The 109,796-nt window shown below is 70.5% G+C and carries 108 protein-coding genes (1 of these 108 cut by a window edge); 43 read left to right on the top strand and 65 right to left on the bottom strand.

The window, feature by feature from the left end:
• The 9 genes from JJI54_RS10135 to JJI54_RS10095 all read right to left on the bottom strand — a co-directional run.
• Window positions 1–984, bottom strand: partial view of a hypothetical protein gene (locus JJI54_RS10135; RefSeq protein ID WP_203072832.1) — the 5' portion only. 396 nt of this gene lie to the left of the window's left edge; only the first 984 of its 1,380 coding nucleotides appear in the window; its start codon is at window positions 982–984; its stop codon lies off the left edge, out of view.
• 51 nt (window positions 985–1,035) lie between these two features.
• Complete coding sequence (locus tag JJI54_RS10130; RefSeq protein WP_203072831.1) at window positions 1,036–2,013, bottom strand: Bug family tripartite tricarboxylate transporter substrate binding protein; 978 nt, start codon at window positions 2,011–2,013, stop codon at window positions 1,036–1,038.
• A 28-nt stretch (window positions 2,014–2,041) separates the two neighbouring features.
• Window positions 2,042–3,211: a sialidase family protein gene (locus JJI54_RS10125; RefSeq protein ID WP_203072830.1), complete on the bottom strand. Its 1,170-nt coding sequence runs from the start codon at window positions 3,209–3,211 to the stop codon at window positions 2,042–2,044.
• 11 nt (window positions 3,212–3,222) lie between these two features.
• On the bottom strand, window positions 3,223–4,353 hold the full coding sequence (locus tag JJI54_RS10120; protein WP_203072829.1) for an iron-containing alcohol dehydrogenase: 1,131 nt from the start codon (window positions 4,351–4,353) through the stop codon (window positions 3,223–3,225).
• Window positions 4,353–5,369 (bottom strand): 4-hydroxythreonine-4-phosphate dehydrogenase PdxA, encoded by a 1,017-nt coding sequence (gene pdxA, locus JJI54_RS10115; protein WP_203072828.1) that lies wholly within the window; start codon window positions 5,367–5,369, stop codon window positions 4,353–4,355. The genes JJI54_RS10120 and pdxA overlap by 1 nt, the downstream gene beginning before the upstream one ends.
• Complete coding sequence (locus tag JJI54_RS10110; RefSeq protein WP_203072827.1) at window positions 5,366–6,448, bottom strand: four-carbon acid sugar kinase family protein; 1,083 nt, start codon at window positions 6,446–6,448, stop codon at window positions 5,366–5,368. The genes pdxA and JJI54_RS10110 overlap by 4 nt, the downstream gene beginning before the upstream one ends.
• Window positions 6,448–7,311, bottom strand: a complete 864-nt coding sequence (locus JJI54_RS10105) for an IclR family transcriptional regulator (protein ID WP_203072826.1) — start codon at window positions 7,309–7,311, stop codon at window positions 6,448–6,450. The genes JJI54_RS10110 and JJI54_RS10105 overlap by 1 nt, the downstream gene beginning before the upstream one ends.
• Window positions 7,312–7,414: 103 nt before the next feature.
• Complete coding sequence (locus tag JJI54_RS10100) at window positions 7,415–8,092, bottom strand: SDR family NAD(P)-dependent oxidoreductase (RefSeq protein WP_226381598.1); 678 nt, start codon at window positions 8,090–8,092, stop codon at window positions 7,415–7,417.
• Window positions 8,093–8,097: 5 nt separating this feature from the next.
• The gene (locus JJI54_RS10095) at window positions 8,098–8,874 is read right to left on the bottom strand and encodes an enoyl-CoA hydratase/isomerase family protein (RefSeq protein WP_203072824.1); all 777 of its coding nucleotides are present in this window, start codon (window positions 8,872–8,874) and stop codon (window positions 8,098–8,100) included.
• A 118-nt stretch (window positions 8,875–8,992) separates the two neighbouring features.
• On the opposite strand from JJI54_RS10095, the gene JJI54_RS10090 reads away from it, so the two are divergent.
• Window positions 8,993–10,468, top strand: a complete 1,476-nt coding sequence (locus tag JJI54_RS10090; protein ID WP_203072823.1) for an AMP-binding protein — start codon at window positions 8,993–8,995, stop codon at window positions 10,466–10,468.
• Here the strand turns inward: JJI54_RS10090 and JJI54_RS10085 are convergent.
• Genes JJI54_RS10085 through JJI54_RS10075 form a run of 3 tightly spaced genes read right to left on the bottom strand, consistent with a single transcriptional unit; the run spans window position 10,465 to window position 13,536 of the window.
• The gene (locus JJI54_RS10085) at window positions 10,465–11,487 is read right to left on the bottom strand and encodes a membrane dipeptidase (RefSeq protein WP_226381597.1); all 1,023 of its coding nucleotides are present in this window, start codon (window positions 11,485–11,487) and stop codon (window positions 10,465–10,467) included. The two genes, JJI54_RS10090 and JJI54_RS10085, sit on opposite strands and share 4 nt — an antisense overlap.
• Complete coding sequence (locus tag JJI54_RS10080) at window positions 11,487–12,089, bottom strand: 2-hydroxychromene-2-carboxylate isomerase (RefSeq protein ID WP_203072822.1); 603 nt, start codon at window positions 12,087–12,089, stop codon at window positions 11,487–11,489. The genes JJI54_RS10085 and JJI54_RS10080 overlap by 1 nt, the downstream gene beginning before the upstream one ends.
• The gene (locus JJI54_RS10075) at window positions 12,076–13,536 is read right to left on the bottom strand and encodes an NAD(P)-binding domain-containing protein (protein ID WP_203072821.1); all 1,461 of its coding nucleotides are present in this window, start codon (window positions 13,534–13,536) and stop codon (window positions 12,076–12,078) included. Before JJI54_RS10075 ends, JJI54_RS10080 begins: the two co-directional genes overlap by 14 nt.
• 184 nt (window positions 13,537–13,720) lie before the next feature.
• Between JJI54_RS10075 and JJI54_RS10070 the strand changes: the two genes are divergently transcribed.
• Genes JJI54_RS10070 through JJI54_RS10055 form a run of 4 tightly spaced genes read left to right on the top strand, consistent with a single transcriptional unit; the run spans window position 13,721 to window position 18,931 of the window.
• Window positions 13,721–14,812, top strand: coding sequence for an ATP-NAD kinase family protein (locus JJI54_RS10070; RefSeq protein ID WP_203072820.1), 1,092 nt, complete (start codon window positions 13,721–13,723; stop codon window positions 14,810–14,812).
• A gap of 29 nt (window positions 14,813–14,841) precedes the next feature.
• A complete protein-coding gene (gcvPA, locus tag JJI54_RS10065; RefSeq protein ID WP_203072819.1) occupies window positions 14,842–16,236 on the top strand; it encodes an aminomethyl-transferring glycine dehydrogenase subunit GcvPA in 1,395 nt (464 codons plus the stop codon).
• Window positions 16,233–17,783: an aminomethyl-transferring glycine dehydrogenase subunit GcvPB gene (gene gcvPB / locus JJI54_RS10060; RefSeq protein WP_203072818.1), complete on the top strand. Its 1,551-nt coding sequence runs from the start codon at window positions 16,233–16,235 to the stop codon at window positions 17,781–17,783. The genes gcvPA and gcvPB overlap by 4 nt, the downstream gene beginning before the upstream one ends.
• Window positions 17,780–18,931, top strand: a complete 1,152-nt coding sequence (locus tag JJI54_RS10055) for an NAD(P)/FAD-dependent oxidoreductase (protein ID WP_203072817.1) — start codon at window positions 17,780–17,782, stop codon at window positions 18,929–18,931. The genes gcvPB and JJI54_RS10055 overlap by 4 nt, the downstream gene beginning before the upstream one ends.
• Here JJI54_RS10055 and JJI54_RS10050 read toward each other — a convergent pair.
• Window positions 18,909–19,712 (bottom strand): IclR family transcriptional regulator domain-containing protein, encoded by an 804-nt coding sequence (locus JJI54_RS10050; protein ID WP_203072816.1) that lies wholly within the window; start codon window positions 19,710–19,712, stop codon window positions 18,909–18,911. The two genes, JJI54_RS10055 and JJI54_RS10050, sit on opposite strands and share 23 nt — an antisense overlap.
• 189 nt (window positions 19,713–19,901) lie before the next feature.
• Here JJI54_RS10050 and JJI54_RS10045 point away from each other — a divergent pair, with 189 nt between their 5' ends.
• The 10 genes from JJI54_RS10045 to JJI54_RS10000 all read left to right on the top strand — a co-directional run bounded on the left by JJI54_RS10045 (window position 19,902) and on the right by JJI54_RS10000 (window position 29,495).
• Window positions 19,902–21,233 (top strand): ABC transporter substrate-binding protein, encoded by a 1,332-nt coding sequence (locus JJI54_RS10045; RefSeq protein WP_203072815.1) that lies wholly within the window; start codon window positions 19,902–19,904, stop codon window positions 21,231–21,233.
• A gap of 9 nt (window positions 21,234–21,242) precedes the next feature.
• Window positions 21,243–22,157, top strand: a complete 915-nt coding sequence (locus JJI54_RS10040) for a carbohydrate ABC transporter permease (RefSeq protein ID WP_203072814.1) — start codon at window positions 21,243–21,245, stop codon at window positions 22,155–22,157.
• Window positions 22,154–22,972, top strand: a complete 819-nt coding sequence (locus JJI54_RS10035; RefSeq protein ID WP_164696947.1) for a carbohydrate ABC transporter permease — start codon at window positions 22,154–22,156, stop codon at window positions 22,970–22,972. The genes JJI54_RS10040 and JJI54_RS10035 overlap by 4 nt, the downstream gene beginning before the upstream one ends.
• Window positions 22,969–24,048 (top strand): ABC transporter ATP-binding protein, encoded by a 1,080-nt coding sequence (locus tag JJI54_RS10030; RefSeq protein ID WP_203072813.1) that lies wholly within the window; start codon window positions 22,969–22,971, stop codon window positions 24,046–24,048. The genes JJI54_RS10035 and JJI54_RS10030 overlap by 4 nt, the downstream gene beginning before the upstream one ends.
• The gene (locus JJI54_RS10025; protein WP_203072812.1) at window positions 24,048–24,947 is read left to right on the top strand and encodes a dihydrodipicolinate synthase family protein; all 900 of its coding nucleotides are present in this window, start codon (window positions 24,048–24,050) and stop codon (window positions 24,945–24,947) included. Before JJI54_RS10030 ends, JJI54_RS10025 begins: the two co-directional genes overlap by 1 nt.
• 1 nt (window position 24,948) lies before the next feature.
• Complete coding sequence (locus JJI54_RS10020; protein WP_203072811.1) at window positions 24,949–25,731, top strand: SDR family oxidoreductase; 783 nt, start codon at window positions 24,949–24,951, stop codon at window positions 25,729–25,731.
• A 2-nt stretch (window positions 25,732–25,733) separates the two neighbouring features.
• Window positions 25,734–26,459: an SDR family NAD(P)-dependent oxidoreductase gene (locus tag JJI54_RS10015; RefSeq protein ID WP_203072810.1), complete on the top strand. Its 726-nt coding sequence runs from the start codon at window positions 25,734–25,736 to the stop codon at window positions 26,457–26,459.
• 11 nt (window positions 26,460–26,470) lie between these two features.
• The gene (locus JJI54_RS10010) at window positions 26,471–27,307 is read left to right on the top strand and encodes a sugar phosphate isomerase/epimerase family protein (protein ID WP_203072809.1); all 837 of its coding nucleotides are present in this window, start codon (window positions 26,471–26,473) and stop codon (window positions 27,305–27,307) included.
• 110 nt (window positions 27,308–27,417) lie between these two features.
• On the top strand, window positions 27,418–28,110 hold the full coding sequence (locus JJI54_RS10005; RefSeq protein WP_203072808.1) for an isochorismatase family protein: 693 nt from the start codon (window positions 27,418–27,420) through the stop codon (window positions 28,108–28,110).
• A complete protein-coding gene (locus tag JJI54_RS10000; protein ID WP_203072807.1) occupies window positions 28,110–29,495 on the top strand; it encodes a dihydroorotase in 1,386 nt (461 codons plus the stop codon). The genes JJI54_RS10005 and JJI54_RS10000 overlap by 1 nt, the downstream gene beginning before the upstream one ends.
• Here the strand turns inward: JJI54_RS10000 and JJI54_RS09995 are convergent.
• Window positions 29,484–30,365: an amidohydrolase family protein gene (locus JJI54_RS09995; RefSeq protein WP_203072806.1), complete on the bottom strand. Its 882-nt coding sequence runs from the start codon at window positions 30,363–30,365 to the stop codon at window positions 29,484–29,486. The genes JJI54_RS10000 and JJI54_RS09995 overlap by 12 nt on opposite strands.
• Window positions 30,366–30,517: 152 nt before the next feature.
• On the opposite strand from JJI54_RS09995, the gene JJI54_RS09990 reads away from it, so the two are divergent.
• Window positions 30,518–31,213, top strand: coding sequence for a GntR family transcriptional regulator (locus JJI54_RS09990; RefSeq protein ID WP_203072805.1), 696 nt, complete (start codon window positions 30,518–30,520; stop codon window positions 31,211–31,213).
• Here JJI54_RS09990 and JJI54_RS09985 read toward each other — a convergent pair whose 3' ends face one another.
• From JJI54_RS09985 to JJI54_RS09930, 12 genes are all read right to left on the bottom strand, one after another.
• Window positions 31,214–32,041: an alpha/beta fold hydrolase gene (locus tag JJI54_RS09985; RefSeq protein ID WP_203072804.1), complete on the bottom strand. Its 828-nt coding sequence runs from the start codon at window positions 32,039–32,041 to the stop codon at window positions 31,214–31,216. It abuts the gene before it with no gap.
• Window positions 32,038–33,009, bottom strand: coding sequence for a Bug family tripartite tricarboxylate transporter substrate binding protein (locus tag JJI54_RS09980; RefSeq protein WP_203072803.1), 972 nt, complete (start codon window positions 33,007–33,009; stop codon window positions 32,038–32,040). Before JJI54_RS09980 ends, JJI54_RS09985 begins: the two co-directional genes overlap by 4 nt.
• The gene (locus JJI54_RS09975) at window positions 33,006–34,460 is read right to left on the bottom strand and encodes a class I adenylate-forming enzyme family protein (RefSeq protein WP_203072802.1); all 1,455 of its coding nucleotides are present in this window, start codon (window positions 34,458–34,460) and stop codon (window positions 33,006–33,008) included. Before JJI54_RS09975 ends, JJI54_RS09980 begins: the two co-directional genes overlap by 4 nt.
• On the bottom strand, window positions 34,461–36,119 hold the full coding sequence (locus JJI54_RS09970; protein WP_203072801.1) for an alpha/beta hydrolase: 1,659 nt from the start codon (window positions 36,117–36,119) through the stop codon (window positions 34,461–34,463). It abuts the gene before it with no gap.
• A complete protein-coding gene (locus tag JJI54_RS09965) occupies window positions 36,116–37,639 on the bottom strand; it encodes an FAD-binding oxidoreductase (RefSeq protein WP_203072800.1) in 1,524 nt (507 codons plus the stop codon). The genes JJI54_RS09970 and JJI54_RS09965 overlap by 4 nt, the downstream gene beginning before the upstream one ends.
• The gene (locus JJI54_RS09960) at window positions 37,636–38,535 is read right to left on the bottom strand and encodes an amidohydrolase family protein (RefSeq protein ID WP_203072799.1); all 900 of its coding nucleotides are present in this window, start codon (window positions 38,533–38,535) and stop codon (window positions 37,636–37,638) included. The genes JJI54_RS09965 and JJI54_RS09960 overlap by 4 nt, the downstream gene beginning before the upstream one ends.
• Window positions 38,532–39,500 (bottom strand): oligopeptide/dipeptide ABC transporter ATP-binding protein, encoded by a 969-nt coding sequence (locus JJI54_RS09955; RefSeq protein ID WP_203072798.1) that lies wholly within the window; start codon window positions 39,498–39,500, stop codon window positions 38,532–38,534. Before JJI54_RS09955 ends, JJI54_RS09960 begins: the two co-directional genes overlap by 4 nt.
• The gene (locus JJI54_RS09950; RefSeq protein ID WP_203072797.1) at window positions 39,497–40,474 is read right to left on the bottom strand and encodes an ABC transporter ATP-binding protein; all 978 of its coding nucleotides are present in this window, start codon (window positions 40,472–40,474) and stop codon (window positions 39,497–39,499) included. Before JJI54_RS09950 ends, JJI54_RS09955 begins: the two co-directional genes overlap by 4 nt.
• Entirely contained in the window at window positions 40,471–41,331 is an 861-nt protein-coding gene (locus JJI54_RS09945; RefSeq protein WP_203072796.1) for an ABC transporter permease, read from the bottom strand. Before JJI54_RS09945 ends, JJI54_RS09950 begins: the two co-directional genes overlap by 4 nt.
• Window positions 41,328–42,338 (bottom strand): ABC transporter permease, encoded by a 1,011-nt coding sequence (locus JJI54_RS09940; RefSeq protein ID WP_203072795.1) that lies wholly within the window; start codon window positions 42,336–42,338, stop codon window positions 41,328–41,330. Before JJI54_RS09940 ends, JJI54_RS09945 begins: the two co-directional genes overlap by 4 nt.
• Entirely contained in the window at window positions 42,335–43,909 is a 1,575-nt protein-coding gene (locus tag JJI54_RS09935; protein WP_203072794.1) for an ABC transporter substrate-binding protein, read from the bottom strand. Before JJI54_RS09935 ends, JJI54_RS09940 begins: the two co-directional genes overlap by 4 nt.
• A gap of 77 nt (window positions 43,910–43,986) precedes the next feature.
• Complete coding sequence (locus JJI54_RS09930; protein ID WP_203072793.1) at window positions 43,987–44,826, bottom strand: cupin domain-containing protein; 840 nt, start codon at window positions 44,824–44,826, stop codon at window positions 43,987–43,989.
• A gap of 84 nt (window positions 44,827–44,910) precedes the next feature.
• On the opposite strand from JJI54_RS09930, the gene JJI54_RS09925 reads away from it, so the two are divergent.
• Window positions 44,911–46,455, top strand: coding sequence for a class I adenylate-forming enzyme family protein (locus tag JJI54_RS09925; protein WP_203072792.1), 1,545 nt, complete (start codon window positions 44,911–44,913; stop codon window positions 46,453–46,455).
• On the opposite strand, the gene soxA is transcribed toward JJI54_RS09925, so the two are convergent.
• From soxA to JJI54_RS09865, 12 genes are all read right to left on the bottom strand, one after another.
• Window positions 46,445–47,167 carry a sulfur oxidation c-type cytochrome SoxA gene (soxA, locus tag JJI54_RS09920; RefSeq protein ID WP_226381596.1) on the bottom strand — a complete coding sequence of 241 codons (723 nt, stop codon included), beginning with the start codon at window positions 47,165–47,167 and terminating at the stop codon, window positions 46,445–46,447. The two genes, JJI54_RS09925 and soxA, sit on opposite strands and share 11 nt — an antisense overlap.
• The gene (gene soxZ / locus JJI54_RS09915) at window positions 47,164–47,484 is read right to left on the bottom strand and encodes a thiosulfate oxidation carrier complex protein SoxZ (RefSeq protein ID WP_203072791.1); all 321 of its coding nucleotides are present in this window, start codon (window positions 47,482–47,484) and stop codon (window positions 47,164–47,166) included. The genes soxA and soxZ overlap by 4 nt, the downstream gene beginning before the upstream one ends.
• A gap of 4 nt (window positions 47,485–47,488) precedes the next feature.
• Window positions 47,489–47,929 (bottom strand): SoxY-related AACIE arm protein, encoded by a 441-nt coding sequence (locus JJI54_RS09910; RefSeq protein ID WP_203072790.1) that lies wholly within the window; start codon window positions 47,927–47,929, stop codon window positions 47,489–47,491.
• A complete protein-coding gene (gene soxX, locus JJI54_RS09905) occupies window positions 47,926–48,366 on the bottom strand; it encodes a sulfur oxidation c-type cytochrome SoxX (protein WP_203072789.1) in 441 nt (146 codons plus the stop codon). The genes JJI54_RS09910 and soxX overlap by 4 nt, the downstream gene beginning before the upstream one ends.
• Window positions 48,353–49,591: an NAD(P)/FAD-dependent oxidoreductase gene (locus JJI54_RS09900; protein ID WP_226381595.1), complete on the bottom strand. Its 1,239-nt coding sequence runs from the start codon at window positions 49,589–49,591 to the stop codon at window positions 48,353–48,355. Before JJI54_RS09900 ends, soxX begins: the two co-directional genes overlap by 14 nt.
• Window positions 49,588–49,854: a c-type cytochrome gene (locus JJI54_RS09895; protein WP_318987481.1), complete on the bottom strand. Its 267-nt coding sequence runs from the start codon at window positions 49,852–49,854 to the stop codon at window positions 49,588–49,590. The genes JJI54_RS09900 and JJI54_RS09895 overlap by 4 nt, the downstream gene beginning before the upstream one ends.
• Window positions 49,851–52,058, bottom strand: coding sequence for a xanthine dehydrogenase family protein molybdopterin-binding subunit (locus JJI54_RS09890; protein WP_203072788.1), 2,208 nt, complete (start codon window positions 52,056–52,058; stop codon window positions 49,851–49,853). The genes JJI54_RS09895 and JJI54_RS09890 overlap by 4 nt, the downstream gene beginning before the upstream one ends.
• A gap of 14 nt (window positions 52,059–52,072) precedes the next feature.
• Window positions 52,073–52,537, bottom strand: coding sequence for a (2Fe-2S)-binding protein (locus JJI54_RS09885; RefSeq protein WP_203072787.1), 465 nt, complete (start codon window positions 52,535–52,537; stop codon window positions 52,073–52,075).
• 125 nt (window positions 52,538–52,662) lie between these two features.
• Complete coding sequence (locus JJI54_RS09880; protein WP_203072786.1) at window positions 52,663–54,003, bottom strand: tetratricopeptide repeat protein; 1,341 nt, start codon at window positions 54,001–54,003, stop codon at window positions 52,663–52,665.
• A gap of 41 nt (window positions 54,004–54,044) precedes the next feature.
• A complete protein-coding gene (locus JJI54_RS09875) occupies window positions 54,045–54,725 on the bottom strand; it encodes an SDR family NAD(P)-dependent oxidoreductase (protein WP_203072785.1) in 681 nt (226 codons plus the stop codon).
• Between the two features lie 11 nt (window positions 54,726–54,736).
• Window positions 54,737–55,066 (bottom strand): YnfA family protein, encoded by a 330-nt coding sequence (locus JJI54_RS09870; protein WP_203072938.1) that lies wholly within the window; start codon window positions 55,064–55,066, stop codon window positions 54,737–54,739.
• A 157-nt stretch (window positions 55,067–55,223) separates the two neighbouring features.
• Window positions 55,224–56,351, bottom strand: coding sequence for a M20 family metallopeptidase (locus tag JJI54_RS09865; protein ID WP_203072784.1), 1,128 nt, complete (start codon window positions 56,349–56,351; stop codon window positions 55,224–55,226).
• A gap of 130 nt (window positions 56,352–56,481) precedes the next feature.
• Here JJI54_RS09865 and JJI54_RS09860 point away from each other — a divergent pair, with 130 nt between their 5' ends.
• From JJI54_RS09860 to JJI54_RS09850, 3 genes are read left to right on the top strand one after another with little or no spacing between them, the layout of a single operon-like run.
• Window positions 56,482–56,934 (top strand): MaoC family dehydratase, encoded by a 453-nt coding sequence (locus JJI54_RS09860; protein WP_203072783.1) that lies wholly within the window; start codon window positions 56,482–56,484, stop codon window positions 56,932–56,934.
• Window positions 56,931–57,533, top strand: coding sequence for an LOG family protein (locus JJI54_RS09855; protein ID WP_203072782.1), 603 nt, complete (start codon window positions 56,931–56,933; stop codon window positions 57,531–57,533). The genes JJI54_RS09860 and JJI54_RS09855 overlap by 4 nt, the downstream gene beginning before the upstream one ends.
• The gene (locus tag JJI54_RS09850; RefSeq protein WP_203072781.1) at window positions 57,530–58,456 is read left to right on the top strand and encodes a bifunctional riboflavin kinase/FAD synthetase; all 927 of its coding nucleotides are present in this window, start codon (window positions 57,530–57,532) and stop codon (window positions 58,454–58,456) included. Before JJI54_RS09855 ends, JJI54_RS09850 begins: the two co-directional genes overlap by 4 nt.
• On the opposite strand, the gene JJI54_RS09845 is transcribed toward JJI54_RS09850, so the two are convergent.
• Window positions 58,449–58,904, bottom strand: coding sequence for a zinc-ribbon domain-containing protein (locus JJI54_RS09845; RefSeq protein ID WP_203072780.1), 456 nt, complete (start codon window positions 58,902–58,904; stop codon window positions 58,449–58,451). The genes JJI54_RS09850 and JJI54_RS09845 overlap by 8 nt on opposite strands.
• Window positions 58,905–59,034: 130 nt before the next feature.
• Between JJI54_RS09845 and JJI54_RS09840 the strand changes: the two genes are divergently transcribed.
• The 4 genes from JJI54_RS09840 to JJI54_RS09825 are packed head-to-tail and all read left to right on the top strand — an operon-like array spanning window position 59,035 to window position 62,030.
• Window positions 59,035–59,844, top strand: coding sequence for a cell division ATP-binding protein FtsE (locus tag JJI54_RS09840; protein ID WP_203072779.1), 810 nt, complete (start codon window positions 59,035–59,037; stop codon window positions 59,842–59,844).
• Window positions 59,837–60,703, top strand: a complete 867-nt coding sequence (locus tag JJI54_RS09835) for a cell division protein FtsX (RefSeq protein WP_203072778.1) — start codon at window positions 59,837–59,839, stop codon at window positions 60,701–60,703. The genes JJI54_RS09840 and JJI54_RS09835 overlap by 8 nt, the downstream gene beginning before the upstream one ends.
• A complete protein-coding gene (locus JJI54_RS09830; RefSeq protein ID WP_203072777.1) occupies window positions 60,703–61,302 on the top strand; it encodes a YdcF family protein in 600 nt (199 codons plus the stop codon). Before JJI54_RS09835 ends, JJI54_RS09830 begins: the two co-directional genes overlap by 1 nt.
• Complete coding sequence (locus JJI54_RS09825; protein ID WP_226381594.1) at window positions 61,299–62,030, top strand: lysophospholipid acyltransferase family protein; 732 nt, start codon at window positions 61,299–61,301, stop codon at window positions 62,028–62,030. Before JJI54_RS09830 ends, JJI54_RS09825 begins: the two co-directional genes overlap by 4 nt.
• A gap of 258 nt (window positions 62,031–62,288) precedes the next feature.
• Here the strand turns inward: JJI54_RS09825 and JJI54_RS09820 are convergent, their stop codons facing one another.
• The gene (locus tag JJI54_RS09820) at window positions 62,289–62,882 is read right to left on the bottom strand and encodes a gamma-glutamylcyclotransferase (protein WP_318987480.1); all 594 of its coding nucleotides are present in this window, start codon (window positions 62,880–62,882) and stop codon (window positions 62,289–62,291) included.
• A 34-nt stretch (window positions 62,883–62,916) separates the two neighbouring features.
• Between JJI54_RS09820 and JJI54_RS09815 the strand changes: the two genes are divergently transcribed.
• Window positions 62,917–63,999 (top strand): DUF2125 domain-containing protein, encoded by a 1,083-nt coding sequence (locus JJI54_RS09815; RefSeq protein ID WP_203072776.1) that lies wholly within the window; start codon window positions 62,917–62,919, stop codon window positions 63,997–63,999.
• A 2-nt stretch (window positions 64,000–64,001) separates the two neighbouring features.
• Here JJI54_RS09815 and JJI54_RS09810 read toward each other — a convergent pair whose 3' ends face one another.
• The 10 genes from JJI54_RS09810 to JJI54_RS09770 all read right to left on the bottom strand — a co-directional run bounded on the left by JJI54_RS09810 (window position 64,002) and on the right by JJI54_RS09770 (window position 72,520).
• Window positions 64,002–65,489, bottom strand: coding sequence for a carboxypeptidase M32 (locus JJI54_RS09810; protein WP_203072775.1), 1,488 nt, complete (start codon window positions 65,487–65,489; stop codon window positions 64,002–64,004).
• A complete protein-coding gene (locus JJI54_RS09805) occupies window positions 65,486–66,163 on the bottom strand; it encodes an SURF1 family protein (RefSeq protein WP_203072774.1) in 678 nt (225 codons plus the stop codon). Before JJI54_RS09805 ends, JJI54_RS09810 begins: the two co-directional genes overlap by 4 nt.
• Window positions 66,164–66,173: 10 nt before the next feature.
• Window positions 66,174–66,494 carry a DUF983 domain-containing protein gene (locus tag JJI54_RS09800; RefSeq protein ID WP_203072773.1) on the bottom strand — a complete coding sequence of 107 codons (321 nt, stop codon included), beginning with the start codon at window positions 66,492–66,494 and terminating at the stop codon, window positions 66,174–66,176.
• A 75-nt stretch (window positions 66,495–66,569) separates the two neighbouring features.
• Entirely contained in the window at window positions 66,570–67,406 is an 837-nt protein-coding gene (locus JJI54_RS09795; protein WP_203072772.1) for a cytochrome c oxidase subunit 3, read from the bottom strand.
• Window positions 67,407–67,595: 189 nt separating this feature from the next.
• Window positions 67,596–68,222: a cytochrome c oxidase assembly protein gene (locus tag JJI54_RS09790; RefSeq protein WP_226381593.1), complete on the bottom strand. Its 627-nt coding sequence runs from the start codon at window positions 68,220–68,222 to the stop codon at window positions 67,596–67,598.
• 31 nt (window positions 68,223–68,253) lie between these two features.
• Entirely contained in the window at window positions 68,254–68,382 is a 129-nt protein-coding gene (locus tag JJI54_RS32635; protein ID WP_264177167.1) for a hypothetical protein, read from the bottom strand.
• Window positions 68,382–69,332 carry a heme o synthase gene (locus tag JJI54_RS09785; protein ID WP_203072770.1) on the bottom strand — a complete coding sequence of 317 codons (951 nt, stop codon included), beginning with the start codon at window positions 69,330–69,332 and terminating at the stop codon, window positions 68,382–68,384. The genes JJI54_RS32635 and JJI54_RS09785 overlap by 1 nt, the downstream gene beginning before the upstream one ends.
• 5 nt (window positions 69,333–69,337) lie before the next feature.
• Entirely contained in the window at window positions 69,338–70,942 is a 1,605-nt protein-coding gene (gene ctaD, locus JJI54_RS09780) for a cytochrome c oxidase subunit I (protein ID WP_203072769.1), read from the bottom strand.
• A gap of 42 nt (window positions 70,943–70,984) precedes the next feature.
• Window positions 70,985–71,926 carry a cytochrome c oxidase subunit II gene (gene coxB / locus JJI54_RS09775; protein WP_404817609.1) on the bottom strand — a complete coding sequence of 314 codons (942 nt, stop codon included), beginning with the start codon at window positions 71,924–71,926 and terminating at the stop codon, window positions 70,985–70,987.
• A gap of 258 nt (window positions 71,927–72,184) precedes the next feature.
• Window positions 72,185–72,520, bottom strand: a complete 336-nt coding sequence (locus JJI54_RS09770; protein WP_203072768.1) for an ArsR/SmtB family transcription factor — start codon at window positions 72,518–72,520, stop codon at window positions 72,185–72,187.
• A 183-nt stretch (window positions 72,521–72,703) separates the two neighbouring features.
• Here JJI54_RS09770 and JJI54_RS09765 point away from each other — a divergent pair, with 183 nt between their 5' ends.
• From JJI54_RS09765 to JJI54_RS09750, 4 genes are read left to right on the top strand one after another with little or no spacing between them, the layout of a single operon-like run.
• Window positions 72,704–73,699: a metal ABC transporter solute-binding protein, Zn/Mn family gene (locus JJI54_RS09765; protein ID WP_318987478.1), complete on the top strand. Its 996-nt coding sequence runs from the start codon at window positions 72,704–72,706 to the stop codon at window positions 73,697–73,699.
• Complete coding sequence (locus JJI54_RS09760) at window positions 73,696–74,460, top strand: metal ABC transporter ATP-binding protein (RefSeq protein WP_203072767.1); 765 nt, start codon at window positions 73,696–73,698, stop codon at window positions 74,458–74,460. Before JJI54_RS09765 ends, JJI54_RS09760 begins: the two co-directional genes overlap by 4 nt.
• A gap of 10 nt (window positions 74,461–74,470) precedes the next feature.
• Window positions 74,471–75,763, top strand: a complete 1,293-nt coding sequence (locus JJI54_RS09755) for a metal ABC transporter permease (RefSeq protein WP_318987477.1) — start codon at window positions 74,471–74,473, stop codon at window positions 75,761–75,763.
• A complete protein-coding gene (locus JJI54_RS09750) occupies window positions 75,760–76,692 on the top strand; it encodes a metal ABC transporter permease (protein WP_203072765.1) in 933 nt (310 codons plus the stop codon). The genes JJI54_RS09755 and JJI54_RS09750 overlap by 4 nt, the downstream gene beginning before the upstream one ends.
• A gap of 29 nt (window positions 76,693–76,721) precedes the next feature.
• On the opposite strand, the gene JJI54_RS09745 is transcribed toward JJI54_RS09750, so the two are convergent.
• From JJI54_RS09745 to JJI54_RS09725, 5 genes are all read right to left on the bottom strand, one after another.
• Window positions 76,722–77,414, bottom strand: a complete 693-nt coding sequence (locus JJI54_RS09745) for a class I SAM-dependent methyltransferase (protein WP_203072764.1) — start codon at window positions 77,412–77,414, stop codon at window positions 76,722–76,724.
• A 91-nt stretch (window positions 77,415–77,505) separates the two neighbouring features.
• Window positions 77,506–78,399, bottom strand: a complete 894-nt coding sequence (locus JJI54_RS09740; protein WP_203072763.1) for a DMT family transporter — start codon at window positions 78,397–78,399, stop codon at window positions 77,506–77,508.
• 103 nt (window positions 78,400–78,502) lie between these two features.
• Entirely contained in the window at window positions 78,503–79,042 is a 540-nt protein-coding gene (moaB, locus tag JJI54_RS09735) for a molybdenum cofactor biosynthesis protein B (protein ID WP_203072762.1), read from the bottom strand.
• A 48-nt stretch (window positions 79,043–79,090) separates the two neighbouring features.
• The gene (locus JJI54_RS09730) at window positions 79,091–80,644 is read right to left on the bottom strand and encodes a lytic transglycosylase domain-containing protein (RefSeq protein WP_318987476.1); all 1,554 of its coding nucleotides are present in this window, start codon (window positions 80,642–80,644) and stop codon (window positions 79,091–79,093) included.
• Window positions 80,645–81,047: 403 nt separating this feature from the next.
• Entirely contained in the window at window positions 81,048–81,848 is an 801-nt protein-coding gene (locus tag JJI54_RS09725; RefSeq protein WP_203072760.1) for a uracil-DNA glycosylase, read from the bottom strand.
• 127 nt (window positions 81,849–81,975) lie between these two features.
• On the opposite strand from JJI54_RS09725, the gene JJI54_RS09720 reads away from it, so the two are divergent.
• The 3 genes from JJI54_RS09720 (at window position 81,976) to JJI54_RS09710 (ending at window position 85,978) form a co-directional block, all read left to right on the top strand.
• Window positions 81,976–83,622: an electron transfer flavoprotein-ubiquinone oxidoreductase gene (locus tag JJI54_RS09720; RefSeq protein ID WP_226381591.1), complete on the top strand. Its 1,647-nt coding sequence runs from the start codon at window positions 81,976–81,978 to the stop codon at window positions 83,620–83,622.
• 288 nt (window positions 83,623–83,910) lie between these two features.
• The gene (locus JJI54_RS09715; RefSeq protein ID WP_203072759.1) at window positions 83,911–85,449 is read left to right on the top strand and encodes a serine/threonine-protein kinase; all 1,539 of its coding nucleotides are present in this window, start codon (window positions 83,911–83,913) and stop codon (window positions 85,447–85,449) included.
• Between the two features lie 61 nt (window positions 85,450–85,510).
• Window positions 85,511–85,978, top strand: coding sequence for a GlcG/HbpS family heme-binding protein (locus tag JJI54_RS09710; RefSeq protein WP_203072758.1), 468 nt, complete (start codon window positions 85,511–85,513; stop codon window positions 85,976–85,978).
• 48 nt (window positions 85,979–86,026) lie between these two features.
• Here the strand turns inward: JJI54_RS09710 and JJI54_RS09705 are convergent, their stop codons facing one another.
• A complete protein-coding gene (locus tag JJI54_RS09705; RefSeq protein ID WP_203072757.1) occupies window positions 86,027–86,407 on the bottom strand; it encodes a rhodanese-like domain-containing protein in 381 nt (126 codons plus the stop codon).
• 101 nt (window positions 86,408–86,508) lie between these two features.
• Here JJI54_RS09705 and JJI54_RS09700 point away from each other — a divergent pair, with 101 nt between their 5' ends.
• Window positions 86,509–87,636, top strand: coding sequence for an MFS transporter (locus tag JJI54_RS09700; protein WP_203072756.1), 1,128 nt, complete (start codon window positions 86,509–86,511; stop codon window positions 87,634–87,636).
• Here the strand turns inward: JJI54_RS09700 and JJI54_RS09695 are convergent, their stop codons facing one another.
• Complete coding sequence (locus JJI54_RS09695; protein WP_203072755.1) at window positions 87,637–88,449, bottom strand: M48 family metallopeptidase; 813 nt, start codon at window positions 88,447–88,449, stop codon at window positions 87,637–87,639. It lies immediately after the preceding gene.
• A 112-nt stretch (window positions 88,450–88,561) separates the two neighbouring features.
• Here JJI54_RS09695 and JJI54_RS09690 point away from each other — a divergent pair, with 112 nt between their 5' ends.
• The gene (locus JJI54_RS09690; protein ID WP_203072754.1) at window positions 88,562–89,263 is read left to right on the top strand and encodes an NAD-dependent deacylase; all 702 of its coding nucleotides are present in this window, start codon (window positions 88,562–88,564) and stop codon (window positions 89,261–89,263) included.
• Window positions 89,264–89,266: 3 nt separating this feature from the next.
• On the opposite strand, the gene JJI54_RS09685 is transcribed toward JJI54_RS09690, so the two are convergent.
• Window positions 89,267–90,361, bottom strand: a complete 1,095-nt coding sequence (locus tag JJI54_RS09685; RefSeq protein ID WP_203072753.1) for a YeeE/YedE thiosulfate transporter family protein — start codon at window positions 90,359–90,361, stop codon at window positions 89,267–89,269.
• A gap of 184 nt (window positions 90,362–90,545) precedes the next feature.
• Between JJI54_RS09685 and JJI54_RS09680 the strand changes: the two genes are divergently transcribed.
• Window positions 90,546–91,256, top strand: a complete 711-nt coding sequence (locus JJI54_RS09680) for a trypsin-like serine peptidase (RefSeq protein ID WP_203072752.1) — start codon at window positions 90,546–90,548, stop codon at window positions 91,254–91,256.
• A gap of 186 nt (window positions 91,257–91,442) precedes the next feature.
• On the opposite strand, the gene JJI54_RS09675 is transcribed toward JJI54_RS09680, so the two are convergent.
• On the bottom strand, window positions 91,443–93,860 hold the full coding sequence (locus JJI54_RS09675; protein WP_203072751.1) for a hybrid sensor histidine kinase/response regulator: 2,418 nt from the start codon (window positions 93,858–93,860) through the stop codon (window positions 91,443–91,445).
• Between the two features lie 442 nt (window positions 93,861–94,302).
• Between JJI54_RS09675 and JJI54_RS09670 the strand changes: the two genes are divergently transcribed.
• The 6 genes from JJI54_RS09670 to JJI54_RS09645 all read left to right on the top strand — a co-directional run bounded on the left by JJI54_RS09670 (window position 94,303) and on the right by JJI54_RS09645 (window position 100,293).
• A complete protein-coding gene (locus JJI54_RS09670) occupies window positions 94,303–94,977 on the top strand; it encodes a substrate-binding periplasmic protein (protein WP_203072750.1) in 675 nt (224 codons plus the stop codon).
• Window positions 94,978–95,079: 102 nt separating this feature from the next.
• The gene (locus JJI54_RS09665; RefSeq protein WP_203072749.1) at window positions 95,080–96,051 is read left to right on the top strand and encodes a tripartite tricarboxylate transporter substrate binding protein; all 972 of its coding nucleotides are present in this window, start codon (window positions 95,080–95,082) and stop codon (window positions 96,049–96,051) included.
• Between the two features lie 67 nt (window positions 96,052–96,118).
• Window positions 96,119–97,105, top strand: a complete 987-nt coding sequence (locus JJI54_RS09660; protein ID WP_203072748.1) for a Bug family tripartite tricarboxylate transporter substrate binding protein — start codon at window positions 96,119–96,121, stop codon at window positions 97,103–97,105.
• Between the two features lie 69 nt (window positions 97,106–97,174).
• A complete protein-coding gene (locus JJI54_RS09655) occupies window positions 97,175–98,131 on the top strand; it encodes an acetyl-CoA carboxylase carboxyltransferase subunit alpha (RefSeq protein WP_203072747.1) in 957 nt (318 codons plus the stop codon).
• Window positions 98,132–98,161: 30 nt separating this feature from the next.
• The gene (locus JJI54_RS09650) at window positions 98,162–99,655 is read left to right on the top strand and encodes an MFS transporter (RefSeq protein WP_203072746.1); all 1,494 of its coding nucleotides are present in this window, start codon (window positions 98,162–98,164) and stop codon (window positions 99,653–99,655) included.
• A 116-nt stretch (window positions 99,656–99,771) separates the two neighbouring features.
• Complete coding sequence (locus JJI54_RS09645; protein WP_203072745.1) at window positions 99,772–100,293, top strand: hypothetical protein; 522 nt, start codon at window positions 99,772–99,774, stop codon at window positions 100,291–100,293.
• Window positions 100,294–100,538: 245 nt separating this feature from the next.
• Here the strand turns inward: JJI54_RS09645 and JJI54_RS09640 are convergent, their stop codons facing one another.
• Entirely contained in the window at window positions 100,539–101,051 is a 513-nt protein-coding gene (locus JJI54_RS09640) for a hypothetical protein (RefSeq protein WP_203072744.1), read from the bottom strand.
• Between the two features lie 381 nt (window positions 101,052–101,432).
• Here JJI54_RS09640 and JJI54_RS09635 point away from each other — a divergent pair, with 381 nt between their 5' ends.
• Window positions 101,433–102,002 carry a carbonic anhydrase gene (locus JJI54_RS09635; protein WP_203072743.1) on the top strand — a complete coding sequence of 190 codons (570 nt, stop codon included), beginning with the start codon at window positions 101,433–101,435 and terminating at the stop codon, window positions 102,000–102,002.
• A 75-nt stretch (window positions 102,003–102,077) separates the two neighbouring features.
• Here JJI54_RS09635 and JJI54_RS09630 read toward each other — a convergent pair whose 3' ends face one another.
• Together JJI54_RS09630 and JJI54_RS09625 are read right to left on the bottom strand one after the other, a co-directional pair.
• Window positions 102,078–102,692: a tyrosine-type recombinase/integrase gene (locus JJI54_RS09630; RefSeq protein WP_226381587.1), complete on the bottom strand. Its 615-nt coding sequence runs from the start codon at window positions 102,690–102,692 to the stop codon at window positions 102,078–102,080.
• Between the two features lie 1,206 nt (window positions 102,693–103,898).
• On the bottom strand, window positions 103,899–104,336 hold the full coding sequence (locus JJI54_RS09625) for a DUF6641 family protein (protein WP_203072742.1): 438 nt from the start codon (window positions 104,334–104,336) through the stop codon (window positions 103,899–103,901).
• Window positions 104,337–105,021: 685 nt separating this feature from the next.
• Between JJI54_RS09625 and JJI54_RS09620 the strand changes: the two genes are divergently transcribed.
• Window positions 105,022–105,477: a hypothetical protein gene (locus tag JJI54_RS09620; RefSeq protein WP_203072741.1), complete on the top strand. Its 456-nt coding sequence runs from the start codon at window positions 105,022–105,024 to the stop codon at window positions 105,475–105,477.
• Between the two features lie 358 nt (window positions 105,478–105,835).
• On the opposite strand, the gene JJI54_RS09615 is transcribed toward JJI54_RS09620, so the two are convergent.
• The 3 genes from JJI54_RS09615 to JJI54_RS09605 form a co-directional block, all read right to left on the bottom strand.
• Window positions 105,836–106,213 (bottom strand): DUF6876 family protein, encoded by a 378-nt coding sequence (locus JJI54_RS09615; protein WP_203072740.1) that lies wholly within the window; start codon window positions 106,211–106,213, stop codon window positions 105,836–105,838.
• Window positions 106,214–106,355: 142 nt separating this feature from the next.
• Window positions 106,356–106,877 carry a hypothetical protein gene (locus JJI54_RS09610; RefSeq protein ID WP_203072739.1) on the bottom strand — a complete coding sequence of 174 codons (522 nt, stop codon included), beginning with the start codon at window positions 106,875–106,877 and terminating at the stop codon, window positions 106,356–106,358.
• Entirely contained in the window at window positions 106,874–109,768 is a 2,895-nt protein-coding gene (locus JJI54_RS09605; RefSeq protein ID WP_226381586.1) for a class I SAM-dependent DNA methyltransferase, read from the bottom strand. Before JJI54_RS09605 ends, JJI54_RS09610 begins: the two co-directional genes overlap by 4 nt.
• Window positions 109,769–109,796: the final 28 nt, after the last annotated feature.

Raw genomic sequence — 109,796 nt, 5'->3', positions numbered from 1 at the left:
ACGCCCGGCGGCGGCCAGCGCCAGCACATGGTGCAGGTCGATGAAGGCGAGGCCGGGTTCATCGGCGCGGCGCGCCGCGAGATCGGCCAGCGCCTCCCACCGCGCGGCGCCCACCGAGACGCCCTGCGCTTCCAGCCGCCAGAGCAGCGACGCCGCATTGGCGAAGTCGCGCACATCCTCGCAGGGCAGGGCGGCGATGTCGCGGTCGAACAGCGCCAGCGCGGCATCGGCCTGGCCGAGATGCAGGTGGAACAGCGCGGCGTGCCAATGCAGGTGGCGGCCGAAGGACCCGCTTTCCGGCAGGCCCGGATGCAGCCCCGCGATCCAGGCCAGGCCCTGCCGCGCGCGGCCCTCGCGCTCCATCACATGCGCCACGGCATGCGCACCCCAGAGGTCGTCCGGCGCCACGGCGACGGCCGCGCGGCCGGCGAGTTCCGCCGTGGCGGCGGCGCCCGTCTCCTCCAGCGCGAAGGCGTGGCAGCCCAGCACGAAGCCGTAGCCGGGAATCGACCGGTCCCAGGCCGGCAGCGCGGATTCGACGGCAAGGCGCATGGCGGTGGCATCGCCCAGCATGAAGCGGATGGCATGCGCCAGCTTCAGCGCCATGGCATCCAGCGGCGCGGCGCGCAGCACGCCTTCCAGCAGCGTGGCGGAGGCCGCCATGTCCCCCGCCTCCGCCCAGGCCGACAGCGCCTGGACCAGCGCATGTTCCCGCGCCGTGCCGCCGCGCGCCCGCAGCGCCGCGCGCGCGGCGAAGAGGTGATGGAGCGCATCGGGCCGGAGTTCGGCCCGCGCGGCGACCAGCGCGCCGAAGCCGGCCAGGAGATGGGCCGGCACCAGGCCGGGATCCAGCGCCACGGCCTGCTTCAGGCGGGCGGAGAGGTCGGCGCGGTGCGCCAGCAGCGACAGCACCGCGCCATCCAGCGCGGCCACCGCTTCCGGCGCCGCGCTCGTCACATCGAGCCCCCTTGCGTCCCGCATCATCGCCGCCCGCCTCCGTTGTTGAACGGGGCTTCGCGCCGATGGGGGGAAAGGTTACTCGGGCTGGTAGTTCACGCTCCGCAGCAGCTCCGTCGCGCGGCTGATCTCGTTGCGGATGAAGGCCTTGGTCTGGTCGATGCTCTCCGTCACCGGCTCCAGCACCTGGTTGGTCAGGCGGGAGACGATGGCGGGGTCGCGCATGGTTTCCTGCATCAGCGCGTTCACGCGGCCGCAGATTTCCTGCGAGGTGCCCTTCGGCGCCCAGGAGGCGTACCAGGACTGGAACTCGTAGCCGGGCAGCCCGGCTTCCGCCATGGTCGGCACGTTGGGCGCCAGCGGGGAGCGTTCGGCCGCGGCGATGCCCAGCGCGCGGATGCGGCCATCGCCCGTCGCCGGCAGCAGCGCGAAGGACGGGTCGATGAGGAGCTGCGCGCTGCCGCCCATCAGATCCGTCAGCGCGGGCTGCGTGCCGCGATAGGCGACCATGTCGAGATTGGCGCCGGTGCGGCGGTTGAACTCGATGGTCGCCAGGTGGCCGGCGGAGCCCAGCGAGGAGATGGCGATGTTCCAGTCCCGCGGCGCGGCCTTCGCCGCGGCGACGACATCGGCCACCGTGCGCTGCGGGCGGCTGCCGCTGATCACCATCACCAGCGGCGCGCGGGCGACGCGGGCCATGACTTCCAGGTCGCGCTCCGGGTCGAAGTTCGCGCCGCGCAGCACCAGCGGCATGACGGCGGTGTTGAAGGCGGAGGCGAGCAGCGTGTAGCCGTCCGGCGCCGCGCTCAGCACCTCCCGCGTGCCGACCAGGCCGGCGCCGCCGGTGCGGTTTTCCGCGATCGCGGTCGCGCCCAGCTTCTCCTGCAGCTTCTGCGCCAGCAGGCGGGCCAGCGCGTCATTCGCGGCGCCGGGCGGCCAGGGGCAGACCACGCGAATGGTGCGGCCATGCGGCCAGGCGGCCTGGGCATGCACGACGGGCGCGGCCAGCAGGCCGAGGCCGCCGACGGCAGACTGGATCAGGGTGCGGCGAAGCATTCTCTTGTTCCTCCTTCTCGGGTTTCGTTCAGCCACGCACCCAGTCGAGGGGCACATGGACGTATTTGATGGCCTGGCGCCAATAGGTGTAGGCGATGTGCAGCGACCCGTCGGCGGCCTGGCGCAGCGAGGGATAGCTGAACTCGCGGTTCAGCCTCTCCTTCGAATTATTGGTCATGCAGAAGCCGTCCCCGGTTTCGAGGTTGCGGCGATGCGGCCAGGTGAGGCCGCCATCATAGGAGACGGCCAGCGTCATCGGCGCGCGCGGCGCTCCCCAGAAGGCGCTGCGGCCCTCCGCGGGCGGGGCCACCGGGGCTTCCATGTCGCTGATGTCGTCATAGAGCGAGACGCGGCGATCCGTGGCGTCCTTCGCGCTGCTGTCGTTGAACAGAATGGCGATGCCGCCATCCTGCAACCGGATCGCCTGGATGGAGGAGTTGTTGTTGGGCAGCGTGGTCGGCCGCGGCGCCGTCCATGTGCGGCCGCCATCGGATGAGGTGCTGCGATAGACCCAATCCGCCCAGCGGCTGCGGTAGAAGGCGACCAGCGTGCCGTCCTTCATGTCCAGGATGCACATGTGGCAGGTGCCGGTGCTGTCGGGCACCGCGTGTTCCGTCCAGCTCTTCCCCTGGTCCGCGGAGAGCATGACGGAGGAGGTGTCGAGGTCGCCGGTCCAGGCGCCGACGGGCGGCTTGGTGCAGCGCCAGATCGGCAGCAGCCAGTTGCCATCCGACGTCAAGATGATGGGCTGGCGGATGAAGGTGCCGAAGCCCGGCTGTTCGCCGATCATGGTCTCGATCGGGCCCCAGCTCTCGCCGCCATCACGGCTGATGCGGCGGCGGATGAGGGCGGTGTCCTGGTTGCCGCTGACCTGCGCGGTCCAGAGCAGCCAGAGGGAGCCATCCGGCGCCGGGAAGAGCAGCGGGTTCTGTTCCGACCGCGTCGGATCGTCCGACAGCGTCTGCGTCGGCGACCAGCGCGTGGCGCCAGGCTTGAGGCGGGAGAAGCGGACGGAGATGTCGGGCACCCCTTCCTGCGTGCCGCCGAACCAGACGCAGCCGAGATCGCCTCCCGGCAGCTCCATCAGGAAGGAAGCGTGGTTCTGCACGCAGGGCGTCGGGATGAAGCATTCCGTCCGCGCGGGGTCGCCGGGCGCGGCGGCCAGCGTCTCGGGCTTCTCGATGATGCCGGTGTCCATCGCGCTTTTCCTCAGAAGGCGCGGCGGTAGATCGCGAGGATCTCCGCCGCGCTGATGTCGCGGGGGTTGTTGTCCAGCAGGCGGCGGATGGCGTGGGCCTCATTCGCCATGGCTTCCAGCGACGCTTCCGGCACGCCGAGGGCGGAGAGGCGCATCTCGATGCCGAGCTTCGCGCAGAAGGCGTGCGTCGCGTCGCGCACGACGCCTTCATCGCTGCTGGCGGGAAGGCCGAGCGCCTGCAGCACCAGCGCGGTCTTCTCCGCCATCACCGGCGCGTTGAAGGCCAGCGTATGCGGGAAGACCAGCGCGCAGGCATGGCCATGGGCGATGTGCTGGCGCGTGCCGAGCGGATAGGCGACCGCATGGCCCGCCGTGGTGTTCACCGGGCCGAGGCAATAGCCGCCATAGAGCGAGGCGAGCATGAGGCCCGCCCGCGCTTCCGTGTCGCTGCCATCGGCGACGGCACGCGCGAGGTAGCGGCCGACGAGGCGGATGCCCTCCAGCGCATAGAGGTCTATCAGCGGATGGGCCCGCTTGCTGGTGAAGGCCTCCACGCAATGCGCCATGGCATCGACGCCGGTCGCCGCCGTCACGGCGGGCGGGACGCTCATCGTCAGTTCCGCATCCACCACGGCGAGGTCGGCCAGCATGTGGCGGCTCTGCACCGCCAGCTTCTGCTCCGTCGCGGGATCGGTGACGAGGGAGCGGGTGCCGGCCTCGCTGCCCGTGCCCGCCGTGGTCGGGACCTGGGCGAGCTTGACGCTGCGGCCCTTCACCTTCTCCGGCCCCACCACCTCATGCAGCGTCTGGCCGCTGCCGGGCAGCACGGCGACGAGCTTGGCGAGATCGAGCGCGCTGCCGCCGCCGAAGCCGACGACGAGCTGCGGCTGGAAGGCCTCCGCCATGGCCAGCGCGGCCTGCAGGTTCGGCAGGTCGGGCTCCGGCTTCACCTGGCCGAAGATCGCGACCTCACCGGGCAGGCCCAGCACCGCCACGCGCTTCGCGTTGAAGCCGCCGCTGATGACGAGGGTGCGCGTGATGCCCTGTTCCCGCGCCCATTGGCCGACGATGCCGACCGTGCCGGCGCCGAATTCAAGGCGCGTCGGGCGCAGGATCTCGATGGGGCGGAGAAGGTCGGTCATCAGGCGGCTCCGGCGGCGAGTTGCTCGGCATATTCGATGGCTTCGACCAGGCTGGTCTCGCTGGCGATGCCCTTGCCGGCGATGTCGAAGGCGGTGCCGTGATCGACGGAGGTGCGGATCACCGGCAGGCCGAGCGTGACGTTCACGCCGGACAGCGCCTCCCACTTCCCGGTCTTCGGATCGACGTTGAAGCCGAGCAGCTTGACGGGGATGTGGCCCTGGTCGTGGTACATGGCGACGACGGCGTCGTACTGGCCGGCGCGCAGCTTGACGAAGACGGTGTCGCCGGGGATGGGGCCCAGCACATCCATGCCGTCCGCCACGGCCTTCGCGATGGTGGGCTCCGTCACGTCGATATCCTGGCGGCCGAACAGCCCGCCCTCACCCGCATGCGGGTTCAGCGCGGCGACGGCGATGCGCGGCTTGGCGATGCCGAGGCGCTTCAGCGCGCCATGCGTCAGGTCCAGCACGCGGCGGATGCGTTCCGGCGTCGCGCGCTTCGGCACATCCTCCAGCGCGCAATGCGTCGTCACATGGCTGACGCGCATGTTGCCATGCGCCAGCAGCATCACGCTGCCCTTCACGCCGGTCAGCTCCGCCAGCATCTCCGTATGGCCGGCATAGTGGTAGCCGGCCTTGTTCAGCGCTTCCTTGTTGAGCGGCGCGGTGACGATGGCGCCGACGCGGCCTTCCATCGCCAGCTTCACGCCCTGTTCGATGGCGAGATAGGCGAAGCGCCCGGCTTCCTCCGCCACCTGGCCCTGGACGATCGGCGCGCGCTCCTCGCCCGCCTGCAGGAAGGCGAGCGCGGGCCAGGCGCCATCGGCCGGCACATGGGGGATGGCGGGGGCGCCGAGCGCGGCGCGGGCGGTCTCCAGCGCCGTGCCATGGCCGATCACCAGCAGCTTCAGGCCGCCGGCCGCGATGCGCGGCGCCAACGCGGTGCAGGCCTTGACGATGATCTCCGGCCCGATCCCGGCGGGGTCGCCCATGGTGATGGCGAGGTGGCGGCTCATGCGGCTTCTGTTCCCGTCAGGATTCCGTTGGCCGCCAGCAGGTCACGCCACAGCGTGTCCCCGCCGAAGGCGCCGGATTTGGAGATGACCTCGACCCCGTCCCAGCGCCCGCCCAGCAGGCGGGACCGCGGCACGCCGGGGGCGAGAAGGCTGGTGGCTTCCAGCGCGGTCGCACCGAGCGCCTGGCACAGCGCGCGCAGCGTCTCCCCGCCCGCCACGATCAGCGTGCCGGGGCGCGGCAGCGCGGCGACCAGCGCGCGCAGCGCCGTGGCGATGGCGAGCGCGGCGGCCGGGCGGGCCGTGCCCTCCGGCAGGGCGAAGCCGGCCAGGGCGGCACCCCCGGCCTGCATCAGGGCGCGCAGCCGCGCGGCACTCTCCGCGCCGCCATCGGGCAGGCGCAGCGCCAGCGGGCCGCAGGCGGCCAGCTGCCGCGCCGTGACGCCCTGGTCGGAGCCGAAGAGGCCGAGCACGGGGCCGCGCAGCCCCGTGTCGCGCAAGGCGGGGCGGGCGCTGGCCAGCGCGCCGGCCAGGCCGCCGCTGCCGCACCACAGCACCGGGCCATCGGCGGCGCGGAAGCGCGCGACGATGCGGGCCAGGTCGCCGTCATCCTCCGCATCGCAGAGGACGATGCCGTGCGGCAGCGGGCCGCTGGCGGGCAGCGGGCGGGGCTGCAGCCCTTCCTGCGCCAGCAGGGCGGGCAGGGCCGCGCGGGCGGTCCAGCCGGCGCCGTCCCGCGCATATTGCGTGCCGTGGCGCGTCACGCGGCCCATGGCGGGGAAGGCGGGCGCCAGCACCACATGGCGGAAGCCCTCCCGGCAGGCCGCGAGTTCCGCGATGGGGTGGCCGCGCAGCAGGCTGTCCAGCTTCTTGAAGGCGATGGCGGCCCCGCCGAGCAGCGGCGCCACGGCGCGCGTCGCGACCAGCGCGGCGCCGCGGGAGGCCTCCCGCGTGCCGGTATCGATGGCCAGGCTGCCCTCCCCGGCCGCCTGCCAGGTCACGCGGACGGGGCCGAACAGGCCGGTGAACTCCGCGGCGCTGTCCAGCGCGCCGGTCAGGTCGTCGGCCAGCAGGCGCAGCATCAGCGCGTGCCCCGCGCGACGCCGATGGCGCCGAGGGAGAGGCGAACGCCCTCCCCCAATTCGGCGGCGATGCGCAGCGCCTGCGGCGCGGCATCGGCGACGAAATCCGTGATGGAGGCGCGGCCCGCCGCGATCGTCATGCTGACGCCGGCGATGGGCCGGCCGCGCGCATCCAGCACCGGCGCGGCCACGGTGCGCAGCCCATAGGCGTTCTCTCCATCCGAGACCGCATAGCCCTGCGCCCGCACCTGCGCGAGGCGCGCGAGCAGGGCATCGAGATCGGTGATGGTGCGTTCGGAAAGCATCACCCGCGGCACGGCGGCGAGTTGTTCATGCTGTTCCGCCACCGGCAGCCAGGCCAGCATCGCCTGGCCGAGCGCCGTGGCATAGGCGCCGATGCGCGTGCCCGCGCGCCGCACCAGGCCATGGCGTTCCAGCCCGGCCTCGACGCGCGCGAGATAGACGACCTCCCCCTGTTCCAGCATGCCGAGCGAGGCGGCATCGCCATGCGCGGGCACGACTTCCTTCAGCAGGGGCGTGGCATGGCCCGGAAGGTCATCCGCCGAGAGCGCGGCGAAGCCGAGTTCGAGACATTTGAGCGTCAGCCTGAAGCGACGCGTATCCGGCACGGCGCGGAGATGGCCGAGATCGGCCAGCGTATGCACCAGGCGATAGGCGGTGCCGCGATCGAGCCCGCTGCGCGACGCGACCTCCGCCAGCGTCTGTTCCGGATGGTCGGCGGTGAAGCTGCGCAGCACGGCGAAGACCTTGGCGACGGACTGCACCTGGTTCTTCGGGTTGTCCATGGCGCGCGCGGAGGCACTGCGCGGCGCGTCCACCCTGCTGTCCTGCGCGAGGCTCATCGGCCGCGACGTCCCTTCCCCAATCTGATCGGACTCCGAACTTTTGTTCGGAACCGACGCCTAGGGGTACGCCCGCGGCATGGGCGGCGTCAAGCGCGCCGGGTCAGAGCGAGGCGCCGCCGCAGATCATGATCTGCTGGCCGGTGATGGCGGCGGCCTCCGGCCCCAGCAGGAAGGCGGCCAGCGCGGCCACTTCCTCCGGCCGGATGAAGCGGCCGATGGGCGGCGCCTTGGGCTGCATGGAGGCGCGGGCAGGGTCGCGCAGCATGGGCGTGTCCGTCACGCCGGGTGCCACCACATTGACCGTGATGCCGCGCGGCGCGAGTTCCGCGGCGAAGGAGCGCGCGAGGCCGACCAGCGCCGCCTTGGTCGCGGCGTAATAGGCGCGGCCGGGCGCGCCGCCGGAGGTGCGCGACCCCACGAAGACCACGCGCCCGCCGGCTTCCATGCGCGGGATCAGCGCATCGGCCAGGCGCGCGGCGACATCGACATGCAGGCGCCAGAGCTGGTCCCCCGTCTCCGGCTTCATCGCGCCCAGCGCCTCCGCCCGCATCAGCCCGGCGGCATGCACCAGCGCCTGCGGCGCCAGCCCTTCCAGCGCGGGCGCCAGCGCATCGGGGTCCAGCAGATCGACCGCGCGATGCGTGTAGCCCGAGCCGGCCCAGTCCGGCGCCTTGCGGCTGAGGCCGGTGACCTGCCAGCCATCGGCGATGAGGCGTTGCGCGATGGCGGCGCCGATGCCGGAGGAGGCGCCGGTGACGAGGGCGTGGCGGGGGGACATGGCGATCATCGCGCCTTGTTCAGGAATTCGCCCATGACGCGCTGCGGCTCCCCGGCATCGAAGGCCTGGCGATGCAGCAGCCGCGCGGCTTCCATCGTCTCGTCGAAGCTGGCCTGGGTGGCGGCGCAGAAGCGCTGCTTGTTGAACTTGAAGGCCAGCGGCGGCTTGGCGGCGAGTTCCGCGGCGATGGAGAGAGCGCGGGGCAGCACCTCCTCCGGCTCCACCAGATGGTGCAGGATGCCGAGGCGGTGGCATTCCTCCGCGGAAGCGAGCCGGCCGGTCAGCACCATCTCGATGGCGCGGGACAGGCCCAGCATCTCCCGCATGATCCAGAAGCCGGTGGCGCTGACCATGCCGGAATTGATCTCCGGCTGGCCCATGCGCGATCCCGCATGGCCGATGCGGATATCGCCCAGCAGTGCGGTCTGGAAGGCGGAACCGGCGGCAAGGCCGTTCAGCGCGATGACCATCGGCTTCTCGAAGCGCCGCAGCGCGCCGTAGAGGCGGCGCCATTCCTCGATCCACTCCTCCGCGCGGGCGCCATCGAAGGTCTTGCCTTCATTGAGGTCCTGCCCGGCGCAGAAGGCGCGCGGACCCGTGCCGGTCAGGACGAAGGCGCGGATGGCGGGATCGCTGTTGGCGCCGTTGATGAGCGAGACGAGCCGCGCGCGCATCGGTGCGTTCCAGGCATTCAGCCGTTCCGGCCGGTTGAGCGTGACGAGCAGCGTGCCGTCCCGGTTCTCCGCCAGCACCTGGCGTTCAACCTCGGCGTCGATGGTCATGCTGCGTCTCCCGGCGTCGCGGCGGATGCTTCCACCGGCGCGCGCGCAGCGTCAAGCGCGGGGCCGGTCGATTGACGCGGCGCGGGGCGCGCGGGAGCATGCGGCGGGAGGGCCATGCATGCAGCAGGGCGTGCCGCCGCCGGGCGGGTTTCTCGAGCTGTTCCGCGCAATCGCCGCGGCGGAGCCGGCGCGGATCTTCGCGGTGGTGGATGGGGCGCCGCTCGATTTCGGCATGCTGGATGCGCGCAGCGATGCCATGGCGGCGGCGCTGCGGGGCCTGGGCGCGGCGCGCGGCGACCGCGTGGCGGTGATGCTGCCGAATGGCGCCGGCGCGCTGGCGCTGGTCTTCGCGCTGGCCAAGGCGGGGCTCGTCTGGGTGCCGCTGAACACCGCGCTGGTCGGCGACGGGCTGCGCTACATCCTGGGCCATGCGCGGCCGCGCCTGGTGGTGGCGGATGCGGCGCTGCTGGAGGCGCTGGCGGGCATCGAGGGCGTGGTGACGCTGGCGGCGCTGGAGGCCGCGCCGCCCGCGCGGTTCGAGGCCGTGCTGCCCGACCCCGCCGATGATTTCGCCATCGGCTACACCAGCGGCACCACCGGCCCGCCCAAGGGCGTGCGCGTCTCCCACCGCATGCTGCGCCTGGCGGGAGAGGGCGTGCTGCTGGTCTCCGAGGCGCGGGACGGCGACGTGATGTTCATGTGGGAGCCGCTGTACCATATCGGCGGCGCGCAGATGGTGGTGGTGCCGCTGCTGCGGCGCGCCGTGCTGCACTTGGTGCCGCGCTTCTCCGCCAGCCGCTTCTGGGAGGAGGTGATCGCCGCCGGCGCCACGCATATCCACTACCTCGGCGGCATATTGCAGATCCTGCTGAAGCAGGAGCCGAGCGCGAAGGAACGCGCGCATCGCGTGCGCGTGGCCTGGGGTGGCGGCGCGCCGGCCGAGATCTGGGACGCGGTGCGGGCCCGCTTCGGCGTGGAGCTGCGCGAATGCTATGGGATGACGGAGGCCAGCAGCTTCAGCACGGCGAACCGCAACGGCGCGCAGGGATCCGTCGGTACCGCGATGCCCTGGTTCACCGTCTCGCTGCTCGGCCCACCCGGGGAGCGCGGCGAGATCGTGGTGCGCGCGCATGATCCGCTGGCGCTGACGCGGGGCTACCTCGACAATCCCGAGGCGACCGCGAAGGCGCTGCGCGACGGCGCGCTGCATACGGGCGACCAGGGTTCCTTCGATGCCGACGGCAATCTCTACTTCCATGGCCGCCTCTCCGACAGCGCGCGAGTGCGGGGCGAGAATGTCGGGGCGTGGGAGGTGGAAAGCGTCGCCGCGCAGCATCCCGCCGTCGCGGACTGCGCGATGATCGGCGTGGCGGCCGAGGTCGGGGAGCAGGAGATCAAGCTCTTCGTGCAGCCGAAGCCCGGCGCGGCGCTGGACCCGGCTGCATTCTCCGCCTGGCTGGAGACGCGCCTCGCCCGCCACCAGCGGCCGCGCTACATCGCGGTGGTGGAAGGCTTCGAGCGCACGCCGAGCCAGCGCATCATGAAGCACCGCCTGCCGCGCACGACCGATGATGCCTGGGACCGCGTGGCCTAGCCGCCCCAGACGCGCGCCAGCAGCCGCAGCCAGTTCTGGCCCAGCAGCTTGACGATCAGGTCCTCGCTCCATCCGCGCTTCACCATCGCCGCCGTGATGTGCGGCATCTCATGGATGCGCTGGATGCCGCGGGGCTTGCTGATCTTGGCTGTCGCGAATTCCGTCAGGTTGCGGGCGGTGCCTTTGTCCTTGCTGGCGTAGTTCTGGTAGGGGCCGGGGCGCGGATGGTCCAGGCTGAAATCGGCGCCGAGGCCGACATGATCCTCCCCCACCAGCGCCAGCACATGCTCCATCGCGTCGATATAGTCCTCCACCGTCGCGTCATTGCCGCGCCGCAAACCGGGAGCGAAGAGGCTGATGCCGATGATGCCGCCGGCCTCCGCGCAGGCCTTGAGCAGCGCATCGGTCTTGTTGCGCGGCACGTCGTGCAGCGCGCGCGGCAGGACATGGCTGATGGCGCAGGGCTGCCTGGACCAGGCGATGGCATCGAAGCTCGTCCTCTCCCCGACATGGGAGAGATCGCAGAGCACGCCGACGCGGTTCATCTCATGCACCACTTCCCGCCCGAACCCCGTCAGGCCGGAATCGGTCAGCTCCAGGTAGCCGGCGCCGGAATAGTTCTGCGTGTTGTAGGTCAGCTGCATGATGCCGACGCCGAGATCCTTGAAGATCCCGATATCCTGCAGCCGGTCCTCGATGGGGGAGGTGTTCTGCCAGCCGATGCTGATGCCCGTCCGCCCTTCCCGCTTGGCGGCGTGGATATCGGCCACGGTCCTCACGGGCCGCAGCAAATCGGCATTCTCCGCCAGCATGCGCCGCCAGTCGCTGATGTTGTCGAGCCCGCCGCGCAGATCCTCCCACAGCACGGAAGCGGCGTTCACGGCGGTGACGCCGCCGGCCTTCATCTCCTCGAAGATGGTGCGGGACCAGTTGCAGGTGGAAAGGCCATCGAAGACGACCGCGCGCGCATGCAGCGCGGCCGCGCGTTCCATGATGGCGGGATCCTCATGCGCCAGCATCACGCGGCCTTCGCCAGGGCGCGATCGACGAAATCCAGCCGGTCCTGGCCCCAGAACAGCTCGTCATTCACCACATAGGTGGGCGTGCCGAAGATGCCGCGCCGCTCGGCCTCCGCCAGGTTGCCGTGCCAGGTCTCGATATGGCGGGGAAGCGCGGGGTCGCGGACCAGCGCGGCGCCTTCCTCCCCGACCGTGCCGCGCGCCAGCTCCCGCAGCGTTTCCACATCCGCGATGTCGCGATCCTCGGCCCAGAGGGCGCGCTGCACGGCAAAGCTGAAGGCGGGCGCATCCAGCCCCGCTTCCTGCACCGCGATCACCGCCTGGGCCGCCGTCTCGATGGTGCGGCAAGGGTAGAAGCGCGGCGTCAGGTTCAACGGCATGCCGAGATGCGCGCGCCAGCGCGACAATTCCAGCGCATGGTAGTCCTGCCGCGGCTGCGCGCGGGTGCGCAGCGGGATGCCGCCATTGGCCTCGATCACGCGGATGGGGCGCAGCACGATGCGCGCGCCGTGCTTCTTCGCGATGGACCAGAGCTGCGGCGTGCCGAGATAGGCCCAGGGGGAGGAGATGCCGTAGAAGACCAGGATCTCAGGCTGCGGCATCGCTGTCACTCTCCAGGGGGCCGGTCCAGGGCGTCCATTCGTCGCCCTGCAATTCGGCGGTATCGTACCGGTCGAACTGGTCGCGGATCAGGGCACGATCCTCGACGAAGAGGCTCCGCGCCATCGCCTCCGCCAGGCGGCGCGCGCCTTCGCTGACCGAGGGGATGCCGCTGGTGAGCTTGCCGTGCGACAGCACCGCGGGGAAGGTGAAGCAGGCGATGCGCGACAGGCCGGGACAGGCGCCGGGCAGGCGTTCCTGGAACTCGAATCCCGGGCCGAGATCGGGGTGCTGCGCCAGCGCGTCATCGCGTTCCTCGGGCGGGGGCGTGTAGCTGTCCGCCCAGCGGCGGATATGCGGCGCGATGGCCCGCAATTCCGGCCGCGTCTCCGGCGCGATGGCGAAGCCCGTCGCGAGGATCAGGAAATCCAGCCGCAGCACGCCGCGCGGCGTCTCCACCCGCAGCGCGCCGCGATCCTCCCGCGCCGCAAGGATCGGGCAGCCGAAGAGGAAGCGCGCATTGGGGAAGGCGGAGACGCGGAGGACGGATTGGCGCGGCGCGGGCAGCTGCGCGTCATTGGCCAGGCGGAAGAAGCGCCACTTGTCCTCCATCGGCAGGCCCATGAAGCCATGCGCCATGCCCTTGCTGCCGATGCCCGTGAACTTGTCGATGCGCGGCATCTGTGGGCGACGGATCAGAATGTCCACGGAAGCCGCGCCGGCTTCCAGCGCCACCGCCGCATTGTCCATGGCGGAGGCGCCGGCGCCGACCACGCCGACGCGCTTGCCGGCGAGCGAGGCGATCTCGATCGCCTCCGCCGAATGCGCCCAGAAACGGCGCGGCAGGTCGCGCAGCGCGGCGGGCACGGCCGGGCCGCCGAGGCCATCGATGCCGGTGGCCAGCACCACGCGGCGCGCATGCAGCACACCCGTCTTCGTCACGATGCGGACCGGGCCATCGGGAAGCGGCTCGATGGCCGAAACCTCGACGCCGTTGCGGACGGGCAGCGCCAGGACGCGGCGGTACCAGACCATGTAGTCCATCCACATCGGGCGCGGGATGCGGAACATGGCCGCCCAGGCCTCCGGCCCCCACTGCGCCTCGAACCAGGCGCGGAAGGTGAGCGAGGGGACGCCGAGCGCGGGCCCCGCGACCTCCTTCGCCGTGCGCAGCGTGCGCATGCGCGCCGTCGTCACCCAGGGGCCTTCCGTGCCGGCCGCCGCCCGGTCCAGCACCGCGAGCCGTGTGATGCCGAGGAAGCGGAGCGCGGCGGCGGCGCAGAGGCCCGAGAGCCCCCCGCCGATGACGGCGACGTCCAGCAGCTCGCCCGCCGCCCAGGGCGTCTCCGGCACCCAGGCCTTGGGCGGCAGGTTCAGCAGCGCCAGGTCGCGCTGGAGGCGCGCCTCCAGCGCGGGCAGGCCTTCGGGGGTGGAAGCGGTTTGCTGCATCGCGGCAAGGGTAGGACCGGCGGGCGCGCAGCCACAACCCTGTGGCGGCGGCGCGCGGGATGTCGGATGCTTCATCTTCGGGATTGCGCCGCCGCCCGAAGCCCCGCAGATTGTGCGTCTGGCGCATCGCTGTTCGCGATGCGAACGCGCGGGAAACCGCGACGCGAACGCGCGGGGAGGCTTGGTGCGGCGGCTGGGCGTCATCGTGAACCCCATCGCGGGCATGGGCGGCAGGGTCGGGCTGAAAGGCACCGATGGGCCGGAGGTTCTGGCGCGCGCGCGGGCGCTGGGGGCGGAACCCGTCTCCGGCTTGCGCGCCGCGCGGGCGCTGGTGGAGCTGCGCGGCGTGGCGGTGCTGGCGGCGCCCGGTGCGATGGGCGCGGAGCCCTGCGCCGCGGCGGGCCTGGCCTGCGCGGTGCTGGACGGCGTGACGCCCGATGCGCAGGGCACGCGCGACGCGGCGCGCGCGATGGAGGCGGCGGGTGTCGCGCTGATCCTGTTTGCCGGCGGCGACGGCACGGCGCGGGACGTGGCGGGTGTGGTCGGCACGCGCATCCCCGTGCTCGGCATCCCGACCGGCGTGAAGATGCAATCCGCGGTCTTCGCCACCAGCCCCGCCGCCGCCGGGCGGCTCGCCGCGCGCGTCATGGCGGGCGAGGCGCGGTTCCGGGAGGCGGAGGTCATGGACCTCGATGAGGAGGCGCTGCGCGCCGGGCGCGTCAGCCCGCGCCTGCATGGCGTGGCGCTGGTGCCGGAGGAACGCGCGCTGATGCAGGCGGGCAAGGCCGGCGCCGCGGTGCCGGATGAGGCGGCGCTGGACGCGCTGGCGCGGCGCATCGCCGGGGAGATGCAGCGCGGCCGTCTCTACGTGCTGGGCTGCGGGACCACGATGCGGCGCATCAAGCGCGCCATCGGCTTCGAGGGCACGCTGATGGGCGTGGATGTCGCGCTGGATGGAAGGCTGCTGGCGGCGGATGTGAGCGAGGCGCAGTTGCTGCGGCTGACGGAGCAGGCGCCGGCGACGGCCATCCTCGGCGTGACGGGCGGCCAGGGCTTCCTGCTCGGCCGCGGCAACCAGCAGCTCAGCGCCGCGGTGCTGCGGCGGATCGGGCGGCAGAATTTGGTGGTGGTGGCGGGGGCGATGAAGCTCGCGGCACTCGATCCCGCCTGCCTGCATGTGGATACCGGCGACGCGACCATGGATGCGGAACTCTCGGGCTACATCGCGGTGCGCACCGCGCCCGACCGCAGCGCCATGATCAAGGTCGCCGCCTGAAGGAGATGAGGGACGTGACAGGAGAGAGCATGACGGCGCATCCCTGGATGGCCAATTCCGTGCCCGCGATCAAGGAGGCGATGCTGAAGGAGATCGGCGCGCCCTCGATCGAGGCGCTGTTCGAGCAGATCCCCGACAGCCACCGCACGAAGCATGATTTCGCGCTGCCGCCCGCGCTGCGGTCGGAGGTGGAGTTGCGGCGGCACATGCTGCAGCTGCTGGCGAAGAACCGGTCCTGCGAGGAGAACCTCTCCTTCCTCGGCGCCGGCATCTGGCAGCACCATGTGCCCGCCATCGTGGATGAGGTGGCGGGGCGGAGCGAGTTCCTGACCTCGGTCTGGGGCACGGCCATGTCGGACCATGGCCGCAACCAGGCCTGGTTCGAATTCTGCTCCCAGCTCGGTGAATTGGTGGCCTGCGACTTCGTGGGCCTGCCCGTCTATTCCTGGGGCTGCGCCGCGGGCAACGCCATCCGCTTGGCCTCACGGCTCAACAGGCGGCGGCGCGTGCTGGTGCCGGCCTGGATGGATCCGGAACGCCTGGCGGTGATCCGCCAGTATTGCGAGCCGGAGGGCATGGCGAGCCACATCGCGGTGGTGACGGTGGCGCAGGATGCGGCGACCGGGCTTCTCGACCTCGCCGACCTTCGCGCGAAGATGAGCGACGGCGTCACGGCCGTCTATTTCGAGAATCCCTCCTTCCTCGGCCTGATCGAGACGCAGGGCGAGGCGATCGCGCAGATCGCGCATCAGGCTGGCGCGCAGGTGATCGTGGGCGTCGATCCCATCAGCCTCGGCGTGCTGGCGCCCCCGCCCGACTACGGCGCGGATATCGTCGTCGGCACCACGCAGACCCTGGGCGCGCATATGAGCGCGGGCGGCGGCGCGGGCGGCTTCATCGCGTCCCGCGACGAGGAGCGCTATGCCCGGGAGTACCCGACGCTCAACATCTCCATCACCACCACGCGCAACCCCGGCGAGCACGGCTTCGCGCTGAGCCTGGCGCATCAATCGAGCTACGGGATGCGCGAGCAGGGCAAGGACTGGACCGGCAATTCAGTCTACCTCACCGCCATCGCCAATGCCGTCTACATGTCGCTGATGGGGCCCGAAGGTTTTCGCGAATTGGGCGAGCTGGTGCTGGCGCGGTCGCATGCGGCGGCGAAGCGGATCGCTTCGGTGCCAGGGGTTTCGGTCCGCTGGCGCGGCGGGTTCTTCCGGGAATTCGTCGTGGACTTCAGCGCTACCGGCAAGACGGTGGCGGCGGTGAACAAGGCGCTGCTGGCCAAGGGCATCTTCGGCGGCAAGGATTTGTCGGCCGACATCCCGGCGCTGGGGCAGAGCGCGCTCTACGCCGTGACGGAAATCCATTCGGCCGAGGACATCGAACGGCTGGCACTGGCACTCGAGGAAATCGTGCGATGAGCGGGACGCCGAAGCTGATCCACCAGGCCCGGTGGAACGAGCCCGTCGTGATGGAGATGGGCGTGAAGGGACGGCGCGGGATCGTCTTCCCGAAGGCCGAGGGCGATGCCGCGGCCCTCGTGCCCGCCGGCATGCGCCGCCGCAGCGCCCCTGCCCTGCCGGAAATGACGGAACACGACGTGCTGCGCCACTACCTGCACCTCTCGCAGCAGGTGCTGGGCATGATGGGCGTGAGCCTCTTCGGCACCTGCACCATGAAATACAACCCGCGGGTCAGCGAGGCGCTGGGCCTGCGGCCGCAGATGGCGGAGCTTCACCCGCTGCAGGATGACAGCACCCTGCAAGGGCTGCTGGAGATCGTGCACCGCTTCGACCTGATCCTGCGCGAACTCTCCGGCATGGACCAGTTCGTCTTCCAGGCCGCGGGCGGCGCGGACGCCGCCTATACCCATACCTGCGTCACGCGCGGCTATTTCGCGGCGAAGGGGGAGCTGGAGCAGCGCAACGAGATCATCACCTCCATCCAGGCGCATCCCTGCAACCCCGCCACCGCCGCCACCGCGGGGTTCAAGGTGGTGACGCTGATGCTGGAGGAGAATGGCTATCCCTCCATCGAGGCGCTGAAGGCCGCGCTGTCCAACCGCACCGCGGCGCTGATGATCAACAACCCCGACGACATGGGCGTCTACAACCCGCAGATCGCCGAATGGGTGAAGCTGGTGAAGCAGGCCGGTGGCCTTGCCTTCTACGACCACGCCAACTTCAACGGCGTGATGGGCCGCATCCGCGCCCGCGAACTCGGCTTCGATGCCTGCATGTTCATGCTGCACAAGACCTTCGGCGGGCCGAAGGGCGGCGGCGGGCCGGCCGTCGGCGCCTATGGCTGCTCCGCCGAACTGGCGCCCTTCCTGCCCAAGCCGATCGTGGTGAAGGACGAGGCGACGGGCCTCTACCGCATGGATCACGACCGGCCGGATTCCGTCGGCAAGGTGCGGGAGTTCTTGGGCAACCTCCACATCGTCATGCGCGCCTATGCCTGGGCGCGGGCGATGGGCGCGGATGGCATCAAGGAAGCCGCCGATATCGCCGTGCTGGCCAACAACTACATGGAGAAGCGCCTGCTCGCGATCCCCGGCGTCGCGCGTTCCAACCCGGAAGCCAAGACCTGGCGCATGGAGATGACGCGCTACGGCCTCGGCCCGCTGAAGGAGGAAACCGGGCTCGGCGTCATAGAAATCGGCAACCGCATGACCGACTACGGCATCGATGCGCCCTGGCTCTCCCACGAACCCTGGGTGGTGCCGGAACCCTTTACCCCCGAGGCCGGCGAGCTGTGGTCGAAGGAGGATATCGACCTCTGGTGCGATGTCCTCGCCAAGGTGTGTGACGAAGCGCGCAGCGATCCGGAGCTGGTGCGCACCGCGCCCCATAACGCCCCGATCGGCCGCGTGGACAGCGAGGCGCCGGAGGATCCCGCGCGCTGGGCCACCACCTGGCGCGCCTGGCTGCGCAAGCGGGCGGCGCTGGCGCAGCAGGCGGCGGAGTGATCCAGCAGGCCGATGTCGCCATCATCGGTGGCGGCATCGTCGGCCTCTGCCTGGCGCGCAACCTGGCGATCGCCGGGCAGGACGTGCTGCTGCTGGATGAAGGCCGGCATGGCGGCACCAACGCCAATGCCGGCAGCCTGCATGTCCAGATGCAGAGCCGCTTCCTGCGGATGTATCCGGACCTCGTGCCAAATCTCGAAGCGTCGCTGCCGCTCTATCCCGCGGCGGCGCGGCGCTGGGGAACACTGGCGGAGGAGCTCGGCGCGGATGTGGAGCTGCGGCAATCCGGCGGGCTGATGGTCTGCGAGGATGCGACGAGCTACGACTTCCTCGCCCGGAAATGCGCGCGGGAGGAGGAGCTGGGCCTGCGCGTGGAGATGCTGGACCGCGCCGCGGTGCGGCGCATCGCGCCCTATCTCGGCGACGCCGTGGTGGGCGCGGAGCTGTGCCATGACGAGGGCAAGCTGAACCCGCTGCTGGCGAACCAGGCGCTGTCGCGGGATCTGCGCGCGCGCGACGTGCCGCATCGGCTGAAGACCTGGGTGGAGCGGATCGAGCGCGATGGCGCGGCGCTGCGCCTGGCACTCTCCGATGGCGGCGTGGTGCGCGCGGGGCGCGTGGTGCTGGCGGCGGGCGCCGGCACGGGCAGGCTGGCGGCGCAGATCGGCGGCCATGTGCCGACGGTCGCCGAGCCGCTGCACATGAACATCACGGAAGCCGCGGCGCCGCTGGTAAAGCACCTGGTGCAGCATGCGGAGCGGATGATCACGCTGAAGCAGCTGGCGAGCGGCCAGGTGGTGATCGGTGGCGGCTGGCCCGCGCGCTTCGCGGGGCGGGAGCAGGCGCCGACCGTGCGGATGGACTCGCTCGTGCAGAACCTGACGCTCGCGCAGCACATCGTTCCCAGCGTGCGCGAGTTGCGGCTGCTGCGCACATGGGCCGGCGTGAACACGACGACGGATGGGCAATGCGTGCTCGGGCCTCTCGGCGCGGAGCCGCGCGTGCACATCGCCGTGCCGGGCGATGCGGGCTACACGCTCGGCCCGCTGGTCGCCGACATGGCGGCGGCGATCCTGCTCGGGCGCGATCCCGGCTTCCCCGTCGCGCGCTTCACGCCGGATCGCTTCAGTCCCGCAGGGACCGGTTGATGCGGTCCGCGGCCTCCAGCAGTTCCGGCAGGAAGCGGCTATGCAGCACCTCCGCCGTGACGCGGGAGGAGGGGCCGCAGACATTCAGTGCCGCCAGTACCGCACCGCCCGGCGCGCGCAGCGGCACGGAGACGGAGCGCAGGCCGACTTCCAGCTCCTCATCCACGATGGAGAAGCCGTTGCGGCGCACCTCCTCGATGATGGCGCGGAGCTTCGGCTTGGAGGTGACGGTGTTGGGCGTCAGCGCGGACGGCTTCATCGCCGCCAGCGCCTGCGCCAGCGCCTGGTCGCCGAGGCCCGCGAGCAGCACACGGCCGACCGAGGTCGCGTATGCCGGCAGCCTCCGCCCCACCGCGATGCCGACCGCGACGACACGACCCGGGGAGGGCGCATGCGCGACATAGAGCGCATCCTCCCCATCCAGCACGGCGGCGAAGGCCGCCTCCCCGAGCCGGACGGAGAGATCCGCCATGATCGGGCGCGCGATGTCCCAGAGGCCGAGCGAGGCGACGGCGGAATGGCCGAGTTCGAGCAGCTTGGCGGTCGGGCGGAAGCGGCCGCCCTCCTGCTCCATGTAGCCGGCATGGGTGAAGGTCAGCAGGAAGCGGCGCGCGGTGGCGCGGCTGAGGCCCGTGCGCTCCGCCACCTGCGACAGGGTCTGCCGCGGCGTCTGCCGGTCGAAGCTCCGCAGCACGTCGAGCGCGCGGAGCACGGATTGCACGATCTCCCGGTCCTCGCGAGGCTCGGGCGCATGCAGGTCGCGCGGGATCGCATCATCCATGGTGGTCTTGCCCATCGGGTCAGACTGTTCGCAGCGCGAACATAGGTCGCGGGATTCCGGGCGGTCAACGCGCGAAATCCGGGGAAAGCCCCTTGCGGTGTCGCGACGGCCTGTTTCACACTGCGGTCAAGCGTTCGCTGTGCGGTCGCCGCCGGCGGGTGACGGAAGCAGGGAAGGAAGGGAAGAGACATGACCGAGACCACCCGCAGCGGCCTCTCTCGCCGCAGCCTGGGCACCGCGCTGGGCGCCGGCGCCATGGCGCTGGCCGCACCCGGCGGCGCCCGCGCGCAGACGCCGACGACGCTTCGCTGGTGGTCGCCGCAGACGGCGCCCGCGCAGCGGGAAGCCTACAACTTCCAGATCCGCACCTTCGAGGAAGCGAATCCGGGCGTGCGCGTGGTCTTCGAGGCGACGTCGGATGAGGGCTATCCCGCGCAGATGGCGGCGGCCTTCGCCTCCGGCCAGGTGCCTTCCGTGGTGACGCACCTGCCCCACTTCGCCGTCGCCACCTACTGGCAGAACGGGCTGCTGGAGCCCTTCAACGACGTGATCGACATGATCGGCACGTCGAACTTCTACGATGGCGCCAACCGCATCTACGAGATCACGCAAGGCCAGTATGCCGGCACCGGCATCGGCAATTCCGCCGCGAACATGATGTGGCTGCGCCGCGATCTGATGCAGCGCGCCAATATCGCGGAGGCGCCGCGCACCTGGGACCAGCTGCGCGATGCCTGTCGCCGCATGCAGGGCGGCGGCGTCTTCGGCGCGCCCCTCCCCTATGCCCGCAACTCCATGACGAGCCTGATCTTCATCTGCTTCGTGCATGGCGCCGGCGGCAACATCTTCTCCCCGGACCTGCAGGTGACGGTGGACAGCGACGCCTTCCGCAACGCGCTGGAATTCTACAAGTCCATGCGGGAACTCTGCCCGCCGGGTGCGACCAACTATTCCTGGGGCGAGAGCCTGACGGCCTTCGTCGCCGGCGCGACGGCGACCGGCATCTACACCGGCCGCGTGCTGGCGAATGTCGCCGCGCAGAATCCGCGGATCGCGGACAGCATCACCTGCGCGCGCTACCCGACCATCTCCACCAATGTCGCGCCCTGGACCTTCAACGACTTCCCGAGCGTGATGATCCCGAAGGTGGCGCCGAACATCGCGCTGGCCAAGCGCTTCGCGGCGCATCTGTTCCGCGCCGATGGCTATATCCGCCAGCTGCATGCGGCGCCCGGCCATGTGCTGCCGGTCCTGAAGACGATCAGCGCCATGCCGCAATACCAGGAGAACGCGCTGATCCAGAAGTATCGCGCGGAAGTGGACCTGATGAGCGAGAGCGCGGCGGCGGGCCACAACCTCGGCTGGGAATCGCCGCAGCACAAGCCGAACACCGCGGCGGGCCGCATCATCGCGAGCCATGTGCTGGCGGAAGCGGTGCAGCGCTACGTCATCAACAACGAGCCGATGGCGGCGGTGGTCTCCACGACCGCGCAGCGCCTCGAAGCGCTGATGCGCGGCTGAAGCAGGCGCATGACGTCCAGGACTGGCGGGCCGGCGGGGGGCAATCCCCTCGACCGGCGGGACGCGATGCTGGGGGTGATGCTGATCGCCCCCTGCGTGCTGATCTTCTGCGCCGTCATCGTCTATCCGCTGGTCTCGGCCGTCTATCTGAGCCTGTTCAACATCTTCACCCCGACGCTGCAGGGCAACTTCGTCGGGCTGCAGAACTACGCGGAGCTCTTCGCGGGTGAGGAGTTCTGGCGTTCGCTGCTCAACACGCTGATCTGGACCGTCTGCACGCTGTTCCTGCAGGTGGTGCTGGGCGTCGCGGCGGCGCTGATGCTGCATCAGGCGATCGTCTTCCGGGCGCTCGCGCGCAGCCTGATCCTCTTTCCCTACTTCGTCTCCACCGTCGTTGCCGTGCTGGTCTGGCGCTGGCTGTTCAACGACCTCTACGGCATCCTGAACCATCTGATGATGTGGTCCGGCCTGCTGCAGATGCCGCTGGACTGGCTGGGATCCATGCCGAATGCGATGGTGAGCATCGTGCTCGTCGGCGCCTGGAAGTATTTCCCCTTCGTCGTCATCGCGATCCTCGCGCGGCTGCAGACCATCCCGGACCAGCTCTATGAGGCCGCGACCATCGACGGCGCCGGCGCCTGGTCCCGCTTCACGGATGTGACGCTGCCGCAGCTGAAGGACGTGCTGATGGTGGTGGTGCTGCTGCGCGCCATCTGGGACTTCAAGGAGTTCGACCTGATCTACCTGATGACCGGCGGCGGGCCGCTGATCGCGACGCAGACGCTGCCGCTGATGGTCTACAAGGAAGCCTTCGGCCTGGACGCGATGGGCCGCGCCACGGCCGTCGCGGTCGCGATGATGGCGGTGATGCTGGTCTTCATGGTGCTCTACCTCCGCCGCATGGGGAAGGAGGAAGCGCGATGAAGCGCGTCGCCTTCAACCTCATGGCCTGGACCATCGTGCTGGTCACGGCTTTTCCGCTCATCTGGATGGTCATCACCTCGGTCAAGCCGCAATTCGAACTGTTCCGCATCCCGCCGACCTTCTGGCCGGAGGAGATCACCTTCGAGCACTACCGGCGCCTGCTGTGGGAGACGCCGTTCCTCACCTTCATGCGGAACTCGCTGATCCTGTCCTTCTCGACCACGGTGCTCGTGGTGGCCGTCGCGACGCTCGGCGCGCATAGCCTGGTGCGCTTCCGCTATCCGGGGCGGGAGAGGCTGGCGCAGCTGGTGCTCTTCACCTACCTGCTGCCTTCCGTCGTGCTGATCCTGCCGCTCTACCTCATGATGGTGTGGCTCGGCGTGGCGAATTCGCTGCTCAGCCTGGTCATCGCCTATACGAGCTTCGCCCTGCCCTATGCGCTGTGGCTGCTGCGCAGCTTCATGCAGGGCATCCCGGACGATCTGGAATCGGCCGCGCTGGTGGATGGTGCGACGCGGATGGAGGCCTTCTTCGACGTGATCCTGCCGCAGGCGCTGCCGGGCATCATCTCGACCTCCTTGTTCACCTTCATCCTGTCCTGGAACGAGTATCTCTACGCGCTGGTCCTGGTGAACACGGATAGCGCGCGGCCGCTGACGACGGGCGTGATGAGCATGCTCGTCTCCTCCTTCAACATCGAATGGTCGCTGCTGATGGCGGCCTCCGTCATGATGAGTGTGCCCTTGATCATCATCTTCGCCGTCCTGCAGAAGTACCTGACGCGCGGCTTCGGCGCCGGGGGCGTGAAGGGATGAGCGCCGCCGGAGTCACCTTCACCCGCGTCCGCAAGGCCTTCGGGGAGGCCGTCGCGGTCAAGGGGCTGGACCTCGCGATCAGGCCCGGCGAATTCGTGTCGCTCCTCGGCCCCTCCGGCTGCGGGAAGACGACGACGCTGCGCATGCTGGCGGGGCTGGAATTCCCGACGAGCGGGGAGATCATGATCGGCGACCGCGTCGTGAACGACGTGGCGCCGGGCAAGCGGGACATCGCCATGGTGTTCCAGTCCTACGCCCTCTACCCGCACATGACGGTCGGCGAGAACATCGCCTACCCCCTCAAGAAGCAGGGCATGGCCAAGGCGGAGCGGGCGGTGAACGTCGCGCGCATCGCCGCCATGCTGAAGCTGGAGGCGCTGCTGGACCGCAAGCCGCGGCAGCTTTCCGGCGGGCAGCAGCAGCGCGTGGCGCTGGGCCGCGCCCTGGTGCGCAGCCCCAAGGTCTTCCTCCTGGATGAGCCGCTCTCGAACCTCGACGCCAAGCTGCGCGCGCATATGCGGGCGGAGCTGATCGAGCTGCATCGGACGCTCGGCCGCACCTTCGTCTACGTCACGCATGACCAGCTGGAAGCGATGACGATGTCGGATCGGATCGCGGTGATGGAGGGCGGGGAGCTGCGGCAATTCGCCCCGCCGCGGGAGGTCTATGACCGTCCCGCCAACCTCTTCGTCGCGGGCTTCATCGGCACGCCGCCCATGAACACCCTGCCCGGCCGCTTCGCCGATGGCGTCTTCAGCCACCCCGCGATCACGGTGCCCTTCGCCGTCACCGGCGCTCCGTCCAAGGTCGTGCTGGGCGTGCGGCCGGAGGATGTGCTGATCGGCCAGGGGCCGCATCGCGCGACCGTGCGCGTCGTGGAGCCGACCGGGCATGAGACGATCGTGATGCTCGATGCCGGCGGGTCGCCGCTGACCGCCCGCGCCCCGGCCGAGGCCAGCCTGAACCCTGGCGATGCCGTCTCCTTCGCGCTACGGGCGGAACGGCTGCACCTGTTCGATGCCGACAGCCAGGCGCGCCTCGATGCGCGCGCCGTGACCCTTGGGGAGAGTGAGTGATGAACCGCGACGACGTCGACTGGACCGGCCCGATGCCGGCGCTGACGACGCCCTTCGATGCGGCGGGGCGCGTGGACAATGCGGGCTTCCGGGCCAATGTCACGCGCATGCTGGATGCCGGCGCGACGGGCATCGTCGCCTGCGGCTGCACCGGTGAGTTCTGGGCGCTGGCCATGGACGAACGCAAGGCGCTCTATGCCGAGGCCGTCGCCGCCACGGCCGGCCGCGGCACCGTCATCGTCGGCACGGGCTGCGTGGGCGAAGCGGACACGATCGAGCTGGCGAAGCACGCAAAGCAGGTCGGCGCCGATGCGGTGCTGGTGCTGCCGCCCTACTTCGTGAAGCTGACCGATGACGAGATTTTCGCGCACTACAAGGCGGTGTCGGATGCGGTCGAATTGCCGATCGTCGTCTACAACATCCCCGGCAATGCGGTGAACGCGATCTCTCCGGCGCTGGCGGATCGCCTGGCGGATCTGGAGAAGGTCGTCGCCATCAAGGAATCCTCCGGCGACTGGAACAATTTCTACGCCACGATGCTGGCGGTGAAAGACCGGCTGCGGGTGTTCTGCGGCCCCTCCTCGGTCTTCGGCGTGCCGGCCGTGGCGCTCGGCGCCGATGGCACGGTGGATTGCTTCCCGAATGTCTGGACCGGGTGCCTCGACCTCTACTACGCCGCGCGCGATGGCCGCAGCGATGCGGCGGATCTGCAGGAAGCCGGGCGCAAGCTGACCGACCTCTTCACCAGCGGCGGCCGCACGCTCTACCCCGCCACCAAGGCGGCGATGGACATGATGGGCTTCGCCGGCGGCGGCACGCCGCGGCCGCCGCTGCGGGCGCTGACGGGCGCGCCGCTGGAGGGGCTGCGCAAGGGTCTCACGGATATGGGGCTGCTCTGAGATGGATCTCGGCATCAGGGGGCGCCACGCCATCGTCTGCGGCGGCAGTCGCGGCCTCGGCGAGGCCTGCGCGCGATCGCTGGCGCAGGAGGGCGTGAACCTCACCATCGTCGCGCGCGGGCAGGAAGCGCTGGAGGAGGCCGCGGCAAGCCTGCGGCGCGATACCGGCGTCACCGTGCAGACCGTGGCGGCCGATGTGAACACGCCGGAAGGGCGCGACGCGATCCTGGCCGCCTGCCCCGCGCCGGACATCCTGGTCTGCAACCCCGGCGTCCGCCAGGTGCCCGGCGATTTCCGCGGCTGGGAACGCGATGAATGGCTGCGCTGGTGGGACGTGCATTTCTACTCCTCCATGGAGCTGATCCGCCGCGTCACGCCGGGCATGTGCGACCGCAAGTTCGGCCGCGTGGTCAGCATCTCCGTCAGCTTCATCAAGTTCCCGCAGGTGGGCTTCGCCCATTCGCACGCCGCGCGCGTCGCGCTCTCCGGCGCCATCGGGTCCATCGCGCGCGAATTGCTGCCGCACAACGTCACGGTGAACACGGTGTGCCCGGGCCTCTTCGACACGGATGCGCTGCGCACCAACCTGCACGGCCATGCGGCGCGGCGCGGCACCACCTACGAAGCCATGGTCGAGGACCGCATCAATGGCTGCCCCGCGGGCCGCTTCGCGCATCCCTCCGAATGCGGCGACCTCGTCGCCTATCTCTGCAGCGCCCAGGCCGGCTTCATGTCGGCGCAGAACATCGTCAATGATGGCGGCGTCTATCAGGGCCTGTTCTGAGCATGCGTGACGCGGAGCTGATTCCCGCCGCGGGCCGCGTCATCGCCATCTCCGGCGGCGGGCGCGGGCTCGGCGCCGCCATCGCGCGCAAGCTGCATGGGGAGGGCTACACCCTGGCGCTCGGCGTGCGGGATCCCGGCGCGGCGCGGGCGCGGCTCGGCTTCGCGGAACGCGCCAGCTTCCATGGCTATGACGCGACGAAGCCCGCGACGGCGGAGGCGTGGATCGAGGCCACGGTCGCCGCCCATGGCCGCCTCGACGGCCTCATCAACAATGCCGGCATCCTGCGCCGCGTGACCTGGGATGAAGGGGGCGAGGAGGAGCTCGACGAGCTCTGGACCGTCAATGTGAAGTCGCCCTTCCGCGCCACCAAGGCCGCGCTGCCGCATCTGCGGGCGGCGGGGCATGGGCGCGTGGTCAACATCGCCTCCACCGACGGCAAGCGCATCCGCGACGCCTCCGTCTCCATCGGCTATGCCATGAGCAAGCATGCGCTCGTCGCACTCAGCCAGGCGACGAAGCTGGCGGGGTGGGAGGAAGGCGTGCGCGTCACCGCGCTCTGCCCCGGCGCCATCGATACCGAACTGCTCGCAGGGCTTCCGGGCATTTCCGCCAACCGCCTCTCGCCGGCGACGATTGCGGAGATCGTCTCGCTGCTGCTGCGGCTGCCGGATACCGCGACCATCGCCGAACTCGTCGTGAACACGCGATCCGAACACAGCTATTGAGGAGACAAGCCATGGCCGATCTGCGCGTTGCCGCCTCCACCTTCCCCTTCCTCTATTCGCATGACGGTCTCGGCGCGCTGAAGCACCTGCACGCGCAGGGCTATCGCGCCTTCGAGATGATGATCTTCCCGCCGCATTGCTGGCCCTCCGAGCTCACGCCCGCGAAGCGCCGCGAATACAAGTCCTGGCTCGCCGACAGCGGTTCCGCCATCACCTCCTTCTGCTACCCGCTGCTCGACAACAATCCGAACAGCGTCTGCGCGAAGATGCGCCGCTACACGCTGGACCGGTACAAGGAAGCCATCGACCTCGCCGCCGATTGGGGCTGCCCCTATGTCTGCGCCATCCCCGGCCCGGTGAATTCCCTGATCGATCCGCCCGTGCCCTGGATGCGCGCCTGGTTCATCGAGGGCATGCGCGAGCTCGTCGATTTCGCGAAGGGCTCCGGCGTCGAGATCATCCTGGAGAACGTGCCCTTCACCTTCCTGCCCAAGGCCGCCGACATGCTGGCGGTGGCGGAGGAGATCGGGCCCGAGGTCGGGATCAACTTCGACGTCTGCAACAGCGCCTATATCAAGGAGGACGTGCCGGCGGCCATCCGCCTGCTCGGCAAGCGCATCAAGAACGTCCACATCTCCGACAGCGGCTATGCGGTCTTCAAGCATGAACGGCTCGGCACCGGCATCGTGGAACCGGCCCCGGCGGCCGCGGCATTGAAGGAGATCGGCTATAGCGGCATGACGGTGCTGGAGATCATCACCGATGCGCTGACGCCGGGCGCGGACCCGGATGGCGACATCAAGGCCAGCCACGACATCCTCGCGGCCTCCGGCTGGGCGGCGCGCTGAGGCGCCGGGCGGCGCCCCGGCGCCGCCGCTACGGCGTGACTTGGATACATCTTGTGTGTCTGCAACTGATGATCTAGCGTCCGGGGCGAGGAACAACCGGACTGAGTCACATGAAGCCCTGGGATGGAATCATCTCCGAGGAAGAGCAGCGCGCCTATGGCGCCGCCGGGTTCGGGCGGCGCTCCGGCCTCGGCCGCCGGCCCGCGCTGCTGATCATCGATGTGCAGTACCGCACCGTCGGCACCAGGCCCATGCCCTTCTGGGACGCGATCAAGGAGTACCCCACCAGCTGCGGCGAGGTGGGCTGGGCCGCCGTGGCGCGCATCCAGGAACTGCTCGCGCTGTTCCGGGAGAAGGGCTGGCCCGTCCTCTACCCCCATGTGTCGCCGAAGGAGAGCTTCGACAGCGGGCGCCTGGCCGCGAAGGTGCCGGCGCTGATGACGGTGCCGCGGGACAGCTACGGCTTCGTGGCGGAGGTCGCGCCACAGGATGGCGACATCCTGCTGCCGAAGAAGCATCCCAGCGCCTTCTTCGGCACGCCGCTGGCGAGCTACCTGGTCGATCTCGGCGTCGATACGCTGGTGGTGACGGGGTGCACGACCAGCGGCTGCGTGCGCGGATCGGTCGTCGATGCCTTCGCCTATAACTGGCGCGTCGTGGTGCCGCAGGATGCGGTCTATGACCGCAGCGCGACCAGCCACGCGGTGAACCTCTTCGACATGGCCGCGAAATATGCCGATGTGATGACGACCGAGGAGGCGATCGCGGCGCTCGGCCAGCTGGCGCCGCGGGACGCCGCCTGATGCGCTACGACATGCTGCTGCGCGGCGGCAGCGCCGTGCTGCCGGGCCTCGGCCCCACCACCTGCGAGATCGCGGTGAAGGATGGCCGCATCGCCGCCATCCTCGCCCGCGGCGCGGCGGCGGAAGCGGAGGAGGTCTGGAACGTCTCGGGCCTGGTCACCATGCCGGGCGCGGTCGATGTCCATCTGCATCTCGGCCATGGCAAGGATATCAGCCGGCCGCGCGTGCCGGGCGATGCGGCGCAGGAAAGCGCGGCAGCGGCCGCGGGCGGCATCACCTGCTTCATCCCCTACCTGATGGCGACCGATCCCTTCGAGGATTTCTGGCACGAGGTCATCGCCGTCACGGAAGCGGGATCGCGCATCGATTTCGGCTACCACCCCATCATCTCGACCGAGGCGCAGCTCGCGGGCATCCGGCGCTATGTCGAGGAGTTCGGCGCGCCCAGCTTCAAGATCTTCATGAACAACCGCGGCGGCGAGGGCAAGCGCCTCGGCCTGCCGGATATCGATGACGGCTTCCTGCTGCGGCTCTGCGAGACGGTCGCCGCGCATGGCGGCATGGTCTGCCCGCATCCCGAGACGATCGAACTCGCCTGGGTGCGCCGGAAGCAGATCATGGCGCAGGATCCCGAGGGCAAGGGCGGCCTCGCCAGCTGGAATGCCTCCCGCCCCCCCTTCGTGGAGGCCGATGCCGTGCAGCGTGCGGCGCTGGTGGCGAAGGAGGCGGGCGCGCCGCTCTACATCGTCCACACCTCCTCCGCCGAGGCGCTGGACGCCGCGAAGCGCGGCCGCCTGGCCGGCGGCAAGGTCTGGGTGGAGACCTGCCCGCACTACCTCACCCATGACGTGAGCTGGGAAGGCGGCGTCACCGGCAAGATCAACCCGCCGCTGCGCGAGGCATCGGATCGGGAGGCACTGTGGCGCGGGTTGTTCGATGGCAGCATCGACACCGTCGCGACGGACCATGTGCACCGTGATCTGAGCGGCAAGGAGGGCGGCATCTGGGCGGCCTCCCCGGGCTGCCCGGGCATGGAGACGATGCTGCCCGTGCTGCTGAGCGAGGGGCACATGAAGCGCGGGCTGAGCCTGGCGCGGATCGTGGAACTGGTCTCGACCAATCCGGCGAAGGCGATGGGCCTGCATCGCAAGGGCGCCATCGCGCCCGGCATGGATGCGGATTTCGCCATCGTCGATCCCGGCCGCCGCTGGACCGTGACGCGCGATGGCGTGCTCTCCTCCGCCGGCTACTCGATCTATGAGGGCTGGACGCTGACGGGCCAGGTCGTCCACACCATCGTGCGGGGCCGTGCCGTCATGCGCGATGGCGCGCTGGACGACACGGCCGTGGGGAGCGGGCGCTACGTGCCGCGCTCACTCCTCTGAAAGCGGCAGCTTCAGCCCATAGAGCCTGATCGCGTTGTCGCGGAGCACCTTGCGCTTCGCGACCTCGCGCAGGCCCAGCGCCTCGAACTCCGTGCGCGCGCGCTCCAGGTCGATGACGGGATAGTCGGTGCCGAAGATGACCTTGTCCTGCCCGAAGCTGTTCATGTAGCGCACGAACTTCTCGTCCCAGTGCTTCGGCGCATAGGCATCGGTGCCGATATAGACATTGGGATGCTTGTAGGCGACGGCGATCATCTCCTCCGTCCACGGCCAGCCGATATGGATGCCGACGAGCTTCAGTTCAGGGAAATCGCAGGCGATGGTGTCCAGCGTGATCGGGCGGCCGACGCTCTTCAGCGGACGCTCCTCGGAATAGCGGAGGCAATGGCCGATCTGCATCTGGATCGGGATGTCGAGCTCGCAGCACTTCGCATAGATCGGGTAGTAGCGCGCATGGTCGGGCGCCATCTCGAACCAATGGGGGTAGAGATGCGCGCCGATGAAGCCGAGTTCCTTCACGGCATATTCCAGCTCCCGCAGCCCGCGCATGCCCTCGGTGGGATCGACGCCGGCCAGCGCGCTGAAGCGCGTGGGATAGCGGCGCACCATCTCCGCCACCTTCTCATAGGGCACGCGGCGGTTGATGGTGTTCAGCGCGCTGCCGGCCTTGATGGCCAGCAGGAAGCAGTGCTCCACGCCGGCTCGGTCCATCTTCTCGATGAAGGCCTCGGGGGTCAGTCCCTTGATGCGGGATTCCTCGGCGCCGATCTTCTCCCTGATGAAGCTCTCCTGCCATCCCTTCCGCTCCAGCTCCGGATCGGCGAATTCGTAGTTGGTGACGGCATCGATGGCGGCGATGGAATAGGCCATGCGCGTGTCCCTTCGTGGCGCGGTTTCTGGGATGGTATTGGGATACAAGTGTGGCCGACAAGGGCGGCCGCCGGCCCAGCCATGATTTGCCGTCGATTCTTATCTGGCATACAGATTGACTCGCGAAGGCGGCCAGGGATGACGGACGGGCAATGACACGGGGCAAGGGCGTCAGCGGGGAAGCACCACGAAGCCTGCGGGAGCAGGCCTATGACGCGATCAAGCAGGGCATCCTGGACAGCCGCTACGCCCCCGGCGCGCTGCTGAGCGAGAACCAGCTGGCCGATGAGCTGGCCATCAGCCGCACGCCGATCCGCGAAGCGCTGCGCGAATTGGCGACCGGCGGGCTGGTGCGCATCCTGCCCCAGCGCGGCATCATCGTCTCCGAACTCTCGGTGCAGGACATCGTGGAGGTCTATCAGCTGCGGGAGCAGCTGGAAGGCTTCGCGGTGCGGATCGCCGCCGAACGCATGGGCCCCGCGGATGCGGAGGCGCTGCGCGCGGATCATCGGGAGGCCGTGTCCCACATGCAGGCGGGGCGGCTGCGCGCGGCCTATGATTTCTCCGTGCTGATGCACAGCCGGATCATCGGCCTGGCCGGCAATTCGCGCCTCGCCGCCTTCATGGGGCAGCTCGGGGACCAGGTGCATCGCTTCGGCCTGCTGACGCTGCGGCATGGGCGCGTGGAGCGCGCGCTGCTGGAGCATGGCCACATCATCGATGCGCTGGTCTCCGGCAAGGCGGAGGAGGCGGAGCAGCTGATGCGCCTGCACCTGCGCGCGGATCGCGACGTGGCGCTGCGCGTGGTGCTGCCCGCCGGCGTGATGCAGCCAGAACCGGCTTCCTGATCAGCCGCGGTCGTAGAAGGCCTGGAAGGCGGCGACGGTTTCCGCGAAGGCCTTCGGGTTGCCGGTGCCGTTGGTGACCAGCGGCTCCGCCTGCGGCATCAGGGCGCGGACGCGGTCGAAGTATTCGAACAGCATGTCGCTGCGCGCGCAGGCCAGCAGCGTCGGCACCGTCACCAGCCTCAGCCGCGGTTCCTTGTCGTAGCCGATCGCGGCGTTGTAGCTGAGGTGATAGGTCCGCGCGGATTTCAGCACCTCCACCACCTTCTCGTGCAGCTCCTCGGCGGAGGGCAGGCCGAGCGGCCTTCGATGCGCGGCATCCCGCTTGTACCAGGGCCAGAAGAGGTAGGCGTCCCGCACGAAGTTCCAGATCCAGCCGAGCTGCGATCCGTTCTGGTCCAGCGTCACGCCCGGCGCGTAATGCACCAGCATGTCGGCGCGCTCCTCCGGCGCGTAGAGCGAGACGCCATCCAGCACCAGGCGGCGCACGCGATGCGGCGCGGCGATCGCGATCTCCACGGCGATGTTCGCGCCGGTGTGGCTGCCATAGAGGTCGAAGCGATCGAGCCCCAGCGCGTCCAGCGCGCGCAGATGGGCATCGGCGAAATAGGCGATGGTGGTGTCCTTCGTGCCGGGCACGCAGGAATCGCCGTTGCCGAGCGTGTCGCAGGCGATGGTGCGGCGGTGCCGGCCGAACGCCGCGATCAGCGGTTCCAGCAGCTTCGCCGACCCCGGCGAGGCATGCATCATCACCAGCGGCACGCCGCCCTGCCCGGCCGTGCGGTAATGCACCTGGCCTTCCGCGATCTCCGTGAAGCCGCGGCGGATCATTCGGCGCGCAGCCCCGTCGCGCGCTGCAGTTCCTGCATGCGCAGCAGGGCCGCGGCGATCTTCTGCGCGAATTGCGCGGGGCTCGTGCCCTCGATCTCCAGCCCGGCCTCGACCAGGCGCGCGCTGACATCGGGGGCGCGCAAAGCGGCCACGAATTCCGTGTGCAGGCGATCGATGATCGGCGCCGGCGTGCCGGCGGGCATGTGGACGCCGTACCAGGAATTCATCTCGAAGCCCGGATAGGTCTCCGCCATCGCCGGCACATCCGGTAGGCGGCTGCTGCGGCCGAGCGTCGTCACCGCCAGCGGGCGAAGCTGGCCCGACTGGATGAAGCCCATCACCGCGCCGATGTTCCAGAAGCCCATGTCGATGCGGCCCGCGAGCATGTCCGTGATGGGCTGCGTCGATCCGGTATAGGGCACGTGCAGCAGGTTGATGCCGGCGGCGCGCATGAACATCTCGCCCGCCAGATGCGTGGTGCTGGCGGGGCCGATGGAGCCGAAGTTCAGGCCGGGATTCGACGACCGCGCGACGTTCACCAGCTCCGCCACGCTGTTCGCCGCGATGCCGGGCCGGATGACGAAGACGAGGCCGGAGGAGACGAGCTGCGTCACCGGGATGAAGTCGCGGATCGGGTCATAGGGCACGGCGCGGAAGGCCGGCGTGATGGCGTTGGGGCCGGCCTGGGAGAAGAGCACGGTGTAGCCATCCGGCGCCGCGCGCGCGACGGAGGCGACGGCCAGCGTGCCGCCCGCGCCGGGCCGCGTTTCCAGCACCACGGGCTGGCCGAGCGCCTGGCTCACCTTCTCGATGATCGGGCGGGCGATCAGGTCCGCGGGGCCGCCCGGCGGCCAGGGGCTGATGAAGCGGATGGGGCGCGCCGGCCAGGCGCCCTGCGCCAGCGCGGGTGCCGCGAGGGAAGCGAGCGAGGCGCCGAGCAGCAGGCGGCGCGGGATGGCCTGGTTCATGATCGGGCTCCTGGGTTCAGCAGCGTCAGCAGTTCCGCCTTCACCACCTTGCCACCGGCATTGCGCGGCAGCTCGGCCAGGCGATGGATGATTGTCGGCACCTTGTAGGGCGCCAGCGCGGCGCGGCAGCGGGCCCGCAGATCCTCGTCTCGGACGTCGTCATCGGCGACGATGAAGGCGGCGACCTCCTCCCCCATCTCCCGCGATGGCGCGCCGGTGACGGCGGCGTCGCGGATGCCGGGATGCTCGCGCAGCACACGCTCGATGTCCTGCGGGTAGATGTTCACGCCGCCGCGGATGATCATGTCCTTGGCGCGGCCATGCAGATAGAGGAAGCCTTCCTCGTCGAGGCGCGCGAGGTCGCCGGGGTAGAACCACCCATCGCGGAAGGCGTCGCCATCCTCGGCGCGCCAGTAGCCGCGGGCGGAGGCCGGGCTGCGATAGCGCAGGCGGCCGATGGTGCCGGCGGGCTGCGGGATGTGGTGCTCATCCACGATCTCGACCTCCACGCGGAAGCCGGGGCGGCCGACGCTGTCGGGATGGCGTTCGCAGTCACTGGGCGTGAGGATGGAGACGCCGCCGCCCTCGGTCGAGGAATAGAATTCGAAGAGGTTCGGCGTCAGCCGCGTGCGGATGGCGATGCGTTCCTCCGGATGCAGGGCGGAGCCGGAGGAGATGAGGACGCGCAGCGTCGGGAAGGCGAGCGGTGCCGGATTCTCGTCCAGCAGGCGCCGGATCATGGTCGGCACGAGGAACAGCACCGTGCCGCCGATCTCGGCGAGATGCGCGGAAAGCGCGCCGACCTTCGTGCGCGGCGAGAGGACGGAGATGGTGGCGCCGGCGAAGAGCATGGCGAGGTTGAAGGCGCGGCCTCCGCCGAAATAGAGCGGCGTGGCGGAGACATAAACGTCCTGCGCGTTCAGCCCCATGTTCAGCCAATAGACCATGAAGCGCGCCTCGAACTGCCGATGCGTCGCGCGCGGGCCCTTGGGCAGGCCGGTGGTGCCGGAGGAGAGCGAGAGCACCAGCGGGCTGTCATCCGTGATGGCGGCGTCGTGCCAGGGCGTGTCGGAGGGCGTGATCCATCCGGGGACGAGGCCCTGCCAGGCGCTGCCCGCCAGCGCGGGATCATCGGCTTCCAGCAGCACGATGTCCGGCGCGAAGGCCTGCACGAAGCGGCGCTTCTCCTCCGCCTGCCAGCGGCAATCCATCGGCAGGATTACGGCGCCAAGCCGCGCCAGCGCGATCATCGCGACCACATGCTCCGCATGGTCGCCAAGGCCGAGGCCCACCAGCATCTCCCGCCGCACGCCGCGGGCGAGCAGCGCGTGGCAGGCGCCATCGATCATCCGGTCGAGCGTCGCGTAGTCGATGCGCCGGTCGCCATCGATGATGGCGGTCTTGTCCGGCCGCGTGCGGCGATGCAGGCGGAAGATCGCGTCAAAGGGCATCTAGCGGGACAGCGCCGAGCGGATGGCGGCGACGCGATCCGCGATCGTGTCACCGAAGCGGTGGATCGTCGCATCGGGCCGCACCGCCGCCGCATCCGGCAGGCATTGCACGAAGAGGTCCGATTCAGCCGCCAGCAGCGCGACGCGATGCGGCAGCGCGGCCAGGCGTTCCGGCAGCGGCCAGGCGATGGCGGCCTGCCAGGCGGGGGCGAAGCGGTGCGGGTTCTTGGCCTGCTCGCGGATCTCCGTCTGCAGGCGCTCGGGCTCGATGCGCGGTTCGACGGCACGCGCGTTCGCCAGGCGCCGATCCCACCAGGGAAACCACAGCCCCATGTCGCGGCGCATATGCCACATCTTCAGCAGATGCGATCCGTCCCAGCTTGGCGTGACATCCGGCGCCCACCGATCCGCCCATGCGGCGCGCAGCCTGGCGGGCAGCGCGATGGGCGCATCGAGCAGCACGGACAGCGCGCGATCCGGCCGAGCGTCGGCTGCGGCGACAACGGTCGCGGCGCCGCTGTTGTGGCCGAGCAGATGGGCCTGCGCGACGCCGAGCGCATCGCAGACCTGCCACAGCGTCGCGGCCCAGGCTTCCGGCGTCTGCGTGGGCGCGTCATCGCTCTCGCCATGGCCCGGCGGGTCGAAGCTGATGGCGGGGATATCGAGCGCGCGCAGCAGATCCTCATACAGCGCCGAGGATCCCGGCACATGCGGCGCGATCACCAGCGGCGGCGCGGCGTGGATGTCCCCCATCACGCGCACCAGCACCTGGGAATCGCCGATGGTCAGGTAGTTGGTGGTGCTGCGGCCCGCGATGGGGGTCGCCGTCGGCGGTGGCGGCGGCTCGCCCCGCGCGGGATGGCGCAGCAGGATCTGCCGCTCCACGGCCGCGGCCGCCAGCGGGTCGCGCGGCATCTCCTCCTGCCAGGCGCTCGCGGGATATTGCGCCATGGTGCGGTGCTGGCTGTCGCCGGGGCGGTTGCCGAAGCAGACGGGCACGCGGAGTTCGGGCAGCACCTCCAGCCCCCGATGCCGGAAGGCGGCGCTGTAGCCGATGCGGTAGCCATCGCCGGCTTCCAGCAATTCCAGCACGCCACGGTGGTTGAATTCCGTGTCCGGCGCATCGGTATCCGCGCGGAAGGCGAGGGTCTGGTTGTGCCAGGGCCAGAAGACGTGCTGGTCGCGGTAGCGGTACCAGAGCCAGACGAGGTGGCTGCCATCCCAGGACGGCACGATGGGCAGGAGGTACTTCGACAGCCGCTCCTGCGCCGCCTTCACGGAGAAGACCGGAAAGCCATCGGTCAGCGCCATGGAACAGCGATCGGGAAAGCGCCGCGCGTATTCGACGGCGATGGAGGCGCCGGTGTGGCGGCCATAGGTCGCGGCCTCCTCCACGCCCATCGCGGCCAGCGCCTCCGCCAGCCCATCCGCGAAATCCTCGATCTCCGGCTGTTCCAGCGGCAGCAGGTCGGAAAGGCCGAAGCCGGGCGTGTCGAAGGCAAGCGCGGTGAAGGATCCCGCGAAGACGGATTGCGGATCGCGCAGCACCTTGGCGGAACAGGGCGAGGCATGCAGCAGGCAGACGGCCGGGCCCGCGCCGGCGCGGGTGTAGTGCACGCGGCGCTGGCCCACGGTCAGGAAGTGCTTGGTGATCCTCATGGCGTTTCCTCCCGCAGCAGCGCGCCCGGATTCATGCGGCGATGCGGGTCCAGCATCGCCTTCACCTGGCGCAGCAGCGCCGCGCCTTCCGGCGTCATGCGCTCCGCCAGCGCGTAGTGGCGGCCGATCTGCGCGTGAACGGCGCCATGCGCATCCATCACCGCTGCCAGGGCCTTCCGTGCGTCCCGCACGATGGCGCGGGCCGTGGGGTTGGCGGGGAAGGCGCCGAAGCGGGCGCGGTTCTTGTCGCTGAGATGCTGCAGGTGCAGCGGGTCCAGCGCATCCCGCCAGTAGAACATTGGCTCGATCGTCACATAGGCGCCGAGCGAGGAGATGATGTGGCTGACGCTGATCCCGTGCTCCGCGAGGTGCAGCGACGGCAGCCGCGCCTCCAGCGCCGCGAGGCAGGCCTGGGCGGTGCCGAGCGGCAGCATGCCATGCACGGGCACCCAGCGTTCGCCATCGGGGCCGACGAAGCCGCGGATGGAGTAGGGCCGGGCGCGCAGCGCGCGGGGGATGGCGGCATCCGTCTCCCGCCCCCCGGCGGCCAGCGCGATGGCGCGCGCGGCGGTGATGCCGGCCTCGGCGGCGGCGATGGTCACGCCCTCGGCCGTCAGGTGCAGGGTCCAGGCGGGATCGGCCAGCTTCGCGCGCGCCAGGCCCGCGACGTCGCGCATGGCCTGCATGACGGAGCCTGCACGCGCGGCGACGGCGGCGGCGGTGCGCAGTGCCTCTCCCGCCTCCACCTTCGTCGCGGACCGCCCGCGCACCGGGTCCATGGCCAGCGCACGCGCCACCAGGCCCTTCTGCGCGATGCTGACGAGCGCGCCCATCATCGCGGCCCCATCCTCGAACGCGAAGGAGGCGAAGGCGGCCTCGCGTTCCGCTGTCAGACGCAGCGCGATCTCCGTCTTCACACCGAAGGCGCCGCAATCCCCAAGGAAAAGGCCGGTCAGGTCCGGGCCCATGTTGCGCCAGAAGCGTGGCTCCTCGCGCATCGCCAGCGCGCCGGTGCGCGCCACGCTGCCATCGGCCAGCACCACGGCAAGCCCGAGGATGCCGTCCATGCTGCCCGGCAGGTTCTGCGCGGCGACGCCGCCGACGGTGCTGGCGGCACCGGAAATGGGCGAGGCCTGGGCGGCGCGCAGGCCATGCGGCGCCAGCGCCTCCGCCAGCTTCTGCCAGGTGGTGCCGGCGCCGACGATGGCGGTGAGGTTGGCGGCATCGATGCGGATGGCATCAAGCCGTGCGGTATCCACCACCACAGCGGGCGTCGTGGGCACGACACCCGCTGTGTAGGACAACCCCGCCCCGCGCGGCACGACGGGCGCGCCGTGCTGCGCCACGATCCGCAGCGCGGCGGCGCATTCCTCCGTGCTGCCAGGCCGGATCACCAGCAGCGCCGGCGCGGCATCCGGCCATTCGAAGAGGTCGGAGGCGGCGAGCGCGCAGGCGGCCGCATCGGTCGCGACATGCGCCTCGCCGAGCAGCTCGCGCAGCGCCGCCGCCAGCCCGCTCATGCCGGCTTGTCGGCCAGCTTGAAGATGTTGATGGCGTTGTTGCGCAGGATCTTCTTCAGCGGCTCCGGCCGGAAGTTCAGCTCGTGCATCTCCTTCATCGCGCGTTCCGGGTCGATGACGGCCCAGTCGGTGCCGAAGAGGAATTTGTCCTGCCCATAGGTGTTGGCGTAGTGCACGGCCTGCGGCGGCCAGTGCTTCGGCGCATAGGCGTCGCCGGCCATGTACACGTTCGGATGCTTGGTGCAGCAGGAGATCATCTCATCCGTCCAGGGATAGCCGAGATGGATGCCGATGATGGTCAGCTCCGGGAAATGGATCGCGACCTTGTCGAGGGTCATCGGGCGGCCGACGGAAGGCAGGCGGCGATCCTGCTGATAGACCAGGCAGTGGCCGACCTGCATCATGATCGGCACCTCCAGCTCCGCGCAGCGGGCGTAGTAGGGGTAGTAGATCGCGCTGTCCGGCGCCTCCCCGAACCAGTGCGGATAGAGGTGCCCGCCGACGAAGCCGTATTCCTTGATGGCGACGTCGAGTTCCTTCAGGCCCTTGATGCCGCGCGTCGGATCGATGCCGGCGAGGCCGCTGAAGCGGTCCGGATACTTCGCGCAGATGTCGCGCACCCATTCATAGGGAATCTCGATGGAGCCCTTCACGCGGAGGTCGCCGCAGCGCACGGCGATGAGGAAGGAACGCTCGATGCCCGCCGCATCCATCTTGCGGAGATAGTCCTCGATCGAGACGCCGCGGCGATCCTCCGCCCTGGTGCGCACCTGTTCGCGGAAGCGGCCATCGGTGGGGATGCGACCTTCCGCGAAGGCTTCCGGCGTGAAGACGTTCACCACGATGTCGATGGCGCCATAGCCCGTTTTCGTGGCGGCGGGGTTGAAGACGGTCATGCGCGTTCCTCGACAGGATCGATGATGTTGGTGCCATCGGCGATGCGGAGACAGGCGGCGCTGTGGCCGGCCTCCAGCGCAATGGCGGGGGGTGGGGCCGCGGCGCAGGCGGGCAGCGCGACGGGGCAGCGCCCGGCGAAGAAGCAGCCGGGCGGCAGGTTGATGGGCGAGGGAATCTCGCCCGTCACCTCATGCCGCCGCAGCGCCACGGCGGGATCGGGCGGCAGATGCGCGGAGAGCAGCACCTGGGTGTAGGGATGCGCGGGGTTGTCGAACAGCGTCGCGGCGGATGCCTGTTCCACGATGCGGCCGAGATAGAGGACGATGACGCGGTGGGAGACGAGGCGAACCGTCTCCAGGTCATGGCTGATGAACAGCATCGCGATCCCCGTCTCCCGCTGCAGCTCATCCAGCAATTGCAGGATGCCGGCGCGGACGGAGAGATCGAGCGAGGAGGTCGGCTCATCCAGCACGACCAGCTTCGGGCGATTGGCGATGGCGCGGGCGATGGAGACGCGCTGCAGCTGCCCGCCCGAGAGTTCATGCGGATAGCGCGACAGTGACGCCGCGGGCAGGCGCACGCGATCCGCCAGGCGTCGCGCCTCCGCGAGGCGCGCGGTGCTGTCGAGGGTGGTGTGCAGCGCCAGCGGTTCCTCCAGCAGGCGACCGATGGTCATGCGCGGGTTGAGCGAGCCCCAGGGATCCTGGAAGACGATCTGCAGCCGCGCGCGCAGCTTCCGCAGCGCGGCCGGCGCCAGGCGGGTGATGTCCTCGCCCTCGAACAGGATGGTGCCGCCGGTCGGCGCCAGCAGCCGGGTGACGAGAAGGCCGATGGTGGATTTGCCGGAGCCGGATTCACCGACAAGCCCGAGCGTCTCCCCCGCCGCGATGGAGAAGGAGACGTCGTTCACCGCCTTCACGCCACCGGGGAAGCGATGCAGGAGGTTGCGGACATCGAGGATCATGCGGCCTGCTCCGCATAGTGGCAGGCGGCGCCATGCGTGCCGTCCAGCGCGATGCGCGGCGGGGGCGCCAGGCAGGCCGTGGTCGCGCGCGGGCAGCGGTCGCGATAGAGGCAGCCGCTCGGCAGGTCATAGAGGTCGGGCGGCGTGCCGCCGGTGACGGTGTAGCCGAGCTGCGCGATGCGGCCCGGCGTGCTGGCGATCAGCGCCTGGGTGTAGGGATGGGCAGGGCGCGCGAAGACCTGCGCGACGGGGCCATCCTCCACGATGCGGCCGGCGAACATCACCGCGACGCGCTGGCAGTAATGCGCGACCACGCCGAGGTCATGCGTGATGACGAGCGCGCCCAGATTGCGCGCGCGCACCAGGTCCCGCAGCGTATCGAGCACCTGCGCCTGCACCGTGACGTCGAGGCCCGTGGTCGGCTCATCCGCGATGACCAGCGCCGGTTCGTTCACCAGCGCCATCGCGATCAGCACGCGCTGCGCCATGCCGCCGGAGAGCTCGTGTGGCCAGGCCTGCATGCGGCGCGCGGGGTCAGGGATGCGCACGGCAGCGAGCATCGCCTCCGCCCGCGCCCGCGCCTCCGTGCGGCTCGCCGTGCCGTGCACGCGCTGCATGCGCACCAGCTGGTCGCCGATGCGCTTCAACGGATCCAGCGAGGTGAGCGTCGACTGCACCACCATCGCCATCCGCCTTCCCCGGATCCTCTCGAGCTCGCGATCGGACATGGCCAGGATGTCCTGGCCCTCGAAGCGGATGGCGCCCCGCGGGATGCGGGCCGGCGCGCGCAGCAGGCCCATGGCGGCGAGCGCGGTCAGCGACTTGCCCGCGCCGGTCTCGCCGACCAGGCCCACCACCTCCCCCGCATCGACGGTGAAGGAGACGCCGTTGAGCGCTCGGGCGACACGCACGCGGTTGTCGAGGCCGCGGGCCGCGAACTCCACATGCAGGTCCTCGACCTCCAGCAGCCTCACTTGCCGGTCGCCCGGCGCTTGGGGTCGAGAAGGTCGGAGAGGCCATCGCCCGCCAGGTTGAGCCCGAGCACCATCGCGATGAGTGCCAGGCCCGGGAAGAGCGCGACCCACCATTCGCCGGAGATCACATATTCCGCGCCCTGCCGGATCATCGCGCCCCATTCCGGCGCCGGCGCCTGCACGCCGATGCCGATGAAGGCCAGCGTGGCGGAGATGCGCACCGCCCAGGCCATGCGCAGCGGGAGTTGCGCGGTGGCGCCGAGGATGGCGTTGGGCAGGATGTGCACCAGCAGCACGCGCCATTCCGGGTTGCCCGCGGCGACCGCAGCGCGGACGAAGGTGGCGTTGCGCAGCGCCAGCACCTCCGCCCGCACGATGCGGGCGAAGATCGGGCTGTCCAGGAAGCCGACCACCAGGATCACGTTGAGAAAACCCTGTCCCGTGGCGGCGACGATGGCGAGTGCGAGGATGATGGTCGGGAAGGCGCGCAGCACGTCCAGCACGCGCAGCAGCACCTCATCCACCCAGCCCCCGCGCCAGCCCGCGATCAGGCCGAGCGGGATGCCGACCACCGCCATGATGGCGCCGGCGGGCAGCGCGATGCCGAAGGCGTAGCGCGCGCCATGGATGACACGGGACAGCACATCCATCCCGTTGCCATCGGTGCCGAGGATGAAAGGGCCGCTGCCCGGCGGCTTCAGCGTCTCATAGGGGTGCGAGAGCGTCGGCGGCAGCGGCGCGATGACGTCGGCGAAGGCGGCCAGCAGCGCGAAGACCAGGATGACGCCGAAGCCCACCGCGAAGGTGGGGCTGCGCCGCGCGGTGCCGGCGATGCGGTCGAGGGTCGTCGCACTCATGCCCGCGCCCGCGGCTCGAGCAGCAGGACGATGAGATCGACCAGCGCGAAGACGATGACGGAGGCGATGGCCAGCGTCAGCACATAGCCCTGCACCGCCGCGAAATCGCCCAGCAGGATGGCGTTCAGCCCCCAATGGCCGAGCCCGCCCCAGGCGAAGACGAATTCGATCAGGCTCGCCGCCGCCAGCAGGGACGTGAATTCCGACCCCACGAAGGTGATGACGGGAACGAGGGCAGCGCGCAGCGCGATGCGGCGGATGACGCGGCGGGGGAAGCCGCAGGCGCGGGCGTAGCGGATGTAGTCGCTGCCCATCACCTCGATCGCGATGGCGCGGGTGTGCTTGATGATGGGCGCGGTGGCGACGATGGCGAAGCAGCCGACGGGCAGGACGAGCTGCGAGGCGGCGGACCAGGCAGCCTCTCCATTCCCGGCCAGGATGCTGTCGATCAGCACCGATCCCGTCACGACCGGCGGCGGCGTCACCATCATGGAGACGCGCCCCATCGGCGCCGGCGCCCAGCCCAGCAGGAAGAAGAAGATGAAGATCGCCATCAGGCCGAGCCAATAGGTCGGCAGCGAGAAGCCGAAGAGCGAGCCGAAACGGGATAGCTGGTCGAACCAGCCATTCGGCCGTTCGGCGGCGTGCAGGCCGAGCGGCACGCCGACCAGCGCGCCGATGCCGACGGCCAGCGTCACCAGTTCCAGCGTGGCGGGCAGATGCGCCGCGATCTCCTTCGTCACCGCGGCGTTGCCCTGCCAGGACATGCCCAGGTCCCCCTGCACCAGGCGCGTGAGGTAGGCCCAGAACTGCGTCAGCAGCGGCTGGTCCAGCATCAGCTCCGCCCGGATGCGCGCCAGCATCGGCGCATCCGCCATCGGCCCCGCCAGCATCGCCACCGGGTCCTGGTCCCCGATGCGGACCAGCATGAAGGTGAGGAACAGGATGCCGAGCAGGACCGGCACCGCCACCAGCAGGCGCCGCAGCAGGAAGCGCGAAACGCTCACCGCCGGCAGGCCAGGTCCTTCCAGACCAGGCGGTTATGCGGCCGCCACATGAAGCCCTCCATGCAGGCGGCGAAGACCTCATGCGTGCCGGGCAGGAAGGTCTCGACGAAGGTGGCGCTTTCCGCCTGGCTGCGCTGCGCCCGCGCGACGATGTCGAGCCACTTCGCGTCATCCCGCTCGCTGACCGAGGCATCGATCAGCGCATCGAGTTCCGCGTTGTTGTTGCCGTTCACGTTGGAGCCGCCGCGCGAATGCGCGGTGAGGAACATGTTGTAGGAGGGATCGGGCACGAAGGAGGAGGTCAGGTGCGTCATGAAGGGCAGCGACCAGACATTCACGGCGCGGCGCGCGGTGATCTCGGTCGCCGGGATGCGGCGCGGCGTCACGCGGATGCCGGCGCGCGCCAGGCTCGCCTGCATCTGCAGCGCCAGCGGCTCCTCCCACCACCAATTGGTGCTGTATTCCAGCGTGACGTCGAGGCCGTTGGGATGCCCCGCCTCCGCCAGCAGCGCGCGGGCGCGGTCGTAGTCCGTCTCATAGGTATAGGCATCGACCGCGCCGGGGATGGGCGGGTTGAGCATGGAGCGGCTGCGCGTGCCGAGGCCGAGGAATACCGCCTCCCCGATCGCGCGATAGTCGGTGGCATAGGCGACGGCCTGGCGGACGCGCAGATCGGTGAAGGGCGCGATGCGCGGGTTCATCCGCACCGTGGCGCTGCCAGGCGCCGCCACGCTTTCCACGCGGACATTGCGGTCGCGCCGCAGATCCGCGATCTGCTGCAGCGGCAGCTGCTCGGCGTATTGCACCTGCCCCGTGCGCACCAGCGCGACGCGCGTGGCCGGGGACGGCACTTCCCGCCACACGATGCGGCTGTAGAAGGGGCGGTCGAACTGGTAGCCGCGGTTCAGCACGAAGACGGCCTGCTGGCCCGCCGTCACGCTCTCCACGTGATAGGGCCCGAAGCCCGCGGTGTTGGAGCCGAGCCAGCGCGCGGCGAAGGGATCCTCCGGCGTCGCGTGCCTCTTCGCCTCCGTGCTGTCGAACAGCGCGGGGATGTGCAGGGTGAGCACGCTAAGGAAGATGCGGTTCGCTTCCTTCAGCCGGAAGCGGACCTCGAAGCGGGAGATTTCCTCCACGCTCTCGATCAGCGCGACGTTGCGGATGAAGAGGCCGGTGCGGCGCTGGGCGTTCGATTTCTCGAAGGTCCAGACGACATCGGCGGCGGTCAGCTCATTGCCGAAATGGCTGCGCATGCCGGGGCGGATGCGGAAGACGTACTCCTTCCCGTCCTCCGACACCGTCCAGGATTCCGCGAGATGCGGCTCCACGCGGCCGGGATCGACCTCCGTGCGGCCACCCTCGCCACGGCGCGTGGCGAAGCGCGTCAGCCCCTCATAGACATTGACCGAGGCCTCGATCTGGCCAGGCACCCAGATATCGGGGTCGAAGCCGCGGGGCGTGGAGACCATGGCCATGACCATGGTGCGGTCCTGCGCCGTGGCAGGCGGCGCGAGGCCGATCAGCGCTGCAAGCGCGGCGGTGGCGACCAGCAGTCGGCGGGGGCTCGGCATGGCGTGGTCTCGCCCATTTCGGTTGTTCGGACAACGCTAACGTCCAGCTTGCATCCCAGTCAACGCCCGATACGCGGTCAGTAGCGTTCCGGCCGCGGCCAGGGCTTCGCCATGAGCGGCGCGAGGTCCGGCGGCAGCACGGGCTTGTGCGCGGGCTTCCAGGTGAAGGGCTGGTCGGGGTCTTCCCAATCCGTGGTCTGCGGCCCGCCGATGCTGCGGAACAGCAGCAGCGTGCCGGTCGGCGATCCGTAGGGCGCGTGCTTGAAGAAGGGCGGCCGCCAGCAATAGGCGCCGGCCTGCATGGTGCCGAGGTCCCCGGCCAGCTCGCCGGCGATCAGGAAGAATTCCTGCACCACCGGGTGGCGTTCGCTGCGCTCGCCCTGGCGGAAGGCGATGGTCGCCGTCAGGTAGGTGATCTCCCCCGTATCGGGGTCCGTGCGCAGGCGGCGCATGCGCGCGGTGCTGGCCATGGATTGCAGGCCCATGGCGGCGAAGTCGCCATCCCAGATGTTGTCGGTGGCGGCGAGGCGCCGGACCAGGCGGCGTTCGTCGAAGGCGCGTCCCTGCCCGCCCGGCGTCGCGACGGGCGTGGCGGAGAAGAAGGTCAGCACCGCCGCGCCGGTCGCTGAGGCAAATCCGCTGCGCGGCATGTCCTTCGGCAGATGCGCATAGGTGTGTTCGCCGTATTCGACGCCATCGATCGTGATGTTGCCGTCCAGCACCCAGAATTCCTCATCCGCCGCCAGCCATTCCGGCCCGCGCGCGAAGCCGGCGGGGTAGCGGATGATGCAGGAGAGCGCGCCGGTCTCGTCATCGCGCGAGAGAATCTTCGCATCGGCGCCTTCGCGCGCGGCGATCGCATCGCGCTGCCACGGCAGGGCCTGCGCCTGGATCCATTCGATATGCGGACGTGCCATGTATGGCATCGCGCACCCGCGCGCCCGCGCTGTCAAGGCGGCACGGATTGACAGCGCGCGCGCGCGGCCCCGATCCTTCGCGCCATGCCCGATTTCACGCGACGCGGCGCCGCGCGCCACATGCTCATCTCCGACGGCATCCGTGCTTCCGCGGGGCGCACGCCGGACAAGGTGGCGATGCGGGAAAGCGGGCGGTCGCTGAGCTATGCGCGGCTGGTCGATCGCATCGCGCGCGTGGCCAACCTGGTGCATGCGGGGCTCGGCCTGCGGCATGGGGAACGCGCGGCGGTCTTCTCCGCCAACTGCCTCGAATACATGGAGATCGTCTGCGGCATGGCGGAAGCGGGCGTCGCCGCCGCCACCATCGGCCCCGCCGCGGCGCCGCCCGAGATCCGCTTCATCGTCGAGGATAGCGGCGCCCGCGTGATGTTCGTGTCCGCGGCGCTGGAGGAGGTGGCGCGCGCGGCCGCACCCTCCGTCGAGCGCTTCATCGTCATCGGCCCGGCCTATGAGGCGCTGCTGGCGGAGGCCTCGGCGGGCCCCTGCCCCGTGGAGGTCACGGAGCACGACATCTTCTCCGTCCCCTATACCTCCGGCGCCACGGGGCGGCCGAAGGGCGTGCAGCTGTCGCATCGCGGCCGCGTGCTGTCGGGCTATGCGATGGCGGCGGAGCATGGCTGCTACACGCCGCAGGACCGCGCCGTCGCCACCACGCCGATGTTCCATGGCGCGGGCTTCCTGATGGCGCTGACGCCGATCTGGTTCGGCGGCCAGGTGGAGATCCTGCCGCGCTTCGACATCGACAGCCTGATGGGCACCATCACCAGCTTCCAGGCGACCAGCGCCTATATCGTGCCGGCGCATTTCGCAGCCCTCTTCGCGCTGCCGGAGCAGAAGCGGGCGCAATGGGACATGCGGTCGATGAAGGCCGCCATCAGCGGCACGGCGCCGCTGCCGCAGGCGACCAAGGAACGCATCGTCGCCTATTTCGGCGAGGGCAAGCTGTTCGAGCGCTACGGCACGACGGAGACGTCCATCGCCACCTCGCTCGGCCCGCGCGACCAGCTGCGCAAGCAGGCCTGCGTCGGCCTTCCCTACCCCGCGACGCAGGTGAGGATCTGCGACGGGGACGGCAATGAAGTGGCGCTGGGCGAGGTCGGGGAACTCTGGGTCTCCTCCCCCTACATGTTCTCGGGCTACCTCAATTTGCCGGAGGCGACGGCGGCCGGCACGCGGGGCGACTGGTTCGTCACCGGCGACTTGGCGCGGCAGGATGAGGAAGGCTTCGTCTATCTCGTGGACCGCAAGAACGACATGGTCATCAGCGGCGGCGAGAACATCTATCCGCGGGAGGTGGAGGAGGTGATCCTGGCGCATCCCGCCGCCGCCGAATGCGGCGTGACCGGTGCACCCCATCCCTATTTCGGGGAAGCCGTGACCGCCTTCGTCGTGCTGCGCCCGGGCATGCATGTCGATGCCGCCACGCTGACATCGCTGTGCCGGGAGAAGCTGTCCCGCTACAAGGTGCCGAAGGAAATCCGCTTCGTGGAGAGCCTGCCGCGCAACAGCATGGGCAAGGTGCTGCGGCGCGAATTGCGCGCGCGGCTGATCGCGGAGTCTAAGGCCTGACTGCCGGAGTCTCGATGGCCATCCCCGCGGCGCGGTCATTGAGGAACAGTTCCAGCGCGACGTATTCGGCCGCGCCATAGGCGAAGGGCTCCGACCGCACGCCCGTCATGCAGCCGCGCAGCCGCCGTTGCAGCGAGCCGAGCCCCTGCCATTCCAGGCGATACAGCGGATAGCCCGTGGGATGTGCCTGTGGGATCACGCTGCCCGCCAGCCGTCGCCCCGCATGGTCGTCATGGCATTGCACGCAGGAGAGGTCGAGCTGGCCGCGGCGTTCGCCGTACAGCGCGCGCCCCTGCGCCAGCGCCGGCGCCAGGCGCGGGTCCGTCGGCCGGCTGATCGGCAATCCGCGTGACTGATGCGCGACATAGGCGGTCAGCGCCAGCAGCGCCTGGCTCTCCCGCGCCGGCGGCGCCGCGCGCTGGTGGCGCTCCACGCAGGCGGCGATGCGGCCCGCGAGGTCGATCGGCGCGCCCGTCGCCTCGTCCCAGGCGGGGTAGCGGGTCGCAACGCCGCGCATGGAGGCCTCGCTGTGGCAGGCGGCGCAGTCGCGGTTGAAGCGTTCCTCGCCCTCCGCCACCCAGAGCATGCCGGGGTTCCGCAGATCGTCGCGCTGCATGGCCTGGGTTTCCCGCGCCATGTCCTCGAAGCCCGAGCGCCGGTCCTGCGCGGCAGCGGGCAGCGCCAGCAGCAGCAGCGCGAGCGCGCGCCTCATGTCACCTCGATCAGGCGCGTCTCCGTCTGCGCGAAGCCGTTGTCGCCTTCCCAGGTCATCGTCACCGTGCCGGACTGCGTCGCGACGGTGGTGAACGAAAGAAAGGGATTGGCGGCGATCGCGGGGGAGAGGTCCGCGCTGAAGACCACGGCGCCGTCATAGCTGCAGGTGAAGCGGCGGATGATGTCTCGCGGCATCACCTCCCCCTGCGCATTGGGGCGATAGCCCGTTTCCATCGTGTGCTGGATCAGCGTGCGGATGGTGATGATGTCGCCGCGCTTCGCGCTGCGCGGCACGTTGATGAGGACGCGGGCCATGGGCTCAACCCTCGATGCAGGCGGCGAGCGTGACCACGACCTGCGCGCGGTCCGACCAGAAGCTGCCATCGGACAGCGCGGCCACCGCGAGCAGCGTCTGCGACGTCGCCAGCCGGATATGGGTGGAGAGCAGCGCGCGCCCGGCGCGGGGGCCGAGCTGCGCGGTGATGACATGCGGCTGCGGGTTGCGTTCGTTGAAGACGGCGATGGCGCGGACGTGGTCGGCCTCCGTCATCGGGCTGTCCACGATGACGGAGAGCGGCACGGTGTTGCCGTTCTCCACCAGCGGCGAGATGTCGAGCGCGACGCGGCCCGGCGTGACGGGCGCGCCGCCGGTGAAGCCGCGCACGGCCTCCGCCATGGCTTCCGGCGTGGCATCGGCCTGGCGGGGCAGCAGCAGCAGGGCGGGTGCCGCCAGCAGCAGGCGGCGTGTCGGCGCGATCATCGCGTCGGTTCCTCGCGAAGGGTGAGAAGATAGGCGATCACGTCCTCGATCTCCTGCGCCGCCAGGATGGGGCGGCCGCGCTGGGCGGGGGCGACGCGGTGCAGGCCCTCGGTCCGGTAGTAGGAAGGCATGATGCTGTCCGGGTTCAAGCGCTTGCCATCCACCAGGCGCAGCCGGAGTTCGGCGGCGGACCAGCGGAGGCCCGCGCCATCCAGCGGCGGCGCGAGGTTGCCCTGGAAACGCTCCTCCGGGATCGGGCCGCTGTGGCACAGCAGGCAGAGGCCGCGCGTGCGGTCGGCGACGATGGCGCGGCCGCGCGCGGGGTCGCCGGGGGTGGCGGTCAGCGGCGCTTCATCGGCGCAAGCGGGGCCGCCGGCCAGGATGGCACAGAGTGCGACCAGCCTGAGCGCAACCAGCCTGGCGCTACCCGAACACATCGGCCGTGATCGTCGCGAACCAATCCTCGGCGTAGCGCGCCTCGGCTTCGCGGACCGATGCGGGTGCATCCAGGGCGCTGGTGCCGCCCGCGCCGGGCACATCCGTCAGCAGGCCGTTCGCGGGCTGGTACACTCCCGCGACGGAGATCCCGTATTCCGGCGCCACCAGGCTGTAGCAGGTGTTGAGCAGCTTCGGCGCCGGCACCGCGCGCCCGGCCAGCAGCGCCGCCATGGCCGCGGCGGCGACCCGGGCCTGGGCGTTGGCGGCGAAGGCGGATTTCGGCATGGCGCCGGCGATGATCGCATCCCCGATCACATGCACGCCCGGCACCAGGCGCGATTCGAAGCTGGCGGGATCGACGGGGCACCAGCCGGACCGGTCCGCGACGCCGGCGACCTGCGCGATGGCGCCGGCGCGCTGCGGGGGGATGACGTTCACCACCGCGCCCTGCTGGCTGCCGAAATCCGTCGTCACGGTGCGGGTCCGCGCATCGACCGCCGTCACCCGCCCGCCCATGGCCAGCGGGACGTATTCCAGCAGGCCCGGATACAGCGCGGCCCAGGCGGCCTCGAACAGCCGCTGCTTGCTGAAGACGTCCTTCGCATCCAGCACCAGCAGCTTCGACCGCGGTTTTGTCGACTTCAGGAAATGGGCGATGAGCGAGGCACGCTCATACGGCCCTGGCGGGCAGCGATAGGGGTTGGGCGGCACCACCATCACGACGGTGCCGCCATCCGCCATGGCGCGCAGTTGCGCCGCCAGCAATTCCGTCTGCGGGCCGGCCTGCCAGGCATGGGGCATGACCTCGGCAGCGGCCTCGTCATAGCCGGGCAGCGCGTCGAAGCGGATCTCGATGCCGGGGGAGAGCAACGCGCGGTCGAAGGGCAGCACCGTGCCATCGGCCAGCGTCACGCGCTTCGCCTGCGCATCGATGCCGACAGCGCGCTGGTGAATCGTCGAAATGCCTTCCGCCCGCAGCGCGTCATAGCCGAAGCGCTGCGCCCCCATGCCGCGCAGCCCGGCGATGACGGCGTTGCTGAAGGGGCAGGCGGTGTAGGTGGCATTCGCCTCCACCAGCGTGGTCGCGATGCCGGCGCGGGCGAGCGCGCGGGCGGCGGTGGCGCCGCCGAAGCCGCCGCCGACCACCACCACGCGCGGCCGCGCCTGCGCCAGCACCGGCGCGGGCAGCAGCGCGGCGGCTAGCGCGCGGCGCCCGATCCTCATCGCACGATCCAGGCGGCGATGGCCTGGCTCTCTTCCTCGGTGAAGCCGCGCGCCAGCCGGTCCATCACGGTCGCGGGGCGCCTGCCCTCCCGGAACTCGCGCATCGCCGCCGCCACCGCCGCCGCATCCCGCCCGCGCAGCGTGGGGATGGCGGCGTCGCTCCGCACCGGCGAATGGCAGCCGAGGCAGGTGGAGGCGCCCGCCGGCGCCTCCTGCGCATAGGCTGGCGCCGCCATCAGCAGCGCCAGCGCGAAGGCCCTCACGTCCGGCGCAGATCCGCCTGCTGCAAGGGAAGCTGGCGGATGCGCTTGCCGGTGGCGGCGAAGATCGCGTTCAGCACGGCGGGCGCCGCGACCGCAATCGTCGGTTCGCCGACGCCGCCCCAGAAGCCGCCGGAGGGCAGCACGATCGTCTCCACCTTCGGCATGTCCACCATCCGCATCACGGGGTAGCTGTCGAAGTTGGTCTGCTCGATCCTGCCGTCCTTCACCGTGCATTCGCCGTAGAGCGCGGCGGAGAGGCCATAGACGAAGCTGCCCTCCACCTGGGCTGCGATCTGCTGCGGGTTGACGGCGTAGCCCGGATCCGTCGCGGCGATGATGCGATGCACCTTCACCTCCCCCGCAGCGGTCACGGAGACCTCGGCGCAGGCGGCGACATAGCTGCCGAAGCCGTGCGTGACGGACAGGCCGCGATGCACCGCCATCCCGTTCACGGCGGCGGCCGGCGTGCCCCAGCCCGCGCGTTCCGCGACGGCGTTCAGCACGGCCAGGTGCTTCGGGTGGTTCGCCATCAGGGACCGGCGCAGCGCCAGCGGGTCCCTGCCCGTGGCATGCGCCACCTCATCGATGAAGCATTCCAGGTAGATGGCGTTCTGGTTCAAATTCACGCCGCGCCAGAAGCCCGGCGGCACATGCGGGTTGCGCATGGCGTGGTCGATCAGCAGGTTCGGGAAGCTGTAGCCGATATCGGCCTCTCCCCCGCTGGCATTCAGCCCCTGGAAGACCACGGGGTCGCGGCCATCCCGGATGTTCTGCGGGAAGATGCCGGCGACGATGGACTGGCCGCTGATGCGCATGTGCAGGCCGGTGATGTTGCCCTGCGCGTCGAGCCCCGCCGTCAGCTTGCACATGGTCACGGGGTGGAAGCGGCCCTGGAGCATGTCCTCCTCCCGCGTCCAGACCAGCTTGATGGGCGTGCCGGGCATCTGCTTCGCGATGTCCACGACCTGGCGCACCCAGTCATGCACCGCGCCGCGCCGGCCGAAGCCGCCGCCGAGGTGGATCTTGTGCACCTCGCAGCGCGCGGGCGGCAGGCCGGCGGCTTCCGCCGCCGCGGCATGCGCCGCTTCGCCATTCTGGGTCGGTGTCCAGACCTCGCAGCGTTCGGGGGTCCAGATGGCGGTGGCGTTCATCACCTCCATGCAGGCGTGGTTCTGGTGGGGATAGCCATAGACGGCCTCCACCTTCCGCGCCGCGCCCGCGATGGCGGCGGCGGCATCGCCGTTGCGGTTGCCGACCGCCGCCTGGGGCGCGTCGAAGCCCGCCACCATCACCTCGCGGAAGGCGGCGGAGGAGGCGTTGGCGTGCTGGCCCTCGTTCCAGGTGATCTTCACGGCGTCGAGCGCCTTCTTCGCGCGCCACCAGGTATCCGCCACCACGGCGACGGCATTGTCCCCCACGCGCAGCACGCGCTTCACGCCGGGCATGCGCTCAGCCTCCGCGCTGTCCACCGCGGCGATGGTGCCGCCGAAGACCGGGCAGGCATGGATGGCGGCGTTCAGCATCCCCGGCAGCTTCAGGTCCATGCCATAGACCTGGCTGCCATTCAGCTTGGCGCGGGTGTCGAGCCGCGCGACGGGCTGGCCGATCAGCTTCCAGTCGCGCGGGTCCTTCAGCGGCACGTCGGCGGCGGCCGGGGCCGGCAGGCGCATGGCGGCGGCGGCCTGGGCGCCATAGGTGGTGGTGCGGCCGCTGGGCGCATGGGTGATGATGCTGTTGGCCGCGCGGCATTCCGCGGCGGGCACGCCCCAGGCATTGGCGGCGGCCTGCACCAGCATCATCCGCGCCGCGGCGCCGCCCCGGCGGACATAGTCGTGGCTGTCACGGATGCCGCGGCTGCCGCCGGTGGACATGTTCCCCCAGACGCGGCCGCGCGCCAGGTTCTGGCCCGGCGTCGGGTATTCCGTGGTGACCTTGGCCCAGTCGCATTCCAGCTCCTCGGCCACCATCTGGGCGAGGCCCGTCAGCGTGCCCTGCCCCATTTCCGACCGCGCGATGCGGATGATGACGGTGTCGTCGGGCTGGACGACGACCCAGGCATTGATCTCCGGCGTTGCGGGAGCGGCGGCGCCTTGCGCCAGCGCCTTGGTCGGCGCGGGGAAGCGGAAGCCGAAGGTGAAGGCGCCGGCGGCGGCAACGGCCGTGCCCAGCAGGCGGCGGCGGGACGGCCTGGTGATGGCGTTCATGGTCCGCGCCCCCCTCAGCCGGCCGCGCCGGCGGTGCCGGCGGCGCGCTGGATGCCGGCCAGCACGCGGTTGTAGGTGCCGCAGCGGCAGATGTTGGTCACCTCGTCGCGGATCTGCTGCTCGGTCGGGCGGGGCGTCGCGGCCAGCAGGGCGGCGGCGGCCATGATCATGCCGGACTGGCAGAAGCCGCATTGCGGCACGTCCAGCGCCAGCCAGGCCTGCTGGACCGGGTGGCTGCTGTCGGGCGACAGGCCCTCGATCGTCACGATCTTCTGGTTCTCGTCGAAGGCGGAGACCGGCATGGCGCAGGACCGCGTGGCGACGCCATCCACATGCACGGTGCAGGCGCCGCATTGCGCGATGCCGCAGCCATATTTGGTGCCGGTGAGTTCAAGCTGTTCGCGCAGCACCCAGAGCAGGGGGGTGTCGTCCTCCACCTGCACCTCGATCACGCGCCCGTTCACGTTGAGCTTGGCCATCCCGTTTCTCCCACCCGGCCGGGAACATGTCCCGGCTTGTTGGAAGAATCCGTATCAGCGGGCGTGGCGCGGGACAACAACTTCCGGCTGTGGGAGGGGCCGAAAGCAAGGATGTTCCGCAGGCGTCAGAAAGGCACCGCCAGCGCGGCCTCCGCATAGCCGATGCGCCGGGCGGGGGAGAGGCTGTAGCGCCCCGCCGCCCGTTCCAGCGCCAGCCGCACATCCTCCGCGCTGCCCGCCTTCATCGCGGCATCGAGGAAGAGCTGTTCCAGCACATCCTGCTGCGCATGGCTGCCGCCGAGGCGATGCAGCGCGCCCAGCGCCGGGCGCAGCACGGCCACGGCCTCGGCGAAGCGGCCCTCCCCATGCAGCATCACCGCCTGGCAGGCCGGCAGGGCGGCGTCGCGCAGGATGGCGGCGTGGTGGGTGTTCGCGCGGCCCGCCTCGGCCAGCGCCTCCAGCAGCCGGTTCGCGGCCTCGCGGCGGCCGGTCGCCATCAGCGCCATCATCCAATGCGGCTGGGTGAAGGCGGAGAGCGTGTCGCCGATCCGCGCCTCCGCCTTCTCCGCCAGCTCCCCCCAGCGGTCGCCGGGGTCGAGGCCCCGCAGCTGCAGCCGGAACAGCATGGAGGCCGCGTTCTGCATGTCGATGTAGAGGTCGGGCTGCGCCAGGGTGACCTTGCTCCCGAGGTTGCGGAAGCGCGTGTCGTAGAGGTCGAGCACCGCGCCGAATTCCCGGCGTTCCATGTGGAACATCGCCTGGTGCCACCAGAGGTGGTGCATCAGGTTGTTGCCGCCATCCCAATGCGGCTCCAGGCTCCGGATCCAGTCCAGCCCCTCCGTCCGGCGGCCCTGCATCTCCAGCACATGCGCCACGCCATGCGCGGCCCAGAGGTCCCCGGCATCCATCGCCACGGCCTGGCGGCCGGCCTGCTCGGCGATGAGGTAGTCGCCGCATTCCTCATGCGCGAAGCAGCGGCAGGCCAGCACGCTGCCGAAGCCCGGGATGGCCGCGGACCAGCGCGGCATCACGCCGTCCACCGCCGCCAGCATCCGGCCGGGCTCGCCCATCCAGAAGGCGGAGAAATGGTGCAGGCGGAAGGCGAGGAGGTCATGCGGATGCTCCGCGATGATCTGCTCCCACACCGAGAGCGCGCCTTCCGGCCTTCCCTCCGCCCATTCGCGCAGCGCGGCCATGTGGGCGCGTTCGCGCGGGTTGGCGGGCAGCGCCTCCGCCGCCGCCACGGCGGCCAGCGCGCGCGGCGCCATGGCGCGGTCATAGGCCATCATGGCGAAGCAGCCCGAGAGGACCTGGCCGAGCGGCGCCGTCGGGTCGAGCGCACGGAACGCCTTGAGGCGCAGGCCCGTGTCGAAGCGATATTTGAGAAAGCCGTCGATGACGTGGTCGAAGGCGCGGGCGGCGGCGTCGGAGGCGACGGTGATCGCCTGGCCCTGGGCGTCCTGCATGGTCGGCTTCCTTCCTCGTTCCGGCGACGGTAGCGCGGCGGTCAGAACGTCTCCACCCAGGGGCGCAGCTCGATCTCGGCCGCCCAGGCGCTGCGGGGCTGGCGGATGGCGTGCAGCGCCGCCTCGGCGATCGCATCGGGGTCGATGAGGGTATCGGCGCCGGGGTCGGGGCGGCGCTCGCTGCGGATGCCGCCATCGACGACGATATGGACGATGTGAATGCCCTGCGGGTGCAACTCCCGCGCCAGCGCCTGCCCCAGCCCGCGCAGCGCGAATTTCCCCATCGCGAAGGGGGCGGAGCGCGCGAATCCTTTGACGCCCGCGGAGGCGCCGGTCAGCAGGATGGTGCCGCGGCCGCGCGGCAGCATGTGCCGCGCCGCCTGCTGCGCGACGAGGAAGGCGCCGAAGGCGCAGACCTCCATCGTGCGGCGGACATCCTCGGGATCGAGATCGATGGTCGGGCCGCGGACGCGGAAGCTGGCGTTGTAGAGCACCACCTCGGCCTCCGCGGCCTCCGGCTCCTGGAACAGCGCGGCGACCTGCGCGGGGTCGCTGGCGTCGCATTCATGCAGCGTGGCGTGCGTCTCGGCCGCCAGGGCCGCGAGCTTGCCGGTGTTCCGGGCGGCCAGCGCCACGCGGTACCCCTCCCCCGCCAGCTTGCGGGCGAGGCTGGCGGAGAAGCCGGGGCCGGTGCCGACGATCAGGGCGCGGGGGGTGGGCATGGGGGTCTTCCTCAGCCGGTGGGGCGTGGCGCGAGCAGGATGATGGCGGCGCCGGCCAGGCAGAAGGCAAGCCCGACCAGGTCCCAGCGATCCGGCCGCGCGCCCTCCACCGCCCACATCCAGCCGAGCGAGGCGGCGATGTAGATGCCGCCATAGGCGGCGAAGGCGCGGCCGGCGAAGGCGGCGTCGATGCGCGTCAGCAGCCAGGCGAAGAGCGCGAGGGAGAGCAGCCCCGGCAGCAGCCACCAGGCGCTGCGGCCTTCCCGCAGCACCGCCCAGGCGGCGAAGCAGCCGGCGATCTCCGCCAGCGCCGCCAGGGCGTAGAGCGCGATCGCGCTCAGTCGATCGTCTCCGGCAATCCGCGTCGCGCCGCAGGCGCGCGGAGAAGTGCTGCCGCAGGCGCGCGGAGAAGTGCTGCCGCAGGCGCGCGGAGAAGTGCTGCCGCACGCGCGCGGGGAAGCGCTGCCGCAGGCGCGCGAGAAAGCCGGCTCCGCGGCCTCACTCGATGGTCTCGAGGAGGCCGCAGAGCGTGGCGCAGCGCGGCGCCAGGTCGCGCCAGATGATGTGCTCATGCGGCGCATGGGCGCCGGCGCCGGTGCAGCCCAGCCCATCCAGCGTCGGGATGCCGAGGGCGGCGGTGAAGTTGCCATCCGACCCGCCGCCGCGATGCTGCGTCGGCAGCGCATAGCCATGCGCCTGCGCGAAGGAGGCGGCGCGGTTGTACAGCTCGACGATCGCATCCGTCTCCGCGAAGGGCGGGCGGTTCATGCCGCCGGTCACGGTGATGCTGATGCCGTCATGCTCCCCGGCCAGGCCCAGGATCATCGCCTCCATCCGCTCGCCCTCCGCGATGGTCGGCACGCGCAGGTCGATCTCGCAGCCGGCCTCGGGCGGGATCACGTTGGGGCGGGTGCCGCCGAAGACCGGCGCGACATTGGTGGTGATGCCGGCATCGAGGTCCGTCATCCCATGCACCTTGAGGATCAGCCGCGCCAGCGCCACCACGGCGCTGCGCCCCTCCGCCCAGTTGCCGCCGGCATGGGCGGAGACGCCGCGGATATCCACGACGAAGCGGCCCACCCCCTTGCGGGCGGTCACGCAGGCGCCGCCGGCGCCGGCGGGCTCCGGGATCAGCACCGCGCGGGCGCCGCGGGCGGCCTGCTCGATCGGCTCGCGGCTGGTCGGGCTGCCGACCTCCTCGTCCGGCGTCAGCAGCAGGGTGATGGGGCGCTTCGTCGCCACCTTCTGGCGCAGGATCTCCCGCACCGAATGGAAGGCCATGAAGGAACCCGCCTTCATGTCGTAGATCCCCGGGCCATAGGCGCGCTCGCCATCGATGCGGAAGGGCATGGGCCCGGCCAGCGTGCCATGGTCCCAGACCGTATCCAGGTGGCCGGCCACCACCACCGGCGCGCCGCTGCCCGGCGTGCGGCAGATCAGCGTGTCGCCGAAGCCGTCCCGCCCCGGCAGGCGGGTGATGGCGCCGCCCACGGCGCGCAGCTCCGCCTCGCACCGGTCCACCAGCCCGTTCACGGCAAGGGCATCGGTGGTCGGCGTCTCATGCTCCACCCAGCCCCGGAGTTCGGCGAGAAGCTGCTCCGCGGTGCCAAGCTGGGTCTGGGGCATGGGGTATCGGTCCTTTGTTCGGGCAGGGTTTTTCGCAAGCCGCCGGGGGGTTGTCCATGCCGGCCCACCCCAGCTTGCCCCTCCTGGCCCGCAGGGCTAACGGGACTGCCGCAACCAGGGGACGGCGCGGATGGAGGAAGGCTGCTTCTTCGAGGATCTGTCGGTCGGCCAGAAGGCCAGCTTCGGCAAGACGAACACGGAGGCGGACATCGTCCTCTTCGCCGCCGTCACCGGGGACACCAACCCGATGCACCTCAATGCCGAATACGCGAAGGACTCGATCTTCGGGGAGCGCATCGCGCATGGGATGCTGGCGGCGGGCCTGATCACCAAGGTGATGGGCACGCAATTGCCGGGACCGGGCACCATCTACATGTCACAATCCCTGCGCTTCCGCGCGCCCGTGCGGATCGGCGACACCGTCACCGCGATCGTGGAGATCACTGCCCTGGACACGCTGAAGCATCGCGCCACGCTGCGCACCGTCTGCCTGGTGAAGGGAAACCCGGTGCTGGAGGGCGAGGCGCTGGTGGCCGTCCCCTCCCGCGCCGCCATCGCCGCCCGGAAGGAGCGCGGGGCATGAGCAGCGCCGCCAACTTCAAGCGCATCTGCGTCTTCTGCGGCTCCGCCCCCGGCGTCCGGCCCGCCTACGCGGAAGCGGCGCGGGAACTCGGCCGCGTGGTGGCGAAGCGGGGCCTCGGCCTGGTGTATGGGGGCGGCGCGGTCGGGCTGATGGGCATCGCCGCCGATGCCGCGCTGCAGGCGGGGGCGGAGGTGATCGGCGTGATCCCCCATGGCCTGCTGAAGCGCGAAGTGGGCCATGGCGGCGGGGTCGAGATGCATGTCGTGGACACCATGCATGAACGCAAGGCGATGATGGCCGACCTCTCGGACGGCTTCATCGTGCTGCCCGGCGGCTTCGGCACGCTGGAGGAGGCGGTGGAGGCGCTGACCTGGGCGCAGCTCGGCATCCAGGCCAAGGGCGTGGTGTTCCTGGATGTGGAGGGCTTCTGGCAGCCCTTCCTCAAGACGCTCGACTTCATGCAGGTGGAAGGCTTCGTCCGCCCCGGCCAGCGGCCGCTCGCCATGCAGGCGGCGACGGTGGAGGAGGCGATCGACAAGCTCGCCGCCTTCCGCCCGCCGCCGGAGGTCCTGCCCTGGCTGCGGCCCCACCAGGCATGACCATCCTGGAGGACTGGCACGGCGTGCCGGAGGCGGCGCGCGGGGCCACGGTGGCGCTCGGCAATTTCGATGGCGTGCATCTGGGCCACGCAGCCGTGCTGCGGGCGGCGCATGGCGCGCGGCCCGACCTGCCGCTCGCGGCGCTCACCTTCGAGCCCCATCCGCGGGAGCATTTCCGCCCCGATGACCCGCCCTTCCGCCTGACCGTCCTGGCCGCGAAGGCGGAGGCGCTGGCGGCGCTCGGTGCCGCCACCGTCTTCGCCATCCCCTTCGGCGCGACGCTCGCCGCCATGTCCGCGGAATCCTTCGTGGAGGAGGTGCTGCACCGGGGCATCGGCGCGAAGCACCTGGCCTGCGGCGCGGACTTCGCCTTCGGCCACCGCCGCGGCGGCGATGTCGCCTTCCTGGCGCGGGAGGCCGAGCGCCGCGGCATCGGCCTGACCGTGGTGCCCGCCGTGGCGGATGCCGCCGGCCCCATCTCCTCCACCCGCATCCGCCGCGTGCTGCAGGATGGCTATCCGGACCTGGCCGCCGCCATGCTGGGGCGGGACTGGGAATTGCGGGGCGAGGTCTTCCACGGCGACAAGCTCGGCCGCGAACTCGGCTGGCCGACGGCCAATATCCTGCTCGGCCGGCAGCTGGAACCGGCGCGCGGCGTCTATGCCGTGACGGTGCGCCTGGCCGATGGAAGGCTGGTGCCGGGCGTCGCCAATGTCGGCCGCCGGCCGACGCTGGGCGGCGATCCGGTGACGCGGCTGGAGGTCCACCTCTTCGATTTCTCGGGCGACCTCTACGGGCAGGAGATCGGCGTGCGCATCCGCGCCTTCCTGCGCGCGGACGCGAAGTTCGATGGCCTGCAGGCGCTGAAGGACGCGATCGCGGCGGATGCGCGCAACGCCCGCGCGGTGCTCGGGATCAGCTGAGGCCGAGCGCCTGGTAGAGCCGGGCGGAGGCCGGCCATGCCTGCATGATCTCGCCCCGGAAGGCGAAGCCGGCATAGGCGCCGATCGCCACCACCACCACCGTCATGATCCAGCCCGCCAGCGCCAGCCGGTCCGGCGGGCTGGCCGGCGCGTCGCTGAGGCGCGGCAGCGGCGGGTCGATCGGCATGGATTGCGTCGGGCCGCGGGAGGGTGGCGGCCGGTCGGGGGTGGCGGAGGCCGTCGGGGGCGCCGCATCGGGGGCCGGCTCCGGCTCGGGCACCGGGTCGGGGGCGGGCGGCGGCGGGGGCTCCTCCGCCACCGCGGCGCCGGGCAGCGCGGCCTGGAACTGGTGGCCGCAGCGGGCGCATTTCAGCAGCCGCGGCCCGGCGGCCAGGGCGGCGTCGGGGACCTCGTATTCGGCGGCGCAGCTCGGGCAGGCGATTCGCATCGGTTCGCCACAGTGACGGTGCAGGCCCCTCCTCGTCCAGCGGGCGCCGCGCGCCGCGGCCAACACCCCAGCGTGAGGCGCCGCGTCATCATCATTTGGCGGCGCAGCCCGCCCATGGCAGACATCCCCCATGGTTCGCTTCGAGGCCGTGGGCCTGCGCTATCCCGGCGGTGGCCCGCATACCGGATCCTGGGGGCCGGAGGCGCTGGTCGACGTCACCTTCGCCCTGCCCCCGGGGTCCTTCACCTGGCTGCTCGGCCCCTCCGGGGCGGGCAAATCCTCCGTGCTGCGCCTGATGCACCTGGCGCTGCGGCCGACGCGGGGCGAGGTGGAGGTGCTGGGGCTGCGATCGTCGCGCGCCCCGCGCGCCGCGCTGGCGCCGGTGCGGCGGCGGATCGGCGTGGTGTTCCAGGATTTCCGCCTGCTGCCCTACCTCTCCGCCTTCGACAACATCGCGCTGCCGCTGCGCCTGGCCGGCCGGCCGGAAGCCTCGCTGCGGGCCGATGTGAACGAGATCCTGAAATGGGTGGGGCTGGAGGGGAAGGCGGCCAGCCTGCCGCCGGAACTCTCGGGCGGCGAACAGCAGCGCGTCGCCATCGCCCGCGCCGTGGTGCACCGCCCCGCCCTGCTGGTGGCGGATGAGCCGACCGGCAACCTCGACAACCGCCAGGCCCGCCGCCTGCTGGCCCTGCTGCGGGAGATGAACCGCCTGGGCGCCACGGTGGTGGTGGCGACGCATGACGAGGACCTGGTGGCGCGCTTCCCCGCCCCCGCCCTGGTGCTGCGCGACGGCAGGCTGCACGACCCCGATGGCGCGCGCGGCATCGATGCGGACCTCACCACCGACCGCTTCGCCCCGGAGGCCGAGGCCGAGGCGGAGATCGAGGCGGCGGAGCAGCCCGCGCCCCCGCCCCCCCGCCGGGATCCCGACCTTGGCTAGGCGCCGGCGCTATTCGCGCGATCCGCTGGGGCTGCGGCGGGCGCTCTCGGGCTGGCTGCTGCCGGGCCTGGTCGCCGCCATGGCGCTGCTGGCCGCCCTCGCCTTGGCCGGCGCGCAGGGCGCCGCGGCGCTGGCGGATCGCTGGCAGCGGGGCGCCGCGGCGGCGGTGACGGTGCAGATCCCGGATGCCGATTCGGCGCGGGTGCAGCGCGCGCTCGGCGTGCTGCGCGCCATGCCGGAAGTGGCCGATGCCCAGGCGATGGACCCGGAACGCCTGGCCGGGCTGCTGCGCCCCTGGCTCGGTGCCGCGCCCTCCATCCCCGTCCCCGGCGTGCTGGAATTGCGGCTGCGCGATGCGCGGGTGGACCCGGTGCTGATCGGCGACCGGCTGGCCGCCGCGGTGCCCGGCGCGCTGGTGGAGGCGCATGGCCTCTGGGTGCAGCGGCTGGCGGCGCTGGCGCGCAGCCTGCAGGCGCTGGCGCTGGTGGTGCTGGTGCTGGTCGGGCTGGTGGCGGCGGCGGTGGTGGCCGTGGCGACGCGGGCCGGGCTGGCCGCCCGGCGCGACGCGATCGAGGTGCTGCACGGCCTGGGCGCGCGGGATGGCGACATCGCCGGCCGCTTCGCCCGGCGGCTCGGCCTGCTGGCGGCGGGCGGGGCGCTGGTGGGCACCGCCGCCGCCGTGCCGGCGCTGGCGCTGCTGATCGACCTGGCGGGCCCCTGGCTCGGCAGCGCGGGGGCCATGGACAGCCTGGCGGGCCTGCCCTGGCCCTCGCTGGTGGCGCTGCCGCCGGTGGCCTTCCTGGTGGGCTGGGCGACGGCGCAGGCCACCGTGCGCCGCTGGCTGCACCGGCTGCCCTGATGCGACGCTGGCTGCTCCGCCTGGGGGTGGCGGGGCTGCTGGCCCTGCTGGCGCTGGGCGTCGCCTTCCAGTCCTTCCTGGCGGCGGCGCGCGGCGTGCCGGACCCCGCCGCCCCGCCGGCGGAAGCCATCATCGTGCTGACCGGCGGCGCGGAACGGGTGGAGACGGCGCTGCGGCTGCTGGATGACGGGGCGGCGCCGCTGCTGCTGGTCTCCGGCGCGCATGCCACGCTGACGCTGGCCGAACTCGCCCGCGTGCATGCCCGGCCGCTGCCGGCCCTGGCCGGGCGGGTGGTGCTGGGCCATGCGGCGGCCACCACCATCGGCAATGCGGCGGAATCCGCCGCCTTCGCCCGCGCGCGCCACATCGGCACCGTCCGCCTGGTGACGGCGGACTACCACATGCCGCGCGCCCTGCTGGAATTCCGCCGCGCCCTGCCCGGCGTGGCGCTGCAGCCCCACCCCGTGCGCCCTGCCGCCTTCGCCAACCTGCCACGGGCGCGCCGATGGGCCCTGCTGTTCGGCGAATTTGTGAAGTATGGGACGGCGGCCGCCGGCCTCACCCGCTACCTGCCGGCCAGGGAGTCCGCCAGACGATGAGAGCGAAGCCGGTGCTGTGGCTGCGGTCGCTGCTGTTCAACATCCTGTTCTTCGGCATCACCATCATCATGGTGCTGCTGGCGATCCCGACGCTCTTCATGTCGCGCGCGGCCGCGATGCGCACGGCCAATGCCTGGTCCTGGCTGGTCATCCAGGCGCTGCGCTTCGCCGTCGGCGTCCGCATCGACATCCGGGGGTGGGAGAACATCCCCCCGGGCGGCGTGGTGATCGCCGCCAAGCACCAGTCGGCCTTCGACACCATCGTCTGGCTCGGCCTGCTGCGGCAGCCCGCCTATGTGATGAAGAAGGAGCTGATGAGCATCCCGCTCTACGGCGCCTATGCCCGGCGGGCGGGCATGATCCCGGTGGACCGGGAGGGCGGCGGCCCGGCGCTGCGCGCCATGCTGCGCGCCGCCACCACGGCGGTGGAGGAAGGAAGGCAGGTCGTGATCTTCCCCGAAGGCACGCGCACCGCCGTCGGCGAACGGGTGCCCTACCAGCCCGGCGTCGTCGCCATCGCCGCCGCCACGGGCGTGGGCGTGGTGCCCGTGGCCACCGATAGCGGCCGCGTCTGGGGCCGCCGGGCCTTCATGAAGTTCCCCGGCACCATCCGCATCTCCATCCTGCCGCCGCTGCCGGCAGGCCTGAATCGCGCGAAGCTGCTGGCGGCGCTGGAGGAGCAAATCGAGACGGAGACGGATCGATTGATGGCGGAACCACAGGGATAAGCCTGTGGATAACTCTGTGGGTCTTCCCTTCGCCCCTTGCGGCAACGCAGGAGGCGAAGCGCCTGGAACAACCCGCAATTCTGCGCCGCATCATGACCGAAAGGTTGAGAGGCTCGGCACGGGCACGAATCAAGCATTTGATTTCAAACAAAAATTTTCGTGTAGCGACGGTGAACGCCAGGGGATGAATTTCCTCCCCGTCCACCAACTTTCAGTTGCATTCGTCACACGTCGCCCCGGTGGATGAATGGCGGCCGCTCAGTCTTCGGGCAGCAGCGCCGCAATCCGCGCCAGCCCGGCATCCCGCACGCCCATGGCCTTCAGGTGGTTCAAGGTGTTGAGCAGGTAGTCCCGGTTCCGCCCCATCTGCCCGACACCCCGCGCGATGGTGGCCGCCGCCTCTTCGGGGGCCAGGGCGGGCACGTAGAGGGTGCAGCCGCGATTGGCCACATAGGTCACGGCCGGCACCGTCAGCCCCCCGGCCCCGTCCACCAGCCGCACCGGCAGGACGCGGCGGTGATAGACCACCTCCGCCCCATCCGGCAGTTCCCGGTCATCCAGGTAGCGCAGCACCGCCGCCGCCGCCGCGCCCGGCACCCGGAAGGCGACACCCCGGCAGGCGCCGCCACGGTCCAGCCCCAGCACCAGGCCCGGCGCCTCCGGCGTGCCGCGGTAGTGGCGGGACCAGAGGCAGAAGCGCCGGTGGAAGCCGCGCAGCAGCGCGGGGTGGCTGCCGGCATGGTCGAAGCCCGGCCGCCAGATCAGCGAGCCATAGGCGAAGACCCACATATGCCCGCAGGAAGCCAGGGGCGGCGCGGCATCGGGCTGGGGAGGGTGGGATGAGGTCTGCACGGGGGGGCGGGACCGGGCTATACCCCCTGCCACGATGGAAATGAAGCCGCCTGGTCGTCGCCGCCCCCTCGCGCCCCGCATCGCGCTCGGCGCGCTGGTGGCGCTGGTCGCGCTGGGTGCGGGCCACGCCCTGCTGTGGCGCGCCATGGCGACGGAGATCGAGCAGGGCTTCGCCACCTGGGTGCAGATCCGCCGCGCCCAGGGCTGGCGGGTGGACCATGCCGCGCCGATGCGGGCGGGCTACCCGCTTTCCGCGGCGCTGATCCTGCCCAACCTGCGGATCGAGGGCGGGGACGCCACCCTGCCCGGCGGCTTCGTGCTGCAGGCCGAACGCGCGGTGCTGCGCGTGGCGCTGCCGCGGCTGGACCGGCTGCGGGTGGAGATGCCGGGCGCGCAGCGGCTGCGCCTCGGCGACGATGAGTTCCGCTTCGCCGCGGATGCGCTGGTGGCGCTGCTGCCGCTGGAAGGCGGCACGCCGCCCCGGGGCGGGGAGGTGGTGGCCGAGCGGCTGCGCCTGTCCACCCCCGCCGGCCCGATGGAGGTCGGCGCGGCGCGCGTCACGCTCGACACCTCCTCCACCGCGACGGAGGCCGAGCCGGCGCTGGAGGTGACGGTGGCGGTGGAGGAGATCGACCTGCCCGCCCCGCCCGCCGGCCGCGCCGCCGCCTTCGGCCGCCGCATCGCGACGCTGGGGGCGGAGATGGCGCTGAGCGGCCCGGTGCCGCCCGGCCGCTTCCCGGTGGTGCGGGCGGAAAGCTGGCGCGATGCCGGCGGCACGCTGGAGGTGAAGAGCCTGTCGCTGCGCTGGGGCCCGATCGGCGCCGCCGCCGCCGCCACCCTGGCGCTGGATGAGGGGCTGCAGCCCATGGGGGCGGGGTCGCTGCGCCTGACCGGCGCCGGCGATGCGCTGGATGCGCTGGCGGAGGCCGGGCTGGTCGGCCGCCGCGCCGCCGCCACCGCCCGCGCCATCCTGCCGCTGATGAGCCGCCCCAACGCCGCCGGCCAGCCGGAGGTGGAGCTGCCCCTGACCATCGAGGACCGGACCCTGGCCGTGGCCCGCATCCCGGTGACGCGCTTCGCCCCCCTCGCCTGGCCCGCGCCGGACCGGGAGCGGTAGCCTCAGCCCAGGTAGCGCGCCGTCAGGTGCGCGGTGAAGTCGGCGGGGTCCAGCGCCTTGCCCGTGGCGTGGCGCAGCAGGTCCTGGAAGCCGAGCCGCGCCCCCTGCCCATGCACCGCCTGGCCCAGCCAGCGCATCATCGGCGCCATGTCGCCTTCCGCGAGCTGCGCATCGAGATCCGGCTCCGCCCGCCGCAGCGCCGCCATCAGCTGCGCCGCCGCCATGGCGCCCAGCGTGTAGCTGGGGAAGTAGCCGAAGGCGCCGTCATGCCAGTGGATGTCCTGCAGGCAGCCCCGCGCGTCATCCGGCGGCGTGATGCCGAGCAGCCCGCGCAGCCCCTCGTTCCAGGCGCCGGGCAGCTCCGCGACCGTGAGCCCACCCCCGATCAGCGCGCGTTCCAGCCGGAAGCGGAGGATGACGTGGGCGGGGTAGGTCATCTCATCGGCGTCCACGCGGATGAACCCACGCTCCACCCGGCGCCAGAGTTTCCCCAGATTCGCGGCCTGGTAGGGCGCGGCGTCGCCACCGAAGGTGTCGTGCAGCCTGCCGCCCAGGAACTGGAGAAAGGCGTCGGAGCGGCTGGCCTGCATCTCGACGATCAGGGATTGCGATTCATGCGCGGCCATCCCCGCTGCCTCCCCCACCGGCTGGCGGGCGAAGCCGGCGGGCAGGCCGCGCTCGTACATGGCGTGCCCCGTCTCATGCAGCACGCCGAGCAGCGCCTTGGCGACGTTCTGCTCGTCATAGAAGGTGGTGATGCGGACGTCGCTCGGGTTGCCGCCGCAGAAGGGGTGCAGGCTCTCGTCCAGCCTCGCATGGGCGAAGTCGAGTCCCACCACGGCGGCCATGGCGGCGCAGAGATCCCGCTGCTTCGCCACCGGGAAGGGGCCGGTGAGCGGCGTGGCGGGGCCGCGCGCGGCCTGGATCGCCTCCGCCCGGGGCAGCGCCTCCGCCAGCCAGGATTCATAGGCCGCGAAGACGGGATCCACATCGGCGGCGGTGACGCCGGGCTGGTAGCCATCCATCAGCGCGTCATAGGGGGAGAGGGACAGCGCCTCCCCCAGCGCCTGCGCCTCCTCCCGCGCCAGGCGGACGACCTCCTCCAGCAGGGGCCGCACCTTGGCGAAATCGGCGTCGCGCTTGGCGATGCGCCAGACCTTCTCGCAATTCGAATTGGCGCGCGCGATCGCCTCCACCAGGCTGGTCGGCAGGGCGGTGGCGCGGCGATGGGCGTGGCGCATCAGGCGTAGGTTGGCGGCCTCCCACGCCCCCGTGGCGCTGGCGGCTTCCAGGTCCTCCGCCACCTCCGGCGCCACCAGCAGGTCGTGCCGGATGCCGGCCAGCGCGGCCAGCTGCTCCCCCCGCGCCGCGCCGCCGCCCGGCGGCATCATGGCGGAGGCGTCCCAGGAGAGGATGCCGGCGGCTTCCCCGATCGCGCCGATGCGGCCGAAGCGCGCGACCAGGCGGGCATAGGCGTCGTTGCTGCTCATGCGGGTTCCTTCAGGCGGCGGCGCAGCCAGGCGGCGAAGACGCCGAGCAGCGACAGCGCCAGCCCGTACCAGGTGACGGCATAGCCGAGATGGCTGTTGGTGGGGCGCGGCAGGGTCCGCTGCGGGTCCGGCAGGCCGGGGCCGGTCCCCAGCGCCACCAGCCCGAAGGGCTCCGGCGCCGGCAGGCCGAGGCTGCGGGCGATCCGCGGCGGGTCGAAGGTGTAGAAGCGGCGCCCGGCCGGGTCGTCGGTGGCGGAGAACAGGCCCCCCGTCTCCCCGGGCCTGGCATAGGCCTCCAGCGTCACCGGGCCCGCGGGGCGGGCGATGGCGCCGGCCTTGTCGATCGGCACCCAGCCGCGATCGACCAGCACGGGCGGCGCGCCATCCCGCAGCAGGGGCGTGACCAGCCGGGCGCCCAGCACGGGGCCGCGCACCTCCAGCCCCAGCAGCACCTCCCGTTCATGATCGAATCGGCCGGTGACGGAGACCTTGGTCCAGGATGGCGGCGCGCTGGCGCCGAGCGGCCGGGCGGGCGCGGCCTCCCCGGCCGCGATCTCCGCCAGCAGGGCGTTCTTCGCGCCGAGTCGCTGCACCTGCCAGGTGCCAAGCCCCAGCAGGATGGCCAGCACGGGCAGCATGACGAGGACGGGGATCAGGACTCGGCGCAGGGACATGCGCAGGCTTCTACACGCCCTCGCCCCGCCTGTGGCGCCATTGCAGCCAGATCAGCGCCGCCTTGGCGCCGCGCATCATCACGATGGCGGCGGGGATCAGCAGCGCGGGCCACAGCACCGCATGCACCCAGAGCCGCGGCGCCAGGCGGAATTCCACCAGGAAGGCGCCGATCATGGCCAGCGCGCCGAGCACGAAGATGCCGAGCACCGCCGGCCCATCGCCCGAATCCTGGCCGGAGAGGTCGAGCCCGCAGGCGGTGCAGGCGGGCGCCACCGTCAGCAGCCCGCCGAACAGCGCGCCTTCCCCGCAGCGCGGGCAGCGGCCGAGCATCGCGGCCCGCCAGAACGGAGCGACCCCGCCCGATGGGACGGGCGGGGTCGTGGAAAGGGTCATCGGCCTGGGGGCTCAGTGGTGGGCGATCTCGCCCGCGCCCCACCAGTAGATGACGACGAAGAGGAACAGCCACACCACGTCCACGAAGTGCCAGTACCAGGCCGCGGCCTCGAAGCCGAAATGCTTCTCCGGCGTGAAGTGGCCGCGGATGGCGCGCACCAGGCAGACCGCCAGGAAGATGGTGCCGACCAGCACGTGGAAGCCGTGGAAGCCGGTGGCGAGGAAGAAGGTGGAGGGATAGACGCCGCCGGTGAAGTGGAACGGCGCCACCGCGTATTCCCACACCTGGAAGAAGGTGAAGAACATGCCGAGGAAGACCGTCAGCGCCAGGCCGGTGACCAGGCCCTTGCGGTCCCCGACCAGCAGGGAGTGGTGCGCCCAGGTGACCGTGCAGCCGGACAGCAGCAGGATCATCGTGTTCAGCAGCGGCAGGTGGAAGGGGTCGAAGGTCAGCACGCCCTTGGGCGGCCACACCGCCTGCGCGGCGCCGGAGACATGGTCCGGGTAGATCGCGAAGTGGAAGAAGGCCCAGAAGAAGGCGACGAAGAACATCACCTCGGAGGCGATGAACAGCACCATGCCGTAGCGCAGGCCGAGCCGCACGACGGGGGAATGGACTCCGGGGGTGCGGCTTTCCTTCAGCACGTCGCGCCACCAGCCGAACATGGTGGCCAGCACGCCCAGCAGGCCGAGCGCGGCCAGCCAGTAGGTGCCGAAATGGGCGATGAACACGATGCCCGTGACCAGCGCGCCCCCGGCGAAGGCGCCGACGAGGGGCCAGGGCGACGGATCGACCAGGTGGTAGGGGTGCTTGTAGGGGCTGTGGCCCGTCTCGCTGGTGCTTGCCATCGCTCGTCCTGGTGGTCTTTGGGGCGCCGGGGCGCCCGATCAAGTCTTCCGGGGCGCCCGCGCCCCCCGGATTTCGCGCTGCATCAATCCCCAAAAGCCCCGCCGGATCAAGGGTCGTGGCGGGTTTTCGGGGGGTCGGGCGGCGTCAATTCTCGGCGCCGTTCACGGCCCGTTTGCTCATGGCGTCGTTCACGGCGTTCCCTGGGGCGGCGCGTCCCGCCGGCCGACATGCGGCCCCGCATTGGCCAGCGCGCCCGACCGTTCCGCATCCGCCAGCGTGCGGAAGAAGGTGTAGCTGACCGTGATGGTGCGGATGTTGCGGGTGTTCGGATCATCCGCGATGCGCGGGTCGATCCAGAAGGCGAGTGGCATGTCCACCTCCTGCCCCGGGGTCAGGGTCTGCTCCTCGAAGCAGAAGCAGGCGGTCTTGTGGAAGTAGCGGCCCACCGTCTCCGGCGTGACGTTGTAGGTGGAGACGCCCGTGGCCGGCGCCGTGCCGGTGTTGCGGGCGCGGTAGAAGGCGACCCCTTCCTCCCCCACATGCAGCGTCTGGCTGGCCTGCACGGCTTCGAACCGCCAGGGCAGGTTGGGCTGCGTGTTGGCGTTGAAGCGGATGGTGACGGTCTGCTGCCCGGCGCCCGGCGCCGGCGCGCTGCCGATCATCGGCGTGCCGCCGAAGCCCGTGACGCGGCAGAAGAGCTGGTAGAGCGGCACGGCCGCGAAGCTGACGCCCACCATGGTGGCCACCACGCCGAAGGCGGCCATGGCGGTGCGGCGGTTGCGGCGGGCGAGGGTCTGTTGCCGGTCTTGTTCCATGGACATCACCTGGGCGTGCCGCGGCGGGGCCTCAACCCCGCAGCAGCCGGGCGGTGGAGATGAAGTAGAACAGGATGACGAGCGCGATCAGGACGGAGAGCAGCGCCCAGTTGCGGGCGCGGCGCCGACGCTCGAATTCCGCCTTCTCCTCGGGCGTCATCAGCCGAACACCAGCTTGTCCACGGCCAGCGCGCCGAAGAGGAGGAAGAGGTAGAGGAGGGAGAAGCTGAAGGTCCGCCGCGCCGCGGCGTCATTCGCCAGGCTCCGCCCCTGATCGTCCTGCGCCTCCCGCAGCGTGCGCACGGCATGCAGCAGGAAGATGCCGCCGAGCACCGCGGCCACCAGCGCATAGGCGGGGCTGGAGAAGCCGACGAGCCAGGGCGACAGGCCGAGGGGTGCCAGGATGATGGTGTAGTAGAGGATCTGGCGCCGCGTCTCCTTCGCCCCGGCCACCACCGGCAGCATGGGCACGCCCGCGCGGGCGTAGTCGCCATGGGCCCAGAGGCTGAGCGCCCAGAAATGCGGCGGCGTCCAGAAGAAGATGATGGCGAAGAGCAGCCAGGGCACCAGCGTCACGTCGCCGGTCGCGGCCGCCCAGCCGATGATCGGCGGGAAGGCGCCGGCGGCGCCGCCGATGACGATGTTCTGGCTGGTCCGGCGCTTCAGCCACATGGTGTAGATGAAGACGTAGAACAGGATGGAGGCGGCGAGCCAGCCGGCCGCCACCCAGTTGGTGGCGAGCCCCATCAGCACGACGGAGGCGACGCCGAGCGTGATGCCGAAGCCGAGGGCGGCACCCGGCTCGATCCGCCCGGCGGGGATGGGCCGGCGCGCCGTGCGGCGCATCAGCGCATCGATGTCCCGGTCGTACCACATGTTGATGGCGCCGGCCGCGCCGGCCGCCACCGCGATGCAGAGGATGGCGGCGAAGCCCAGCGCCGGCGGGATGGAGACCGGCGCCACGAGCAGCCCGACCAGGCCGCTGAAGACGACCAGCGACATCACCCGCGGCTTGAGCAGGGCGATCCAGTCGCGGACCTCGGACAGGTCCGCCCCGGATGTGGTGAAGGGGGCTTGCGCCCCCTTCGGCTCGATCGTGGCTCCGCTCATTACCGTTACCGGATGCGGGGGAGTTCGTCGAAGGTGTGGAAGGGCGGCGGGGAGGAGACCTGCCATTCCAGCGTCGTCGCACCCTCGCCCCACGGGTTGGCGGCGGCCTTCGCGCCCTTCGTCAGCGTGTGCCAGATCACGTAGAAGAAGAACAGGAAGGCGGCGACGGAGATGTAGGACCCGACGGAGGCCACCAGGTTCCAGCCCCAGAAGGCATCGGGGTAGTCCGGGTAGCGGCGCGGCATGCCCTGGTTGCCCAGGAAGTGCATCGGGAAGAAGGTCAGGTTCACGCCGACGAAGGTCAGCCAGAAGTGGATCTTGCCGAGCTTCTCGTCGTACTGCCGGCCGGACATCTTCCCCAGCCAGTAGTAGATGCCGCAGTAGATGCCGAAGACGGCGCCCAGCGACAGCACGTAGTGGAAGTGGCCGACCACGTAGTAGGTGTTGTGCAGGATCTGCGTGATGCCCGCATTGGCCAGCACCACGCCCGTGACGCCGCCGACGGTGAACAGGAAGATGAAGCCGATGGCGAACAGCATCGGCGTGTTCAGCGTCAGGCTGCCGCCCCACATGGTGGCGATCCAGGAGAAGATCTTGATGCCCGTCGGCACGGCGATGACCATCGTCGCGGCCATGAAGTAGGCGCGCGTGTCGACGTCCATGCCGGAGGTGTACATGTGGTGCGCCCACACGATGAAGCCGACGACGCCGATCGCCACCATGGCGTAGGCCATGCCGAGGTAGCCGAACACCGGCTTCTTCGAGAAGGTGGAGATGACGTGGCTGATGATGCCGAAGGCCGGCAGGATCATGATGTAGACTTCGGGGTGGCCGAAGAACCAGAAGAGGTGCTGGAACAGCACGGGGTCGCCGCCGCCGGCCGGGTCGAAGAAGGCCGTGCCGAAGTTGCGGTCGGTGATCAGCATGGTGATGGCGCCGGCCAGCACGGGCACGGACAGCAGCAGCAGGAAGGCCGTCACCAGCATCGACCACACGAAGAGCGGCATCTTGTGCAGCGTCATGCCGGGGGCGCGCATGTTGAAGATGGTGGTGATGAAGTTGGCCGCGCCGAGGATGGAGCTGGCGCCCGCCAGGTGCAGGCCGAACAGCGCCATGTCCATGGCCGGGCCCGTCTGGTAGGTGTCATCCGACAGCGGCGGATAGATCGTCCAGCCCGCGCCGGCGCCGCCGCCGATGAACAGGCTGCTCGCCAGCATCAGGAAGGCCGGCACCAGCAGCCAGAAGCTGATGTTGTTCATGCGCGGGAAGGCCATGTCCGGCGCGCCGATCATGATCGGCACGAACCAGTTGCCGAAGCCGCCGATCAGCGCGGGCATGATCACGAAGAACACCATGATCAGCCCGTGGGCGGAGACATAGGCGTTCCACATCTGGCCATCGGCGAAGATCTGCATGCCGGGCTGCTGCAGCTCCATGCGCATCAGCAGCGACAGGCCGATGCCGACGATCGCGGCGATCAGCGAGAAGCCGATGTAGAGCGTGCCGATATCCTTGTGGTTGGTGGAGAACAGCCACCGGTTCACGAAGGAAGGCGTGTGGTCGTGGTGGTCGTGAGACCCGTGGGGGGCGTCGTGTGCCGCGGTCGCCATCTGGGGTGTGTCCGCTTCTCGTGTTGGCTCTGGAGCCCCGCCTTACCGGCGGGCCTCCGCGACATTCAGGGTGGGGGCGGCCGGGGCCGCGGCATTCAGGGTGGTGGCGGGCGCCGCGCCGGCAAGGGCGGGCACCGGGCCGGGCGGCAGGCCTTCGGCGAAGCGGGTCTTCGCCTGTTCGGCCCAGGCCTGGAATTCGGCCGGCGGCACGGCGCGCACCACGATCGGCATGAACCAGTGGTTCACGCCGCAGATCTGGTTGCACTGGCCGTAGAAGGTGCCGGCGCGGTCGGCGCGCAGCCAGGTTTCCATGGTGCGACCCGGGATCGTGTACTTCTGCACGCCGAGCGAGGGCACGAAGAAGCTGTGGATCACGTCCTGGCCCGTGGTCAGGATGCGGACCGTGGCGCCGACGGGGATCACCAGCGGGTTGTCCACGTCGAGGTTGCGGATCTGGCCGGGCTGCAGGTCGGCCGTCTGCACCGGGTAGCTGTCGAAGGTGAAGTTGCCGTGGTCGGGGTAGCCGTAGTGCCAGTACCACTGGCGGCCCTGCACGTTGATCGTCAGGTCGGCGTCGACCGCGCGGTCCTGGTAGTAGATCAGGCGGAAGGACGGGATGGCGATGACCACCAGGATCAGCACCGGGATCACCGTCCAGGCCACTTCCAGCAGCGTGTTGTGGCTGGTGCGGGACGGGTTCGGGTTCACCTCCGCCCGGAACTTCCACACCACGTAGCACAGCAGCAGGAAGACGAAGATCGTGATGACGACGATGATCCAGAAGACCAGCGAGTTGAAGGACGAGATCGCGTCCTTGATCGGCCCGCCGGAGGCCTGCAGCCCCATGCCCCAGGGCTGAGGCGCGCCGACCATGCCCTGCGCGAGGGCTTCGCCCCCCGCGAACAGCATCGCCGTCAACGCCAAGGCGAAGGCGGAGATGGCCCGCCCCGCGAAACCTCGAAACGCACTGATCACGTGCCGCATCCTGTCGTCCCGTAGGCGCGCCAGGCGCGCCCGAATTCCGCTCCCCAACCACCGGGCGACCCGCCCGCCGGTGGCCGTGCTGGCGGCCCTTCGCCCCGCAAAGGGGGGATGGGCCACCGCGGCGCGACCATAGTTGTCGGTCCCGCACTGCACAAGTGAGCCTGCCCGCCGTCATCGCAAGATGACGGCACCATGTGTCACACTGAGAAGGTTAAGGAATCGGCCACGTTCCCGTGCAGCGGGCCCCCGCCGGCGCGTTCAGGCGCCCGGCGCCTGCTCCGCCTCCACCTCCCCTTCCGCCACATGGTCCAGCATGTCCGTCAGCATGGACCGGATGTGGCTGTCCCCCACCACGTAGAAGACCTGCCGCCCCCGCCGCTCCGCCATCAGCAGCCGCGCCGCGCGCAGCAGGCGCAGGTGGTGGGAGACGAGGGAGGCCGAGATGCCGAGCCCGTCCGCCATGTCGCCGACCGAGACCGGCGCATCGAGGCAGGCCAGGATGATGCGCAGCCGCGTCGGGTCGCTCATCATCTGGAACATTTCCGCCAGCTCGACGACCTGGTCCTCGGGAATGCGCGCGCCGCGTACCGCCATGCCTGCCAGGCCCCCCGTGACGCGGTCGGCCCGCGCCCCCTCACCCTCGCGCCACCTTGCGGAAAGGTAAAGCGGCGCTTGACGCGGACAGCGCGCCATTCCATGTGGACGACAAGGCCAAGTCCTTGAAAAGACTTGGATATGTGAAGAGTTGAAGAGCCCAAGACATCAACAGGAGTACACGTGAACACACGTTCATATGTGGCCATGGGCCGCCGTTCCCTGTTGGCCGCCGGCCTCGGCGCCACCCTGCCCCTGCCCGCCCTGGCGCCCGCCTGGGCCCAGGCCACGCCCCGCGCGCCGCGCAGCGTGCTCGCCACCGTCGCCATGGTGGGCGACGTGGTGCGGGAGGTCTCGGGCGGCCGCATCCGGGCGGAGACGCTGATCGGCGAAGGCGTGGACCCCCACCTGTTCCGCCCGACCCGCTCCGACATCGCCCGCCTGCTGGCCGCCGACGCCGTCTTCGCCAACGGCCATCGCCTGGAAGGGCGGATGGGGGATGTGCTGGACCGCGTCCGCGCGGCCGGCAAGCCGGTGGTGCTGATCGGGGAAAGCGTGCCGCGGGACCGGCTGCGCGCCAATCCGGACTATCCGGACGCCGCCGACCCGCATCTCTGGATGGACCCCTCCCTCTGGTCCCTCGCCGCCGCCGCGGCGGCGGAGGCGCTGTCCCGCCTCGCCCCCGATTCGCGGGAGGCCTTCGCCGACAACCTCGCCCGCTTCCAGGCCCGCCTCGCCCGGCTCGACGCCTATGCGCGGGAGGCGATCGGGACCATCCCGGCGAATGCCCGCGTCCTCGTCACCGCGCATGACGCCTTCGCCTATTTCGGCGCCCGCTACGGGCTGGAGGTGGAGAGCATCCAGGGCCTCTCGACCGAGGCCGAGGCGAACCTGGCGGCGATCGAGGCGCTGGTCCGCAAGCTGGTGGATCGCCGCGTCCCCGCCGTCTTCGCCGAGACCTCCGTGCCCGACCGCGCGGTGCGCGCCTTGATCGAGGGCGCGGGCGCGCGCGGGCAGCGGGTGGCGCTGGGCGGCAACCTCTTCTCCGACGCCATGGGCAAGGCCGGCACCTATGAGGGGACCTATGAGGGCATGATCGACCACAACGTGACGATCATCGCCCGGGCGCTCGGCGGCCGGGTGCCGCCGCGCGGGCTGAACGGGCGCCTCGCGGCATGACCGTCGCGCCCCCGCTCTCGGTCAGCCATCTGACGGTCGCCTATGGGGAACGGCCGGCGGTCTGGGACGTGACCTGGAACGCCGCCCCGGGCCTGACCGCCATCGTCGGCCCCAATGGCGCGGGCAAGTCCACCCTGTTGAAGGCGACGCTCGGCCTGGTGCCGGCCCTGTCCGGGGAGGTGCGGTTCTTCGGCCGGCCGCTGGAGGAAGTGCGCGACCGCGTCGGCTACCTGCCGCAGCGCGCCAGCGTCGATTGGGACTTCCCGGCCACCGCGCTCGATGTCGTCTGCATGGCGCGCTACCCGCGGATGCGCTGGTGGGGCCCGGTGCCGCGGCGCCACCGCGATGCCGCGCGCGCGGCCCTCGCCCAGGTGGGGATGGAGGGCTTCGCGGAGCGGCAGATCGGCAAGCTCTCCGGCGGCCAGCAGCAGCGCGTCTTCCTGGCGCGCGCGCTGGCGCAGGATGCCGACCTGGTGCTGATGGACGAACCCTTCGCGGCGGTCGATGCCGCGACGGAACAGGCCATCGTCGCCGTGCTGCGGGACCTGGCGGCGCGCGGGCGGCACGTGGTCGCGGTGCACCACGACCTCGGCACCGTCCCCGACTATTTCTCGAGCGTCCTGCTGATCAACGCCCGGGTCTTCGCCAGCGGGACGGTGGCGGAGGCCTTCACCAGCGCGAATATCGGCGCGACCTATGGCGCGCGACTCGCGCTGCTGGACCAGGCGAATGTGCGGGCGGCGGAGGCCAAGGCGCTGTGAGGGCCGCGCCGTGATCGCCTACAACACCGCCGTCGTGCTGCTGGGCTGCGCGCTGCTCGGGCTCGCCGCCGGCACCGTCGGCACCTTCTCCCTGCTGCGCGGCCGCGCGCTGGTGGCGGATGCGGTCGGCCATGCGGCGCTGCCCGGCGTCGCCATCGCGGCGCTGATCGTCGCCACGCTGGGCGGCGACCCGCGCGCCCTGCCGCCCCTGCTGGCGGGCGCGGCCACGGCCGGCGTGCTCGGCGTGCTGGCCGTGCAGGCGCTGGCGCGCACGGGCCGGATCCGGGAGGATGCGGCCATCGCCATCGTCCTCTCCTCCTTCTACGCCCTCGGCGTCGCCATCCTCTCCTGGCTGCAGACGCAGCCGGGGGCGGCGCAGGCGGGGCTGTCGAAATTCATCCTGGGCCAGGCGGCGGCGATGCGGGCGGAGGATGCGGTGGTCGCGGCCTCGGTCGCCGCCATCTGCCTGGTGGTCTGCCTGGCGGCCTTCCAGCGGCTGCGCGCCGTCTGCTTCGACCCGGATTTCTGCCGCATGCAGGGGCTCGGCGTGCAGCGGGTGGACCTGCTGCTGCTCGGGCTGCTGGTGCTGGTCTGCGTGGCGGGGCTGCAGGCGGTGGGCCTGATCCTGGTGGTGGCGCTGCTGGTGCTGCCGGCGGCGACCGCCCGCCTCCTCACCTTCCGCCTGCCGCGGATGCTGGCCATCTCCGCCGTCATCGGCGCGGTCTGCGGCGCGGCCGGCGCCTGGGTCTCCGCGCTCCGGCCGGAGGTGCCGACAGGCGCCGCCGTGGTGCTGGCGCTGGCCGCCGTCTTCACCCTGGCGCTGCTGCTGGCGCCGGAACGCGGGCTGCTGGCGCAGCTGCACACCCATCTGCGCCGGCGCCTGGCCGCCGATACCGAGCATTTCCTGCGCGCCGCCTGGGAAGCGCAGGAAGCCGCCGGCGCCGGGCCCGGCACGGCGGGGGATCGCTGGGCGCCGATCGGCGCGGTGGCGGCGGCGCGGGGCTGGACGGTCGGCCGCGCGCGCTGGCTCGCCTTCTGGCTCGCGCAGCGCGGCCTGATTGCCCGCGCCGACGGCCATGTGCACCTGACGCCGCGCGGCGCCGCCGCCGCCCGCCGGGCCGTGCGCGCCCATCGCGCGGTGGAACACCACCTGCTGGCCGCCGGCGCGACGGACATCGCCTCCGCCGACCGGCTGGCGGATCTGGTGGAGCACGGGCTGCCGCCGGAGGTGGCGGCAAGGCTGCTGCCGGAACCCTCCGCCCTGCCGGCCAGCCCGCACCAGCTGGGGGAGAGGCGGCCATGACGATCCGGGATTTCCTGATGCTGGACCTGCCGCCCCTGCTGGCGGCGCTGATGGCCGGGGCGACCTGCGGGCTGCTCGGCAGCTTCCTGGTGCTGCGGCGGGAATCGCTGGTGGGGGATGCGCTGTCCCATGCCGTGCTGCCGGGCATCGTGCTGGGCTTCGCCATCACCGGCGCGCGCAGCGGGCTGCCCATGCTGGCCGGCGCCATGGTGGCGGGGCTGCTGGCGGTGGTGCTGATCGGCGTGGTGCAGCGCGCCGCGCGGCTCGACCCCGGCGCCGCCATCGGCGCCATCTTCACCACCTTCTTCGCCGTGGGCCTGGTGCTGATGGAGACGACCGGCGCGCGCAGCGTCGATCTCGACCTGGATTGCGTGCTGTTCGGCCAGCTGGAGACGCTGGTCTGGGCCCAGGCGGAGGGGCTGCATTCCCTGTTCGACCCGGCGGCGCTGGAGGGGCTGCCCCGGCAGCTCGGCCTGCTGGCCGGCGTGGGCATCGTGGTGGCGGTGGTGGTGGCGGCGCTGTGGCGGCCGCTGAAGCTGATCTGCTTCGACCCCGGCTACGCCGCGGCGCTCGGCATGCCGTCCCGCGCGCTGGAATTCGGCCTGGCGCTGCTGGTGGCGGCCGCGGCGGTGGCGGCCTTCGAATCGGTGGGCTCGATCCTGGTCGTCGCCATGCTGGTCTGCCCGGCGGCGGCGCTGCGGCTGATGACGGACCGCTACGGCGCGCAGGTGCTGGGCGGGGCGGCGCTGGGCGCGGCGCTGGGCGGCGTGGGCTATGCGCTGGCCGGGCCGGTGCCGGCGGCGCTCGGGCTCGAGCTGTCGCTGAACTCGGCCGGCGTGATCGGCACGCTGGGCGGGCTGATGGTGGCGGCGGCGGCGCTGGTGCGCGCCGGCGTCATGCGCGGCCGGCGCGGGGCGGCGGCGGCCTGAGCCCCGCCTTGTCCGTCAGGCAGGGCCGCTCAGGCCGCGACGGCCAGCGTCTCGCCCGGCGCGTTGCGCACGCTGACCAGCGTGAACAGCCCGGCGGGCTGGCAGGGCTCCATCAGCTCCACCTGCACCGTGGCGGGGTCCAGCAGGTCCCGCAGCGCGAAGTCGGGGTGCCAGCCCAGCAGGCGGGACAGCGGCGCCATGGCGCGTTCCACCCACCAGCGCGGCCCGTCCTCCGCCGCGAAATGGTTCACGAACAGCAGGTGCCCGCCCGGGCGCACCACCCGCGACATCTCCGCGAACAGGTCCTTGGCGTTCGGCACGACGCTGGCGGTGAACATGGCGACGGCGATGTCGAAGGCGCCATCGGCGAAGGCCATGTGCTCCGCATCCATCTCCGCCAGGCCGACGACATGGCCGAGCTTCTCGTCCCGCACCCGCTCCGCCGCCTTCTCCAGCATCTCCCGCGACAGGTCGATGCCGACGACGCGCTTGTCCCCGCGGTAGCGCGGCAAGGCGAGGCCGGTGCCCACGCCGACTTCCAGCACCTTCGTGCCGGGCAGCCGGTTCACCTCCGCCACCGCGCGGCGGCGGCCATAGGCGGAGACCCCGCCGAAGACCGCGTCATAGACGCCGGCCCAGCGCCGGTAGGCGTCGCGGACGCCATCGGCATCCAGCGCGGCACGGGGGTGGTCTCGGTCGGGAGCATCGGTGCGGATGGTCATGCCTGGCCAGTCTGCGAAGGGTGCCCCCGGCTAGTCCCTTCGGGCAGGGTCGCGCAAGCCCGAAGATGCCACGAGGGTGTCATACCCCCCTTCAAGACGATGAGCGCGGCGGGATTGTGGCACGGGCGGGGGTGGCGGAGGGTGCCGCGACCAGGATGCCCCCCGCCGCGATGATGGCGGCGCCGAGCAGCGTCCAGCCATCCGGCCAGTCGCCGAAGACCAGTACGCCGGCCAGCCCCGCCCAGACCAGCTGGGTATAGGACATGGGCGCCAGCACGCTGGCCGGCGCGCGGGCGAAGGCCAGCACCAGCAGGCAATGGCCGAGCCCGCCCAGCAGGCCGAGGGCGGCGAAGAGCGGCCAGTCCCAGGCCGCGGGCTCCACCCAGACGAAGGGCTGCGCGAGCGCGGAGACGCCGGCGGCCGCGATGCCGGTGTGCAGGAAGGTGGTGTGCGGGTCATCGAGCCCCGCGAGCTTGCGCGTCAGCAGTTGGTAGGCGGTGTTCGCCGCCGCCGTGACCAGGGGCAGCAGCATGGCCCAGTGCAGCGGCTCCCCGGTCAGGAAGGGGGGGCGCAGCGCCACCAGCACGCCCGCCATGCCGAGCGCGACGCCGATCCACTTCACCCGCCCCACCTGCTCCCCCAGCAGCAGCGCCGCCAGCGCCACGGTGAAGACCGGCGCCGCGAAGGACACCGCCGTGGCATCGGCCAGCGAGATGTGGATGAGCGAGAGGGAGAAGAAGAAGTTCGCCACCGCCAGCGTGACGCTGCGCGCCGCCTGCAGCCAGGGCGCCCGGCTGCGGAAGGGCAGCCGCCCGGTCAGCAGCCGCACCGCGGCGAAGACCAGGATGAGGTGGAAGACGAAGCGCACGAACATCAGCTGCGGCACGGCATAGCGCGCCACCAGCAGCTTCAGCAGCGCATCCATGGTGACGAAAAGGGCGAGCGCCGCGATCTGGATCAGCACGCCTTGCAGGGGGCGGGACATGCGGCCTCGGTCTGTCTGCGCCCATACTGGCAGGGGCGGCGGCGCGGACCAACCGGCGCGGTCGCGGGGCGGCCATGCGCGGGCGTCCCCCTGCCCCCGGCCGTCAGGCCGCCTTCAGATGCTCCAGCAGCCGGGGCATCAGCTCCACCAGGTTGCAGGGCCGGTGGCGGCTGTCGAGCTGCCAGACCAGGATGTCGTCCCAGGCATCCTTGCAGGCCCCCGTGCTGCCGGGCAGGGCGAAGAGGTAGGTCCCGCCCGCCACGCCGCCGATCGCCCGCGACTGGATCGTGGAGGTGCCGATCTTCTGGTAGCTGAGCATCCGGAACAGCTCCCCGAAGCCGGTGATCTCCTTCTCCAGCACCCGGGCGAAGGCTTCCGGCGTCACGTCCCGGCCGGTGATGCCGGTGCCGCCGGTGGTGATGACGCAATCCACCTGCGGGTCGGCGATCCAGCGGCGCAGCACCGCCTCGATCAGGGTCGCGTCATCCTTCACGATCTCCCGCGCCGCCAGCACATGCCCGGCGGCGGTGATGCGCCCGGCCAGGGTCTCCCCGCTCCGGTCGCTCGCCAGGTCACGCGTGTCCGACACTGTCAGCACCGCGATGTTCACCGGCACGAATTTTCTCGACTCGTCGATCGGCATGGCACCACCCGTCGCTGGAAAGCCCCCCGCCGGAGCGGGGGGCATCGTTCAGCGCGGTGTTAGCATGGCGGCGACCGCCTGGGTGTCCTGGAACTGGGGGAACCGCCCCGTGGCCAGCGCATCGAGGCTGGGCGAGGGCAGGCCCAGCCGCGCCGCGTAGATCCAGGAATAGGCGAGCACGCGCTGCACGAATTGCCGCGTCTCCCCCACCGGGATGCTCTCGATGAACAGGAAGGGGTCGTCCCGGTGCCGGATCGCCGGCAGCCAGCGGCCGAGATTGCCCGGCCCCGCATTGTAGGAGGCGAGCAGCCGGATCAGGTCGCCATTCACGTTCTCGCTGCGGGCGAGGTAGTGGACGTAGCGCTGCCCCACCTCCAGCGAGAAGCCGGGATCATGCAGGCGGGAGACGTTGGACCCCCGCAGGCTGTTGTCCCCGGTCACGTAGCTGGCGGTCGCGGGCATGATCTGCAGCAGCCCCCGCGCCCCGGCCGGCGACACCGCGCGCGGGTCGAAATTCGATTCCTGCCGTGCCAGCGCATAGAGCAGCGCCGGATCGACGCGGAAGCCCAGCATCGGCTCCAGCCGCGGCAGCGGGAAGCGCGCGAAGTCGCGCGGCCTGCCATCCGCCGTCTGGCTCAGCGCCGCCAGCTGCGCCGCCAGGTCCGTCATGCCGGCCTGGGAGGCCAGCAGCAGCATGGCCCGCAGCACGCCCGCATTGCCCTGCACCCGGGGCCAGAGGGCGCGCATCTCCGCCTCCGCCCTCTCCCGCTGCCCGATCTGCAGCAGGGCGAGCGCGCGCCAGCCCGCGGCCGATTCGGCGATGGCCGCGGCCTCGCCCTCGCCCGCGATCTCGCGTTCCCAGGCGAAGCCCATGGGCAGGCCGAGCGCGCGGCGCGCCACCATGCCGTAGAAGGTGCGGGGCTCCTGCGCCGCCTGCATCATCCAGGGCACATAGGCCTGGGGCCGGCGGGCCCGCACCGCGGCGCGCGCCGTCCAGAAGGCGGCGCCGGCGCGGATGGCAGGGGAGGCGATCTCCGACCGCGCCGCATGCTCCAGATAGGCCAGCGCCACGTCGGGCCGGTCCAGCGCCCAGGCGGCCAGGCCCGCGATATAGCCGGGGAAGGCCGTGCCGGCGGAATTGCGCGCGGCGTCGGAGGCGATGCGGAAGGCATCCTGGTCCCGCCCGGCCTGGAGCATCGCCTGCGCGACCTCCGCCCGCAGCAGCGCGGCATAGGGGGCATCCACCCGGGCGCGGGCGATGGCGGCCAGGGCGCCGGCATCGTCCCCATTGCCCGCGCGGTCCCGCACCACGCGGTCCAGGCTGGCATTGCGGGTGATGGTGCGGGTGGCGGGCTCCCGCTCCTCCGGCACCACTTCCGCGCCATCGGCCAGCGCTTCCTGGGCGGGTGCCGGCGGCAGGGCCATGCCGCGCGGCGCGCGGCGCACCAGCATCGCGTGGATGCGCGGCGCATCCGGATGGTCGGCATAATCCGTCAGCCAGGACAGCAGCTCCGGCAGCGGCGGCTCATGGCCGCGCAGCCACCGGTCGGCCAGGACGTGGCCGACCAGGCGACGGTCATCCAGCCGCTCGATCTCCCGCACCGCCAGCGCATTCTCGCCCCGTGACTGGAGCTCGAAAATGCGTCGGAGGCGCGTCGCATCGGACGGCGCTAGGGGTTGCGGGAACCCGGCGACCCCGCCCTGCACCGCAGGACGTGGGACGCTCATGGCGGTCTGGTCGGCCCGTTGCCCGAAGGCGGGGACCTGAGCCCCCGCCATCATCGTCGCCCCGACCAGGGCCACCATCACGAGGGAGCGTGAGGGGGCAGCCAGCCGGCGGCGTAGGGCCATGGGGCAGATCGCTCGCATGGCCCGAAACCCCTAGACGCCACCAAAAGGGGATGGCAACCCCCGAATCCGGAACGATTCTCGCTTATTGAGACGGTCTGTTATGGAATCAGCCGGTTACCGGCCTTTCTTGCAGCGCTTTTTCTGTCGAAAATCGTCACCGCGCCGCGTCATCACCATCAAGTGTCCGCCGCAGCAGCAGCAGGTCGGACCAGGCTTCCCGCTTCGCGGCGGGGGTGCGGAGCAGGTAGGCGGGGTGCAGCGTGGCCAGCGCCGGCAGGGGCCCGGCCGGCGTCTCCACCTGGTGCCAGCGCCCGCGCAGCCGGGTGATCCCGTCCTTCGCCCGCAGCAGCGCCTTGGCCGAGACGCCGCCCAGCAGCACCAAATGGCGGGGCCGCACCAGCTCGATATGCCGCATCAGGAAGGGCAGGAAGAGCGTGATCTCCGCATCCGTCGGCGTCCGGTTGCCGGGCGGGCGCCAGGGCAGGATGTTGGTCAGGTAGAAATTCCGCGTCCGGTCCAGACCGATGCTGGCCAGCATCCGGTCCAGCAACTGGCCGGAGACGCCGACGAAGGGCCTCCCCAGGCGGTCCTCATCGGCGCCCGGCGCCTCGCCGATCATCATCAGGCCGGATTCCGCCACGCCGTCGCTGAAGACCAGGTTGGTGGCGGTGTCGCGCAGCGGGCTGTCGGCCTCCGCGATCGCGGATTTCAGCGCGGCCAGGTCCTGCGCCGCGGCGGCCAGCGCGGCGGCGGCGGCGGCCGGCGGCGGCACCAGCGGCAGCACCGGGCGCGCGGCGGGCTGCAGCGCGGGGGCGGCAAGGACCGGCGGCGGCTCCGCCACCGGGGCGCGCGCGGCGAAGCGATCGACCGGCGCTTCCTCCAGCGCCTCGTCCACCCCCCATTCCAGCTGCAGCCGCAGCGCGGCCAGCAGCTCCTCGCGATATCCTGCCTCCATGGGGTCATATCGGCGCGGGGCGGGGTTCCGCGCAATGGCTTGCGACGCTATCTGCGAAGGCCAGGCGAGCTTAGCCGAGCCAAGCCAGCCACCCAGCAGGCATCGATACGCCGGAAGGAACAGCGGAATGAGCGGGGATACCGAGCAGCGCGAAGCGATGGAGTTCGATGTGCTGGTGGTGGGCGGCGGCCCCGCCGGCCTCGCCGCCGCCATCCGCCTGAAGCAGCTGAGCCCCGACACCACCGTCTGCGTCGTGGAGAAGGGCGGCGAGATCGGCGCGCACATCCTCTCCGGCGCCGTGCTGGAACCCCGCGCGCTGGACGAGCTGTTCCCGGACTGGCGCGACGACCCGCCCGCCATGGCGACGCCCGTCACCGATGACCGCTTCATGCTGCTGACGGAGACGAAGGGCTTCAAGCTGCCCACGCCGCCGCAGATGCACAATGAGGGCAACTACATCGTCAGCCTCGGCAATGTCTGCCGCTGGCTGGGGGCGAAGGCGGAGGCGCTGGGCGTCGAGATCTATCCGGGCTTCGCGGCCAGCGAGACGATCATCGAGGAGGGCCAGGTGCGTGGCGTCGTCGCCGGCGTCATGGGCATCCAGCGGGATGGCACCAAGGGCCCGAACTACCAGCCAGGCATGGAGCTCCGCGCCACCTACACCGTCTTCGCGGAGGGCTGCCGCGGCAGCCTCACCAAGAAGCTCTTCGAGACCTTCAACCTCCGCGCCGGCGTGGCACCCCAGACCTTCGCGCTCGGCATGAAGGAGCTGTGGGAGATCCCGAAGGAGAAGCACAAGCCCGGCCTGGTCTGGCATTCCACCGGCTGGCCGCTCTCCTCCGACACCTATGGCGGGTCCTGGCTCTACATGCTGGGGGACAACCTGGTCAGCGTCGGCTTCGTCGTGGGGCTGGACTATCCGAACCCCTGGCTCTCCCCCTTCGACGAGTTCCAGCGCTTCAAGACGCATCCGGCGGTGCGCGGCTTCCTCGAGGGCGGCAAGCGCATCAGCTACGGCGCCCGCGCGCTGAACGAGGGCGGCATCCAGGCCATCCCGAAGCTGGTCTTCCCCGGCGGCATGCTGGCGGGCGACACGGCGGGCTTCCTGAACGTGCCGAAGATCAAGGGCACGCATACCTCCATGAAGTCCGGCATGGTGGCGGCGGAGGCCATCGCCGCCGCCCTGGCCGGCGACCGCCCGGCGGTGCTCGACAGCTACGAGACGGCGATCCGCGCGAGCTGGGTGTGGGAGGAGCTGCAGGGCGTGCGCAACATCCGCCCGGGCTTCGCGAAATACGGCTTCTGGGGCGGCATGGTGAATGCGGCGCTCGACACCTACCTCTTCCGCGGCAAGGCGCCCTGGACCTGGTCCCACCATGCGGACCACGAGACGCTGAAGCCCGCCGCCGAGGCGACGAGGATCACCTATCCCAAGCCGGACGGCGTGCTGACCTTCGACCGCCTCTCCTCCGTCTTCCTGTCCAACACCAACCATGAGGAGGACCAGCCCGCCCATCTGGTGCTGCGCGACCCGGGCCGGTGGAAGGGGACGAACTGGGAGAAGTTCCGCAGCCCCGAGAGCCGCTACTGCCCCGCCGCGGTCTATGAGGCGGTGGGCAGCGAGGCCGGCAACGCCGAGGGCGAGATGCACCTCGTCATCAACGCGCAGAACTGCGTCCACTGCAAAACCTGCGACATCAAGGACCCGACGCAGAACATCGACTGGAAGACGCCGGAGGGGGGTGGCGGCCCTAACTACATCGGGGGGATGTAGCGGACCTGCCGGCCGCCGCCGCCCGACCGCTTCGCTATCTTCAGGAGGCGGCGGGCCGAACGACATCGGCGGCATGTAGCGCGCCCGCGCGCCGCCGCGGCCATGGAAGCCCTCTCCCCCGGTGGGGGGGGAGGGTTTGGGTAAGGCGCGCCTCCCGCACCCGCCCCACCAACCTCCGATAGCAGCACTCGCGCGCCGCGCGAGCCGCGGTAAACCCCCCATTGCCATATCGCCGCGCCATCCCGCGCGACGGTTGCCCACGGCTTCGTGAGCCCATATCACGCCGCCATGCGTGGCCTGATCCGACCCTTCCTGGACCGCCCGGCCCTCACCGGCATCGCCCTCGGCGCGCTGGCCGTGCTGGGCCTGGCGGGCGATGTCCTCCAGCCCGCCTTCCCCGCCGTGCCGGTGCTCGCGCTGCTGGCGGCGATCGGCCTCGGCGCCGGGCTCGCCCTCGCGCGGGCGAAGCGGGACGCCTCCTGGCCCCATGGCATCATGGCCAGCGCCGCGCTGCTGCTGCTGGGCTTCGTGCTGCTCGCCGGCCTGCAATACGCCGCCGGCATCCAGCGCGGCGTGCTGGGCAGCCTCTCGGCCAGCGTCGCCGCGCAGCAGGATCGCTGGTTCGGGGAACCCCGCCACGACATCGCGGCGCTGGAGGAGCTGCGCGCGGCGCTGGACCAGGCGCAGCCCCCGCTGCGGCCGCGCCCGGCCTCGGCCGATGAATTCCTCTACAACGCCATCCTCCTCCGCACCCGGGACGAGCCGGTGCAGAGCGCCCGCGCCCTGGCGGAGGCGATCCGCCGCGCGGCCGACCCGCGCCCCGACGCGCTGCTGCTGCATGACGGGCTGATGGCGACCGGCCTGCCGGGGGTGCGCGACGCGCTGACCGCCCTGCCCGCCAACCTCCCCGCCGCCTTCCGGGAGCATGTGGAGGCCATGGCCCTGCCGGAGGGGCCGGAGCGCATCGCCGCCCTGGCCCGCATCGTGGCGCAGGACCCGGAGGCGCTGCTGGCGACCGCCGCGCTGGCCCGGTCCCTGATCGCCGCCGCCGGGCAGCAGGGGCCGACGGTGGCGCAGGCCGGCCGCATCGCCACCCTGATCGCGGCCTTCGAGGATGAGGACCGCCTGCCCGCCTTCGCCGCCCGCTTCCTGCACCAGGCCGCCGTGGCCCGGCTGCAGGAGGAGATGCTGGCCCTGTCCTGGACGCGGGAGGTCTCCCAGCGCCGGCTGTCCATCACCGCGGTCGCGCCGCCGCCGGGCCAGGCCAACCAGCCCATCCTGCTGCGCGTGATGGCGCCGGAACCCGCGACCTCCGTCCAGTTCGTGCGCGGGTCGGATGCGGATGGCGCGGTCTGGGCGGAAGTCGCGCAGCGCGCCGGGGAACCCGCGCCCACCATCCGGGTGAACCGCCCCTGGCGCGTGCAGCCCATGCGCTTCCGCTATTTGGACCGGGACGGCGTCACCAGCCCGGAAGTGGCCGTGACCTTCGACCCCGCCCAGGCGATCCGGGACCAGGCGCAGCGCACGCTGCAGCGCCAGGGCACCTTCGCCAGCTACGCGCCGGGGCGGCTGGCGGGCGGGCGGCTCAACAACTTCGCCGTGGCGGGGCATCTGCGCGCCGGGCTGATCGCGGTGAAATGGGCGACCGATGCCGAACGCCGCCCGCGCGTGGTGCCCGTCGGCGTGCCGGATGAGGTGCTGCTGGCCGGCGACCCGCCCCGCGCGGTGGTGGAGATGCAGGCCCCGCCCAATGCCCGCACCCTGATCCTGACCGCCGTCTTCGCCGATGGCAGCCGGTCGAGCCCCCTCGAGCTGCCGATCCGCTGAGGCCCCCTTCACAGCGGCGGCCGGACACCGCAGAGAGCGGCATCACCGGAGAGAACCCGCCATGAGCAACACCGCCCCCGCCGGCTTCCAGCACGGCATCACCGCCGCCGCCGCCCGCACCATCGTCGATGCGACGCTCGCCAAGGGGCGGGAGCTGGGCCTGGCGCCGCTGACGGTGGTGGTGCTGGATGCCGGCGGCCACCTGAAGGCCGCGCTGCGGGAGGATGGGTGCAGCCTGCTGCGCCCCGACATCGCCTGGGGCAAGGCCTTCGGCGCCATGGCGCTGGGCTTCGGGTCGCGGGAGCTGGCGCGCCGTTCCACCGCCATGCCCGGCTTCATGAACGCGCTGTCGGACCTGGCCGGCGGCCGCGCCGTGCCGGTGCCGGGCGGCGTGCTGGTGCGCGCGGCGGATGGCGCGGTGCTGGGCGCCGTCGGCGTCTCCGGCGATGCCTCCGACAAGGACGAGGTCTGCGCCGTGGCCGGCATCACCGCCGCCGGTCTGAAGGCCGATACCGGCGACGCCGCCTGAAGCCGCACCACCCGGACCGGCCGCGAGGCCGGCCCGGGGTTCTCCGCCTCAGCCCGGCTCCACCGCGCCGCCGGCCTCCACCCAGTCCTTGAACCCGCCGAGGTTCCGGACATCGTCGTAGCCCATGTCCTTCAGCGTCTTGCCCACCAGCGCGGATCGGCCGCCGGAGGCGCAATAGACCAGGATCGTGCCCGCCTGTTTCAGGGCGGGATCATGCATCGGGCTGTCCGGGTCGGCGCGGAACTCCACCAGGCCGCGGCTGACCGCGACCGCCCCCGCGGCCTTGCCGCTGGCCTTCACTTCCGCGGCATCCCGGACATCGAGCAGCAGCACGCCCGGCTCCTCGGCCAGCCGCACCGCCTCCGCCGGCGCGATCCGCGGCACGGCGGCGTTGGCGTCGGCAAGCATGTCCTTGACCGTCAATGGCATGGCGGTTCCTCCCCTTGTGGTCCGGAAGCCTGCCCCGGCGCGGAGCCCGGCGGCAACCCCGGCACGGTGGAGCCCGCCGCCGTTCCGGTGTAGGCGGGCGCGTGCCCCTCCTCGCCCTCGCCTTCCTCGCCTTCATCGGCCTCGGCCTGCCGGACCCGATGCCGGGCAGCCTCTGGCCCTCGCTCCGCCCGCATTACGGGGTGCCGAACGCGGCGCTCGGCCTGGTGCTGGCCGCCGTCGCCACCGGCTATGTCGTGGCGGGGCTGCTGACGGGGCGGATGATCGCGCGCGCCGGCATCGGCGGCGTGCTGGTGGGCAGCCTGGCGGCCACCACCATCGCCGCGGGGGCGCAGGCCTTCGCGCCGCCCTGGGCGGGCTTCGTCGCGCTGGCCGTGCTGGCGGGCTTCGGCGGCGGCGCGGTCGATTCGGCCATGAACCTCTTCGCCGCCTCCCGCTTCAAGCCGGGGCACATGAACTGGCTGCACGGCTTCTGGGGGGTGGGCGCCACGCTCGGCCCCGCCACCGCCGCCGCGCTGCTGGCGGCCGGCTTCGGCTGGCAGGCGGGCTATGCCGCGGTGGCGCTGGCGCTCGGCCTCCTCACCCTCTGCTTCCTGGCGACGCGGGGGCGGTGGGAGGATGGCGCGCCCCGCCCGCCCGCGGACCGCACCAGCCCGCTGGCGGTGCTGCGCCACCCGGTCGCGCGGCTGCAGGTGCTGGTCTTCTTCCTCTATACGGGGCTGGAGGCCGGGGCCGGCCAATGGGCCGCCACCATCATGACCGGCGCGCGCGGCGCGACCCCGGCCGAGGGCGCGATCGCCGCCACCCTGTTCTTCGCGGCGCTGACGGGCGGGCGCCTGGCGCTGGGCTTCGTGCTGGACCGGCTGGGCGCCGACCGCGTGCTGCGGCTGTTCACCCCCGTGGCGCTGCTGGCGCTGCTGGCCTTCGCGACCGGGGTCGCGGACCTGGTGGCGCTGTCCGTCGCCGCCCTGGCGCTGGCGCCGGTCTTCCCGACCGTGATGGCCCGCACCCCGGCCCGGGTCGGCCCCGGCCTGGCGGCGCAGGCGGTCGGGATGCAGGTGGCGGCGGCCACCATCGGCGTCGCCGTCATCCCCGCGGCGCTCGGCCTCGGCGCGGACCTGGCGGGCGGCCCCTGGGTGGTGCCCTGGCTGCTGGTGGGCCTCGGCGTGGCGCTGACGGCGATGATCTGGCGGCTGCCGGCCAGGCGGTAGCTACACCGCCCGCCGCGGCGGCAGCGCCCCGTTGCTGCGCGCCAGGTCGCGCATCGCCTCGTCCCAGCCCGCGATCCGCTCCGGCCCCGCCGGGTGGCTGTCGAACAGCCCCGTCTCCATCCGGCCCGACAGGCGCGCCATGGTCACCAGGAACCCCCGCGCCTTCCCCAGATCCATCCCCGAACGGTAGAGGATCGCCGCCGCCAGGTAGTCGGCCTCCCGCTCCTGCTCCTTCGAGAAGACGAGCCGCCCGACGGCCCCGCCGAGATTGGCGCCGCTTTCCACGCTGCGCCGCGCGCTGCGCGCGCTGACATGGCCGCCCGCCGCGGCCGCGACGGTCGCCGCCGCCATCACCGCCGCGCCGATGGCGCTGCCCACGCCCCGCGCATCCCGGCTGCTCGCCACATGGTTGGCGGCGTGGTGCCCCATCTCATGGCCGATGACGAGGGCGACCTCCTCCTCATTCGCCGCGTATTCCATGATGCCCTGGTTGATGACGATGCGGCCCTCGCCGCCCGCCGCGGCATTCAGCGTGCGGTCGCGGCTGGTGCGGACCTCCCAGTGGCAGACGCCCACCGCCATCTCCTGGCACAGCCGCGTGGCCGCCGGGCGGATGCGCGCCAGGGCGGACCGCATCATCGCCTGGGCCTGCCTCTCCGGCATCGGGCGCCGCGGCGGCGCGCCGCCCGCCTCCTCGACCTCCGCCTGCGCCAGCCCCAGCTGCGCGCCCGTGACGGGCGGCACCTGGTGCACCGCGCCGGCGCAGCCGCAGAGCATGCAGCCCCCGGCCAGGAAGAAGCGCCGTCCCATCATGGGGCCCGTCCCCGACCATCCGTTCCGATGCACCAACAATGACGCGGGGCGGGCGCCACGGGGAAGCGGATTCGCCCGCCACGGACCGGGCCGGCCGCGCTAGGATCGCCGCATGACCCCGCGAAACATCGTCATCCTCACCGGCGCCGGCATCTCCGCCGAATCCGGCCTCGCCACCTTCCGCGACAAGGACGGGCTGTGGGCGAAAGTCCGGATCGAGGATGTCGCGACGCCCGAGGCCTTCGCCCGCGACCCCGCCCGCGTCCACGCCTTCTACAACGCCCGCCGCGCGCAGCTGCGCGACCCGGCCATCGCCCCCAACGCCGCCCACCGGGCGCTGGCGGAGCTCGATGCCCGCTGGCCCGGCGACCTGCTGCTGGTGACGCAGAATGTCGATGATCTGCACGCCCGCGCCGGTTCTCGCCGGATGGTCGCGATGCATGGCGAATTGGCGAAGGCCCGCTGCCGGCGATGCGAGGCCGTGCACCCCTGGGTGGAGGACCTCTCCACCGCCACCCCCTGCCCCGCCTGCGGCGCCACCGGCGGCATGCGCCCGCACATCGTCTGGTTCGGGGAGATGCCGATGCAGATGGAGCGCATCGGCGCGGCGCTCGAGGCCTGCGACCTCTTCGTCTCCATCGGCACCTCCGGCAACGTCTATCCCGCGGCGGGCTTCGTGGCGGAGGTCGCGGGACGGGCGCGCACGCTGGAGCTGAACCTGGAGCCCAGCGCCGGCAGCCGCCGCTTCGACGAGGCCCGGCACGGCCCGGCGACGCGGCTGGTGCCGGATTTCGTGGCCGAACTGCTGGGCTGACGGTTACCGCCGCGGCAGCCCGAAGACCGGGCGCAGCCGGATGCCGATCCAGCATCCCGGGATGACGGCCAGCAGCCAGACGAAGCCGTGCAGGCTGCCGGAGGCCGCGCCGCCGATGAAGGCGCCGACATTGCAGCCCGCGGAAAGCCGCGCGCCCACGCCCATCAGCAAGCCGCCCAGCGCGGCGCCGAGCGCACCCCGCCACCCCAGCCGCACGCGGTGGCGCAGCCCGCCCTGCCAGGCGCTCGCGGCCAGCGCCCCCAGCACGAGGCCGATATCGGACAGCGAGGCATGGTTCGCCAGCACCGGCCCGGCCAGCGCATCCCGCGCCCAGTCCACCTGCCAGAAGGGCTGCGCCGCCAGGTCCCAGCCCAGCGCCTGCAGCGGCTTCGCCGCCCAGAGGGTGAGCCCCGTCGTGATCCCCCAGGGCGTGCCGGAGGCCAGGAACAGCAGCGCCGCCAGCGCCCCGATCACCGCGCCCGCCCGCAGCGCCGGCCAGGGCAGGGGCCGGCCGCGCAGGAAGGCGATGGCGAAGACGCCCAGCAGCGCCTCCGTCGCCAGCAGCCCGCCCCAGGGGCCGAGCAGCTCCAGCAGGTCGATGGCCTCGAAGGCCGGCAGCATCGCCCCCATCGGCAGCAGCAGCGCGCCCAGCACCCCGCCCAGGCAGAAGAAGGGCAGCGCCACGAACATGCGCCGCGACCCCTGCCCGGCCGCCACCAGCACGCCGGAGCCGCAGCCATTGGCCACCTGCATGCCCAGCCCGAACATCGCGGCGCCGATCAGCAACTGCAGCCCGACCGGCGCGATGTAGCGGACATAGCCCTCCGCCAGCCCCGCCACCGGCAGGATCACCAGCGCGGCGACGGCGGGGATGACGAGGCTGGCGCCGACCGGGCGCGGATCGCCCTCCTCCAGCAGGGCGCGGAAGCCGCCGGCGAAGCCGAAATCCAGCCAGGCGAAGGCCGCGCCCAGCAGCAGCGCCACGGCGAAGATTGCAGGCAGGGCGCGGTCCGCCAGCGGCAGGGTCGCCGCCAGCACCGCCGCGCCGCCCGCGCCGGCCAGGGCCAGGCCGGCGAGGTGCGGCCGACCCACCCTCACCACCACGCCGGGCGGATGCGCGCGCCCGCCGCGCCGGGCAGGGCGCGGCGCGGGATGAGGCCCCCCATCGGGCCGAGGCGGCTGCCGGACGTCACGCCGCTGCTTCGCCCCGCTGGGGCGGGACGTTACGCGGGCGCGCCAGCCGCGCCTCGACACGCATCGCCGCCCGGCGCAGCCTGCCCCCATGCCCCGCCGCCTGGCCGTCCTCGCCCTGCTGGTCCCGGCCGCCGCCCTGGCGCAGCCGCTGCCCCGCCCCGGCCTGGACCCGGCGGTGGAGGCCCGGCAGCCCGTCGATATCCGCGCCGCCCCCTGGTCCAGCCTGGTGCGCGTGCAGACCGAGGCCGGCACGCGCTGCACCGGCGCCCTCATCGCGCCCGACCGCGTGCTGACCGCCGCCCATTGCCTCGTCGCGCCGCGGACCGGCAACCCGGTCCTCCCCGGCCGCACCCATGTGCTGGCGGGCTATGAGCGCGGCGATTTCCAGGCCCATGCGCGGGTGCGGGAGATCCGGCTGGGCCCGGGCTTCGATGCGGCCGCGCGCGGGCCGGTCGGCGCGGATTGGGCGCTGCTGCGCCTCGCCACCCCCCTGCCCGGCCCGGTGCTGCCGCGCGCCGCGCTGCCCGGGGTGGCGGCGCCGGCCATGCTGGCGGGCTGGCAGCAGGACCGCGCGCATGCGCTGCTGGCCGATACCACCTGCCGGGTGCAGGGCCGCTTCCGCGACCCCGGGCTGCGCTGGCTGATCCGGCATGATTGCGCCGCCACGCGCGGCGCCTCCGGCGGGCCGCTGCTGGTCCGGCAGGGGGAGGGCTGGGCCATCGCCGGCATCGCCGCCGGCGCCCAGCGCCAGGCGCGTGGCGGCCTGGCCGTGGCGCTGGAGGGGCTGGATCTCGATTGACAGCCCCCGGCGCAAAGGATAATATACCTAGGACACTGGCCATCCCCTGCCCCGCGCCCCGCCCGCCCACCGGCGCCGACCCCGCGAGAATCGTGTTAAAGGCGCATAAATGGCATAATCGGCTAAAAGGGTAGTATTCCTAAATTCCAGGCGCCCCTGGCGGCCAGGCCCTTGAATCCGCGGGGATCAGGCGGCCTGGGACCCCGCCGCCTTCGCCGCCAGGCCCAGCTTGCGCAGCAGCAGGTCCCGCTGCACCGGCTTGCCCACGTAATCGTCCATCCCCGCCTCCCGGCACTGCCGTTCGAATTCGGGGCCGACGGCGGCGGTCAGGCCGATGATGTGGGTGCGGCGGTTGGGGCCGGGATGGCCGCGGATGCCGCGCGTCGCCTCCAGCCCATCCATCACGGGCATCTGCAGGTCCATCAGGATCACGTCGTACTGCGCGGCGCGGGCGGCCTGCACGGCCTGCTGCCCATCGCCCGCCACCACCACGGAAGCGCCGGCGCGGGTGAGGATGGTCTTCATCACCAGCTGGTTGGTCGGGTTGTCCTCCACCAGCAGCACCCGCACCTGCGGCCCGGCGGCCTCGGCCGGGGCCGGCGCCTCCGGCCGGGGCGGCGGCGCGGCCACGGGCTTGGGCGGCGCCACCGCCACCAGCAGCGCATCCCGCAGCCGCGTGGGCAGGGCGGGCTTCAGCAGCAGCCCGTCCAGCACGCCCTGCCCATTGGCCTCCCGCGAATCGGTGGAGCCGGAGGCGCAGAGCAGCAGGCGCGGCCGGCCGAAGGCGTCCCATTCCTGGCGGATGCGCCGCGCGAGGGCGAGCCCGTCGCCATCCGGCAGCTGCCCGTCCAGCACCGCGGCCTCGAAGGGCCGGCCCTGCGACGCCGCCTGGCGCAGCGCCGCCAGCGCGGTGCCGCCATCGGCCACCGCGATCGCCTCCGCCCCCATCCCGGCCAGCTGCCGGACCATGATCTCCCGGTTCAGGGGCAGGTCGTCCACCACCAGGATGCGGCGGCCGGAGAGGCCCGTCAGCGGCAGCTGGTCGCCCTCGACGCGCCCGACCTTGACGGTGAAGCGGAAGATGCTGCCGCCGCCATTGCGCACGCCGGCCAGGCGGGGCACCGCCTCGATGCCCCCGCCCATCTCCTCGGCCAGCTTCTTGCAGATGGCGAGGCCGAGGCCCGTGCCGCCATACTTGCGGCGGATGGAGGCATCGGCCTGGGTGAAGCGCTCGAACAGCATGCCGATCTTGTCGCGCTCGATCCCGATCCCGGTGTCGGAGACGGAGACGCGCAGCCGCCAGTAGTCCAGCTCCGCCTCGATCGAGATCGCCACCTGGATCCAGCCGGTCTCCGTGAACTTGATGGCGTTGCCCACCAGGTTGAACAGCATCTGCCGGATGCGGCCGGGGTCGCCCACCACCTTGTGGGGCAGGTCGGGGGCGAGCGCGCAGACCAGCTCCACCCCCTTCGCCGCGGCGCGGGGGGCGAAGAGCTCGACGATCGTCGCGATCTCCTGCTCCACGTTGAAGGGCACGCTTTCCAGCTGCAGCGCGCCGGCTTCGAGCTTGGAGAAGTCGAGGATGTCGTTCAGCACCATCATCAGGTGCTCGGCCGAACCCTGGATGGTCTCCGCATAGCGCCGCTGCACGCCATCGAGCCCGGTGTCGAGCAGCAGCCCCGTCATGCCGATCACGCCGTTCATCGGCGTGCGGATCTCATGGCTCATGGAGGCGAGGAACTCCTCCTTCGCCCGGCTGGCGGCGACCGCCGCGCGCTCGCTCTCCGCCAGGCGCTGGCCCTGCATCTTCAGGGCCTGCGCCTGGCGCACCAGCAGCCAGAGCGCGACCAGCGTCACCACCGCCGCCGCCGCGACGCCGGCGGCCAGCAGGGCGCCGAGGCGGTTGGCGGTATCCAGCGCATCGGCGCGGCTGCGCGCCGTCTCCACCACGAAGGTGCCCTGCCGCGTGACGGCGAAGGAGGCGACGACCTCCGACCCGTCCTGGTCCACGCCGGCCCAGGTCCCGGTCTCCCGCCGCGGCAGGAAGTCGCGGAAGATCCAGGAGGAGGAATTGAGCTCCCCCACCCCCTGCGTCGCGCCGTCGGAGCGCGCCAGCAGCAGGCCCTGGAAGGAATGGACGCGGACGATGGCGCCGAAGGCATCGGCATGGCGCCGCGCGACGCCCACCAGGTAGTCCGGGTTCAGCACGGCGACGATGGCGCCCTGGAACTCGCCGCGCGCACCGCGCATCGCGCGCGCATAGGGGATGGAATAGAGCCCGCCGGCCTGCTGGATGCTGCGCCCCTGCGGGCCGATAAAGCGCCCGGCCTCCGGCGCGCCGAGCCGCAGCGCCTGGTTGCCGAAGCGCAGCAGGCGGAACCATTCGCGGTCCGCGACCGAGGCCTCGCGCAGCCCCTCCACGGAGCTGGCGATGATGAAGCCCTGCGCGTCCGTCACCAGCAGGGCGCGCATCTGGGGCACGTCGCGGATGCGGCCGGTGATCTGGCGGGTGACGGTGGCGGGGTCGGTCTCCGCCAGGCGCTCCGCCGCGTCCATCACCACCAGGTCCACGGTCTGCATGGCGCGGGTCAGCTGGTCCGCCAACCCGGCCGCGACTCCCTGGGTCAGCCGTTCAGCCTCCGCGATCGCATCCTGTTGGCCGCGGTGCATTAAGATGCTGTAGATGCCGAGCAGGCATAGGGCGACAAGGCCGACCGCGGCGGAAAACAGCAGCCAGGGGCGCGGTTCGCTCGGCTTCGGTGCACCGAGGCCTAGCGAACGCCGGAAGGCGGCACGGAGTTGGGCGATGCGTGGGACCATCTTTGCGACAGCCATTATCGGCCTGTTCGTCTTAATTTGCGAGCGTGGTGACGGCGTTCTGGCGCAAACATCGGATGCGCAACGGTCCGCTTCCGACACTTCGTTGATTCTGGCCCAGAATTCGCCGCCCGCCCCGGCGCAGCCCCCCGCCGCCTCGCCCCCCGCCGCCCCCGCGCGGGCCGAGCGCCTGCCCGTAATTCGCGCCAGAGGCGAAGTCCGGGTCTGCATGTGGCCGGAATACTTCGCCATCTCCTACCGCAACCCGCGGAACGGGGAGCTGGAGGGGATCGACATCGACATGGCCCGCGCGCTGGCCGCGCGGCTCAATGTCCGCCTGACCTTCGTCGAGACCAATTTCGGCGAGTTCATGGACCGGATCGAGGACCAGTCCTGCGACATCGCCATGATGGCGGTCGGCATCACGCCGCCCCGCGCGCAGCGCATCGCCTTCTCCAAGCCCTACCTGGCGAGCCCGGTCTATGCGGTGACGACGCGCACCAACACGCGCATCCAGGCCTGGCGGGACATCGACAGCCCCGGCACCGTGGTGGCCGTCGCCGCCGGCACCATCATGGAACCGCTGATGCGCGACGCGCTGCGCAACGCGGAACTCATGGTGGTGCGCATGCCGCGGACGCGGGAGGGGGAGATCCTGTCCGGCCGCGCGGATGTCTTCATGTCCGACTACCCCTACACCCGCCGCATGGTGCTGATGCATGACTGGGCGCGGGTGATCGACCCGCCCGGCCGGTTCGGGGAGACGCTCTACGCCTATGCCGTGCAGCGCAACGACGCGGCCTGGCTGAACGAGGTGAACGCCTTCCTGGAACGCGCGCGGCTGGATGGCACCATCACCCGCTCCGCCACCCGCCACGGGCTGGCGCCGATCCTGCTGCCCTGAGGCGCGGGGCCCGCGGCGGCGGCTGCGGGAAGGCCCGCTTGCCCGGCGGCGGCGGCGCTGTCACATGACGGGGGCTTAACGACCCCAACGGGAGACGACGTCATGCTCACCCGCCGCGCCGCGCTTGCGGCCACGCTGGCCATGCCCGCCCTGCTGCCCCGCGCCGCCACGGCGCAAGGCGCCTGGACGCCGGACCGGGGCCTGACGATGGTGGTGGCCTTCGCGGCCGGCGGCGGCACGGACCTGGCGGCGCGCACCATCGCCCGCTTCATGGAACGCGACCTCGGCCAGCCCGTGGTGGTGCTGAACCGCCCGGGCGCGGGGGGCGAGATCGGCTTCACCGAACTGGCCCGCGCGCGGCCGGACGGGCTGACCATCGGCTTCATCAACACGCCCCATATCGTGACCCTGCCGATCGAGCGGCGGACGCGCTTCCAGCTCTCCGACTTCACGCTGATCGGCAACATCGTGGACGATCCGGGCGGGCTCTGGGTGCTGGCGGACAGCCCCTACCGCACGCTGGAGGAGCTGCTGGCCGCGGCCCGCGCGCGGCCGGAGACGATCGGCTACGGCACCACCGGCATCGGGTCCGACGACCACCTGGCCATGCTGGCGCTGGAGCGCGCGAGCGGCGCGAAATTCCTCCACGTGCCCTTCGGCGGCAGCGCGCAGGTCAAGCAGAACCTGCTCTCCCGCGCCATTCCCGTGGGCGTCATGAACGTGGCGGAGGGGGTGAACGAGATGAACCAGGGCGTGCTGCGGCCCCTCGCCCAGATGGGGGAGACGCGGTGGCAGCCCCTCGCCCAGGTGCCGACGCTGCGGGAGAAGGGCTTCGACGTGATCGAGGGCTCGATGCGCGGCATGGCCGCCCCCGCCGGCCTGCCCGCCCCGGTGCTGGACCGCCTGGCGCTGTCCGTCCGCCGCACGGTGGAGAATGCGGAGTTCCAGGCCGCCGCCGTGCAGCAGAACCTGCCGCTGCGCTTCCTGGCGCCCGATGCCTATGCCGCCGAACTCCGCGCGCTGCAGACGCGGTATCAAACCCTCTGGAACGCGCATCCCTGGCGGGAGGGTTGATCGCTTCGCGCTATCCCCGGGGCTTGCGGCGGGCTTAACTGAAAAAAATACCGCTGGAGGAAACAACATGAAGATCACCCGTCGCGGCCTGGTCGCCCTGGCGCCCGCCGGCCTTGCCGCCGCCCTGCCCTGCCCGGCCTTCGCCCAGGCAGGCGGGGACTACCCGAACCGCCCCATCCGCATGATCGTGGGCTTCGCCGCGGGCGGGGGCACGGACCTTTCCGCCCGCACGGTGCAGCCGAAGCTCCAGCAGCTGCTGGGCGGCACCATCCTGATCGACAACCGCCCGGGCGCCGGCGGCAACCTGGCGACGGAGATGACGGTGCGCGCCGCGCCCGATGGCTACACGCTGCTGATGGGCACCATCGCGGCGCTGGCCATCAACCCCACCATCTACCGCAACCTGCCCTTCGACCCGCAGGCGGACCTGACGCCGATCAGCCAGGCGGGGTCGATCCTCAACGTGCTGGTGGTGCCGGTGGACCGCCCCTGGCGGACGGTGGCGGACCTGGTCGCGGCGGCGAAGGCGCGGCCGGACAGCATCACCTACGGCTCCTCCGGCGTCGGCGGCGCGGGGCACCTGGCGGGCGCGCTGCTGGACCAGATGGCGGGCATCAAGACCGTGCACGTGCCCTATCGCGGCGGCGGCCCGCTGATGACGGACATGGTCGGCGGCAAGATCGACTACGCCTTCTCCACCGCCCCCACCGCCATCCCGCAGATCGAGGGCGGCAAGCTGCGCGCCCTGGCGGTGCCGACGCTGCAGCGATCCCCGCTGATGCCCAACGTGCCGACGGTGGCGGAGACGCTGCCGGGCTACGAGGTCGGCAACTGGTACGCGCTGGTCGGGCCGAAGGGCCTGCCCCAGCCGATCGTGGAGCGGCTGAACGCCGCCATGCGCGCCACGCTGGCCGATGGCGACGTCCGCGCCCACCTGGCCCGCCACGGCGTGGAGCCCACCCCCTCCTCCCCCGAGGAGCTGGCCCGCTTCATCCGGGACGAGACGGCGAAATGGGCGCCCATCGTCCGCGCCAGCGGCGCCACGCCGGACTGACGCGGCCTGTCCAGGCATGCGGCGGGAGTGCTTCCGCCCGGCACCGTTCCGGGCTAAGGCTCCCGCCCCATGCGCCACTTCCTGGAATTCGAAAAGCCCATCGCCGAGCTCGAAGGCAAGATCGAGGAGCTGCGTCGTGCCACCGACGCCGGCGGAATCGACGTGGCCGAGGAGGTCGGCAAGCTGCGCGACAAGGCGGAGGCGCTGCTCCGCCAGACCTACGCGAAGCTGACGCCCTGGCAGAAGGCGCTCGTCGCCCGCCACCCCGAACGGCCGAAGGCGGCGGACTACATCCGCGGCCTGATCGAGGAGTGGACGCCGCTCGCCGGCGACCGCGCCTTCGCGGATGACGCGGCGGTGCTGGCGGGACTCGGGCGATTCCGCGGCCGCGCCGTCGCCGTGCTGGGCACGGAGAAGGGGCGCGATACCGAAAGCCGCGTGAAGCATAATTTCGGCATGGCGCGGCCGGAGGGCTACCGGAAGGCCCGGCGCATCATGGAACTCGCGGGCCGCTTCGGCCTGCCCATCGTCAGCTTCGTCGATACCGCCGGCGCCTTCCCGGGAATCGAGGCCGAGGCCCGCGGCCAGGCGGAAGCCATCGCGCGCTCCATCGAGGCCGGGCTCGACGCCCCCGTGCCCTTCGTCGCCACCATCATCGGCGAGGGCGGCTCCGGCGGCGCCATCGCGCTGGCCGCGGCCGACCGCGTGCTGATGCTGGAGCACGCCATCTATTCCGTCATCTCCCCCGAAGGCTGCGCCAGCATCCTGTGGCGCGATGCCGCCAATGCCCCCCAGGCGGCGGAGGCGCTGCGCCTGACGGCGGAGGATCTGCGCAAGCTCGCCCTGATCGACGCCATCATCGCGGAGCCGCTGGGCGGCGCGCATCGCGACCCCGGCATGATGCTGGCCGCCGTGTCCCGCCAGGTGTGGGATTGCCTGGAGCCGCTGATGGCGCTGGATGGCGCCACGCTGCGCGCCCGGCGTCGCGAGAAGTTTCTGGAGATGGGGCGCACCGGGGTCGTGTGACGGGGATGGCCGTGGGATGATCCCGGCCGCATGCCCCCTGCCGATGCGCCGATCCCGCCCGCCGAGCTGAAACGGCTTTTCTTCCGCCTCTTCCCCGCCGTGGCGCTGGCCATGTTCGGCGCGGCGCTGGACCAGACGCTGGTCGCCGCCGCGCTGCCCGCCATCGCGCGCAGCCTGGGCGAGGTGGAGCGCGTCTCCTGGATCGTCGTGCTGTATCTCGTCGCCAATACGGTGGCGGCGCCGGTCTATGGGCGGCTCGGCGATGCCTTCGGGCGCCGGCGGATGCTGCTGGTGGCGCTCGGCTTCTACGCGCTTGGCGCCACCGCCTGCGCGGCCGCGCCCTCGCTCGCCTGGCTGGCCCTGGCGCGGGTGGTGCAGGGCTTCGGGGGTGGTGGCCTTATCAGCCTCTCCGTCGCGCTGATCGCGGAGGTGGTGCCGCCGCGCGAACGCGGGCGCTTCCAGGCCTGGATCGCGGCGGTCTTCACCGGCGCCAGCGCGCTGGGCCCGGTGCTGGGCGGCTTCCTGACGGGGCAGTTCGGCTGGCGCAGCGTCTTCATGCTGCAGCTGCCCCTCGCGCTGCTGGCGGCCTGGCTGGCGGTGACGCGGCTGACGAACACGGCCAGGGGATCGCCGCGCGGCTTCGCCTTCGACTGGTGGGGCCTGGTCCTGTTCAGCCTCTTCGTCGCCCCCGCGCTGCTGGCGCTGGACCAGGCGCGCCGGCTGGCGGCGCTGCCGCTGCTGGTGGCGGGCGGGCTGGCGGTGGTGGCGGGGCTCGCGCTGTGGCTGCTGCTGCGGCAGGAAAGGCGGGCGCCGGACCCGCTGCTGCCGCTCAACCTTCTGGGCGATGCCACGATCTGGCGCACCAACCTGATGACGGGGCTGGTGAACGGCGCCTTCGTCGGCGCCATCGCCTTCCTGCCGATCTACCTGACGACGGTGCGCGGGCTCAGCCCTTCCGAGGTCGGCTTCGCGCTGCTGCCGCTTTCCGCCTGCTCCGGCTTCGGCGCGCTGATGGCGGGGGCGGGGCTGGCGCGGACGGGGCGGACGCTGCTGTGGCCCGCCATCGGGCTGACCGCCGCCACCATCGCGCTGGTCGCCATCGCGATCGGCGCGGGGGTGATCCCGATGCCGGTGCTGGCGGTGCTGCTGGCGGTGGCGTCGCTGGGCTTCGGATCCTCCTTCCCCATGGTGCAGGTGACGGTGCAGGTGGCGGCGGGGCGGGAGAGGCTGGGCAGCGCCACCGCCTCCGTGCAGTTCAGCCGGTCGCTGGGCGCCGCGACGGGCACGGCGCTGCTGGGCGCGGTGCTGTTCGGCGCGCTGGTGGTGGCGCCGGGGGATGCGGCGGGGCTCTTCGTGGCGCTGGTCAACCAGGGCGCGGCGGCGCTGGCCGGGCTGCCGCCTTCCGGGCGGGCGCTGTTCCAGGCGGAGCTGCTGGACGCCTTCCGCGCGCTGTTCGGCGCGGCGGCGCTGCTGACGGGGGTGGCGGCCTGGCTCTGCACGCGGGTGCCGCTGCAGCGGGTGTGAGGCGGGCGCGTCGCAATTTTAACCAGATTGCCGTGATTTCATGCATCGCAAGATCACATGAGCTTGTCCGTCCAGGCCGGCGCCCGCAGGGTGTCGCGGGGAAGGAACCGCTCGCCATGACAGAGAACACACCAAAGGGCCTCGGGCGCCGCCTGCTGGTCATCCGCCTGGGCGCCGTGGCGCCGGGCCTGGCGGCCGGGGCCGCGGGCGCCGCGCCTGCCCGCCAGGCGGGGCCGGAGACCGGCGCCACGCCGGTGCAGGGCCGCTACACCGGCATCAACGACAACGACCCGAGCGATGGCCCCGGCTATGGCCGCGGCGCGCGGCGCGGCACCGGCATCACCGACAGCGACCCGAGCGACGGCCCCGGCAATGGCCGCGGCCGGCCGCGCGGCACCGGCCTGACGGACAGCGACCCGAGCGACGGTCCCGGCAATGGCCGAGGCCGCCCGCGCGGCACGGGCCTGACGGATAGCGACCCGAGCGACGGCCCCGGCAATGGCCGCGGCCAGCGCCGCGGCACGGGCCTGACGGACAGGGACCCGAGCGATGGTCCCGGCAATGGCCGCGGGCGGAACACGGGGCTGACGGATAGCGACCCAAGCGACGGGCCGGGCCAGGGGCGCCGGGGGCGCTGAGACACGAAAGGCCCGGCGCCATCGGCGCCGGGCCCCTGTCATCGCCGCCGGGCGAAGGCCGTCAGGCCTTGCCGTGGCAGTGCTTGTACTACCACTGTGCATGCCTATCACGTTGTTTTCATTGAGTTAAATCAGCCCTGATCCCCGCTGCCTAACGTCTGCCTAACACACTACGGTTGCGCATCAGGTGGTGTGTCGCAATGATCTGCGTGCATATGCATATATTCATAGATCGGCTTGCGACTTCAGTTTGCGTTGTTGTTACTTCGAAACACAACGGTGGGCCATGCGAGAATAATGTTGGGCGACTTTTCAATGAAAAAGTCCGCACTCCGATCAATGAATGTGCCTGTCCGCTTGCCGTTCTTGCCAGGATAGGGAAAATACGGCTCCATTGCGGTGACAGTTCTCCCAATCTGACCAAAAATCACGTTCATATGTGTGCCAGCCTGGGGATGATTATACGCAATCAAGACAGGAAGGTCGCCGATGGGCAGACCGCGAAATCTGTAGGTGCTCGACTTGAAAACACCGCACGAGATCTTCAGACGAGTGTCCTTCTGAAGAACTTCCATGAGTGTCAGCGGATCAAAGCCGCCATCGGAGGCGGTGTGCTTGTCGTACTCAACGATGATCTGGTTCTGCGTCCAGGACGGTCTGCCATCGCGCACGGCTCTCAGCCACCAACACAGGCAAGCCGCCCAGCACGCCATCTCGTCATTCTGACCCACAGGCGGGATTGTTCTGTAGTCGAACACGGCTGCCTCCTGCATTCGCCCATCGCGCTCGGCTCGCGATCGCACTCTGATGGTTTCACAGGAGTTCGCCGAACTTCTCGTCTATTTTTCGCCAGTTATGCAAAGATGGAGTTGGTTGGCGCCGCTGGTCCGAGCGCGGTGTAAGATCGCCGCTGTCCCAAATTTCCTGCGCAGCTACCACACCAGTTCCACGGCAGCACGCTTCTGGTCTCCTTGACGGGCATGGCGGGCTGAACCCAGCAATCGGACGAACGCTAGCCATTTCTGGTGATATTACCAAATAGCCATAAATGGGCGCGCTGATCTACTAAAATCGTCATAAGTGTGCTTGTTGGATTTGTGGTGTGCATGAAAGTCTTCCTCAGTTGAAAGGAAAGCTTCATGTTGAATTGCACCTCGACGGATCCGCATTTCGTGCATCACGCGGCTTGCGGGTGTGGTGAGACCAGCTCGGGCGTTGCGCGACGCCGAATGCTCGCTTTTGCGGGCGCCTTCATGGGCACAGCCCTGCTTGGTCGTCGAGCTTCTGCAGCGAGCGGTGATTACGAGGCGATGCTGGTCAACTGCATCGATCCTCGGTTCACCACCAACAGCCTGCAATACATGACCACCAACGGCATGCGCGATAAATACAGCCAGTTCGTGATCGCTGGCGGTCCGATTGGAGCCGTGCATCAGCGCTTCGCGCCTTGGCATGCCGCGTTCTGGGACAACTTGGACATCACGGTCCAACTGCACAACATCAAGCGCGTGGTGGCGCTGACCCATAGGGATTGTGGCGCTGCCAAGCTCGCCTTCGGTGATGCAGCTGTCGCCACGCGGGACGCGGAAACCGCTTCTCATGCGGACGTGCTGCGCGCCTTTTCAGCCGAGGTCCGGCGCAGGAAGCCGACGCTCGCTGTGGTGGCAGGCATCATGAACCTGAACGGCACCGTGGACGCGGTGAGCTGAGGCGGATAGCCGTGGTGCAGTAAACCTGCGCAGCGTTCTCCAGGGATCGCTGCGCAGCAGTCTCGCCCCCAGCGCTTACCCCACCAACTCCACAGCAGCACGCTTCTGATCGTCGTTCACGTCAATGTAGCGCTGGGTGGTGCTGATGGAGCGATGCCCAGCCAGGCTTGCCAACACCCGCACCCCCACCCCCTTGTGTGCCAGCGTGGTGATGAATGAGCGGCGTCCAGAATGGCTGCTGGCGCCATCCAGCCCTGCCTTGCGATAGATGGTGTTGATGGTTTGGGCGAGGGTGTTGGCAGAAAAGCTATCGCGCTTCTGGCTGCGCAGCAGGGCACGGTCAGGCTGTTGTTGGCTGCCTTGGCTGCGTGCGTAGGCAGCAAGCTCTTTCCTGAGCCTGTCGCTCAGGAATACGGTGCGTGCCTGCTGCCCCTTGGTCTGTGACGCTCGCAGCCTGATCTCGGATTTCACGCTTCCATCCTGCGCGATCACGTCTGACCAGCGCAGTGCAGCCACTTCCCCCACCCGCATGCCAGCCCAATGCGTGAGCAGCAGAGCCATGCGGTTGCGGGCGGCATGCGGACGGGTTGCCACATGGTCCAGCGCCTTGCGCAGCTCTTTGGGGTTCAAGGTGCGGGCTTGGGGCATGAGGGCAAAACCTAATGATTTCGTTCGTCCCGTATAAAACATGTGGTTTATGCCACGCGACCAGAACCAGAACGTGCACAAAGTGAGTGATCTCAATGCGTTCGGGCAAAACCTAATAGTTTCACGATTTCCTGTGGTCTTTGTCACGCAATCAAGACCATAGGGCATAGGGTATGCACTTGGGCTGATTGGCAGCCCGAAGTGCGAATATACAAAGTTTATATATGCGCAGATCGCGCAGATCAGAGCTGTGCAGCTGCCCTGCGGGCAAGCAAAGCCAGGATCATGTCACACATGGTTCTGATGGCTGCGTCGCGCTCTGCGGTGCTGGTGTAGGTGGGCATGGATAAGGAGATCATGTCGCTATTTATGCAGCGCCATGCGATCCAGCCACGAGCGCCAACCTTCCCACATGGCAGCCACGCAAAAAGTCCCTGAGTAATATTGCAATTTGTTATATTTCCCACTTAAATAGCGATGCGAACATTCGACCGAGTTGGTCGTCAGCACGCCCAGATGCGTGCCTGCACAGATACTGCCGCTTGAGAGCGTAGCCGTTGGGGAGTGCAGAAGGGCGAAGAATGTGCGCCAAGCCCCAGATCGGGGCACTTGGGATATGACGACGGTAATCCCACATCTATGACATCGCGCGGTGGTAAGCTCCGTGAGCTGCGCGACGAGATGAGCAGGCATTTAGCGTAAAGGCAGGCAATCGTAACAGCGCCTACCCCGCGACAGCGGGTTGCGAATAGACGGACTGGGTTGGGGACTGAGCGAATCCAAATCGCCACTCAATTCACACGACGACTTCTCGGACAGTCGTCGTGTGAGCTGAAGATCTAGCGAATGCCTCTCCACCAAACACCTTGAAGCCAATCGCGCATGATGCCATGCATCAAGCCTCATGATCCTGATCGATAAGAATGAAGGGAAATAACTGGCGAGGACAGCGAACGCGGATGCGTGAAGCTGTCTGAGCCAGTTGGCATCCTGCGTCAGCAGGTGCCTGACCAAGGCGAATGCGGTCCCACAGATAGATCAGCCAGAAATTCCGAACTGAAATCACGCACACAGATGCCATATGCACTGGGTTTAGGTCTAGACTAGACTTCATACAGGCATGCGCACTGGGAACGGGTCTAGACTAGACCTCATTCAGGAATTCGCAACCAGATCAGATAGAGGCGAGAAAGGCGCTGTGCGATCGCTCACACAGCGCCAGGGGTTTATTTGATTTGACGCAGAGCGCTACCCCTTACCTGCCTTGCGCTTGGTCTCCGTGATGGCTGCATCCATGGCTGCGTCCAGCTCGCCTGCCTTGACCGCTGCGATCAGCGTGAGGATGGCACCAGGCAGGAGTGCTGGGCTGCTGATGCTCACCGCGCGCTTGCCCTTGCTGAGTTCCAGCGCTCGAGCCCCATAGCGCACCAGCATGGCAACACCTTCCCCCTCCTGCCACCACCAGGGTCGCACCTGCCGTTCCCGCTGCACACGCACGCGGTTGCCGTCTGGGTCGCGGCTCCAGCTGGGCTTGATGACCAGGTAGCGCTCGCCCTTGGCAAGCGCTTCCGCCAGCTTGAGCTGCTCTTCCAGCTTGACGACCAGCTTCACACGTCGCGCTTCCTGCGGCGTCAGCGCACTCTTGCGCTTCATCTGCGTAAGGTTGAGCTTGGCGAGGTAACTCATGGTGTGTGTGCTCCTTGTTGGTGCCCACGATCTGCTGGCTTCACCAAAAAGGGTCGAGCACAAAAAGGCGCCTCTCGTTCTAATTGTGGTCACATATATAGACAGATACAGATCACGCAATTTCCGTGCGCGATTTTGCGTTTCAAAGCGAATTTATTCACGCACCCACGAGAACGCATTTCCCGAGCGCCTCAGGCAGCTCACATGGGCTGCGCTGTGTGACTACCAAACTCGCTGCTGAACACGCCGTCGCGCTCTTGTCGCAGGCTGTGGGGCTGCCACACGCTGCCGCGCTAAATAGCGCATGCAATCAATCTCTGATCAAACCATCTTCCACTGGCTGCGTGAGCTGCATGTGGCACGCAGCCAATATCATGTGAGTGCGCTCTGCGGTCGCTCTCCTGGCTGGTTCAGCAGCACCCGATGCCAGGGACGTGATATGCCAGCCAGTGCCGTTCTCGCACTCGTGTGGCACATGGAACAAAAGATGATGCGAGAAACAGACGATCTCACACGCGAACGACTTCGTGTGATGATCGCGCACATGCAGCAGGAGAGCATGCAGCGCGCTCTGCGTCAGTGGCGCATGAAGACCACACGTGGCGTGAATTAAGCTGCCTTGTGCGAAGCTGATTAATCCATCATCATGCTGCCAACTCGTCATACCTGAGAAGGCATCACACACATGGCATTCGCCGACAAATACAAGGTTCAGCCACTCCCCAAGCTCACGCGCGGCACCATGCGCGCGCAGCTGTCGCCCGAAGAGAGGGCACGTGCCAAGCTGCTCACTGCCATCGAAATCCAGCACGAGGTGCTGGCTGCTGAGCTGCGCGGTAAGACCTTCATGATCAAGCGCAACGGCAAGCAGATGGCACCGCGTGCATTCTGGCAGAAGACACCTGCAGGCGTGGCATTCACACCCAGGTTCGGCAACCAGTTCCTGTTCGACAAGGGACAGGGTGTGCTCGTGGATGAGCTGGGGGCTGTGAGCCAGGTGCTCGCTGACTTTGAGGAAGCTGTGAAGGCAGGCGAGTTCGATGCGCAGATCACTGAGATCGCGCAGAGCCGCGGCAGCCGTGGTGGATCATCTGTGCCTGCACCAGGTAAGCGTGGCAGGGGTCGTCCGCGCCGCAGCTGATTGGGATCAGAGCTTGCGCAGGCGTGACAGCCTGCGCTGTGCTCTCGCTGGATCAGCCAACACCTGGGGCTTGATGGGTGGGGTAGGACCGCTTCTGGGCTTGCGGCGCCTGGGCTTGGCTACCCTGGGCTTGCGGGGCTTGGCAGGCTTCTTCCATGCCCATGTGTGGGTCTTGGGCTTGGGCTTGCTCTCCGCAGCTGCCCTGCGTGCCAGCTGCATGAGGTTCTGCAGCTCTGCCCACAGCCATGCTCGCTGCCTTGCTCGCACCTGATCCACCGTGAGCTGGGTTTCCAACAGCTGATCATGGGGGATGAATTCGTGCGCACGCATGGTGTCGCTATTTATGCGCGCCTCTCAGTCAGTATTCGCTGGGCAGCATGAGCACGAGGTGATCGCCTTGCGCGATCAGCCATAGGGTGATCTCGTCAAGGGGGAAATCGGTGTAGTCGATCTCCTGCCGCACCATCTCAGCGTCTGAATTCCCGTTCGTCATGTGGAGTGTGGCAGATCGGGTCTCAGGATTGACGCGCAGGCGCCACACCTGGAAGTGCTCTTCACTCACACGGGGCTCGTGCTGATAGCTTGCGATTGCATCAGTCAGCCAGTGCGACTGCGCGTGATCTGCCAGCCAACTCACGCCCTCAGTCATGATCATGCGGCGTAGCAGGCTGTGTCGTGTGAAGGTTGAGCTGCCTGTGAACTGTGCGAGCTGTTCTCGCAGTATGTTTGCGTCCATGCGTGCCGCCTCCTTCAAGCGGCACCAGGGCATCAAGCACAAATCTTTCGGCTGGTCGGCACCTAATTATGCCGAACCGATAGGTATAGCTTCAATTTTCGCGAGGGCGTATACTATTCGTGCGGATATAAAATTTCTTATATCAGAAAGACGCATCCTCGCTAATTCGAGTGGCGGCGGCGCACATGAGCCAATGAAGGTTGCAGATGCTGAGCCCTTCACCGAATGAGCGCGATACGGAAAGCCGCACAAAGTCTGGATGACCAATCAGGCTGAGCCACGCCCGATAGAATACACGATCCTCCGATCCCATTGGAACGATGTCTTCGAATAACGCATCCGCGCAATATTCAATATTTCTGAACCATTGATCTTTGAGTTTGCCCGCTCGAAATTCGGCGGCTCTCTCAACCAAGCAAAGCATCACTCTGCCAAACTGATCGTAGTGACCATGCCAGCATGGCATGGGAGATTCTGGAAAATCATTAAATGCGGACCGCATGATGCCGCGCCACTCTTGAATAACATCCAGACGAGTCAGCCGACTATCTGGATGGTTGAGTGAAGTCAATGCATGTGCCACCCGATCGTCTTCGTTGAGTTCATAGTAGAAGAAAGGAATGGCATCTTGATCTTTGGGGATGCGATACAGCGACATATTCACGCTCCCGCTCGTTGATTAGATGCGCTCACGCCCACACGTGCGAGGTTAAGCGCAAGTAGGCGTTCCATGGCTACGTCCTCGCTGATATCTGCCGCCCAGCCATATGCGGCAGCTACCGCGGCATCCAGGTCCGCATGGAGGCGATCAAGCCACGCACCCTCTGGCGTGCCGCGTGTGTTGTAGAGTGCGGTGAGAGTGCGCGCCTTTAAGGCTCGTGCTGCCGCTTCATCGCGTGCCAGCACGCGGTCAGGGAAACCAGGAACGACTTCAGGCACACGCTCCACCCACTCTGTGGGGTTGAGCCAGCGATCCCGCGCCTCACACAGAGCTTTGGCTGCTGCACTGATGGCTATCGCATGGGGATCGTGCGCATACGCATGTGCGAGTTTATCAGGAGTGAGGTGATCAGGAAATGGAAACGTCTCGAATGTAGTAGTTGCTGTGTATCGAGGTCTATCTTCAAGAGATGTCCCCATGCGCAGCGACCAAGCCTCGTGAAATCTGCTGTGCAGAATACCAAAGGTGGTGTCGTCATCACGCGCAATGGAGATGATCGTAGAATCTGGCAGCGTGGCGTGTGTTAGCCATAAGAATATGCGGTGCTTCGCCAAGCGCGGCGTTGCAATATACCGCGATAGAGGCGCCAGTGCTGTACGCATGGCAGGACGCGCCTCAGCATGTCTCCACCAGCTATCGCGATATGCCTTGCGAGCGTTCTGACTGCGCAGTGGTTTAACCTGAGTGAGCACATGCGCGAACGGGCGGATATATCCTTCTGCGTCTGCCTCTGTGCGATCCGTGCCGAAATCCACGATCCATCGGTCTGACGACCGCCGTGTCAGGTCCATGGCATTCACGTAGGGAGGCAGCACATCGGCATTCGGTCTGCCATTGGGATTGGCAGGCTCTTGCAACCACTTCCGCGCCACATCCCCAGGCACATCGAAAGGTCCCGCAGGCGTAACGCCCATGAAGGCTAGTGCCTGGTTCTGCGCGAGCCTGCGTGCTGCTGTGAGATTGGCTGAGCTGGCGGTGAGGTCGGTGTGGATGGCAGCGACTTCGGCACCATCCAGGCGGAACGGCGGCTGCGCATCACGTGCGAAGCACAGCATGGACACACGCACAGCAGCACCCTGTATGGTCCAGGGCTCGTCGCTCCATGCCTGGAATAATGTGGCGTCCTGCACCACGCGATCCAGCACCTTGCGATTGGCACCACCACGCACGCTGTTGGTGGCGACCAGACCAGCCGTGCTGGTGTCGCCCGCTGCGATCTGCTCACGCACACGCTCAAACCAGTAGGTGACCAGATCAGCTTCTGGCGGCACGCGATGGGCATAAGCTGCGAACAGCTTGTCCACCACAGTATCCCCCAGCGTGCGGCGCAGCAGCTTGCCGCCCAGGAAAGGCGGGTTGCCGATGATGGCATCAGCTTTGGGCCAAATCGCCACACTGCCATCAGGCGCAAGCAGCGCATCTCGTGTCTCGATGGTGTTCAGCGGTCGCAGAATGGGCTCGCGCGGCACATCCAGCCCGTTGCGGCGTGCCCACTGGATATGACCGATCCACACGCTCACACGTGCCAGCTCTGCCGCGTAGGGATTGAGTTCCATGCCCAGCACCTGCTCGGGTCCCACGCCCATGAGCAGTTCCCGTTGCAGCCCCAATGCCTCGGCTTCGATGCCTGCGCGGAGTTCGAGGTCTTTCAGCGTGAGCAGTGCGATGTAGAGGAAGTTGCCTGATCCACAAGCAGGATCCAGCACACGGAACCCGCGCAGCCGTTCCAGGAAGCTGATGTAGGCAGCACGAGCATCTGTGTCTGCCTTGCGACGAGCGGCGGTGCCTGTCTTGGCTTTGGCAGCACGCGACTGGGCATCTGCGATGCGAAGCTTGGCGGCATGCCACTCGCGTTCCAGCGGCTCACGCACCACGGGCACCACGATGGCTTCGATCTTTTCCCGATCCGTGTAGTGCGCACCCAGCTCGCTGCGCTTGTCAGGATCAAGACCCCGCTCGAACAGCGTACCCATGATGGCAGGATCAATGTCAGCCCAGTCCAATGCCACGGCACGCTGCACGCTCTCGATTTCGGCAGCTTCCAGCGGCAGAGCTGGCGCATCGTCGAATAGACCGCCGTTGAACCAGGGAATGGCAGTGAAACCCACGCGACCGCCGCGATGAGCCATGGCTTTGAACAGCGTGTCCGCGAAGGCAGCGAACTCTGCGGGTGAGCGGCGTCCTGCTGCCAACATGCTGTCCAGCATGCCATGCGGCAGCAATTCGATATCGTCAGCGAAGGCGCAGAAGGCGAGACGTGCCAGGAAGTGCGCCACTGCTTGCGGCTCGTGTCCACGATCCCGCAGGCGCCGCGCAATCTCCGCGAATTCGGTTGCGGCACGCTCGGTCAATGCCTGCCGTGTGATACCTGGACGCAGCCGATCAGGATCGGCGAAGGCAGCTTTCAGAATCGCCAACCGCTCAGGCTTGAGCAGATCGTCCAGCAGAATGTCGTGCCGTTCTGTGGCGTATCCCGTCCAGTTGGTGCGGATCACGATACGCTCGATATCGCTCACGATCAGCAGCGGCGGATTCTCAAGTGCGCCTGCGTAGAGCAGCAGTTGTCGATGCGCGGCATCCAGGTCTCTGCCCTTGGATTTGTATTCCCAGGCGAAGCGACCGCGGCGCCACACATCTGCCCAGCCCTCACCCTGCGTCGCCTTGGTGGCGCCTTTCTCGAAGGCGTAGGTGGAGCCTGTGGGGTCACTGCCAGGTTTGGGCTCGTTGAGCAGGTCGCACAGGTCCAGAAAGTGCTCCTGTGCCGCTGCCCGCTCATTGCGCGTGCTGGCTTTCCATTTGGCGACGAAGGCTTGCGGCGTCATCGCTGTGAGCATGGGCGATGCACAGGGTGCCACGCAAGAC

The organism is Falsiroseomonas ponticola (genome assembly GCF_016805305.1).
In the GTDB taxonomy this organism is placed as follows: domain Bacteria; phylum Pseudomonadota; class Alphaproteobacteria; order Acetobacterales; family Acetobacteraceae; genus Falsiroseomonas; species Falsiroseomonas ponticola.
This window is presented reverse-complemented; position numbering and strand designations above follow the sequence as displayed.

What these genes read in the sequence shown, in the direction of transcription:
- JJI54_RS10130 (WP_203072831.1), bottom strand. Translation starts at nt 2,013, where the DNA reads ATGCTTCGCCGCACCCTGATCCAGTCTGCCGTCGGCGGCCTCGGCCTG.
- JJI54_RS10125 (WP_203072830.1), bottom strand. Translation starts at nt 3,211, where the DNA reads ATGGACACCGGCATCATCGAGAAGCCCGAGACGCTGGCCGCCGCGCCC.
- JJI54_RS10120 (WP_203072829.1), bottom strand. Translation starts at nt 4,353, where the DNA reads ATGACCGACCTTCTCCGCCCCATCGAGATCCTGCGCCCGACGCGCCTT.
- pdxA (WP_203072828.1), bottom strand. Translation starts at nt 5,369, where the DNA reads ATGAGCCGCCACCTCGCCATCACCATGGGCGACCCCGCCGGGATCGGG.
- JJI54_RS10110 (WP_203072827.1), bottom strand. Translation starts at nt 6,448, where the DNA reads ATGCTGCGCCTGCTGGCCGACGACCTGACCGGCGCGCTGGACAGCGCC.
- JJI54_RS10105 (WP_203072826.1), bottom strand. Translation starts at nt 7,311, where the DNA reads ATGAGCCTCGCGCAGGACAGCAGGGTGGACGCGCCGCGCAGTGCCTCC.
- JJI54_RS10100 (WP_226381598.1), bottom strand. Translation starts at nt 8,092, where the DNA reads ATGTCCCCCCGCCACGCCCTCGTCACCGGCGCCTCCTCCGGCATCGGC.
- JJI54_RS10095 (WP_203072824.1), bottom strand. Translation starts at nt 8,874, where the DNA reads ATGACCATCGACGCCGAGGTTGAACGCCAGGTGCTGGCGGAGAACCGG.
- JJI54_RS10090 (WP_203072823.1), top strand. Translation starts at nt 8,993, where the DNA reads ATGCAGCAGGGCGTGCCGCCGCCGGGCGGGTTTCTCGAGCTGTTCCGC.
- JJI54_RS10085 (WP_226381597.1), bottom strand. Translation starts at nt 11,487, where the DNA reads ATGCTGGCGCATGAGGATCCCGCCATCATGGAACGCGCGGCCGCGCTG.
- JJI54_RS10080 (WP_203072822.1), bottom strand. Translation starts at nt 12,089, where the DNA reads ATGCCGCAGCCTGAGATCCTGGTCTTCTACGGCATCTCCTCCCCCTGG.
- JJI54_RS10075 (WP_203072821.1), bottom strand. Translation starts at nt 13,536, where the DNA reads ATGCAGCAAACCGCTTCCACCCCCGAAGGCCTGCCCGCGCTGGAGGCG.
- gcvPA (WP_203072819.1), top strand. Translation starts at nt 14,842, where the DNA reads ATGACGGCGCATCCCTGGATGGCCAATTCCGTGCCCGCGATCAAGGAG.
- gcvPB (WP_203072818.1), top strand. Translation starts at nt 16,233, where the DNA reads ATGAGCGGGACGCCGAAGCTGATCCACCAGGCCCGGTGGAACGAGCCC.
- JJI54_RS10050 (WP_203072816.1), bottom strand. Translation starts at nt 19,712, where the DNA reads ATGGATGATGCGATCCCGCGCGACCTGCATGCGCCCGAGCCTCGCGAG.
- JJI54_RS10045 (WP_203072815.1), top strand. Translation starts at nt 19,902, where the DNA reads ATGACCGAGACCACCCGCAGCGGCCTCTCTCGCCGCAGCCTGGGCACC.
- JJI54_RS10040 (WP_203072814.1), top strand. Translation starts at nt 21,243, where the DNA reads ATGACGTCCAGGACTGGCGGGCCGGCGGGGGGCAATCCCCTCGACCGG.
- JJI54_RS10035 (WP_164696947.1), top strand. Translation starts at nt 22,154, where the DNA reads ATGAAGCGCGTCGCCTTCAACCTCATGGCCTGGACCATCGTGCTGGTC.
- JJI54_RS10030 (WP_203072813.1), top strand. Translation starts at nt 22,969, where the DNA reads ATGAGCGCCGCCGGAGTCACCTTCACCCGCGTCCGCAAGGCCTTCGGG.
- JJI54_RS10025 (WP_203072812.1), top strand. Translation starts at nt 24,048, where the DNA reads ATGAACCGCGACGACGTCGACTGGACCGGCCCGATGCCGGCGCTGACG.
- JJI54_RS10020 (WP_203072811.1), top strand. Translation starts at nt 24,949, where the DNA reads ATGGATCTCGGCATCAGGGGGCGCCACGCCATCGTCTGCGGCGGCAGT.
- JJI54_RS10015 (WP_203072810.1), top strand. Translation starts at nt 25,734, where the DNA reads ATGCGTGACGCGGAGCTGATTCCCGCCGCGGGCCGCGTCATCGCCATC.
- JJI54_RS10010 (WP_203072809.1), top strand. Translation starts at nt 26,471, where the DNA reads ATGGCCGATCTGCGCGTTGCCGCCTCCACCTTCCCCTTCCTCTATTCG.
- JJI54_RS10005 (WP_203072808.1), top strand. Translation starts at nt 27,418, where the DNA reads ATGAAGCCCTGGGATGGAATCATCTCCGAGGAAGAGCAGCGCGCCTAT.
- JJI54_RS10000 (WP_203072807.1), top strand. Translation starts at nt 28,110, where the DNA reads ATGCGCTACGACATGCTGCTGCGCGGCGGCAGCGCCGTGCTGCCGGGC.
- JJI54_RS09995 (WP_203072806.1), bottom strand. Translation starts at nt 30,365, where the DNA reads ATGGCCTATTCCATCGCCGCCATCGATGCCGTCACCAACTACGAATTC.
- JJI54_RS09990 (WP_203072805.1), top strand. Translation starts at nt 30,518, where the DNA reads ATGACACGGGGCAAGGGCGTCAGCGGGGAAGCACCACGAAGCCTGCGG.
- JJI54_RS09985 (WP_203072804.1), bottom strand. Translation starts at nt 32,041, where the DNA reads ATGATCCGCCGCGGCTTCACGGAGATCGCGGAAGGCCAGGTGCATTAC.
- JJI54_RS09980 (WP_203072803.1), bottom strand. Translation starts at nt 33,009, where the DNA reads ATGAACCAGGCCATCCCGCGCCGCCTGCTGCTCGGCGCCTCGCTCGCT.
- JJI54_RS09975 (WP_203072802.1), bottom strand. Translation starts at nt 34,460, where the DNA reads ATGCCCTTTGACGCGATCTTCCGCCTGCATCGCCGCACGCGGCCGGAC.
- JJI54_RS09970 (WP_203072801.1), bottom strand. Translation starts at nt 36,119, where the DNA reads ATGAGGATCACCAAGCACTTCCTGACCGTGGGCCAGCGCCGCGTGCAC.
- JJI54_RS09965 (WP_203072800.1), bottom strand. Translation starts at nt 37,639, where the DNA reads ATGAGCGGGCTGGCGGCGGCGCTGCGCGAGCTGCTCGGCGAGGCGCAT.
- JJI54_RS09960 (WP_203072799.1), bottom strand. Translation starts at nt 38,535, where the DNA reads ATGACCGTCTTCAACCCCGCCGCCACGAAAACGGGCTATGGCGCCATC.
- JJI54_RS09955 (WP_203072798.1), bottom strand. Translation starts at nt 39,500, where the DNA reads ATGATCCTCGATGTCCGCAACCTCCTGCATCGCTTCCCCGGTGGCGTG.
- JJI54_RS09945 (WP_203072796.1), bottom strand. Translation starts at nt 41,331, where the DNA reads ATGAGTGCGACGACCCTCGACCGCATCGCCGGCACCGCGCGGCGCAGC.
- JJI54_RS09935 (WP_203072794.1), bottom strand. Translation starts at nt 43,909, where the DNA reads ATGCCGAGCCCCCGCCGACTGCTGGTCGCCACCGCCGCGCTTGCAGCG.
- JJI54_RS09930 (WP_203072793.1), bottom strand. Translation starts at nt 44,826, where the DNA reads ATGGCACGTCCGCATATCGAATGGATCCAGGCGCAGGCCCTGCCGTGG.
- JJI54_RS09925 (WP_203072792.1), top strand. Translation starts at nt 44,911, where the DNA reads ATGCCCGATTTCACGCGACGCGGCGCCGCGCGCCACATGCTCATCTCC.
- soxA (WP_226381596.1), bottom strand. Translation starts at nt 47,167, where the DNA reads ATGAGGCGCGCGCTCGCGCTGCTGCTGCTGGCGCTGCCCGCTGCCGCG.
- soxZ (WP_203072791.1), bottom strand. Translation starts at nt 47,484, where the DNA reads ATGGCCCGCGTCCTCATCAACGTGCCGCGCAGCGCGAAGCGCGGCGAC.
- JJI54_RS09910 (WP_203072790.1), bottom strand. Translation starts at nt 47,929, where the DNA reads ATGATCGCGCCGACACGCCGCCTGCTGCTGGCGGCACCCGCCCTGCTG.
- soxX (WP_203072789.1), bottom strand. Translation starts at nt 48,366, where the DNA reads ATGTGTTCGGGTAGCGCCAGGCTGGTTGCGCTCAGGCTGGTCGCACTC.
- JJI54_RS09900 (WP_226381595.1), bottom strand. Translation starts at nt 49,591, where the DNA reads ATGAGGATCGGGCGCCGCGCGCTAGCCGCCGCGCTGCTGCCCGCGCCG.
- JJI54_RS09890 (WP_203072788.1), bottom strand. Translation starts at nt 52,058, where the DNA reads ATGAACGCCATCACCAGGCCGTCCCGCCGCCGCCTGCTGGGCACGGCC.
- JJI54_RS09885 (WP_203072787.1), bottom strand. Translation starts at nt 52,537, where the DNA reads ATGGCCAAGCTCAACGTGAACGGGCGCGTGATCGAGGTGCAGGTGGAG.
- JJI54_RS09880 (WP_203072786.1), bottom strand. Translation starts at nt 54,003, where the DNA reads ATGCAGGACGCCCAGGGCCAGGCGATCACCGTCGCCTCCGACGCCGCC.
- JJI54_RS09875 (WP_203072785.1), bottom strand. Translation starts at nt 54,725, where the DNA reads ATGCCCACCCCCCGCGCCCTGATCGTCGGCACCGGCCCCGGCTTCTCC.
- JJI54_RS09865 (WP_203072784.1), bottom strand. Translation starts at nt 56,351, where the DNA reads ATGCCCCAGACCCAGCTTGGCACCGCGGAGCAGCTTCTCGCCGAACTC.
- JJI54_RS09860 (WP_203072783.1), top strand. Translation starts at nt 56,482, where the DNA reads ATGGAGGAAGGCTGCTTCTTCGAGGATCTGTCGGTCGGCCAGAAGGCC.
- JJI54_RS09855 (WP_203072782.1), top strand. Translation starts at nt 56,931, where the DNA reads ATGAGCAGCGCCGCCAACTTCAAGCGCATCTGCGTCTTCTGCGGCTCC.
- JJI54_RS09850 (WP_203072781.1), top strand. Translation starts at nt 57,530, where the DNA reads ATGACCATCCTGGAGGACTGGCACGGCGTGCCGGAGGCGGCGCGCGGG.
- JJI54_RS09845 (WP_203072780.1), bottom strand. Translation starts at nt 58,904, where the DNA reads ATGCGAATCGCCTGCCCGAGCTGCGCCGCCGAATACGAGGTCCCCGAC.
- JJI54_RS09840 (WP_203072779.1), top strand. Translation starts at nt 59,035, where the DNA reads ATGGTTCGCTTCGAGGCCGTGGGCCTGCGCTATCCCGGCGGTGGCCCG.
- JJI54_RS09830 (WP_203072777.1), top strand. Translation starts at nt 60,703, where the DNA reads ATGCGACGCTGGCTGCTCCGCCTGGGGGTGGCGGGGCTGCTGGCCCTG.
- JJI54_RS09825 (WP_226381594.1), top strand. Translation starts at nt 61,299, where the DNA reads ATGAGAGCGAAGCCGGTGCTGTGGCTGCGGTCGCTGCTGTTCAACATC.
- JJI54_RS09815 (WP_203072776.1), top strand. Translation starts at nt 62,917, where the DNA reads ATGGAAATGAAGCCGCCTGGTCGTCGCCGCCCCCTCGCGCCCCGCATC.
- JJI54_RS09810 (WP_203072775.1), bottom strand. Translation starts at nt 65,489, where the DNA reads ATGAGCAGCAACGACGCCTATGCCCGCCTGGTCGCGCGCTTCGGCCGC.
- JJI54_RS09805 (WP_203072774.1), bottom strand. Translation starts at nt 66,163, where the DNA reads ATGTCCCTGCGCCGAGTCCTGATCCCCGTCCTCGTCATGCTGCCCGTG.
- JJI54_RS09800 (WP_203072773.1), bottom strand. Translation starts at nt 66,494, where the DNA reads ATGCTCGGCCGCTGCCCGCGCTGCGGGGAAGGCGCGCTGTTCGGCGGG.
- JJI54_RS09795 (WP_203072772.1), bottom strand. Translation starts at nt 67,406, where the DNA reads ATGGCAAGCACCAGCGAGACGGGCCACAGCCCCTACAAGCACCCCTAC.
- JJI54_RS09790 (WP_226381593.1), bottom strand. Translation starts at nt 68,222, where the DNA reads ATGGAACAAGACCGGCAACAGACCCTCGCCCGCCGCAACCGCCGCACC.
- JJI54_RS32635 (WP_264177167.1), bottom strand. Translation starts at nt 68,382, where the DNA reads ATGACGCCCGAGGAGAAGGCGGAATTCGAGCGTCGGCGCCGCGCCCGC.
- JJI54_RS09785 (WP_203072770.1), bottom strand. Translation starts at nt 69,332, where the DNA reads ATGAGCGGAGCCACGATCGAGCCGAAGGGGGCGCAAGCCCCCTTCACC.
- ctaD (WP_203072769.1), bottom strand. Translation starts at nt 70,942, where the DNA reads ATGGCGACCGCGGCACACGACGCCCCCCACGGGTCTCACGACCACCAC.
- coxB (WP_404817609.1), bottom strand. Translation starts at nt 71,926, where the DNA reads ATGCGGCACGTGATCAGTGCGTTTCGAGGTTTCGCGGGGCGGGCCATC.
- JJI54_RS09770 (WP_203072768.1), bottom strand. Translation starts at nt 72,520, where the DNA reads ATGGCGGTACGCGGCGCGCGCATTCCCGAGGACCAGGTCGTCGAGCTG.
- JJI54_RS09760 (WP_203072767.1), top strand. Translation starts at nt 73,696, where the DNA reads ATGACCGTCGCGCCCCCGCTCTCGGTCAGCCATCTGACGGTCGCCTAT.
- JJI54_RS09750 (WP_203072765.1), top strand. Translation starts at nt 75,760, where the DNA reads ATGACGATCCGGGATTTCCTGATGCTGGACCTGCCGCCCCTGCTGGCG.
- JJI54_RS09745 (WP_203072764.1), bottom strand. Translation starts at nt 77,414, where the DNA reads ATGACCATCCGCACCGATGCTCCCGACCGAGACCACCCCCGTGCCGCG.
- JJI54_RS09740 (WP_203072763.1), bottom strand. Translation starts at nt 78,399, where the DNA reads ATGTCCCGCCCCCTGCAAGGCGTGCTGATCCAGATCGCGGCGCTCGCC.
- moaB (WP_203072762.1), bottom strand. Translation starts at nt 79,042, where the DNA reads ATGCCGATCGACGAGTCGAGAAAATTCGTGCCGGTGAACATCGCGGTG.
- JJI54_RS09725 (WP_203072760.1), bottom strand. Translation starts at nt 81,848, where the DNA reads ATGGAGGCAGGATATCGCGAGGAGCTGCTGGCCGCGCTGCGGCTGCAG.
- JJI54_RS09720 (WP_226381591.1), top strand. Translation starts at nt 81,976, where the DNA reads ATGAGCGGGGATACCGAGCAGCGCGAAGCGATGGAGTTCGATGTGCTG.
- JJI54_RS09715 (WP_203072759.1), top strand. Translation starts at nt 83,911, where the DNA reads ATGCGTGGCCTGATCCGACCCTTCCTGGACCGCCCGGCCCTCACCGGC.
- JJI54_RS09710 (WP_203072758.1), top strand. Translation starts at nt 85,511, where the DNA reads ATGAGCAACACCGCCCCCGCCGGCTTCCAGCACGGCATCACCGCCGCC.
- JJI54_RS09705 (WP_203072757.1), bottom strand. Translation starts at nt 86,407, where the DNA reads ATGCCATTGACGGTCAAGGACATGCTTGCCGACGCCAACGCCGCCGTG.
- JJI54_RS09695 (WP_203072755.1), bottom strand. Translation starts at nt 88,449, where the DNA reads ATGATGGGACGGCGCTTCTTCCTGGCCGGGGGCTGCATGCTCTGCGGC.
- JJI54_RS09690 (WP_203072754.1), top strand. Translation starts at nt 88,562, where the DNA reads ATGACCCCGCGAAACATCGTCATCCTCACCGGCGCCGGCATCTCCGCC.
- JJI54_RS09680 (WP_203072752.1), top strand. Translation starts at nt 90,546, where the DNA reads ATGCCCCGCCGCCTGGCCGTCCTCGCCCTGCTGGTCCCGGCCGCCGCC.
- JJI54_RS09670 (WP_203072750.1), top strand. Translation starts at nt 94,303, where the DNA reads ATGTGGCCGGAATACTTCGCCATCTCCTACCGCAACCCGCGGAACGGG.
- JJI54_RS09665 (WP_203072749.1), top strand. Translation starts at nt 95,080, where the DNA reads ATGCTCACCCGCCGCGCCGCGCTTGCGGCCACGCTGGCCATGCCCGCC.
- JJI54_RS09660 (WP_203072748.1), top strand. Translation starts at nt 96,119, where the DNA reads ATGAAGATCACCCGTCGCGGCCTGGTCGCCCTGGCGCCCGCCGGCCTT.
- JJI54_RS09655 (WP_203072747.1), top strand. Translation starts at nt 97,175, where the DNA reads ATGCGCCACTTCCTGGAATTCGAAAAGCCCATCGCCGAGCTCGAAGGC.
- JJI54_RS09650 (WP_203072746.1), top strand. Translation starts at nt 98,162, where the DNA reads ATGCCCCCTGCCGATGCGCCGATCCCGCCCGCCGAGCTGAAACGGCTT.
- JJI54_RS09645 (WP_203072745.1), top strand. Translation starts at nt 99,772, where the DNA reads ATGACAGAGAACACACCAAAGGGCCTCGGGCGCCGCCTGCTGGTCATC.
- JJI54_RS09635 (WP_203072743.1), top strand. Translation starts at nt 101,433, where the DNA reads ATGTTGAATTGCACCTCGACGGATCCGCATTTCGTGCATCACGCGGCT.
- JJI54_RS09630 (WP_226381587.1), bottom strand. Translation starts at nt 102,692, where the DNA reads ATGTTTTATACGGGACGAACGAAATCATTAGGTTTTGCCCTCATGCCC.
- JJI54_RS09625 (WP_203072742.1), bottom strand. Translation starts at nt 104,336, where the DNA reads ATGAGTTACCTCGCCAAGCTCAACCTTACGCAGATGAAGCGCAAGAGT.
- JJI54_RS09620 (WP_203072741.1), top strand. Translation starts at nt 105,022, where the DNA reads ATGGCATTCGCCGACAAATACAAGGTTCAGCCACTCCCCAAGCTCACG.
- JJI54_RS09615 (WP_203072740.1), bottom strand. Translation starts at nt 106,213, where the DNA reads ATGGACGCAAACATACTGCGAGAACAGCTCGCACAGTTCACAGGCAGC.
- JJI54_RS09605 (WP_226381586.1), bottom strand. Translation starts at nt 109,768, where the DNA reads ATGCTCACAGCGATGACGCCGCAAGCCTTCGTCGCCAAATGGAAAGCC.